A 94,481-nucleotide genomic window follows, 5' to 3' on the forward strand; every position below is an offset into this window, starting at 1 on the left:
CCCCCCCCCCCCCCCCCCCCCCCCCCCCCCCCCCCCCCCCCCCCCCCCGCCAACCAGCAGCCCTGCAGCTTTTGACGTTGCTCCAGAAAGCGGAACGGCGCCCGCAGGCGCCGTCCGATCAACCGTGTTCAAGCGAAATCAGAACTTCGCGTCGAACTCGGCGGCGTAGCCGGTGTTGACCAGTACCTTCTGCAGTGACTCGGCCACCTTCAGGTTGCCGGCCACCACTTGATGGTTTTCCGGGCCGCGGTTGTCCATCCGGCCCAGCGTGGCGCCTTTGTAATCGCAGACCTTGCCGCCGGCTTCGCGTACCAGCAGGATGCCAGCGGCGATGTCCCAGGACTTCACCCCGGCCTCGAAGTAGGCGTCGGCGCGGCCACAGGCCACGTAGGCCAGGTCCAGCGCGGCCGAGCCGGTGCGACGCACGTCTTCAGCCTGCACCAGCAGCGTATCCACCGCCTTCAGCTGGGCGCTGGCGCGGGCGCGCTCGCGCGGGGCGAAGCCGGTGTGGATCATCGTGCCTTCCAGATCCTTGCGGTCCGACACGCGGATGCGGCGGTCGTTGAACACCGCGCCAGCACCACGGCTGGCGGTGAACAGTTCATTGCGCAGCGGATCGAAGATCACCGCATCGGTCGGCTCGCCGTTCTCCACCAGCGCGATGGATACGCAGTAGTGCGGGAAACCCCGCAGGTAGTTGCTGGTGCCGTCCAGCGGGTCGATCACCCACATGTAGCGGTTGGCACCCTGGGTGCCACCTTCTTCGCCGATCACCCCGTATTCCGGGTAGGCGCGCTTGAGTTCCTTGACGATGACCTTTTCCGCATCCGCATCGACCTCGCTCGCATAGTCCATGCGGCCCTTCTGCACCACGTTGAGCGCCTCGAGCTTGTTGATGTTGCGCAACAACACGTTGCCGGCGAGGCGGGCGGCCTTGACCATGACGGTGACGGCGGGTTTCTGCATGGCGGTAGCTCCCGGGAGGGCAGAGGGGGGGATCGGCGGGGGAAAAGAGCAGGTCCGGCGCAGTGGCCGGCCGCACAGTTTACCATTGCAGGCCGTCCAGCTCGACTATCGCGTTCATGTCCGATCCATCCATTGCTTCCCGTATCCGTTTCGTCCTGGTCGGGACCCAGCATCCCGGCAACATGGGCGCCGCCGCGCGCGCCATGAAAACCATGGGCCTGGCCCGGCTGGTGCTGGTCGCCCCGGAAAAGCCGCTGGACGAAGATGCCTTCCGGCGTTCGGCCGGCGCCGAAGACGTGCTGGGCGACGCGCCGGTGGTGGCGACCCTGGCCGATGCCGTGGCCGACTGCACCCTCGTGCTGGGCTGCACCGCGCGTGCGCGCCGGGTGCAGCTGGAAGAACTGCTGCCCACCGTGGCCGCCGCCCGGGTCGCGGCCAAGGCGGCCGAAGGCGCCGAAGTGGCGATCGTGTTCGGTCGTGAGCGCACCGGCCTGACCAACGAAGAGCTGCAGCTGTGCCATGCCGCAGTGCATATCCCGTCCGATCCGGCGTTCAGCTCGTTGAACCTGGCCGCTGCGGTGCAGGTGCTGGCTTACGAGGTGCGCATGCGCCTGCTCGGCGATGCCGCCACGCCGGTGGCCGAGCCGGGGCTGCGTGAACAGCCGGCCAGCCATGAGCAGATGGAAAGCTTCTTCGGCCAGCTGGGCGAGACCCTGGACGAGATCGAATTCCACAAGGGCCGGGCGCCGGAATCGGCGATGCGCAAACTGCGCCGGCTGTTCCTGCGCAGCGAACCCAGCGAGCAGGAAGTGCGGCTGCTGCGTGGGATCCTGGCCGACGCCCAGCGGATGGCCAGGATTGCGCACGGCGACAAAAAATAGCCTGACGCAGTTCTCACTTTTTTCGGGTAGTCTTTCCCTTACATGACGGGGGAACATCGTGAACGCTTGGCTGGGACGCATGCAGTGGGGACTGCTGGGCCTGGCGTGCCTGCTGATGGCAGGTGCGTGCATGGCCGCGTCGCCGGCGTCCAGCAGTGGACGCGCGGACCAGCGTCACGTGCTGGTGCTCGGCCGCATCAGCGATGACCCCAAGGCCCACTACGCGCAGCTGCAGCCGTTGCTCGACTATGTCGTGGCCCACATGCACGACCTGGGGATCACCGAAGGCCGCGTGTTGATGGCGCGCGATGCGCAGCAGATGGCCAGCTACCTGCGTCGCGGGCGCGTTGACTGGGTCACCGAAACGGCCAGCACCGCGGTGGCGCTGGGCCAGCGCGCCGATGCGCGGCCGCTGCTGCTGACCGAGCGCAGCGGGGTGCGCGAATACCACAGCGTGTTTTTCGTGCGCCGGCAGAGCCAGCTGCACCACTTGGCCGACCTGCGCGGGCATACCCTGGCCCTGCAGAATTCGGCCTCCACCAGCGCCTATCTGGTGCCGGCCATGACCCTGCTGGAGAACGGCCTGGTGCCGCAGATCCTGCAGGAGCCCGATGACACGCCCACCGCAGATGCGGTCGGTTACGTGTTCGCGCGCACCGAACTGAACATCGCCACCTTCGTGCAGAAGGGCATGGTCGATGCGGGCGCGGTGAGCAGCGTGGACTGGGACGACGAACGCCGGGTGCCGCCGTCATTCAAGCATGATCTGCGGGTCATCCATCGTACTGCGCCGTATCCGCGTGCAGTGGAGGTGGTGCGCCCGGACCTGGATCGGCGCGTGCGCGATCGCCTGCAGCAGGTGTTGCTGGACGCCGCGCAGGATCCGCAGGCGAAGGATGCGTTGGCACGCTTTTTTGGTACATCCGGCTTCCATCGCGTTGATGCGCGGATGCTGCAGCGGCTGGATGATTTGAAACGAGGACTGGTACGCGTGCGGATGGAAGTGGAATGAAGCGCCTGGGCTTGGGATCGGGAATGCAGGCGCGCTTCGTGCTGGCGATGGGCGGGGCGATGCTGGTGGTGGTGGCCATCCTGGCGGTGCTGCTGGGACGGCAGGCGGCGACACAGCGGGAAGTGACCCGGCTCAGTGGCACGGTGATCCACGAACTGTTCGACCGCAGCATGCGCAGCCGCGGTGAAACGATGGCCCGTGAACTGGCCGATGCGCTGTCCAATCCGCTGTACTACAACGACCTGGAGCAGGTCGGGTCGCTGGTGCGCAACGTGTCGCGGCAACGTGCGGTGGGTTACGTGCTGGTGTTCGATGCCAAGGGCCGCCTGCTGCACGACGGGTCGGTCGGGGTGACGGGCTACGGGCGTGCGATGACCGACCCGCTCGCTGCCAGGGCGGTGGCCGCCAAGGGTGCGCTGGTGCAGGAATCGCCCAAGGTGCTTGAGAACAGCATGCCGATCATGGTCGGCAACCAGCGCCTGGGCGGGGTGCGCGTGGGCATTTCGTTGAAGGACGTGCAGGTGCTGGAGGCACAGGCCAGCCAGACCCTGGCGCAGCGGCTGGAACAGGTCGGCACCCGCCACCTTGGCTGGTTGCTGCTGATGCTGGCCTTGCTGGTGGCGATCGGGGTGGCGGTGGTGCTGTACGTGCAGCGCACCCTGGTCACGCCGATCCGTGGGCTGGCGATGGCGGCGCGGCAGATCGAGGCCGGCGACTACCAGGTGCCACTGCGCGAGAACCATCGCGATGACGAAGTCGGCGAGCTGGTGCGTGCCTTCGCGCGGATGCGCGATGCCATCGCCCGGCATGACCGCGAAGTGCGGCACATGGCCTATACCGATGCACTGACCGGCTTGACCAATCGGCTGGCGTTCCGCGAGGCGCTCGACCATCGGCTGATGGCGGCACGCGCCTCGGGCCACCAGTTGGCGTTGCTGTTTGCCGACATGGATGATTTCAAGCGGGTCAACGACACGCTGGGCCATGAAGCCGGCGATGAGGCGCTGCTGCAGTTCGTGCAGCGCATCAGCGAGGCGGTGGCCACGGCGGGCGGCGACGAGGCCCTGCTGGCGCGTTTCGGCGGCGACGAATTCGTGATCCTGCTGGCTGAAGGCGATGTCGCCGCGCAGGCGCGCGAGCTGGCCGACCTGCTGGTGCGCGAGCTGGGCAAGCCGCTGTGCGTTCAGGGCCGCGAGCTGTTCCTCGGGGCGTCGATCGGCGTCACCCTGTTCCCCGATGATGCCGCCGATGCGACCACCCTGTTGAAGAACGGCGACATCGCCATGTACCAGGCCAAGATGGCCGGCAAGAACTGCCATCGTTACTACAGCCGGGCCATGGACCACGCGGTGGAGCGCCGCGTGCACATGGAGCAGGAGCTGCGCGGTGCCTGGGAACGCGGCGAGCTGCGGCTGGCCTACCAGCCGATCTTCCGCACCCGCGACCGGCGCATGGTCGGGGTGGAAGTGCTGTTGCGCTGGCAGCACCCCACGCTGGGCACGATCCCGCCGTCGGTGTTCATCGAAGTGGCCGAGCAGAGTGGGTTGATCGAAGTGATAGGCCCCAAGGTGCTGCGCGCGGCCTGCATGGAGGCCGCGCAGTGGCCGCGCAATGTCGACGGCGAGGGGCTGTTCGTGTCGGTCAACGTGTCATCCCGGCAGCTGCGCGGCGGCGAACTGCCGGACCTGGTCGCGCAGTGCCTGCACGAGTCCGGGCTACCGGCTTCGCGCCTGCACCTGGAGCTGACCGAAACCGCAGTGATCGGCGATGAGATGCTGGCCGCGCAGCTGCTGGACAAGCTGCACCGCACCGGGGTGAAGGTCTGGCTGGATGACTTCGGTACCGGGTTCTCCGGGCTCAGCCACCTGCGTCAGGTGCCGGTGGACGGGGTGAAGATCGACAAGAGTTTCGTCGCTGACATGCAACGCGACCCGGATGACCTGGCACTGACCACCGCGATCATCGCCATGGCCCACGCGCTGGGGATCACCGTGGTGGCTGAAGGCATCGAACAGGAAGTGCAGTTCGACCTGCTCAGCCAGCGCGGCTGTGACCTCGCCCAGGGCTACTGGCTGAGCCACCCGGTCACCGCCACTGCGGTGGTGCAGATGATCGAATCCGGCGCCTGATTTCCCGCTACACCGGGCGCTTGCTGGGGTCGCCGGGAAGTTCGCGGACCAGTTTGGGGACCAGGTAGCCGGACAGGCGCGCGGTCAGTGCGGCGATCAGGGCCTTGGCCGTTGCATCGTCCACTTCGAAGTGGGCCACGCCCTCCACGCGATCCAGCTGGTAGAGGTAGTAGGGCATCACGCCGGCGGCGAAGCTGCGTTCGCTCAGCGCCGCCAGGGCGTCTTCGCTGTCGTTGACCCCGCGCAGCAGCACTGCCTGGTTCAGCAGCTGCGCGCCGGCCGCGCGCAGGCGCGCCAATGCGGCATCCACGCTGGCATCGAACTCATTGGCATGGTTGGCGTGGATCACGAAGGCCAGCGGCCACGGCAGGCTGCCCAGCCAGGCCACGAGGTCTTCGTCAACGCGCTCGGGCAGCACCACCGGAAGGCGGCTGTGGATGCGCAGTCGGCGCAGGTGCGGGATGGCGCGCAGGGCATCGGTCAGCTCCACCAGCTTGTGCGTGGCCAGTGACAGGGGATCCCCACCGGACAGGATCACTTCGTCGATGCCCGGGTCTTCGGCGACCGCCCGCACCGCGTCCTGCCAGCCCCCCTTGGCGGCGTTTTCGGTGCCGTAGTCGAAGTGGCGGCGGAAGCAGTAACGGCAGTTGATCGCGCAGCTGCCGGTGGTCACCAGCAGCGCGCGGCCACGGTATTTCTGGATGACCCCGGTGGCCTTCTTTGCCGCGCCGTCGCCGACCGCATCCAGGCTGAAGCCGGGCACCTGGCGCATTTCGGCGTCGATCGGGAGCACCTGGCGCAGCAGTGGATCGTGCGGGTCGCCATGCCGCATGCGGGCCACGAACCCTTCCGGGACGCGCTGTGCGAACTGCTGCAGGGCCGCCTCCGAAACGCCCAGCGCCGCAGGCTCCAGCCCGAGCCGTGACAGCAGTTCGGCCGGGTCGCGTATCGCCTGGCGCCAGAGCTGCTGCCAGCGGGCGGAAACGGGGCGGTGAGCGGCGGAGAGCTGCATGGACAGGGGGCCTGCGGTTATCATGGGGGCATAAATCAGTGCCCACCGTCCTGCGGTGGGCTTTCCATTCTATCCGGCTCGCCGCGCATGCGGCGGTTTCGCCATTTGAGGAGCTTGAGCATGGCCACTGCGGGCATGAACGATGTCAAGAACGGGATGAAGATCCTGGTCAACAATGAACCGGCCGTCATCTCGGAAACCGAGTTCATCAAGCCGGGCAAGGGCCAGGCCTTCACCCGCGTGCGCTACCGCTTCATCAAGTCCGGCCGCACCGTGGAAATGACCATGAAGGCCACCGATGACGTCGAAGTGGCCGACGTTGTCGATACCAACATGAACTACATGTACAGCGACGGCGAGTACTGGCACTTCATGGACCCCGAATCCTTCGAGCAGGTGCAGGCCGACAAGGCGGGCATGGGCGGCGCGGAGAAGTGGCTGAAGGGCGAAGAGTCCTGCATCGTGACCCTGTGGAACGGCTCGCCGATCTTCGTGCAGCCGCCGAACTTCGTTGAGCTGAAGATCACCGAGACCGATCCGGGTGTGCGCGGTGACACCTCCGGCGGCGGCGGCAAGCCGGCCACGCTGGAAACCGGCGCGGTGGTCCGCGTTCCGCTGTTCGTGAACCAGGACGAGATCATCAAGGTCGACACCCGCTCGGGCGAATACTCCGCGCGCGTGAAGTAATCCGGCGCAGCCGATTACGGTAGGGACGGCCGCTGGCCGTCCGCTCCCGGCGTTACGTGGGGGCCGGCCGATGGCCGTCTCCACGGCCGACCCGCCGCCCCCGCCAAGTGAGTCCGCATGACCGACACCGCACGCACCCCCGAAGCCTGTGACCTGCTGATCGAAGCCGGTTACGTGGTCCCGATCGAGCCGCATGCGGTGGTGCTGGAAGACCATGCCGTGGCCGTGCGCAATGGCGAGATCATCGCGGTCCTGCCGCGCAGCCAGGCGCGCGAGCGCTTCAATGCCGCCCAGGTGGTCAGCCGACCCGAGGCCGCGCTGATGCCGGGCCTGGTCAATGCGCACACCCACAACCCGATGACCCTTCTGCGCGGGGTGGCCGACGACCTGCCGCTGATGACGTGGCTGCAGCAGCACATCTGGCCGGTGGAAGCGGCGGTGATCGGGCCCGAATTCGTGGCCGACGGCACCACCCTGGCGATCGCCGAGATGCTGCGTGGTGGCACCACCTGCGCCAACGAAAACTACTTCTTCGGCGACGTGCAGGCAGCGGTCTACAAGAAGCACGGCTTCCGCGCGCTGGTCGGCGCGGTGATCATCGATTTCCCCACCGCCTGGGCGAAGAGTGATGACGAGTACTTCGCCAGGGCCGGCGAGCTGCACGACCAGTGGCGCAACGATCCGCTGATCGGCACCGCGTTCGCCCCGCATGCGCCGTATACGGTCAACGATGCGAACTTCGAGCGCGTGCGCATGCTGTCCGACCAGCTGGACATGCAGGTGCACCTGCACACGCACGAGACCGCGCAGGAAATCAGCGATTCGATCACCCTGCACGGGCAGCGTCCGCTGGCTCGGCTGGATCGCCTCGGCCTGGTCAACGACCGCCTGATCGCCGTGCACATGACCCAGCTGACCGAGGCGGAGATCCACCTGTGCGCCGAGCGCGGCGTCAGCGTGGTGCATTGCCCGGAATCCAACCTCAAGCTGGCGTCCGGCTTCTGCCCGGCCTGCGCGCTGCAGCGCGCCGGGGTGAACCTGGCCATCGGTACCGATGGCTGCGCCAGCAACAACGACCTGGACATGTTCAGCGAGAACCGCACGGCGGCGATCCTGGCCAAGGCCGTGGCCAATGATGCGACCGCCCTGGATGCGGCCAGCACGCTGCGCGCGTCCACGCTGGGCGGCGCACGCGCGCTGGGCTTCGGCGAGCGCATCGGTTCGATCGAAGTCGGCAAGCAGGCCGACCTGGTCTGCGTGGACCTGTCAGCGCTGGAAACCCAGCCGTTGCACAACGTGCTGTCGCAGCTGGTGTATGCCACCGGTCGCCAGCAGGTGAGCGATGTGTGGATCGCCGGCCAGCCCAAGCTGGTGCAGCGCGAACTGGTCGGCATGGACCTGCCGGGCATCATCGCCAACGCGCGCCAGTGGCGCGAGCGCATCCGTCACGTGCGTGCCTGATCCATCCCATCCGCGCGCCCCCCGGCGCCGCAAGGACACCTCATGAACGCCCCGAATGTTTCTTCCAATTTCGACCAGGCCGAGCTGGACAAGTTCGCCGCCCTGGCCAACCGCTGGTGGGATGCCGACGGTCCGCAGAAGCCGCTGCATGCGCTCAACCCGGTGCGCCTGAAGTATGTCGCCGACCGGGCACCACTGCGCGGACTGCGCGTGCTGGACATCGGCTGCGGTGGCGGCCTGCTCAGCGAGGCGCTCGCCCAGGCCGGTGCCGAAGTAACTGCCATCGACCTGGCGCCGGAGCTGGTCAAGGTGGCGCGCCTGCACGCTCTGGAAAGCGGCGTGAGCGTGGACTACCGGGTACAGGCTGCCGAGGACCTGGCCGCTGAGCAGCCGGAAAGCTTTGATGTGGTGACCTGCATGGAAATGCTGGAACACGTGCCGGACCCCGGTGCGATCATCGAAGCCTGCAAGCGCCTGCTGAAACCCGGCGGCCAGCTGTTCCTGTCCACCATCAACCGCACCGCCGCCGCCTTCGCGGTGGCGATCGTGGGCGCCGAGTATGTGGCGCGGCTGCTGCCCAAGGGCACCCATCACTACCAGGAATTCATCACCCCGGCCGAGCTGTCGCGCTGGCTGCGCGAGGCTGACCTGCAGCTGCAGGACGTCAGCGGCATGGCCTACGAGCCATGGCGAAACCGCGCCCGGTTGTCCAGCCGGACCGACATCAACTACCTCGCCCACGCGACCAGGCCGGCATGACCGCAGTGCGCTTCCCGCCCGCGGTGCTGTTCGACCTGGACGGTACCCTGCTGGACAGCGCGCCGGATTTCGTCGCCACCGCCGGCGACATGCTGGCCGCCCGCGGTCGGCCGCCGGTGTCCCTGGAAGTGCTTCGCCCGGTGGTGTCCAAGGGCTCGCGTGCGATGCTGGCCGCTGCCTTCCCGGACCTGCCCGACGACCAGCGCGATGCGCTGGTTCCGGAATTCCTGCAGCGCTACGAAGCCCTGATCGGCCGGCATGCAACGCTGTTCGACGGCGTGGCGGGCATGCTCGCCGCGCTGGATGCCGCCGACGTGCGCTGGGGCATCGTCACCAACAAGCCCGAATACCTGGCGCGGCTGATCCTGCCGCAGCATGGCTGGCAGGCACGCTGTGCGGTGCTGGTTGGCGGCGATTCGCTGCCCGAGCGCAAGCCGCACCCGATGCCGCTGCTGCATGCCGCGCAGGCGATCGGCATTGCACCGTGGCAGTGTGTGTACGTCGGCGATGACGAGCGTGACATCATCGCCGCGCGCGCTGCCGGAATGCCTTCGGTCGCCGCGTTGTGGGGCTATCGCCTGGCGGAGGACGACCCGGCCAGCTGGAATGCCGATGTCGTGCTTGACGATGCGCACTCGCTGCAGCAGGCCAGCCGCTGGCCGACCCTCCCGGCACCGCCGGTCAAGAATTGAAGGATACGTAGTGAACAGCAGTGCGTTGGACAGCTTCCTGGACAAATGGCGTGCGCGTTGGCCGGAATGGTCGGTGGCCGAGCCGTTCGTGGCGCCGGAGCAGCGTGCGCGCGCGGTGGCGTGGTTTTCGCTGCTGCAGGAATTCGATGACATGCTCAACACCAGCGGCGATCCGTTGCCGGCCGATGCCAAGCTGGCCTGGTGGGGCGAAGAGCTGCGCAGCTGGGCGGGCCAGCGCTCACGCCATCCGCTGGGCCGCGTACTGGAGCCGATCCGCGCGCCGTGGGCGGCACTGGCCGATGCGCTGCCGACGCTGGTGGAGGCGCGTGCGGTGGCCGTGGATGCGGCAGCCGCGCAGCGTGCGTTGACGGTGTTCGCCGAAGCGGTGGCGGCGGTGGAGGCCGTGCTGTTCGATGACAAGCCGCGCACGGGTGCCGGCCGTGCCGTGCTGCTGCAGACGCTGGCGCAGCGGCTTTACGACGCAGGCGTGGCCGGCGTGCCGCGTTCGCTGCTGGAGCAGGAGGCCGATGGGGCTTCGCAGCGCTGGGCCGGCGAGCTGCTGAAAGAGTGGAAACTGCGCGTTGCCGGTCCCCGCCCGCGACGGATATGGGCAGCGCTGGCGCGTGCACGGCTGCAGGCACAGGCCAGCGGCAAGCCGATCGAAGCAACGCCGGTGCGCACCTTGTTGCGTGTGTGGTGGGCCGCGCGCCGCTGACGCCCTGGTAGCGCCGACCCGTGGTCGGCGAGCGCAGCGGGTGGTGGGGGACGACCGTGGGTCGTCACCTCCTCACTTCCGTTCCAGCACCAGCAGCGGGTCGATACGGGTGTCGAACCAGTTCATGCCCCAGTGCAGGTGGGGCCCGGTCGCACGCCCGGTGGCCCCCACCGCGGCAATCACCTGGCCCTGTTCGACCCGATCACCGACCTTGACGTCGATGCGCGACAGGTGCAGGAAGTTCGAGCTCACCCCAAAGCCGTGGTCCAGCAGCAGCGTGCCGCCGGTGAGATACAGATCCGGTGCGGCGAAGGTCACCACGCCAGCCGCCGGCGCCTTGACCGGCGTGCCGGTGGGCACGGCGATATCCATGCCGGAATGGCCCGATCCAGGCTGTCCGTTGTAGACACGGGCATTGCCGAAGCGGCCGCTGATGCGGCCCTGCACCGGCCACATGAAAGGCTGGGCGAAGTCGGCGCGGTCGTCATCGCGCGCCCGCGCCGCCGTCACCTGGGCCTGTTCGCGCTTGATCCGCTCGGCGATCGCCGGCGGCGGATTAACCGTCTTCGGCGGCACGCCGTTGACCCGTTCCACCGGCCAGTCGCGCGGCGTCACCGCGATGGCGACGCGCTCGTTGCCGCCGTCGGGACGCTGCACTTCAACCTGCAGCGGACCCTTCTCGTCGCGACCGATGCCGAACACCACGCTGCCGTAGCCACTCACCCGCAGTGTGCGACCCCCATAGCGGACCGTGCTGCCCGCTGGCACCTTGCCGATCACCATCGCGCCCTGCGAGGCGCTGGCGGGAAACACGACGCGGCTGTCGGTGGCCTGTGCAGCGGCCGGGTTCACCGCGCACAGCAGGACGGGCAGGGCGCCGGCGAGTACCGAGGCCAGCAACAGCGCCCGCATCAGCGGTTGAACGCCAGGCGCTGGCCGTTGGCCGCGCCCACGATCTGCGTACCGTCCCAGGCCAGCTGGCCGTTGATCCAGGTCGATGCGATGCGCGATTGGAACGTAGTGCCTTCGAAGGGCGACCAGCCACACTTGGACAGCACGTCTTCGCGCTTGACGGTGAACGGCTTGTCCTCCACCAGTACCAGGTCGGCGAAGTAGCCCTCACGCAGGAAGCCGCGTTCGGCCACGTCGAACAACTGCGCCGGCGCGTGGGCGAATTTCTGCACCACCCGGGCGATGTCCAGCTTGCCTTCGTGCACCAGCTCCAGCGCAGCGGTCAGCGCATACTGCACCAGCGGCAGGCCTGACGGGGCCTGTGCGTACGGCTTCTGCTTTTCTTCCCAGGTGTGCGGGGCATGGTCGGTGGCGAGCACGTCGATGATGTCTTCCACCAGCGCGGCGGTCAGCGCCTCGCGGTCAGCCACGTCCTTGATCGCCGGATTGCACTTGATCAGGTTGCCCAGGCGCGCGTAATCGGTCCGATCAAAGCGCAGGAAATGAATGCAGGTTTCAGCGGTGATCTGCTTGCGGCTGCCATCGGCACGGATCAGCGGGCCGCGCTCGAAAAGGGCCAGTTCGTCGGCGGTGGAAATGTGCAGCACGTGCAGGCGGGTGCCGTGCCTGCGGGCCAGCGAAACCGCCAGTTCCGACGACTTCAGGCAGGCCTGGCGCGAGCGGATGTCCGGATGCTGTTCCGCGCTCAGGGTGTCGCCGTATTGCGCCTGATACTGCTTCATCAGTGCGTCGATCATCGGCGTGTCTTCGCAGTGCGTGATGATGGGGGTCGGCGCATCGCGGAAGATCGCGTCCAGCGTTTCCGGGTTGTCGACCAGCATGTTGCCGGTGGAGGCGCCCATGAACACCTTGATGCCAGGCGCGGTCTTGGGATCAAGGCGCTGGATGTGTTCGAGGTTGTCGTTGCTGGCGCCCATGTAGAAGCCGTAATTCGCACGCGCACGGCCAGCGGCGGCATCGTACTTGGCCTGCAGGGCGTCGGCGTTCAGCGTCGGCGGATTGGTGTTGGGCATGTCCATGAAGGTGGTCAGGCCCCCGGCCACGGCGGCCGCCGATTCGGTGGCGATGTCGCCCTTCTGGGTCAGGCCGGGTTCGCGGAAGTGCACCTGGTCATCGATCATGCCGGGCAACAGCCAACGCCCTGCGGCATCGACCACCTGCTCGCCATCGCGCGCGGCCAGGCCGCTTTCGATGCGGGCGATGCGGCCGTTCTCGATGCGCAGGTCGGCATCGAAGACGCGTCCTTCGTTGACCAGGCGGGCGTTGGTAATCAGCGTGGAAGGCATGTCAGTGGTTTCCTTTGCAGCGGCAGGCGGGATCTTCGGGCCGCTCGGGCACCGGATCGAATCCGCCAGGATGGAAGGGGTGGCAGCGGCCGATCCGGCGCACGGCGAGCCAGCTGCCACGCAGCGGACCGTGGCCGGCGATGGCCTGCATGGCATATTCGGAACAGCTGGGGACAAAGCGGCAGCGCGGCCCGAGAAGCGGGCTGATGAAGCGCTTGTAGAAGCGCAGCAGGGCGATGAGCAGGTGGGAGATCACCCGTTCATAGTAAAACGAGTGTCCGCTGTTGGGGTGAATCGCGGCGGCATGGCCGCGCTGCCCGTAAAACCCCGACGGAGCGGCCGTTGCCCATTCAGTGGGAGCCCGTGGGCTACATGGTTGGCAGCGGCGCATATTTGTCGCAGGATGGGGCGTTGGCTGCCGCACGCGTCCTGCGCCGCAGCCATGTCGGCGGCATGGCTGCCGACCAGGTTCCGTGCCGCGCAGCAGGTGATGCGGGTCCCGGGCAAGCCACGGCCTTGTTTTACAACGGTTGTGTGTGCGTCCTGTCACGCGGTTGCTGCAGTCGGCCGGGTAGGCTATAAAGGCCCGCTTTCCCGGGCCCCGGGGAATCCAAGGAAGAGCGTTTCGTGGCTGCTAAAAAATCTGCAAAAAAGGCCGTCAAGGCCGCCAAGAAGTCCGCCAGCCCTGTTGCGAAGAAGACGGCGGCCAAGTCTGTAGCCAGCAAGCCGGCCAAGCCGGTGGCCAAGGCAACGGGGAAGACAACGGCCAGGACGGCCACGGCGAAGAAGGCGCCGGCAGCGAAAGCGCCGGTGAAGAAGGTCGCGGCCAAGAAGGCCGCAGTGACCAAGGCACCGGCGAAAAAGGTCGTGGCCAAAAAGACGGCGGTGACCAAGGCAGTGGCGAAGAAAGCGCCGGCCAAGGTCGCCAGCAAGCCGGCCAAGGCCGCTGCGAAGCCGGCCAAGCCGGTTGCCAAACCGGCCGGCAAGGTCGCAAAGAAGCCCGTGGCCAGGCCGGCCCCGGCAAAGAAGGTTTCCACGGTCGCCAAGGCGGCCAAGGCCGCCAAGCCGGTTTCCGGCAAGGCGTCCGCAAGCAAGCCGTCGGCCAGTCCGGCGGTGAACAAGACCGCCACGGCAAAGCCCGCGGTCGGCAAAGCCACCGGCAAGCCGGTGGCGGCGCCCGCAGTGAAGTCCGTACCGAAGCCGGCCCCGCCGGTTCCGGCCACGTCTGTCCCGGCCAGCAACGCCGGTACCAAGGCACCTGAAAAGGTGGCCAAGGCGCCAGCCAAGCAGGCCCCGCAAATCAAGAATCCCGTGCCCGTTTCGAAATCGTCCGCGAAAACCCCTGTAAAATCCGATGCCGCCCCGAAGACCGTCGCCCGCCCGGTGGGCAAGGTCGCCGTGGCAGTGACCGCACGCTCGACCGCTCCGGCGCCGCGCAGCAAGTACAAGGTGGTCGAGTACAAGACCGACGAAGCCACCGGCCGTCCGATCCTGCCTGCCGGCTACAAGCCGGGCGCAGAAGAGGAATACATGAGCCCGCTGCAGCAGGAGTACTTCCGCAAGCGCCTGCAGGACTGGCGCGCCGATCTGGTGGAAGAATCCAAGCAGACCATCGAGAACCTGCGCGAGGAAGTGCGTGATATCGGCGATGAAGCCGAGCGTGCGACCCGCGAAACCGAGAACTCGCTGGAACTGCGCACCCGCGATCGTTACCGCAAGCTGATCGGCAAGATCGACAGCACGCTCAAGCGCCTGGAAGCAGGTGATTACGGCTACTGCGTCGATACCGGCGAAGAGATCGGCCTGGATCGCCTCGAAGCGCGCTTGACCGCCGAGCGCACCATCGATGCGCAGGAGCGCTGGGAACACATGCAGAAGCAGCAGGGCGACTAAGCCTGGTGTTCTGAGGCAGTACCGAAAAGCCCGGCTCGCGCCGGGCTTTTTCGTTGCTGCGTCCACCGGGGACGGTAGCGCCGACCCATGGTCGGCGAGCGCAGCGGGCCGTCGGCGGAGGGATTCCGCCGAGCACGGCTCGGCGCTACCAGAGCAGGTCGGTAGCGCCGACCCGTGGTCGGCGAGCGCAGCGGACCTCGGGCTGACGGCGTTACCGCAGCTGCAGCTTCAGCTCGCTGCGCTGCGGCAGCTGCACCGTCACCGGCGCGCTTTCCAGATCGCCCTCGGCGTGCGACGCCGTGCCCGTGCGTGACAGTCTCGCCAGCACCTCCACCTGTGCGTGGGAAGACAGCGGCTGGGTCGGCATCGGGCTGTCGGCGTCGCTGAGGGTGACGCTCGCAGGCAGCGCCTGCAGCGGATAGCGGCGCACCGCCACCGGCATCGGCGGCCCTCCCGGTGCACGTGCCAGCACGAACAGCGCCGCGCCCTGTGGCCACTGCGCGGGATCGAAACCGGGCGGTAGCGCGATGCCGATGCTCAGCAGGGGCGTCGCGTTTTCCTGCAACGCCCCGGAGGAAGCGGCGGGCGCTTTGGCACCTGCCGCAGCGCGTGCGATGACCAGCTGTTGTTGCAGTGCCGCCGCCGCGCCGGGCTGCAGGCGCGGCAGCAGCGCGGACCACACGGCCACCGCTTCCGCATCGCGGCCGCGCTGGCGCAGCGCGATGCCCAGCAGCCAGGCAGCGCGTTCGGCATCGGGCTGCACCTGCAGCGCATGCTGCAGCCAGCCCAGCGCCCGGTCATCGAAATGTTTTTCCGGATCGGCCTGGGCACGCGCCTGGGCGGCTTCCACCAGCACGCCGGCGTCGTCCGGTGCCAGCGCTGCAGCCCGGCTGTACGCGGCAGCAGCGGCATCAAGCTGGCCGAGTTCGCCGCGCGAGCGGCCCAGCAGCACCCAACCATCGGCGCGCTGCGGTTCCCGCTCAAGTGCCTGTTCCAGCGCCTGCACGCCGTCGCGCAGCTCCGCCAGCGAGGGGGCGGCCGGTTCCTGTGCGGCGCGCGGATCGCCCACCAGCAGGTACAGGCTGGCGCTGGCCAGGCCGATGCTCAGGCAGGCAACGAGGAATCCCGCCCGCCCGCGCGCGCGCAGCGGCCACAGCACCGCCAGCGCCAGCAGCAGGCCCGCAATCCCCGCCAGTACAGCCAAGCCGGCCGTCACCAGCCATCACCGCGGGTTTCGTCGACCACCACCGTGCCACCGCGGCGGCGCACCAGCCGCCACACCAACAGCGCGCCGGCCAGCAGGAACAGCAACGGTCCGCCCCACAGCAGCCACGTACCGGGTTGCAACGTGGGCTGGTACAGCACGAACTCGCCATAGCGCTGCACCAGGAAGCGCTTCACCTCGGCATCGTCATGGCCCTGCTGGATCAGTTGCAACACTTCGCGGCGCAGGTCCTGGGCGATCTGGGCATTGGAATCGGCCAGTGACTGGTTCTGGCATTGAACGCAGCGCAGCTGCGCGGCAAGGGCGTGGAAGCGGGCTTCTTCGGCAGGGTCGGTGAACTGCAGCGGGCGCGCATCATGCACCGGCTGCTGCGCGCGGGCGACGCTGCAGAACAGCGACGCCAGCAGCAGCACGGCCATCAGCAGGCCGCCTGCCAGCCGGCTGGCCCCGTGGCGATCAGGGCGTGGCGTGCAGTGCATTGCCGGCATCGGCCTGGGACTTCTCGACCTGTTCCAGCGCCGGGATCAACTTCTGCTCGATCACCGCCTGGGTCATCGCGCCGCTGTACTTCCAGCGCACCACGCCGCTGCCGTCCACCAGGAAGGTTTCCGGTGCGGCGGTGATGCCCCAGTCGATCGCGGTGCGGCCTTGGATATCACTCAACACCACCATGAAGGGATTGCCGAGCTGTTCCAGCCAGTGCAGGGCATCGGCCGGTTCATCCTTCCAGTTGTAGCCGATCACCCGCACGCGCTTGGTTTCGGCAAAGCGGGTCAGCACCGGATGTTCTTCGCGGCAGGCCGCGCACCAGCTGCCCCAGACGTTGAGCAGGTACGGCGCGCCGCGCAGCTCTTCGCTGCGGACCTGGATGTGCGGATCGTGCAGCACCGGCAGCTCGAAGGCCGGCGCCTGCTTGCCGATCAGCGGCGAGGGCAGGACATCGCGCTGCGGATCGCCGCTCTTCATCACCCCATACACCATCAGCCCGAGCAGGCCGAAGAAGAACAGCACGCCGATCACGATGGCCACCGGCGGCAGCGGACGGGAAGGGCGGGGGGCGGGGGATTCGGACATGGAAAACAGCACTCCTACGGACGGCGGAAACGACGATCAACGGCAGCGACCAGGCCACCGAGCGCCATCAGCAGCGCCCCGAGCCAGATCCAGCGCACGAATGGCTTGATATGCACGCGTACGGCCCATGCATTGTTGCCCAGTGGCTCGCCCATTGCCACGTAGACATCGCCGGAAAGGCGCGCATCGATGCCGGCTTCGGTCATCACCTGGCCACCGCTGGCATACAGGCGTTTTTCCGGATGCAGCAGGGCGCGTTCGCGGCCATCGCCGAACACCCGCAGGTGGCCGCGGTCGGCGCTGAAGTTCGGGCCCTCGCGATGGTCGACGCCTTCGAAGCGGATTTCATGGCGGCCCACCACCACGGCCTGCCCGGGTGACAGGGCGACTTCGCGCTGCACGTTCAGCGCTTCCACCAGCAGCGCGCCGGCCAGGAATACCGCCATGCCCACATGGCCCAGCAGCATGCCGGTCATTTCCGCGGTGAAGCGCCCATTGCCGCGCAGCCGCTGCCAGATGAAACGTGCCGTACCCAATCCGACCCAGGCGGCCGCGCCGACGCCCAAGCCGACCTTCCAGCCGTTCTGCGGTGCCCGCCACCAGGCCAACGCGGCCAGCAGCACCGCCAGCACCAGCCACGGCAACAGCAGCGCCAGCGCGCGCGAGGGCTGGTCGCGTTGCCAGTTGACCAGCGGGCCGAACGGCAGCAGCAGCACCAGCGGCGCCATCAGCAGCAGGAACAGGCTGCCGAAGTAGGGCGGCCCGACGGAGATCTTGCCCAGCCCCATCGCATCGGCCAGCAACGGATACAGGGTGCCCAGCAGCACCATCGCACAGGCACTGGCCAGCAGCAGGTTGTTGGCCAGCAGCAGGGTCTCGCGCGAGGTGGCGGTGAAGCCGCGGCGCGGATCGCTGCTGTCCACGCCCAGGCTGCCGGCGCGCAGCGCGAACAGCAACAGTGCGCCGCCGACCAGGATCGCCAGGAACAGCAGGATGAACATGCCGCGCGAGGGATCGGCAGCAAAGGAATGCACGCTGGTCAGCACGCCCGAACGCACCAGGAAGGTGCCAAGCAGGGACAGCGCGAAGGCGGCGATCGCCAGCAGCAGGGTCCAGCTGGCGAAGGTGCCGCGCTTTTCGGTGACTGCCTGCGAGTGGATCAGCGCGGCGCCGGCCAACCATGGCATGAAGCTCGCATTTTCCACCGGATCCCAGAACCACCAGCCGCCCCAGCCCAGTTCGTAGTAGGCCCACCAGCTGCCCAGCGCGATGCCCAGGGTGAGGAAGGCCCAGGCCACGTTGGTCCACGGCCGTGTCCAGCGCACCCAGCGCGTATCGACCCGGCCATCCAGCAGCGCGGCGACCGCGAAGGCGAACGGCACCGAGAAGCCGACGTAGCCCAGGTACAGCATCGGCGGGTGGATGATCAGTCCCGGGTCCTGCAGCAGGGGATTGAGATCACGGCCTTCCAACGGCGCGGGGATCAGGCGCGCGAACGGATTGGAGGTGAAGATCAGGAACGCCAGGAAGCCGATGCTGACCAGGCCCATCACCGCCAGCACGCGCGCCTGCACGGTAGCGGGCAGCGCGCGCGAGCCCAGCGCCACCGCGCCGGTCCACGCGGCCAACACCAGCGCCCACAGCAGCAGCGAGCCTTCGTGCGCGCCCCACACCGCTGACCAGCGATACACCATCGGCAGCAGCGTATTGGAGTTTTCGGCGACGTAGCGCACCGAGAAATCCTGCTGCACGAAGCCAGCGGTCAGCACCGCGAAGGCGGCCGCCACCAACAGCAGCTGCGCCAGCGCCGCCGGTCGTGCGACCTGCATCCAGCTGGCGATGCCGCGCTGCGCACCGATCAGCGGCAGGCTGGCCTGCAGCAACGCGGCCAACAATGCCAGCAGCAGCAGGATCTGTCCCAGTTCGGGCAGCACTCAGCGCACCTCGGGTGCAGGCACGGGCACATCGTGTTTGACGTGCGCCTTGCCCATCTTGTCGGCCAGTTCCTTCGGCATGTAGCTTTCATCGTGCTTGGCCAGCACTTCTTCGGCGATGAAGCGATCACCCTGCAGGCGCCCGGTCACCACTACCGCCTGGCCTTCGCGGAACAGGTCGGGCAGGATCTGGTCGCTGCGAACGGTGAGCTCGGCATCGCCATCGGTCACGGTGAACAGCGCCACCAGCGACCCGGGCTCACGTTTCAGCGAGCCCTTGGCGACCATGCCGCCCAGGCGGAAGCGTTCGGCGCTACCGGCATCACCACGCAGCACTTCGGCCGGGGTGTACAGGTAGGCCACGTTGCGCTGCAGGGCCATCGCCACCAGCGCGGTGGCCAGGCCGGAAGCGGCCACCAGCAGCAGCACCCACAGCAGTCGACGCCGGCGCTGCGGGTTCATCGCTCCAGCTCCAGCGGCGCGCCGTTACCGGTGCTGGCCGAGCGCCGAGCCTGCTGCCGCTGCTGGCGCTGGCGGGCATCCTGCCGTGCGCGGCGCAGGCGCAGGTGCGAGCCGATCGCGTCGACGGCCAGCAGCCCGACGAACACGGCGTAGGCGGCGACCACGTAGCCCAGGTAATTCATGCTTCCCCCTGCAGCTGGCGCTGCACCCAGTCCTTGCCGGCTTCGCGCTGCAGGTTGTCCGCGCGCGCCTTGGCCAGCAGTGAGCCGACGAACCACAACTTGGTGCCGATCACCATCAGCCACAGCGGCAGCTGCATGCTGGCATCCAGCGTGGTCGGCCCGAACAGGCGGATGGTCTGGCCCTGGTGCAGGCTGCCCCACCAGTCCACCGAATAGCGGATGACCGGCAGCAACGCGACCCCAACGATGGCCAGCAGGCCCGCCGCGCGCGCGGCATTGCGCCGGTCCTCGATCGCCATGTACAGCCCGATCACCCCGAAGTACAGGAACAGCAGGATCAGTTCGGTGGTCAGGCGCGGGTCCCAGTCCCACCATGTGCCCCACATCGGCCGGCCCCAGATGCTGCCGGTGAGCAGGGTGACGAGGGTGAAGCCTGCGCCGATGGGTGCGCACGCCATCGCCAGCACCTCGCAGATCTTGATCTTCCACACCATTGCGATGGCTGCGTAAAGCGCCATCAGTGCGAACACGAACAGGCTCATCCACGCGCTGGGCACGTGCACGAACAGGATGCGGAAACTGTCGCCCTGCTGGTAGTCGGCCGGCACCACGAACAACGCCTGCCACAGCCCGAAGGCCAGCACCGGCAGCGCAGCGAGGTGGAAGACACGGGACCAGCGACGGGCGAAACGGTCGAAGGTGGGCGGTGAGCCGAGTTGGTGGAACCAGCGGACGATCGGTTGCATGCGGTAGCGGCTATCCCGGTTGGTCGGTGTGGCTCAGCTCAAGGAAATGCGGATGGCGGCAGCGGTGGCCAGTGGCGCCAGCACCAGTGCCACCACCAGCCCGGCGGCGAGCATCAGCAGCGCGCCATACGGATCCTGGTCGCGTGCAGCAGCGGCGACACTGCCTGCGCCGAACACCAGCACCGGCACGTACAGCGGCAACGACAGCAACGCCACGAGGATACCAGAGCGCCGGATGCCGACCGTCAGTGCCGCCACCATGCCGCCGATCAGGCTCAACAGTGGCGTGCCCAGCAGCAACGATGCCAGCAACATCGGCAGTTGGTCATGTGGCAGATGCAGCATTTCCGCCAGCAGGGGGCTGAGCACGATCAGCGGCAGGGCCGTCGTCAGCCAGTGCATCAGCACGCGCACCAGCACCAGCCAGGCCAGCGGCACCGGCGCCAGCAGCCATTGTTCCAGCGAGCCGTCTTCGGCGTCGGAACGGAACAGCGAATCCAGCGCCAGTTGCCCGGCCAGCAGCACCGCCAGCCACAGCACCGCAACCGCGTTGGCGGCCAGCTGCTGCGGATCGCGGCCGGACGCCAGTGCGAACAGCACCACCACCAGCAACGCGAACAGCATCGGTTGCAGCGCATCGCCACGGCGGCGCCAGACCAGTCGCAGGTCGCGCGTGGCCAGCGCACGTGCGGTCTGCCACAGGCCGGGTTCGGTACCGGGCGCGATCATGCGGCTGCCTGCGGCAGCGCCAACTGCAACTGCCGCGTGCGCACTGGCGGGGCGGCATACGCGCCGTGGGTGGTGACCAGCGCCGCGCCACCGCCGCGCAGGTGCGCTGAAATCATGCGGTTGACCAGGTTGATGCCCTCCAGGTCGAGGTTGGCATAGGGTTCGTCCAGCAGCCACAGCGGTGCCGGCGACAACCACATCCGCGCCAGCGCCAGGCGGCGCTTCTGTCCCGCCGAAAGATGCCGCACCAGGGTGTCCTCGTGGCCGGCCAGCCCGACCACGGCCAGCGCATTGCCGGGCATCTGGCGCGCGCGACGGCCATGCAGCCCGCACAGGAAATGCAGGTTCTGCAGCGCGTCCAGGTCCGGTTTCATGGCAGGCAGGTGACCCAGGTAGGCGACGAAGCGCGCGCGCTCGGCGGTGCTGGCGGCGCGGCCATCGATCTCCACGCGGCCGGCTGACGGCCGCAGCAGGCCTGCCAGCACGCGCAGCAGGGTGGTCTTGCCGGCACCGTTGTCACCCTGCACCAGCAGCGCTTCGCCGGTATCGACATGGAACTCGAGCGGCCCGAACACGCGATCGTCATCTCGTGAGAAGCAAAGACCATGTGCGGCCAGCAGCGCAGGGGTATTCAAGGGACACGATCTCTGCACGGCGGACGGGCCCTGATTCTAGCCGCCCGCGCCGGCTTGCGGAGCGCGCAGGCAGCTGCCGGTGGGTGACGACCCCAGCACGTAATGGGCGGCGACCCCAGCACCCGGTGGGTGACGGCCGTTGGTCGTCACGCTTCACCCCCCGCAGTACACTTCACGCCTGTCTTCCGCTCCCCGCACAGGCCGATGCAACCGCAGACCAAGCTGCCCAAGGTGGGCACCACCATCTTCACCGTGATGTCCCAGCTGGCCGCCGAACACGGCGCGGTCAACCTCGGCCAGGGCTTCCCCGATTTCAGCGCGCCGCAGCGCCTGATCGATGCGACCACCCGCGCGATGGCCGAAGGACTCAACCAGTACCCGCCGATGACCGGGGTGGCGCCGCTGCGCCAGGCCATCGCGCAGAAATCGCTGGACCTGTACGGCGCGCAGGTGGACCCGGATACCGAAATCACCGTTACCAGCGGTGCCACCGAAGCGATCTTCAACGCCATCCACGCCGTGGTGCGTGCCGGCGAGGAAGTGATCGTGCTCGACCCGGCGTATGACTGCTATGAACCGGCGATCGACCTGGCCGGCGCACGTGCGGTGCATGTTCCATTGGACCCGCAGACCTTCGCGGTGGACTGGGACCGCGTGCGCGCGGCGATCACTCCGCGCACCCGTATGCTGATGGTCAACACCCCGCACAATCCGTCCGGTGCGATGCTGGACGAGGCCGACCTGCAGGCGCTGGCCGACCTGCTGCGTGGCACGGACATCTACCTGATCTCCGATGAGGTGTACGAACACATCATCTACGACGGCCGTCGCCACGAATCAGCGCTGCGCCACCCGGAACTGCGCGCACGCGCGTTCGTGATTTCCAGCTTCGGCAAGACCTACCACTGCACCGGCTGGAAGATCGGCTATGCGATCGCGCCGCCAGCGCTGAGCGCGGAATTCCGCAAGGTCCACCAGTACAACACCTTCACCAGTTTCGGGCCGGCGCAGTATGGTTTCGCGGCGATGATCCGTGAAGAGCCGCAGCACCACCTGGAACTGGGGGCGTTCTACCAAGCCAAGCGCGACCGCTTCGGCGAGCAGCTTGCGCAGACCCGGCTGGTGCCGCTGGCGGTGCCCGGCGGGTACTTCCAGCTGGTTGATTACTCGGCCATCAGCGACCTGCCGGACCATGAATTCGTGAAGTGGCTGACCATCGAAAAGGGCGTGGCGGCGATCCCGCTGTCGCCGTTCTACGAGACGCCGCCGGCCGGCCAGCGCATCGTGCGGCTGTGTTTTGCCAAGAACGAGGCCACGCTGGATGCGGCTATTGAACGGTTGAAGCAGCTGTGAGCGCCGCCGCGCAGGATCTGCGCATCAGCCTGGTGCAGGGCGATACGCGCTGGCACGATCCGGAAGGCAACCGCGCGCATTACGCCGCGCTGCTGGCGCCGCTGGTCGGCACGACCGACCTGGTGGTGCTGCCGGAAACCTTCACCAGTGGTTTTTCCAACGCGGCGATCAGCCAGGCCGAAGACATGCACGGCCCGACCGTGGCATGGATCGTCGAGCAGGCCGTGAAACTGGGCGCGGCGGTCACCGGCAGCGTGCAACTGCGCGAAGGCGATGCGGTCTACAACCGGCTGCTGTTCGCCACTCCGGATGGTGTTCTGCAGCAGTACGACAAGCGCCACCTGTTCCGTTATGGGGGCGAGCACGAACGCTATGCCGCCGGGCGCGAGCGCCTGAGCGTGGAGTGGAAGGGCTGGCGGATCAATCCGCAGGTCTGCTACGACCTGCGTTTCCCGGTGTTCTGCCGCAACCGTTTCGACGTGGAGCGGGCAGGGCAGCTGGATTTCGACCTGCAGCTATTCGTCGCCAACTGGCCCTCTGCACGGGCGTATGCGTGGAAGACGCTGCTGCGCGCACGCGCGATCGAAAACCTGTGTTTCGTGGCGGCGGTGAACCGGGTGGGCGTGGACGGCAACGACCTGCACTACGCCGGTGACAGCGCGGTCATTGATTACCTGGGGCAGCCGCAGGTTGAGGTGCGCGAGGTAGAGCAGGTGGTGACCACCACGCTGTCGGCACAGGCGTTGGCCGCCCATCGTGCGCGCTTCCCGGCGATGCTGGACGCAGACCGTTTTGAGCTGGACCCGCCGTCGCGCGCAGGCTGAACCGCGCTGCGGACTGGCGCGGCCGGCTCTGTCCTGACGGGGCCGCGCGCTGCTAGATTCGGCGCATCACGCAATCCGGAGTATCCCCACGATGAAGAACACTGTTTCCCTGATGGCTGTGCTGTTGGCGTCGGCGCTTGTCGCTCCGGCTGCGCAGGCGGCCGGCAACATCGAATGCAACCTGCGCTATGACCTGTCCGGCTGGTCGGTCTTCTACAAGACTGCCTCCGGCAATGGGACGATCACCTGCGACAACGGCGCGTCGATGGCGGTCAAGCTGAAGGTGAAGGGCGGCGGCCTGACCGTGGGCAAATCGAAGATCGTCGGCGGGACCGGGCGTTTCAGCGGCGCGTACTCGGCCAATGACCTGTTCGGCACGTATGCAGCAGTAAGTGCACATGCCGGCGCGATCCGCTCAAGTGGCGCGGCGGCGATGACCAAGGGCGATATCTCGCTGGCGTTGGCCGGTACCGGCAAGGGCTGGGACCTGGGGATCGACGGTACGGCGTTCACCATCGAACGGCGCTGAGCGGGGAGGTGTAGGTGACGACCTTGGTCGTCACTACGGAAAAGCGTGACGACCAACGGTCGTCACCCACCAGCAATCTAAGTCGTCACCCCATCCAACAAAAAACCCGGCCGAAGCCGGGTTTTTTTGTTGCATCAGGGGCCGGGATCAGCCGCCGCGCGGGCCACCGCGACCGCGGTTGCCACCCGGGCCGCCCGGACCCCGATTGCCACCGGGACCACCCGGACCGCGGTTGCCACCGGGACCACCCGGACCGCGATTGCCGCCTGGGCCACCGGCCGAACGGTTGCCGCCCGGGCCGCGATTGCCGTTGGCCGGACGCGGGGTGCTGCCGTACGGGCTGAAGCCCGGGTTGGCGTGGTCGGACGGGAACGACGGTGCGTTGCCCGGATGACCATACGGATGCTTGTTGCCCTGGCCGCCCTGGCCCTGGCCACCGCGGTTGCCACCGGCGCCCGGCGACTTCGGCTTGGCGTAACCGCCACGGCCGCCTTCACCCTGGCCCTGGCCGTAACCGCCGCCCTGGCCGGGACCGCGTGCGCCGGGGCCGCGAGCGCCCGGACCACCCGGACCACGTGCGCCGGGGCCGCCGGGGCCACGTGCGCCCGGGCCGCGCGCGGCGCCGGGACCGGCGTTGCGATGACCACTCGGACCGGTGCTGACGCCGTCCGGTACGTACCAGCTGCGGAACGCCGCCGGATTGCCTTCCGGCAGGCCACGGTCATTCTTCTGCGGGCGTGCCTTGAACGGACGCTGCGACTGCTTGGCCGCGGCTTCACCGCTGACCGTCAGGCCACCCTTGAAACCGCCGCCGCCCTTGCCACCGCGACCGCGGCCGCGCTCTTCGCGGACGTTGTCGAAGCGACGCAGCTCGCGGCCTTCATCGGCGGTGTTGTGGCCGTTGACATAGGCCGTGCCACGGCCGCCATCGCGGCCCATGCGCACGGTGGTCTTGGCCGCGCGACGCTGGCCGATCACCGGCTGCAGGGTCAGCGCGGACGGTGCGCCTTCTTCCAGGTTCAACTTGGCGCGCAGCGCTTCGACCTGGGCGGTCGGCAGTTCCACCGAATGGCCACGGGTGAGTTCGCGCGGCAGGGTGACGGTGCCGTAGCGGGTACGCTTCAGGCGGCTGACCTGGCAGCCCTGCGATTCCCACAGGCGACGGACTTCGCGGTTGCGGCCTTCCTTCACCACCACGCGGAACCAGTCATGCGAATCGGTGCCGCCAATGCGCTCGACTTCATCGAACTTGGCCGGGCCGTCTTCCAGCGCGACGCCACGCTGCAGGCGCAGGATGGTGTTGTCGTCGACCTTTTCCTGGCCTTCCGGGGCGCGCACGCGCACCACGTATTCGCGTTCGACTTCGAAGGACGGGTGCATCATCGCGTTGGCGAGTTCACCGTCGGTGGTGGCCAGCAGCAGGCCGGTGGTGTTGATGTCCAGGCGGCCGACGGCGATCCAGCGCGCGCCCTTCAGCGCCGGCAGCGACTCGAACACGGTCGGGCGGCCTTCGGGATCTTCGCGGGTGGTCACTTCGCCTTCCGGCTTGTTGTAGACCAGTACGCGCGAGGGTTCGGCCAGGGCGGTGGCGACGAAGCCACGGCCGTCCAGCTCGATGCGGTCGCCGCTGCGCACCGACATGCCGGTCTGCGCGACTTCACCGTTGACCTTGACCAGGCCCTCGGCGATGCGCTGCTCCAGCGCCCGGCGCGAACCGAGCCCGGCCTGTGCCAGCACCTTGTGCAGGCGTTCTTCCAGCTTGAACTGTTCGGAGGTGGCTTCGCGCTTCAGCGACAGCTTGTTCAACGACAGCTTGCGGGGGGTATCACTCATTAACTTTGGCTCCGGCCGGCGTTTGGTCGTCGGCCTCTGGTTCGGAATCGGCTAGGTCAACAGCCACGGTCGTCTTCGCGACGGCGTTGTCTTCGCTCTCGTTCACTGGCGCCGCGCGCGTGCCCGGCGCGGTGTCGGGGTGCCCGTTGTCGCTGGGCGAAGGTGCTTGCTCATCAGGGTCTACCGCGACGGGCGCGGCAGGGGATCGGGGTGCGGCATCGGCGCCTGCGGCGGCCGGGATGCCTGCTTCATCGGTGCCACCGGCGGCCGGGGCATCGTCATCATTGGCTGCTGCGTCCGGGCTGGCGGCCGCGGCGGGCTGCGGCGCATCGGGCTGGCCATCCGGACCCAGCGGCAGCTGCGGTTCCAGTTCAGCCAGGTCTTTCAGCTCGGACAGCGGCGGCAGTTCATCCAGACGCTTGAGGCCGAAATAATCCAGGAAACCCTTGGTGGTGCCGAACAGTGCCGGCCTGCCGGGCACGTCGCGGTGGCCGATCACCCGGATCCACTCACGTTCTTCCAGGGCCTGGATGATGTTGCTGCTCACCGCCACGCCACGTACCTGTTCGATCTCGCCACGGGTGATCGGCTGCCGGTAGGCGATCAGCGCCAGGGTTTCCAGCGTGGCGCGGGTGTAGCGCGTCTTGCGCTCGGTCCACAGCCGGCTGATATGCCCATGCACTTCGGCTGTGACCTGGTAACGGAAGCCGGAGGCCACCTCCACCAGTTCCACGCCACGCTCGCTGCAGGCCTCGCGCAGGGTTTCCAACGCGCGTTCCACGCTGCCTGCCGGCGCCGGCTCGTCTTCCGGGAACAGCTCCTTGAGCTGCACCAGGGTCAGCGGCTGCGGCGATGCCAGCAGTGCGCCTTCGACGATTCGGTTGATCAGCGGTTGATCCATCGGCAATTCGCGCTCACTCGGTCGGGTTGGCTGCGTCGTTGTCATCGAATTCGCTGCTGAAAGACAGCGGCTCATTGGTGTTTCCCGCCGCCAGCGACTTGACGTAGATCGCCGCCAGCGGGGCTTCCTGCACGATATCCAGCAGCTGTTCCTTGGCCAGTTCCAGCATTGCCAGGAAGGTGACCAGTACGCCGAGCTTTCCTTCTTCGGCGGTGAACAGCGATTCGAAACGGTAGAACACGCCTTCTTCCATGCGGCCCAGCAGGTCGCCCATGCGCTGGCGGACACTCAGGGCCTCGCGCTTGATCGCGTGCCCGGTGAACAGCTCGGCGCGCTTGAGCACGTCGTGCAGGGCCACCAGCATTTCCTTCAGTTCCACCGGCGGCGGCAGGCGGATCGCCGCGCGGTCGGGGACGAAGGCATGCACCACGGTGGTGTCGCGGTCCTGCCGGGGCAGGCTGTCGATATCCTCGGCGGCCTGCTTGAAACGTTCGTACTCCTGCAGCCGGCGGACCAGTTCGGCGCGAGGATCGGCTTCATCACCGTCCTCGCTGACCGGCCGCGGCAGCAGCATCCGCGACTTCACTTCGGCCAGGATCGCGGCCATCACCAGGTATTCGGCGGCGAGCTCGAAACGCAGTTCGCGCATCACCGTGATGTATTCCACGTACTGCCGGGTGATCTCGGCGACGGGAATGTCCAGGACATCCAGGTTCTGGCGGCGGATCAGGTACAGCAACAGGTCCAGCGGTCCCTCGAAGGCGTCGAGGATGACTTCCAGTGCATCCGGTGGGATGTACAGGTCCTGCGGGATCTGCAGGACCGGTTGTCCATGCACCACGGCCAGCGGCATCTCCTGCTGCTGTGGGGTGGGCGGCCGGATTGACGGGGTCGCGTCTAGCGCGGTTTCAGAGGTCATCAAAGGACATCAGGATTGCAACGGACCGGTCGCGGCACCGGCCATTCCCTTCAGGCAACTGCCTGACAGGCCATGGCGGAAACCAGGACACGCCGGAATCGGCGCGATTCCACACATCAATAAAGCAGGACGCACCGCACTGGCGGCAGCGACGAAACTACGGGGAGGTCGTCTACGCGGTCTGGTCGGGGGCAGCGGTTCGATCATCGGTGGCCTGCGGGGCCATGGGACCGACGGGACGCTGCGTCCAGTCACGTGCAATGCAAACAGGTTACGGCTTTGCAGTGCCGGTGTCCAGTCAGGCGCAGCGCAGGCCCGGGCAGCCGCTAGAATCAGCGCCAGTTCCCGCAGGACAACAGGAGACAATCGATGTGGTACGTAATTGAAGGCTATGACGGCCAGGACGTGCTCGCGGCCCGGATCGCGGCCCGCCCGACCCACCTGGCACGGCTGCAGGCGCTGCAGGAGCAGGGCAGGTTGCTGCTGGCCGGACCGTGCCCGGCGATCGACAGCGAGGATCCGGGTCCGGCGGGTTTCAGCGGCAGCGTGGTGATCGCCGGGTTCGATTCGCTGGCCGCCGCCCGCGAGTGGGCCGATGCCGACCCGTACGTGGCGGCCGGTGTCTACGTGCGCACCGAGGTGCGTCCGTTCCGCAAGGTGCTGCCGTGAGCAATGCGGAGCGGATCGAACGAATTCGTGATGCGCTGCAGCATTCGCTGGCCCCCGTGCAGTTGCAGATAGAAGACGACAGCCACCGTCATGCCGGGCATGCGGGGGCGCGCGACGGGCGCGGCCATTTCAACGTCAGGGTGGTCAGCGAGGCGTTCGCCGGTTTGGGTCAGTTGGCCCGACATCGCGCCATTTACGCCGCACTTGGCGACATGATGCAGACCGATATCCATGCGCTGTCGATCCAGGCACAGACCCCGGCCGAGGCTGGCTGACCCGGTGTCCCCTCCTGTCCTGTGACGTCCCGGGGACGTCCCGCCACGGACAGCGGGCGGACGCCCCACGACCTATAGGACTAACGAAGTGTTTACATCGGACATTGGAAACGCTTACATTCCGCGCCAAGCCGTAAGGCTGGAGTCGTGGAGGGCGACTTTGTGAACAAGGCAGCGATCACCATCAAGGATGTTGCGCGGGAAGCCAAGGTCTCCGTGGCCACGGTTTCGCGCGCGCTCAATGGACACGAAAATGTCGCCGAGCCGGTTCGCCAGCTGGTGCTGGAGGTGGCTGCGCGCCTGCGCTACACCCCGCACGCCGCCGCCCGCAGCCTGAGCAGCCGGCGCACCAATACCGTCGGGGTGGTGCTGCCTGATCTGTATGGCGAGTTCTTCTCCGAACTGATGCGCGGCATCGACCAGATCGCCCGCATCCGCCGCCAGCACCTGCTGGTGTCCAGTTACCACGGTGACCAGGAACAGCAGGGCGCTGCCCTGCGGGCCATGCGCGGCCGCGTCGACGGCCTGCTGGTGCTGTCCCCGTATGCGGAAAGCCCGGGTTTCCTGACCGACAACCTGCCGCAGTCGCTGCCCACGGTACTGATCAATACCTATCTGCCCGACCAGGACCATCCTGTGTTGAGCATCGATGACCACGCCGGTGCGGTGGCGATGACCCGCCACCTGCTCGACGTCGGCCACCGCCGCATTGCCTTCATTTCAGGCCCGGACTCCAACTACGATGCGCGCGAACGCCTGCGGGGCTTCCGCGATGCGCTGGCTGCCTTTGGCAGCGATGCGCAGGGCATCGAGCTGCCCGGCGATTTCGACGAAGCTTCCGGCCATCGCGCCGGTCAGGAGTTGCTGGCAGCTGGAACGCTGCCCGATGCGGTATTCGCGGCCAACGACATGATGGCGCTGGGCTGTCTGTATGCGTTTGCCCAGGCCGGACTGAAGGTTCCCGATGACGTGGCCCTGGCCGGTTTCGATGACATTCCGCTGGCCCGTTTCGTTCACCCGTCGTTGACGACGATGCAGGTGAGTATCGCCGAACTCGGTGACATGGCGATGACGCGCCTGATGCAGTTGATGGATTCAAAAAGCACGGAAGGCGCGGGTGACAAGCAGACGCTTGTGCCGAAGCTGATCGTGCGTGATTCAAGCAAGAGTGTTGCCCGCAGGACCCAAACCCACACGCCATCCGGCCGTTGAAGCCAGAGGCGATTCCATTTTTTGTTTGACATGAAAGGGGCGGCCATCGCGGTCGCCACCACCCCCGGAGATTTTCATGACGCAGTTCAATCACCATCGTCGGATGCCGGCTCGCCGTCTGTTGACGTGCGCCCTGGTCAGCTGCCTGGCCATCGCTGCAGCACCGGACGTGATGGCCCAGTCGGCCAACGCGAGCCTGCGCGGCAACGTCGCTTCGGCCCAGGCCGGCAGCGAAGTGGTCGCCACCAACGTCGCCACCGGTTCGGTGCGACGTTCCACCGTGCGCGCCGATGGCAGCTATTCGCTGCAGGGCCTCGACCCGGGCACCTACAACGTGGTGGCCAATGGCCAGACCCAGAAGGTCACTGTGACCGTGGCTTCGGCCGCCACGCTGAACTTCTCCGGTGAAGCCGCCGCCCCGGCCGCTGCCGGCGATGCCAAGAACCTGGACACCGTCACTGTCGTCGCTCCGACCCTGCTGCAGGAAGTGCGTACGTCGGAAGTTGGCAAGACCGTCAGCCTGCAGCAGATCCAGACCACGCCGCAGGTGTCGCGCAACTTCCTGGAGTTCGCCGATGCCGTGCCGGGCCTGATCTTCACCCGTGACGCCAAGGGCAACACCTCGCTGCGCGGCGGTGCGACCAACGCCGACGGCACCAACGTGTACATCGACGGCGTGGGCCAGAAGAGCTACGTCAAGGGCGGCGGCGTGGCCGGCCAGTCCGGCAGCGCCGGCAACCCGTTCCCGCAGCTGGCGATCGGCGAATACAAGGTCATCAGCGGCAACTACAAGGCCGAGTACGGCCAGGTCTCCAGCGCCGCGGTGACTGCGGCGACCAAGTCCGGTACCAACGAGTTCAAGGGTGAAACCTTCTACCGTTACACCAACGAAGACATGCGTGCCAAGACCCCGGCCGAGCGCCAGGCCGGCCAGGACAAGATGGCCTCGGCCGAGAAGGAATACGGCTTCGCGCTCGGCGGTCCGATCATCCAGGACAAGGCGCACTTCTTCGTGACCTACGAAGCCAAGCGCTTCGACCTGCCGGTCACCATCGCACCGGACGGCGCGGTCGGCGGTGCGGCCAGCCTGCTGCCGGCCGATGCCGCCGCCGGCCTCGGCCCGGCCAGCCAGCCGTTCGAGCAGGACCTGATCTTCGCCAAGATCGACTTCGAGCCGACCGACAACGATCGCATCGAGCTGACCTTCCAGGACCGCGACGAGACCCAGCAGCAGTTCAGCGGCCAGACCGCACCGGAAGCGGGCCGTGAAGTGGTCAACACCGACCGTCGTTACGCCCTGCGCTGGAACCACAGCGGCGAGCGTTACTACAACGAAGTGCTGCTCACCCACGAAGATTCGTTCAACAACCCGACCCCGCTGACCCTGGCCAACGGCATCACCTACACCGCACCGGACGGCACCGAAGACCGCACCGTGGTGAAGGTCGGTGGCGCCTCGGCACTGGATTCGCAGGTGAAGGGCCAGAAGGGCTGGTCGATCGAAGACAACCTGACGCTGGACGGCCTGCAGTGGGCCGGCGACCACACCGTCAAGATGGGCGTGAAGTACAAGGAAATCGACCTGTACGCATCCGATGCGGCGCAGATCAACCCGACCTTCACCTACAGCCTGGGCGATGCGGACTTCCCCGATTCCATTCCGTACAAGGCGCAGTTCGTCAAGCCGGTGACCGGCGTGTCGGGCGTGTCCGGCGAAGTGCGCTCCAAGTCCAAGCAGATCGGCCTGTTCATCCAGGACGACTGGCAGGTCAACGACCACCTGCAGCTCAACCTCGGCCTGCGTTGGGACTACGAAAAGACCCCGTCCTACCTGGACTTCGTGACGCCGCGGGAAGTGGTCGACGCCATCTACTCGCAGGATCCGCGCGCTGCCGCTGGCCAGACCTACGCCGATTCGCTGGCGCTGGGCGGGCTGGACATCAGCGATTACATCAGCACCGGCAAGAACCGCAAGGCGTTCAAGGATGCCTGGCAGCCGCGCCTGGGCTTCTCGTATGACATCAACGCCGACGAGCAGCACGTGATCCACGGTGGTGCGGGCCGTTCCTACGATCGCGACCTGTTCGACAACCTGCAGCTGGAAACCACCAAGCTGGCCCTGCCGCAGCCGACCATCTACTTCCGCAACCCGGCCACCGGCAGCTGCATCAACGGCCAGGCCGCCTGCTATGACTGGAACCCGAACCTGCTCAACGGCATCGGCAACCTGCAGACGCTGGTCGGTTCGACCAGCAATGCCGGTCTGGAAGTGGACCTGCTGAACAACAACCTCAAGGCCCCGTACTCCGATCAGTTCAGCCTGGGCATGAGCAACCAGGTCGGTGAATGGCTGACCGATGCCACCATCGCCCGCACCCTGAGCTATGACGGCTTCGCCTTCACCCTGGGCAACCGCTACCCGACCGGCCAGTTCTTCGATGACCCGCAGCTGTGCGGCGGTTCCGCGCCGGGCCTGAGCCAGGCCTGGAGCTGCAACGTGCCGGGCTTCGGCAGCCTGATCATCGGCCAGCAGGGCATCAAGACCCGTGCGACCCAGGTCCTGCTGTCGGCGCAGAAGCCGTTCACCAAGGAAAGCGGCTGGGGCACCTCGGTCGCCTACACCTGGACCACCGCGCGCCACAACCGCGACATCAACGAGAAGTACGCCTTCGACCGCGGCCTGATCGAGGATTACCCGACCATCCGCTCCAACGGCGCACCGCGCCACCGCCTGGTGGTCACCGGTTCGTATGCGGGCTTCTGGGGCATCACCTTCGGCGGCAAGGTCACCCTGGCCACGCCGACCGCGGTGAACGACTGGTACAACGTGCTGCAGGCCAGCGGTTACAACCTGCCGACGCCGGGAGCCGCAGTGCCCAACGGCAACGGCAAGTTCCTGCTGGGTGGCAAGATCTTCGGCTACCGTTCGGTCGATCTGCAGGCGACGAAGACGTTCAAGATGGCGCACGACACCGAGCTGTACGCTCGCATCGACATCATCAACGTGTTCAACTTCGACAACTTCTCCACCTACAACTACACCAAGCCCGATGGCAAGCTGCTGGCCAGCTACAACGAGACCGGCGAAATCATCGGTACGCCGCGCCAGGTGAAGGCGGAGGTCGGCTTCCGGTTCTGATCCGGAACGCCTGATGCACGACGCGGTACCGCCTCCGGGCGGTACCGTGGGAAGCAATGGCGGGTCTTCGGACCCGTCCATTGCCCAGCCCACTGCCCTGGAGGGGGCAGTGGGCTGGGCAATGACCGTCGGCGTCGAACCACTACGGTGGTTTTTTTTCGAGACGCGTTTGTAAACGATTTCAGGTCATTGGACGTTATGCTCTCCATTCTTGAACAGCACAAAAGGAAGGGGCCGATGCGGGTTAGCCACCTGTTGACCATCGCCGCGATCACCTTGGCCGCCGCCGGCTGCAAGCCGCAGGCCGCGCCCGAGCCGGCCAAGCCGGCCCCGCAGGTGATCCTGGTCGAAGCCGACCTGCCGCCGCGTCCGATGAAGCCGGATCTGCCGCCGCTGTTCGACGACATCGAACGCCGCACCTTCCAGTTTTTCTGGGACACCAGCAATGAGATCAACGGACTGACCCCGGACCGCTATCCCTCGCGGCCGTTTGCCAGCATCGCCTCGGTCGGCTTTGCGCTGACCGCTTATCCGATCGGCATCGAGAACGGGTGGGTCAGCCGCAACCAGGCGGTGGATCGCACCCTGACCACGCTGCGTTTCCTGCGCGATGTGCCGATGGGCCCGCAGCGCACCGGCAAGGGCGGTTACAAGGGCTTCTATTACCACTTCCTGGACATGCAGGAAGGCCACCGCTACGACAGCTGGGTGGAACTGTCTTCGGTGGATACCGCGCTGCTGATGATGGGCGTGCTGTTCGCGCAGTCGTACTATGACGGCGGCGATTCGCGCGAGAAGGAAATCCGGGACATCGCCGAAACCCTGTACAAGCGCGTGGACTGGCCGTGGCTGCAGGAGCGTTCGCCGCTGATCTCGATGGGCTGGTTCCCGGAAAGCGGCACCATCGAACACGACTGGATGGGCTACAACGAGGCGATGATCGTCTACATCCTGGCGCTCGGTTCGCCGACTCATCCGGTCAGCCCGGATGCCTGGACGGTATGGACGCGTACCTACGACAACGACTGGGGCGTCTACCAGGGCCAGGAATACCTGTCCTTCGGCCCGCTGTTCGGCCATCAGTACAGCCATGTCTGGATCGACTTCCGCGATATCCAGGACGCCTACATGCGCGAACGCGGCAGCACGTATTTCCTCAACAGCCGTTCGGCTGCGCTGGCCCAGCGCGAGTATGCGATCAGCAACCCGATGAACTGGAAGGAATACGGCCAGAACGTCTGGGGCCTGACCGCCAGCGACGGGCCGCAGAACACCACCCAGGAATACCGTGGCGAGCAGCGCCAGTTCCGCCATTACTCTTCGCGCGGCGCCGGCCTTCGCGAGAATTTCGACGACGGCACCATCGCCCCGACCGCGGCCATTTCCTCCATCGTGTTCGCCCCGGAAGAAGTGATCCCGGCGACGCAGGAGATGCACAAGCGCTTCGGTGATTACATCTATTCCAGCTACGGCTTCCTGGATTCGTTCAACCCGAGTTTCAACTACGACATCCCGATCAAGACCGGGCGCATGGTGCCTGATCGCGGCTGGGTGGCGAGTGACTACATCGGCATCGACCAGGGCCCGATCCTGACCATGATCGCCAACTACCGCAATGATTTCGTGTGGGAGGTGATGAAGAAGAACCCGCACATCCGCAAGGGGCTGGAGCGCGCTGGTTTCAGTGGCGGCTGGCTGACCCCGGAAGGCGAGCAGCAGCCGCTGCAGCTGGAAAAAGACGAGAAGGCCGCCGACGCACGCGCGGTCGGCATTGCAGAATCACGCGCCGCCGCGGCACAGGAACAGAAGAATGCATCGCGCAACAACAACCCGGGCAAGTAAGCCTGCGCTGGCAACGAAGAAGAAGTCCCCGGGCCGTCGCCTGCGCTGGGTCGCCGCGCTGGTGGCCGGCCTGGTGCTGGCGGGCTGCGCGCGCAAGGAAGAGGGCACCACGGTGCGCTTCTGGGCGATGGGACGCGAGGCCGAAGTGGTGGCCGAGCTGATCCATGAGTTCGAGGCCGAGAATCCCGGCATCCGCGTGGACGTGCAGAACATCCCGTGGACGGCCGCGCACGAAAAGCTGCTGACCGCGTTCGCCGCAGACGGGCTGCCCGATGTCTGCCAGCTCGGTAATACGTGGATCCCGGAGTTCGCCGAGCTTAATACGCTGGAGCCGCTGCAGCCGTACATCGACCGCTCCACGGTGGTCGAGCCTGCCGATTATTTCCCGGGCATCTGGGACACCAACGTGATCCACGGTGAAGTGGTCGGCGTGCCGTGGTACGTCGATACCCGCCTGCTGTATTACCGCAAGGACCTGCTGGCGCAGGCCGGCCACGATGCGCCGCCGCGCACCTGGGCCGAGTTCGAACAGCAGATGGCCGACATCAAGAAGATGCAGGGCCCGAACCGCTACGCGGTGCTGATGCCGATCAACGAATTCGAGCAGCAGTTGTCCTTTGCCCTGCAGCAGCCGGACCCGCTGCTGCGCGATGACGATACCCGCGGCAATTTCCGCAGCCCCGGTTTCCGCAGGACGCTGGGTTTCTACGCCAACATGTTTGAGAAGGGCTGGGCGCCGAAGATGTCCGAAACCCAGATCTCCAACGTCTGGGATGAGTTCTTCCGGGGCTTCAATGTCTTCTACATTTCCGGCCCCTGGAACATCCGCGAGTTCAAGAAGCTGGAGCCGAAGGAACTGGCCGGCAAGTGGGGCACCGCCGCACTGCCCGGGCCGGATGGCCCCGGTGCCGGCATCGCCGGCGGCACCAGCCTGGTGATCTTCCGCAAGGCGCAGCAGAAGGAAGCGTCGTGGAAGCTGATCGAGTTCCTGTCGCGCCCGGAGATCCAGCAACGCTTCCATTCCATCATCGGCGACCTGCCGCCGCGTCGCAGCACCTGGCAGGCCCCGTCGCTGGCGGGTGATCCGCTGGCGGCTGCGTTCCGTGACCAGCTCGAGCGCGTCAAGCCGACCCCGAAGGTACTGGAATGGGAGCGCATCGTGCAGGAAATGCGCATCGTCACCGAAAAGGTGGTGCGTGGTGGGCAGGCGCAGGATGCGGCCGTGACCGAGCTGGACGACCGTGTGGACAAGGTACTGGCCAAGCGTCGCTGGATGCATGAGCAGGCCACCGGACAACCGGGCGATGCTGCGCCTGCGGCCACGGGAGGCCAGCCATGAACCGTTCTTCGCTTGCCGGCTGGATCTTCGCTGCCCCGGCGGTGATCGTGCTGGGCGTGTTCTTCGGCCTGCCGGTGGCCTCGGCGCTGGCGCTCAGCGTGACCGACTTCGACCTGTATTCGCTGGCCGACGGCGCCAACCTGCGCTTTGTCGGACTGGGCAACTACATCGACCTGCTGCAGACCCCGATGTTCTGGAAGTCGCTGTGGAACACCACCTACTTCGTGGTGATCGGCGTGCCGCTGTCCATCGCGGTGTCGCTGGGTGCGGCGATCCTGCTCAATGCGCCGGCGGCCCGCTTCAAGGCCCTGTTCCGTACCGCGCTGTTCGCCCCGGTGGTGACCACGCTGGTGGCGGTGGCGGTGATCTGGCGCTACCTGTTCCACACCAGCTATGGCCTGGTGAACTACGGGCTGGGGCACATCGGCATCAGCCCGATCGACTGGCTGGGCGATCCGGACTGGGCCATGCCGACGATCATGCTGTTCGCGGTGTGGAAGAACTTCGGCTACAACATGGTGATCTTCCTGGCTGGCCTGCAGGCGATCCCGCATGACCTGTACGAGGCCGCGCGCATCGACGGCGCATCGCGCTGGAAGCAGTTCCTGCACATCACCCTGCCGATGCTCGGCCCGGTGCTGCTGGTGGTCGGGGTGATCACCGTGTCCGGCTACTTCCAGCTGTTCGCCGAACCCTACGTGATGACCCGCGGCGACCCGCTGCAGAGCACCGTGAGCGTGCTGTACTTCATGTTCGAAGAAGGCTTCAAGTGGTGGAACCTCGGCCGGGCATCGGCGGTGGCGTTCCTGTTGTTCCTGATCATCCTGGCGGTGACCTCGGTGATGCTGCGCTTCGGGCGCAAAAGGCAGATGGTATGAGTCGCGAAATCGGCCAGTCACGCTGGCACGGATGGTGGATCAACGGTGGGTTGCTGGTGCTGGCGCTGGTCAGCCTGGCGCCGCTGTTGTGGATGGTGTCGGTGTCGGTGATGCCGGCCGGCGAGGCCACCACGTTCCCGCCGCCGCTGACGCCCTCGCACGTCACCTTCGCCAACTACCACGAGCTGTTCGCGCGGACCGGCATGGGCGTCAACTTCGCCAACAGCCTGCTGGTGTCGGTGGCGATCACGCTGGGTTCGCTGCTGCTCAACACGATGGCCGGCTATGCCTTCGCCAAGCTGCGCTTCGTCGGGCGTGACCGCCTGTTCCAGGTACTGATGGCCGCGCTGGTGATCCCGGCGCAGGTGGCGATGCTGCCGCTGTTCCTGCTGATGAAGCAGCTGGGCCTGGTCAACAGCTTCGGCGGGGTGATCGTGCCGGCGCTGGCCACCGTGTTCGGTATCTTCCTGGTGCGCCAGTACGCGCGCTCCATCCCGGACGAACTGCTGGAAGCGGCGCGCATGGACGGGGCAGGGGAGATGCGGATCTTCTTCCAGATCGTGCTGCCGATGCTCAAGCCGGTGCTGGTCACCCTGTCCATCTTCACCTTCATGGGCGCGTGGAACGACTTCATGTGGCCGCTGATCGTGCTGACCGACCAGGAGCACTACACCCTGCCGGTGGCGCTTGCCACGCTGTCACGCGAACACATCATGGACGTTGAGATGATGATGGCCGGCGCGGTGGTCACGGTGATCCCGGTGCTGGCATTGTTCCTGCTGCTGCAGCGCTATTACATTCAAGGTCTCATGTTGGGGAGTGTCAAAGGGTGAACCGGAAAATCATCGCTGGCCTGGCGTTGTTGTGGTCCTGCGTGGCAGTTGCTGCCCCGCCTCCTGCCGCACCTGCACCGAAGGTCATCGATGATTTCGACGACATGGGCCAGTGGACACTGGTGCTGTCCGACCAGGTCAGCGGCTCGCTGCGCAACGTCGCCGGTGCCGGCGGCGGCCGCGCGATGTGCCTGGATTACGACTTCCACGAGGTATCCGGCTATGTCGGCGTGCGTCGCGCGCTGAGCATCGACTACCCGGCCAACTACCGCTTTGGGTTCCAGCTGCGCGGTGACTCGCCGTCCAATGACCTGCAGTTCAAGTTGATCGATGCCAGCGGCGACAACGTGTGGTGGGTCAACCGCCCCGGCTACGCATTCCCCAAGGCCTGGACGCCGGTGGAGTTCCGCAAGCGCCACATCGACAAGGCCTGGGGCCCGTCGCCGGAGAAGGAACTCAAGCGCAGCGCGTCGATGGAGTTCACGATATACAGCAAGGTTGGCGGGCGCGGCACGGTCTGCTTCGACAAGCTGACCCTGCAGGGCCTGCCCGCGCAGGATGATTCGCCGCTGCACCCGGACGTGCTGGCCGACACGGCCACCGCGCTGCAGGACCGCATGATCGACGGCAAGTCCGATACGTTCTGGGTCAGCGGCGGGGTCAAGCAACAGACCATCAGCCTGGACCTGGGCAAACCGCGCGAAGTGGGCGGGGCGGTGATCGACTGGCTGCCCGGCCTGGAGGCCACGCGTTATACCGTACGCGCCTCGCAGGATGGGCGCGACTGGCGCACCGTGCGCGAGGTCACTGCCGGCAGTGGCGGCCGTGACTGGCTGGCACTGCCGGAGACCGATGCGCGCTATCTGCGCTTCGACCTGCAGGGTGGCCCCAACTGGCGCTATGGCATCCGCGATATCGCGCTGAAGCCGCTGGCGTTCGCCGCCACCCCGAATGCGTTTCTTTCTTCGGTGGCGGCCGACCTGCCACGCGGTTCGCTGCCGCGTGCGTACGTAGGCGAGCAGCCGAGCTGGACCCTGCTGGGCCTGGATGGCGGCCGCGAGCAGGCGCTGATCAGCGAAGACGGCGCGCTGGAAATGGCGCGTGGCAGCTTCAGCGTGGAGCCGTTCCTGAAGCTGGACGGAAAGCTGGTCAGCTGGGCCGATGTCAGCCCGATCCAGTCGCTGCAGGACAGTTACCTGCCGATCGCCAGCGTGGACTGGCAGCACGACAAGGCGTCGCTGTCGGTGACCGGATTCGTGCAGGGCAGCCCGGAAAAATCCCAGCTGGTGGCCCGTTACTCACTGAAGAATCCGGACAAGGTCGCCCACGAGTACACCCTGGCGCTGGCGATCCGCCCGTGGCAGGTCAATCCGCCGACCCAGTTCCTCAATACCGTCGGGGGCTTCAGCCGTATCGACAGCCTGGACATGGAAGAAGGGCTGGTGAAGGTCAACGGCGAGCCGCGGCTGTATCCGGTGCAGGCGCCGGACGCGCGCTTCGCCACCCCGTTCGATGGCAAGCTGGAGGTGATGCACTTGGCTGGCGGCGCGCTGCCGACCACCACCTCGGTGAAGGATCCCACCGGCATGGCCTCCGGTGCGCTGCTGTATACGTTCAAGCTGGAACCGGGACAGAGCCGCGAAGTGGCGCTGGTGCTGCCGCAAATGGGCAGTTTCAACCCGCGCGGTTTCGATGCCGGCAAGGCGCAGGCGCAGGTCGCGGCGATGTGGCGGCAGAAGCTGGACGGCCTGCAGCTGCAGTTGCCGCGCGAAGGCCAGCCGCTGGCCGACACGCTGCGCACGGCGCTGGCGCACATGCTGATTTCCCGCGTGGGCGCACGCCTGCAGCCCGGCACGCGCTCCTACGGGCGCAGCTGGATACGCGATGGCGCGATGATTTCCGAGGGCCTGCTGCGCATGGGCCGCAGCGATGCGGTGCGCGACTACGTGCAGTGGTATGCCCCGTTCCAGTTCGACAACGGCAAGGTGCCCTGCTGCGTGGATGACCGCGGCAGTGACCCGGTGCCGGAGAACGACAGCCACGGCGAGCTGATCTACAACATCGCCGAATACTGGCGCTACACCGGCGACGATGCATTCCTGGAGGCGATGTGGCCGCATGTGGTCGGCGCCTTCCACTACATGGAACGCCTGCGCGCCAGCGAGCGCACCGAAGAGAACCGCGCGCGCAACCCGGCCTTCTACGGGATGATGCCGGCCTCGATCAGCCACGAAGGCTATTCGGCCAAGCCGATGCATTCGTACTGGGACAACTTCTGGGCGCTGCGTGGTTACAAGGACGCCGGGATCATCGCCGAGCGCCTGCAGAAGATGGAAGTGCTGGCGATCACCGGCGCGCGCGATGAGTTCCGCGCCGACCTGCAGGCATCGCTGTATGCGGCGATGGACCAGCACCACATCGACTTCCTGCCGGGATCGGCGGAGCTGGGCGACTTCGATGCGACCTCCACGACCATCGCACTGGCGCCGGGCGGTGAGCAGGGGCGGCTGCCGCAACCGCAACTGGACAACACCTTCCAGCGTTACTGGACCGAGTTCGTGGCACGCCGCGACGGCAAGCGCGAGTGGAAGGATTACACCCCCTACGAATGGCGCAACGTCGCTGCGTTCGTGCGCCTGGGCTGGCGTGACCGCGCCTGGCAGGCGACCGAATTCTTCTTCAAGGACCGCTCGCCGCAGGCCTGGAACCAGTGGGCCGAAGTGGTATCGCGCACGCCGCGCAAGCCGTTCTTCGTCGGCGACCTGCCGCATGCCTGGGTGGCGTCGGATTTCGTGCGCTCGGCACTGGACATGTTTGCCTACAACCGCGACGTGGACCAGTCGCTGGTGCTTGCCGCCGGCGTGCCGGTGCGTTGGTTCGAGGGGCAGGGCGTCGCGGTGAAGGGCCTGCGCACGCCGCAGGGCCAGCTGGATTACCGGCTGCAGCGCAGCGACAAGCGACTGGTGCTGGAGGTCGCAGCCGGCGTACTGCCACCGGCCGGCGGCCTGGTGCTGCCTTGGCCGTATCCGGGCGAGCCCGGCGCGACCACGATCAATGGCGAGCCGGTGGAATGGATTGGCGGTGAACTGCACGTGCACCAGGTGCCGGCGAAGATCGAGATCGAGGTCCCGGCCGCCGTGCGCCGGGCCGAACGCAAGGGGTGAGCAGCATGCGGGTGAGGGGCGGGAAGTGCGCGCGCGGTGTCGTGCGGATGATGCTTGGCTGTGCCGTGGGTGCGGCGTTGCTGTTGCCCGGTGGGGGCATGGCGGCGGATCTGCGGTCGGGTGCAGCGGTCGCGGCAACGACCGGCGCTTCGCCGGGGATGACGCGCGAAGCGGGCATGAGCATGGTGACCTTCAACCTGCACCATGATCGCGAGGACTGGCCGGAGCGGCGCAAGACCATCCTGGCCGAGCTGCAGCGGCTGCAGCCGGACGCGATCGCGCTGCAGGAAGTGATCCAGAAGCGCAACGTGCGCAACCAGGCCGAGTGGCTGGCGAACCGGCTGGGCTATTCGTACCTGTTCGTTTCGACCGATCCGGCCGGGGCGGGCAAACGCTATGGCAATGCGCTGCTGACCCGCCGGCCGGTCCTCGCTCGCGGCCAGCACCTGCTGCAGCCGCTGGGCGACTACCGCACGGTGGGCCACCTGCGCATCGAAGTGGATGGGAGGCCGATCAATGTCTACGCCACCCATCTCAACGAGCGTTCCGATGAGCTGGGCATCCAGACCCGGCGGGCGCAGGTAGAGGACCTGCTGCGCTTCATCAGCAGCACCTCGGCCGGCGCGCCGGTGGTGATCGCAGGCGACTTCAACGCGATGGTCGATGCAGGGGATCTGAGCGAGCTGCGCAGTCATTACGGAGACAGCTACGGCAGCGTGCACGTCAACAATGACCTGAGTGGCGTCAGCACCCTCAACCGTCATTATTTCAAGGCGCCGTCGCGCATCGACCATATCTTCTTCCAGCAGGACGAGCTGCTGGCGCGTGAGGCGAAGATTCTGTTCGACCAGCCCGACGCGGGCGGCCGCTGGGCGTCGGACCATTACGGTGTATGGACGCGCCTGCAGTTCGCGCCGGATACGGCGGCGGAGCAGCGCCAAGGCGCCGCCGCCGGGCACTGACGGCCGCTGGCCGTCAACCTCTGCTCTGGTGGGTGACCAGCGTTGGTCGTCACGCCCTTGCCGTTGCACTCGCCGAGCATGGCTCGGCGCTAGCGGTCAGCCACCAGGCACAAAAAAACAGCGGCCCGAAGGCCGCTGTTTCGTTTTCACCACGGCAGCGGATCAGCCCTGCGGCAGGTTGCCCGGCTTGGCCTTGTCTTCCTCGGCATCCGTCTCGCTGGTCGCCGTTTCGGTGACCTTCGATGCGGCGGCCGGTTCCGGCTGGGCCACGACGGCGGCCTGGGCGGCGGCATCAGTGCCGCCGGCCAGGATCGCCGGCTCGGCGGCTTCCACCGCTTCGACCACTGCCGGTGCGGCGACCGCAGCCGGCAACGGAGCGGCAACCGGAGCCACGACCGGCTCAACCGCCGCCGATACGGTGGCGGCCGGGGCCTGCGGCGTAGCGGGTTCGATGGCGTCCAGCATGCTGGTCTGCACCGGGGCAGACGCAGCCGCCACCGGGGCCGGCTTCGACGCTTCGGCTTCGGCCGGGACGGCCTCGACCTTGGGCGCTGCCGGCGGCACGGGCTGCCAGGACGGTGCCTGCTCGACCGCTGCGACCGGGGCCGCCGCGGCGGGCGCTTCGGCCTTCGGCACTTCTGCCTGCACCGGAGTGGCGGCGTCGTGCTGCGGGCGGGCAACGTCGGCGCTGACGGCCGGCTTCACCGGTTCCACGTCGGCGACGGCTTCGGCGGGGGTGTCGATCCGGGGCGATGCCACGAATGCGGGCGCTGCTTCAATCTTCGGCGCCTCGACCTTCGGTGCTTCCACCTTGGGCGCTTCTGCCTTCGGTGCTTCAACCACAGGAGCCCGCTCGGCAGTCACTGCGCTGGCCGCGGCCGGCACGATGGCGGCGGTCGCCAGCACCGCGGCTGCACGCTTCTCGCGCTCGATCGGAGCCGGGGCATCGCCTTCGTCGTCGAAGTCGAACTCCGGCTGCGGACGGCTCGAGGCCGGCTGGCGCTTTTCGGTGTCACCCACTTCAGAGGGAACCGAAACCGCGGTCGCGTCCTGCTCTTCGGCGTCGTTCTCGTCTTCGTCGGAATCGTCATGACCCAGCGAATCCGATGCGGTGCCTTCTGCATTGCCACGACGACGACGACGACCACCGCGACGACCGCGACGACGGCGCGAGCCGCCTTCACTGCTGCCGTCATCCGTGGCCGGCGTTTCGGTGCCTTCGGCGCCTTCAACACTGACCGCGCTGGGTTCTTCGACGTCGGTGTCGGCAACCGGCATGCGTGCCGTGGCCGGTGCTGCCTCGGTTGCCTGCGGTGTTGCCGGCGATGCCGCGGTCGCGGTGTGGCTGTCGACCTCTTCGCCACGCAACTGCTGGTTGGCCAGGCGCGATGCGGCTTCGGCAGCGTCCAGGCCCATCGGCGTGATCGCCGCGACGGTTGCCGCGGCGGCAATGTCACTGCCGTCGCGCTGCGGCTTGTCGCCATCCTGCACACGCGGCTGGCGCGGCTGCTTCACCTTCGGCTGCTGCTGGCCCTGTGCCGGCGCCTGTCCCTGGGCCTGCTCGGTGCGTTCGCCGCGCTCATTGCGCTGCTTGCCACCCTGCTGGCCCTGTTCCTGGCGCTGCTTCGGCTGCTGCTGGCCATTGCCGTTGCCGCCCTGTGCATTGGCGGTGGCAGCGACCTGTGCGTTGCCGCCCTGTGCATTGCCCTGGCGGCGCTCACCACGCTCACCACGCTCACCGCGTTCCTTGCGGCCCTGGCCCTGTGCCTGCGAGGCGCCGTTGCCGGCGCTGCGGCTGTCGTCACGGCGGTCCTTGCGGTCCTTGCCGGTGCGATCCTTGCCGTTGCGGTCCTTGCGGCCATTATCACCGCCGTTGGCACGTGCGGCCGGTGCCGGTGCCGGTGCGACCGCCGGTTCACCACCGAAGATGCGCTTGAACCAACCGACCACGCCGCCGGTGGCAGCCGGAGCGGCGACCGGAGCGGCTACCGGGACCGGAGCCGGCTGCGGCGCGGCTTCTTCGCGGATCGGCGCTGGCGAGTTGTGCTGGACCTGGGTCACGGCCGGCGGCGGAATGTTCAGCTGGCCCTTGGTCAGGGCATGGACCGGCAGCTTGCGCGGGGTGCCGCGCTGGTAGCTCGGCTTGCCGCTTTCCTCGCCCAGCTCGTTTTCGCGCAGGCGGGTCACGGTGTAATGCGGGGTGTGCAGCTGCTCGTCGGCCACGATCACGATCGGGGCTTCGTGGCGCGCTTCGATTTCGCGCAGCGCGCTGCGCTTTTCGTTGAGCAGGTAGTTGGCGATCTCGACCGGGGCCTGGACCAGCACCTGCCCGGTGTTTTCCTTCATCGCATGCTCTTCGGCGACGCGGATGATCGAGAGCGACAGCGATTCCACGCTGCGCATGCGGCCGTGGCCGTCGCAATGCGGACAGACCAGCTGGCTGGATTCGCCCAGGCTCGGACGCAGGCGCTGGCGGCTCATTTCCAGCAGGCCGAAGCGCGAGATGCGGCCGACCTGCACGCGGGCGCGGTCGTACTTCAGCGCCTGGGCGAGGCGGTTCTCGACCTCACGCTGGTGCTTGTTGGAGGACATGTCGATGAAATCGATCACCACCAGGCCGCCGAGGTCGCGCAGGCGCAGCTGGCGGGCCGCTTCTTCTGCCGCTTCCAGGTTGGTCTGGAACGCGGTGTCCTCGATGTCGCTGCCCTTGGTGGCGCGCGAGGAGTTCACGTCGATGGCCGTCAGCGCTTCGGTCTGGTCGACCACGATCGAGCCGCCCGACGGCAGGCGCACGTTGCGCTCGTAGGCGCCTTCGATCTGCGACTCGATCTGGAAGCGGTTGAACAGCGGGATGTCATCGGTGTAGTGCTTGAGCTTGCGCAGGGTCTGCGGCATCACCTGCTGCATGAACTCGCGGGCGTGCTGGTACATCTCTTCGGTATCGACCAGGATCTCGCCGATGTCCGCGCGCAGGTAGTCGCGCAGGGCACGCACGATCAGCCGCGATTCCTGGTAGATCAGGAACGGGGCGGGCTTGCTCAGCGCCGCTTCGGCGATGGCGCGCCACACGTTCAGCAGGTAATCCAGGTCCCACTGCAGCTCTTCGGCATCGCGGCCGACGCCGGCGGTGCGGATGATCACGCCCATTTCGTCGGGAATGTTCAGCTTGTCCAGCGCGTCCTTCAGGGCGGCGCGGTCTTCGCCTTCGATCCGGCGCGAGACGCCACCGGCGCTCGGCGAGTTCGGCATCAGCACCATGTAGCGGCCGGCCAGCGAAATGAACGTGGTCAGGGCAGCGCCCTTGTTGCCGCGTTCATCCTTGTCGATCTGCACCACGATTTCCTGGCCTTCGCGCAGGAGCTCCTTGATGCCGGCCTTGTTGTGGTCCACGCCAGCCTGGAAGTAATCGCGGGAGATTTCCTTCAGCGGCAGGAAGCCATGGCGGCCACCGCCGTATTCGACGAAGGCGGCTTCCAGCGAGGGCTCGATGCGGAAAATCCGGCCCTTGTAGATGTTGGACTTCTTCTGTTCCTTGGCCGGCTGCTCGATGTCGATGTCATACAACGACTGGCCATCCACGATGGCTACACGCAGTTCTTCGGCCTGCGTGGCGTTGATCAGCATTCGCTTCATTGTTGCGTTCCTCGCAAGCGGCTACCGCGCGGAACGCCATGGAGTTTCGCCTCTGGATACGGCTGGCCGCCCATTCGCGCAGGCGCGGGGAGGGTGGCCCGGGTTTCCAGCGCTACGACACCACGGCAGGCCGCGGGAGCGCTCTTGTTATCTGGTTTTGGGTGTTACGGGACCGGCGGCAGCTGTCAGCCAAAACTGGAGCGCCACGCGGGACATGTTCAGCGCGACTGCGTGTCAGGCAATCGGCGATGGCCGGGAGCGCCGGTGAGCCGCTAACATGGCCGCCCCGGGGGCGGTGGTCGCGCGCTGTGCCGGATTCGTTGGAAGACAGGCTTCTGGCCCGGAGTAACTTCCAACGAAATCAATCCCTTATCTCGCCGCCCGAGTGTAACAGAATAAACAGGCTGATGACTGCTCAAGACCCCGCAAACCCCAACTCCGACAAGCCTTCCGTGCGCATGATCACCGTTCCCGACGACCGGGCGGGACAGCGGCTGGACAATTTCCTGCTCGGACAACTGAAAGGGGCACCGCGCAGCCTGGTCTACAAGCTGGTCCGCAGCGGTCAGGTGCGGGTGAACGGCGGCCGCGCCAAGGCCGAGCGCAAGCTGGAAGGCGGGGAGGTGATCCGCATTCCGCCGGTCCATCTCAGCGAGGAAGGCGACAGGACCGGTCCGCCGGAGTCGTTCATGCGCCGGCTGGAACAGGCCATCGTGTATGAAGACGAGCGCCTGCTGGCCCTGAACAAGCCGTCCGGGGTGGCCAGCCATGGCGGCAGCGGGATCAGCTTCGGCGCCATCGAAACCCTGCGGGCGCTGCGTCCGGGCAAGACGCTGGAGCTGGTCCACCGGTTGGACCGGGACACCTCCGGCCTGCTGATCGTGGCCAAGAAGCGCTCTGCGCTGAGCGAACTGCAGGCGCTGTTGCGCGAGGACCACGGCGCCGGCATCCGCAAGAAATACCTGACCCTGCTGGCCGGGCGAATGCCCGACGGCACCATGACGGTGGACGCGCCGCTGCACGTCGGCCTGCGCCAGGGCGGAGAGCGCCACGTACAGGTGAATGCGATCGGCAAGCCGTCGATCAGCCACTTCAAGGTACTGGAGCGCCGCGGTGGCCATTCCTACTGCGAGGTGCGGATCGAAACCGGGCGCACCCACCAGATCCGCGTGCACGCCCAGCATCTGGGGAATCCGGTGGCGGGTGACGACAAATACGGCGATCCTGTCGTCAACAAGCGCTTTCGTGAGCAGATCGGGCTGAAGCGACTGTTCCTGCATGCCGCCTCGCTGGAGTTCGCGCTGGACGCGGGCAAGACCCCCTACGTGTTGAACGCGCCACTGGCCGAGGAGCTGGTCGAGGCGCTGGATCGGCTGAAGTAGGTCGGCGAACGGCGGAGCCCCTCGCGGTGGGTGGTTTTCTAGCCGCATCCCGGGTTGGGCCGGGCGCCGGGGCTGTGCGGGGGACGGCAAAAGCCGCTCCTGCGGGCCTCGTTTCGCGCCATCCATGGCGCTCTACGCCCCCGCCCCCCCCCCCCCCCCCCCCCCCCCCCCCCCCCCCCGGACCTGCCCCAGAAGGCAGCTTCAGCAGGCCGCCACCCGCGAGGGGGTTTCACCCGTTCGCCAACCCACTCACCACTTGAATAGCACCAGGCTCAACGCCAGGGTCATCATGCCCGCCACCAGCCCGTACACCGTTTCGTGGCCCTGCGCGTAGCGCTTGGCCGCCGGCAGCAGCTCGTCCAGCGCCAGGAACACCATCACCCCGGCGATCAGCCCGAATACCCAGCCGAAGGTGGCGTGGTTCAGCGAGCCGGACAACAGGAAATAGCCGATCGCCGCGCCGATCGGCTCGGCCAGGCCGGACAGCAGGCTCGCCGCGAAGGCGTAGAACTTGTTCTGCGTGGCGAAGTACACCGGCACCGCGATGGCGATGCCTTCGGGGATGTTGTGGATGGCGATGGCGAAGGCCAGCGGCATGCCCACCGATGGGCTTTCCAGCGTGGCGAAGAAGGTTGCCAGGCCTTCCGGGAAGTTGTGCGCGGTGATCGCCACGGCGGTCAGCAGGCCGACCCGCTTGATATAGGCCTTGTTGTCGGCGCGGAAGCCCGGATCCTTCGCGTCCAGGCTCTCGTGCGGGTTGGGGATCAGGTGGTCGATGCCCATGATCACCAGGATGCCCAGCAGGAAAGCGAGGGTGCCATAGGTGAAGCCGAGGCGCGGATCGTAGGCCTGGGTGAACGAGTCGATCGACTTGTTGAGGATCTCCGACAACGACACGTAGACCATCGCGCCGCCGGCAAACGCCAGCCCGAAGGCCAGCAGGCGAGGGTTGGGACGTTTTGCGAACAACACCATCAGGCTGCCGAGCGCGGTGGCCAGACCCGCGGCCAGGGTGACCGCCAAGGCGATCCAGACGTTCTCGGTGGAAATCTGCAGCATCTGCCGGTGCAATCCTTCAGCTGGCGATCACCCCGCTCGGGCGGGGCGTTGGGGAGGGAGGGAGGACGCCGGCGGGCCGTGGCGGAAGGCTGGCATCAGCCGCCGCGGCGCAGGCGTTCTTCCACCGCGAAGCATTCATCCGGGCGCGGCTGCGGCGGGTTGAAACTCACCGGCACCTGGATCGTGGCGGGCATCTTCTGGCCGTTGCGGCTGGCGGCGTTGAACTGCCAGCCCTGCACGGCGGTGCGTGCCTGTTCGTCCAGCTGCGGGTTGCCGCTGCTGGTCAGCTGGGTCACTTCGGTAGGCTTGCCTTCCACTCCCACCACGACCTTCAGAGTGGTGGTGCCGCCCACGCCGCTGCAGGCCAGTTCGATCGGGTACTGCGGCGGCGGGGTCTTGACCGCGGCGACTTCGGTCGGCGGGGTGGCCGGCGCGGCCGGGGTCGCCGGCTCGCCGGAGCCACAGGCGGCCAGGCCGGTGGCGAGCAGGGGCAGGATCAACAGGCGCAGGGTCATGGCAGTCACTCCGTCAGGGCCGATGCTTTGGCAGCGCAGATGAAATCGTTCTCGCTCAGCCCGCCCACGTCGTGCGTGGAATAACGCACCACGGCGCGGTCGTAATGCACCCCCAGGTCGGGGTGGTGGTCCTCGCGGTGGGCGATGAAGGCCAGCGCATTGACGAAGGCGAGCGTGTGGTAATAGTCCTTGAAGCGGAAGGTACGCTGCAGGGCCTGGCCATTCTCGACCAGTTCCCAGCCGGGCACCTGCGGCAGCAGTTCCGCCAGCCGGGCCTGCCCCAGGCGGTGCTCGTTGCCCCGGCGGGGGATGCAATGGGCCTGTTCCAGCGGGACCAGATCGTTCATGGAATGCTCTACCTCTGAAATCGTTGACTGAACATTGCGCGGTCCAGTGTATAAACCGAATGATCGCGTAACAGGTACTTCGTTAGAATAGCCCGATGATCCAGATCTCCGACACCGCCCAGACCCATTTCCGCAAGTTGATCGAACGCGAAGGCGTGCCTGGCATGGGCGTGCGCGTGTCTGCGGTCGACCCCGGCACCCCCCGCGCCGATGCCCGGCTTGAGTTCGCCGAACCGGCCGACCTGCTCGGCGACGAGTGGGCGGTGGACTGCGACGGCTTCACCTTGTACGTGGCCTCCGACAGCGTGGGCTGGCTGGACGGCGCCGAGATCGACATCGTCACCGGCAACGCCGGCGGCCAGCAGCTGACCATCAAGGCGCCGCGCATAAAGGGCGAAGCGCCCGGTGATGCGGCCTCGCTGGTGGAGCGCGTGCACTGGGTGGTGGAGAACGAGGTCAATCCGCAGCTCGCCTCGCACGGTGGCAAGGTCGCGGTGCAGGAAGTGTCCGCCGACGGCGTGGTACTGCTGCGTTTTGGCGGCGGCTGCCAGGGCTGCGGCATGGCCGATGTCACGTTGAAGCAGGGAATCGAGAAGACGCTGATGGGCCGGGTTCCGGGCATTACGGCGGTACGTGATGCCACCGACCACGATAGTGGGCAGGCGCCGTACATGCCGCGCGGCAACGTCGCCTGACGCCCGCTGCGTGCCGTCATCCCGGGCTGCGCAGTGGATCGAGGCCCTGCTGGCGCGCCAGCAGGAGCCGCCCATTCTGGAAAAGAAGACCGGCCTGCCGTATGGGTGGGCCATCTGGCTGCGCGCGCGTCCGCCGCTGCCGCGTCCCCAGCATGCACGTGAGCTGGTTGCGGTGCTGCTGCCGCGCCCACTACCGGCCAGCCGTGGGCGCCTGCCAGGACTGACGATGTGGCAGGCGCTGCGTCGCCTGGGATGGCAGCAATGGGATCCGGCCCCGCGCGACCAGCGCTGGATGCGCTGGACTTCCGCAGGGGTGAGCCTGCTGTTGCACCTGCTGTTTGCCTTCCTGCTGTTGTGGGTGGCACTGGTGCGTTCTTCGCAGCCGGATACCCAGGGTGGGGAGGGCGAGCGCGTGCAGGTGGAGTTCATCGGGCAGGGCGCACAGGAAGGTGGCGGCGAGCAGCCCGGCAGCGAGGCCGCAGCAGCTGCCGAGGCCGGTGCGGCTTCGGCGGACGGCCCAGCGGCACCCCCGTCCGAAGCACGGGACAGCGCGTCGGCAGCGTCCATCGCAGCGGCGCAGCCGGCCCCGGACGCAGCCGCTGCCGCGCCTGCGATGGTGTCCGAACCCACGCCTGCCGAGCCGACGCCGCCTGCACCGACGCCGCCGCTGCCGACGCCGCCGGTACAGGCGACGGACGTGGCCGAGGCAACAACCGATTTCGTGGTGCCGCCGGTCAGCGTGCCGCGTACCGAAGTCACCGTGGTCCCGCGCCAGGCGGCGCCCTTGGTTCGCGAACGCGAGGTGCAGGTCGTGCAGGCCCCGGTCGTGCTCACGCCGCGTCCGGTGACGCCCGTGCGCACCCGTGCACCGTCTGAAACCAGGGTGCAGGTGCGTGAGCGCGAGGTCCCGCTTGCGGTGCAGGCGCCGACGCCGCTGCGACTGCCACAGTCAGATGTAGCGGTGCAGGTTGCCCCGCGTGAGCCCACCGTCGTGCGCGAACGCGAAGTGGCTACCGTGACCGCGCCTGCGATCAGCGTGCCGACGGTGCCCGGGCGCGAGCCGGCGCTGCGCACGCGGCCCACTACCGAGCCGACCGTGCGCGAACGTGCCGTTGCCAACGCCGCTGCCAGCGCCAACCCGCGCCCGTCAGCGACCGCGGCTGCCCAGGCCTCATCGTCTTCTTCAGCGGCTGCAGCGGCTTCGGCATCTACCGCCGCATCGCGCGCGCCGGGCCAGGCGGGTGCGCAGGCGCGTCCAACGCCGGGCAACTGGGCCACGCCGGCGCGCGGTGATGATTGGGGTGCATCCACCCGTGATCGTCCCGGCAGCAGTGCGGGCGCGCAGGCCAATCGTGATGCCGGGCAGGGCAGCGGCGTCTTCAACGCGGACGGCAGCGTGCGCGTTCCCGGCCAGGACGGCGCCGGCAACACCGATCGCGGTGCGCCTGGCGGTGACAACGATGGCTGGAGCCGCGACCGCATCGCGCAGTCCGGCACCTGGCTCAAGCGACCGCCGTATGACTACACCCCGACCTCGTTCGACAAGTATTGGGTGCCCAATGAATCGCTGCTGGCCGAGTGGGTGCGGCGCGGCGTGCAGTCGGTCGAAATTCCGCTGCCGGGTACCAGCACGAAGATTTCCTGTGTGATTTCGGTGCTGCAGTTCGGCGGTGGGTGCGGCCTCAACGATCCGAACATGCAGGACCAGCCGGCCATCGCGCGTCCGCCGCCGGACATTCCGTTCAAGAAAGAGCTGCAGGAAGACAACGGCAGCGTCCGCTGACCGCTCAGTATCCGCTGGACAGGAACGCCCACAGCGGCAGGTCCTGCTCGGCCCAGTACTGGCTGGCCTCGTCGAGGATATCCAGCAGGGTGTCGAAGCTGGCCGCGTCCTGCGCACGCAGGGCGTCGATGCGATCCAGGAACAGTGCGTGCCCGCCTGCGGCGCCCAGCCACGACAGGTCGCGCAGGTTGTCCGACAGCGCGTCCCAGTTGCCGCCGGACCCGGCGGGGAAATCCAGCTGCGCGGCAAGTCGTGCAAGCAGCGTACGTTTGTCTGCGACCCCTTCCAGATCGACCCGGCGCACCAGCAGGCCGGCATCGCGCATGGCGGCGGCGAGCGCGGCCTCGTCGCCCTGTCCTATCGCATACACGCCAGCGTTGTTGAGGTCATGCAGGCCCAGGCCGAAGGCATCGTGGGTCATGGCACGGCCCCCTGCGCGGGCACATTGAAGCTGCGGAAGCTCTCGTAATGATCGCTGGTGTAATACCAGGCGTCCGGTGGCTTGCCGCCGGTGATGATGCGGCGTGCGCCGCGGTTGCCGGCACCCGGCGTTTCCACGGTGTACTCGCGGTAATAACCGCGCTCGCGTTGCGGCAGCCGCTGCTCGCGGTTGCCGAATACGCTGCCGTCCTGGCGGTGCGGGAACGGGCCGCCGCGCTGGATCAGCGCGATCGTCTGGCGCGCTTCGGCAGGCAGAAAGCCCGGCAGCGCGGCATGGGGCGCCGGGGCGGCCGAGGTGGCCGCCGGCGCCGGCGTGCCGGACAGGCTGGGCGCGAACTGCGGCTTGGACGGGCGCTGCAGGAAATGGTTGCCCACCAGCCCGAGCAGCAGCAGGGCGATGGCGGTAATCAGCAGGCGGGGATTGCGCATGGCGACGGCAGGCGTGGAAACAGTGGCCACTGTAACGCCGCCGGACTGCATCGCGCATGAGGGCCACGCTGTCGCACCACGGTCACCTGCAGGACGAAGTTTCCTTTACATCCCTCTTGGTAATCTTCACACCTGTCCCCATCATTTACCGTGCACCACCTGGCGTCAGCCAGGTCCCCAAGCTACGAGGAGATGCACCATGGCCTACACCCTGCCCAAGCTGTCCTACGCCTATGACGCCCTGGAACCGCATATCGATGCGGCCACCATGGAGATCCACTACACCAAGCATCACCAGACCTACATCAACAACGTCAACGCAGCGCTGGAAGGCACCGAGTACGCCGATCTGCCGGTTGAAGAGCTGGTCAAGAAGCTGAAGTCGCTGCCGGAAAACCTGCAGGGCCCGGTGCGCAACAACGGCGGCGGCCATGCCAACCATTCGCTGTTCTGGACCGTGATGGCGCCCAACGCCGGCGGCAATCCGGTCGGTGAGGTGGCCAAGAAGATCGACAGTGATCTCGGTGGCTTCGACAAGTTCAAGGACGCCTTCACCAAGGCAGCGCTGACGCGCTTCGGCAGTGGCTGGGCGTGGCTGAGCGTTACCCCGGACAAGAAGGTCGTGGTGGAAAGCACCGGCAACCAGGACAGCCCGCTGATGGAAGGCAACACGCCGATCCTCGGCCTGGATGTCTGGGAGCACGCCTATTACCTGAAGTACCAGAACCGTCGCCCGGAATACATCGGCGCGTTCTTCAACGTGATCGACTGGAATGAAGTCGAGCGTCGTTACCAGGAAGCGGTTGCCTGATCGCAACAGCGTTCCGGTAGAAGCAGAAGGGCCGCGCACTCCAGCGCGGCCCTTTTTCGTTGCGCCGGTGCGCAGCGTCGCCTCAGCCGGCCGGAGCCTGCAGTCGCAGCACTGCCATCACGCCAAGTGGCAGCAGCGGCATTTCACCCTCGGCCGGCAGTTCGATGCGCTGCTGGCGCTTTCCGCTGAACGATTTGACCTGGAACAGCACGTCCAGCCCGTGGCTGTCGACGCTGCCGTTCGCCGCGCCGGGCTTTTCCGCCCGTGCCGAGGGGTTGCGCCGCGCCGGTTGGAAGCCGGGCATGCCGCGCACCACCTCGCTGCTGCTGGCGGAAAAATCACCGGCGACCAGGCTCGGGTGGCCGTCGGAGGTCGCGGCGATCCAGGCCATCAGGTCGTTGGTCTGGTGCTGGCGGTTGGCCGCGGTATCCGGCTCTGGCCGCAACCGTGCCACATAGATGTTGACCTGCCCCTCGCCGACGGCGACGCGCATCATGCCCGCAGCGCTGAAGCGTCCCGGGGGATGCAGCAGGGTGACGCCGTCTTCTTCCACGCGCAGCCGGCTGAGCATCGCGCTGCCGTGCCGCTGGGCCTGGCTGGGCGGATCGGAGGTGATGAAATCGCAGCTGTAGCGCAGCCGGCTGGCAAGCCAGCAGGCCGGATTGCGACGACCCTCCTGCAGTACCGACTGCACCGTGATCACGTCCGGTCGCAGGGTGGCCAGCAGCTGGGCGATCGCTTCGCGACGATGCTCCCAGCCCGGATCCTCCTGGGCGGGCAGCTGCAGGCTGGCCACGCTGAGTTCGGCAAGCGGACTGGCCGCCGCCGGCTGGGCACGGACCACCAAGGGAGCCAACAACAGGCCAACGCACAGCAACAGGGGGAAAGGAGGGGTGCGCATAACGATAAGTTTACGCTTGCGCCGTGCAGGCGTCGTGACCCCCGCAGCGTCTCTGCCACGCTTTTCGAGCGCTGTCATGCAGCCCTGCAGCGTGCGCTGGGTGCCTTGATTCCGGTAACCTTGGCGCTTTAGTGTCCGCAGGAAAGCCTTACAGGATGAGCCATAACGCAGTCGCCCCCGCCGGCAAGGGATCCATGCCGCGCCAGATCCCGTACATCATCGGCAATGAGGCCTGCGAGCGCTTCAGTTTCTACGGCATGCGCAACATCCTGGTGCAGTTCCTGATCACCTCGCTGCTGCTGCAGGAGATCACCGCCGAAGGCCGTGCCGGTGAAGCCAAGGACATCATGCACAGCTTCATGATCGGCGTGTATTTCTTCCCGCTGCTCGGTGGCTGGCTGGCCGATAAGTTCTTCGGCAAGTACCACACCATCCTGTGGTTCAGCCTGATCTACTGTGTCGGCCACTTGTGCCTGGCGCTGTTCGAAGGCAGTCGCGGCGGCTTCTTCTTCGGCCTGGGGTTGATCGCACTGGGCGCCGGTGGCATCAAGCCGCTGGTTGCTTCGTTCATGGGCGACCAGTTCGACCAGGGCAACAAGCACCTGGCGAAACTGGTCTTCGATGCCTTCTACTGGATCATCAACTTCGGCTCGCTGTTCGCCTCGCTGCTGATTCCGCTGGTGCTGAAGAACTGGGGTCCGCAGTGGGCCTTCGGCATCCCCGGCATCCTGATGTTCATCGCGACCTTCGTGTTCTGGCTGGGGCGCAAGCGCTACGTGCTGACTCCGCTGCCACCGAAGGACCCGCATTCGTTCGCCAACGTGGTGCGCACTGCACTGACCGCGCGCGTCGAAGGCCGCGGCCGTCCTGGCCTGGCGCTGGCCGTTGCAGGGGTGGTGTTGGCGATCGCTTCGTTCGGGCTGGTCGGCACGCTGGGAATCGTGATCTGCCTGTGCCTGGCGCTGGTCTCGGTGCTGGCAGGCATCGGTGGCGGCACCTGGATGCAGCTGGACCGGGCCCGTGCGGTGCATCCGGCCGAGGCCGTCGAAGGCGTGCGCTCGGTGCTGCGCGTGCTGGTGATCTTCGCGCTGACCACGCCGTTCTTCTCGCTGTTCGACCAGAAGGCCTCCACCTGGGTGCTGCAGGGCCAGCAGATGCAGATGCCCAGCTGGTTCACCGCCTCGCAGATGCAGGCCCTGAATCCGCTGCTGGTGATGATCCTGATTCCGTTCAACAACCTGGTGCTGTACCCGGCGCTGCGCCGTTTCGGCTTCGAACCCACCGCGCTGCGCCGGATGACCGCCGGCATCGCCTTCAGCGGCCTGGCGTGGGTCGTGGTCGGCGGCATCCAGGTGGTGATGGATGGCGGCAACGCGATGTCGATCTTCTGGCAGATGCTGCCGTACGCGCTGCTGACCTTCGGCGAAGTGCTGGTGTCGGCGACCGGGCTTGAATTCGCCTACAGCCAGGCGCCGCAGGCGATGAAGGGGGTGGTGATGAGCTTCTGGAACCTGACCACCACCATCGGCAACCTGTGGGTGCTGCTGTCCAACGCTGCGGTGCGCAACGATACGGTGACCCACCAGATCGCCAGTACCGGGCTGAGCGAAGCGGCGTTCCTGATGTTCTTCTTCGCTGGCTTCGCGTTCGTCGCCGCACTGGCCTTTGGCTGGTATGCGCGCCGTTACCGCATGGTCGACAACTACCGCGCCGCCTGAGCCTGACATGACGCCCGTAAACCTTCTGCTGATCGCCCTCACCGCCATCGTGTCCTACCTGGCGTTCAACAACCGCAAGCTGGCCGACCGGCTGATCCTGTGGCCACCGGCGGTGGATCGCCACCGCCAGTACGACCGGCTGGTGACCTACGGTTTCATCCACGCCGACTGGCCGCACCTGATCTTCAACATGATCACGCTGTTCTTCTTCGGCGGCCAGATCGAAACGGTGATGGTGCAGCTGTCCGGCAGCTACCTGACCTATCCGGCCTTCTATCTGGGCGCGCTGGTGGTGTCCATCCTGCCCAGCTACATCAAGAACCAGAAGAATCCCAACTACCTCAGCCTGGGCGCGTCAGGGGCGGTGTCGGCGGTGCTGTTCGCCTTCATCCTGCTCAGCCCGTGGACGATCATCCTGGTGTTCTTCATCCCGGCGCCGGCCATCCTGTACGCGGTGTTCTACGTGGGCTACAGCATCTGGATGGACAAGAAGGGCGGGGACCGCATCAACCACAGCGCGCATCTGGCCGGTGCGGCGTTCGGCGTGTTGTTCCTGCTGGCGATGAACCCGGGCATCTTCAACCACTTCCTGCGCGAGCTGTCCAACCCGCGCTTCGGCCTGGGCGGCTGAGGCGCGCGTAGCGACCGGCGGGCGGCTAGCGCGTCCGCGGGGTCCCGCTGTCCACGCCATAGGTATCCAGCAGGCGGGTGAAGACTTCCTCGCCGATCTGCTGGAACTGCGTCTGCTCGGTATGACCCTCCACGGCAAGCTGCAGCAGGCCTTCCAGCAGGGCGTCATCGGTGGCGGCTGCATCGGCGGACGGAGCAGGGGGGTGTCGCATGGGAACCTCCTGGGAAAGGGGCGGGCGGACCCGGCAGGGCCTTCCAGTGCGCCCCGTCGACAGGGGTATCGGCCGCGGCTGGCCACGCTTTAGCGGTCGATGTGTCCGGCGCAGATAGCGCTTGCCCCTGTTCAGGCTTCACACGATCATGGCGGCAGGCTGCGCACCATCAGCAGTGCTGCCCCAGGAGATCGGTCCCATGGCTTCGGTCACGCCCCCCGGATTGGCTTACGAGGTCACCCATGACGTGGCTGCGCACCGCTTCACCGCACGGGTGCAAGGTCATCTGGCGTTGCTGGATTACCAGCTCAAGCGGCGCCGCATGGTGATCACCCACACCGAGGTACCCGATGCGATCGGCGGGCGCGGCATCGCCGGGGAACTGACCCGCGTAGCGCTGCGCTGGGCACGCGACAACAGATACAAAGTGGTTCCCGCGTGCGCTTACGCGGAGGCGTTCTTTGAACGTCACGAAGAATTCAATGACCTGTTGGCCTGATCGGCCGACGGGGTTCGTTCCAGAAAGGAAACCGATACATGTTGCTGCCAGTCCAGGGGAAATCGATGAAGTCGTTGCGCCATAAACTGCCTGCCGCCGGGGTGCTGGGCGTGGCCATCGCGGCCATGCTGCTGGCCGGTTGTGGCCGCGAGGATGGCAACAGCGCTGGCCCCCAGCCTGCCGCCGCCGATACCGCCGGACAGCTGCCTGCGCCGGTGGCCGAAGCGCCCGCTGATGCACCGGTAGCGCTTGCCGATGTGATCGAGACCAGCCCGCAGGCGGTGGTCGGCATCAGTTATGCAGCCGGGCTGGACCAGTACCCAGGGCTGGCCAAGGCGCTGCAGGACTACGCTGCCGCTGCGCGTGGCGAGCTGCAGCAGGCCCTCGATGGGCTGGGCAACGACAAGCCGACGATGCCGTACGAGTTGTCGCTGGCGTTTGAAAAGCAGCTGGAAACCCCGGAGCTGGTGGCGGTGCGCGCCGAGGGCAGCCGCTACACCGGCGGTGCCCATGGCGAGCCGCTGGTCGCCCGCTTCGTCTGGCTGCCCGGCCCGCAGCAGATGCTGACCGCCGACCACCTGGTACCGGACGCCAAGGGGTGGAAGGCGATCAGTGACTTCGTGGCCGACCAGCTGCGCGAGCGCGTAGCGACGCGCCTGAGCAGCGAGGACATGGAGCCGGGCGCGCTGCAGGAATCGCTGCGCAGCGCCTCGCGGATGATCAACGAAGGCACCGGCGCCCGGCCGGACAACTTCCGCCAGTTCGAACCGATGACCGATGCCGCCGGCAAGGTGACCGGACTGCGGTTCGTGTTCCCCCCCTACCAGGTCGGTCCCTACTCCGAAGGCACGCAGACCGCCGAGGTGCCGGCGTCCGTGCTGGTGCCGCATGTGGCGCCGGAGTACGCCGGACTGTTCGCCCACGGCTGAGCAGGGAGGCGAGGGTGGACGCCGCGCTGCAGGTTCGGCTCACCGCGCTGATGCTTGAAGCCGGCGTCACCCTCGGCGGCGCGCGGCCCCAGGATATCCACGTCCATGACCCACGCTTCCACGCGCGGGTGCTGGCGGGCGGGTCGCTGGCGCTCGGCGAGAGTTACATGGATGGATGGTGGGATGCCAACCAGCTGGATTGCTTCCTGCTGCACCTGCTGCAGGCCCACCTGGACGAGCGCGTGCACAGTTGGCGTGAGCTGGCCGATGCGGTCCGCGCACGCCTGGTCAACGTGCAGGCCGGGCAGCGCAGTTTCGAAGTCGGGCGCCGCCACTATGATCTCGGCAACGACCTGTACGCGGCCATGCTGGGACAGCGCCTGGTGTACAGCTGCGGGTACTGGCGTCAGGCCCAGGACCTGGATGCCGCACAGGAAGCCAAGCTGGACCTGGTCTGCCGCAAGCTGGCGCTGCGTCCCGGCCAGCGCGTGCTCGACATCGGCTGCGGTTGGGGGGAAGCGCTGAAGTTCGCCTGCGAACGCTACGGCGTCAGTGGCGTGGGCGTGACCATCTCCGAAGAACAGGCCGCCTATGCGCGCGAGCGCTGCGCAGGATCGCCGGTGGAGATCCGGCTGCAGGATTACCGCGCGCTGGATGAGCGCTTCGATGCGGTGTTTTCCATCGGCATGTTCGAACACGTGGGCGAACGCAACTATCGCGCGTTCTTCGACGTGGCCCGGCGTTGCCTGGCGCCGGACGGCTTGCTGCTGCTGCATACCATCGGGCGAAATGTCAGCGGCCACCGCACCGATCCATGGATCGCCCGTTACATTTTCCCCAACTCGATGCTGCCTTCGGCGGCGCAGATCACGCGCGCGTTCGAGGGCCGCTTCGTGCTTGAAGACTGGCATGGCTTCGGCACTGACTACGACCTGACGCTGCAGGCATGGCGGCGCAATGTGGAAGCGGCCTGGCCGCGGCTGGATCGGCAGCGCAACGACGAGCGCTTCAAGCGCATGTGGCGCTTCTACCTGGCCGGTTCGATGGCCGCGTTCCGCTGCCGGCATGCCCAGTTGTGGCAACTGGTGCTGTCGCCGGAAGGCGTGCCGGGCGGGTACGTGGCGCCGCGTTGAGGCCGCCGGCGGGATAAAAAAAACGCCCGGTTACCCGGGCGTTTTCCATTCAACGTTGCTGCAGGCGCTGTTTATTTGCCGGCACCGGTCAGGCCACGCTTCTCCAGCAGCGGCTCGATCTGCGGCTCATGGCCGGCGAAGTCGCGGAACAGCTGCATCGCATCCACGCTGCCGCCGCGCGACAGCAGGGTCTTGCGGAAGTGGTCGCCGTTCTTGCGGCTCAGGCCGCCGTTCTCGTTGAACCACTTCTGGGTGTTGGCGTCGAGCACTTCGGACCAGATGTAGGCGTAGTAGCCGGCCGAGTAGCCGCCCATGATGTGGCTGAAGTACGGGGTCTTGTAACGCGGCGGCACCGGCGCGTAGAAGATGCCGTCCTTGGCCAGTGCGGCGGCTTCGAACTTCATCACCTCGGCGGCGGCCGGGACCTGGTCCGCGCTGATCTGGTGCCAGCGCTGGTCCAGCATCGCCGCACCCAGGTATTCGGTGGTGGCGAAGCCCTGGTTGAACTTGGCCGCGGCGACCACCTTGTCCAGCAGCGCCTGCGGCATCGCCGAACCATTCTGGTAGTGCTTGGCGTAGTTCTTCAGGATGACCGGATTGTCAGCCCACATCTCATTGACCTGCGAGGGGAACTCGACGAAGTCGCGCGGCACCGAGGTGCCGGAGAAATACGGGTACTTCACGTTGGAGAACATGCCGTGCAGCGCATGACCGAACTCGTGGAAGGTGGTGGTCACTTCATCCCAGGTCAGCAGGGTCGGCTTGCCGGCCGGCGGCTTGGGGATGTTGAGGTGGTTGGCCACCACCGGCTTGAAGCCGGACAGTTCGGACTGCGAAACGTAGGAGTTCATCCATGCACCGCCACGCTTGGATGCGCGTGCATACGGGTCGAAGATGAAGATCGCCAGCTGGCTGCCGTCGGCATCGAACACGTCGTACACGGTGACGTCTTCGTGGTAGACCGGCAGGTCGGTGCGCTGCTTGAAGGTCAGGCCGAATTCGAGTTCAGCGGCATGGAACACGCCGTCTTCCAGCACCGTCTTCATTTCGAAGTACGGCTTGAGCTGGGATTCGTCGAAGTTGTACTTGGCCTGGCGCACCTTCTCGCTGTAGAACGCCCAGTCCCAGGCTTCCAGCTTGAAGGTCGGCTTGCCGGCAGCCTTCTGTTCCTGGTCGATCATCGCCTGCAGGTCGGCGGCTTCGCGCTTGGCGTTGGCCACCGCGGCCGGGGCCAGCTGGCCCAGCATCGCGTTGACCGCTTCGGGGGTCTTGGCGGTCTGGTTGGTCAGGTTGTAGGCGGCGAAGTTGGGGAAGCCCATCAGCTTGGCCTTGTCGGCGCGCAGCTGCATGATGCGCGCCACCAGCGCGGTGTTGTCGAACTCACCGCCGCGGCTGCCGCGGGTGGTGGACGCTTCGTAGATCTTCTGGCGCAGCGCACGGTTGGCCAGGTTGGTCAGCGGCGGCTGGCCGGTGGTGTTGAGCAGGGTGATCACGTACTTGCCGTCCAGGCCGCGTGCCTTGGCCGCTTCGGCGGCGGCGCTGATCTGCTCCTGCGACAGGCCGTCGAGTTCCTTGACGTCATCCACGGTGATCGCCGAGGCATTCACTTCGGACTGCACGTTCTGGCTGAATTTGGTCCCCAGGTTGGCCAGCTCGGCGTTCATTTCCTTGAGCTTGGTCTTGTCCGCCTCGGACAGCTTGGCGCCGGCGCGTACGTAGTTCTCGTAGTACTTCTCAACCAGGCGAACGCCTTCGGCGTCCAGGCCCAGCTTGGCGCGGTCGTCATACAGCGCCTGGATGCGGGCGAACAATTTGCCGTTCAGCGCGATCGCATCACCGTGGGCGGCAAAGCGCGCCGAATAGTCGGCCTGCAGCTTCTTGCGGGTGTCATTGGTATCGGCACCGACCAGCGCGAAGAACACGGTGGTGGCGCGGTCCAGCGTTTCACCGCTCTTCTCCAGCGCGATCAGGGTGTTTTCGAAGGTCGGCTTGGCCTTGTTGTTGGCGATGGCCTCCACTTCCTTCAGCTGCTGGGCCATGCCGGCGTCGAAGGCCGGCGCGAAGTCGCTGTCGGTGATCTTGTCGAACTGCGGGTAGTGCAGCGGCAGCGGGCTGTCGGCGAAGAACGGGTTGGCCTGCTGCGCGGCGGTGCTGGCAGCCGGGGTGGCGGCGCCGGCGGAATAGGCGGGCAGGGCAAGGCCGAGGGTCATGGCCACGGCAAGGGCAAGGCGGGTGGTCAAGGCAAGGTACTCCACGAAGACAAGTCCCCGAGGGTAACCCGGCCCCGGACGGGTGGGCTTGTGTCGAAAGGCATGGGCGTTCAGGCTGCTGGCTTGTTCCCTGCAGCGGCCCGCCGATGACCAGCGCCTTTGATTTCGACATGACCACGCTGGAAGGCGAGCGCGTTCCGCTGTCGTGCCATCGCGGAAAGCGCCTGCTGCTGGTCAACGTGGCCAGCCGCTGCGGCTTCACCCCGCAGTACACGGGCCTGGAACAGCTATGGCAGGACTACCGTGAACACGGTCTGGTGGTGATCGGCTTTCCGTGCAACCAGTTCGGTGCGCAGGAGCCCGGCGATGCCGCCCAGATCCGTGCGTTCTGTTCGCTGGACTATCCGGTGAGCTTCCCGTTGTCGGCCAGGATCGAGGTCAACGGCCCGGCCGCCGACCCGTTGTGGCAGTGGTTGTCCACACAGAAGCGCGGCCTGTTGGGCAGCGCGCGCATCAAGTGGAATTTCACCAAATTCCTGATCGACCGCGATGGCCAGGTGCAGTCCCGCTTTGCGCCCACCACCACCCCCGCACAGCTCCGCCGCCACCTGTGAGCCGGGCACGGGGCCCCGCTTATTTTTCGACGAAGGCGCGTTCGAAGACGTAATGGCCGGGGCTGCCGATGCGCGGGGAGACCTGGAAGCCCTTGGCGTCCAGCACCGTGCGCAGATCGGCCAGCATCTGCGGGCTGCCACAGATCATCGCGCGGTCGTTGGCCGGATCCAGTTCCGGCAGGCCCAGGGTGCGCTGCATCTCGCCGCTTTCCAGCAGCGAGGTCAGCCGGCCCTGGTTGGCGAACGGCTCGCGGGTGACCGCCGGGTAATACAGCAGCTTGTCGCCGATTATGTCGCCCAGGAACTCGTGCTCGCGCAGTCCGCGTTCGAAGTAATCGCGGTAGGCCAGATCCTTTTCATAACGCACGCCGTGGGTGAGGATCACCTTGTCGAAGCGCTCGTAGGTTTCCGGATCCTTGATCACCGACAGCCACGGCGCCATGCCGGTGCCGGTGCCCAGCAGGTACAGGTTCCTGCCCGGGTGCAGGTCGCTGATCAGCAGCGTGCCGGTCGGCTTCTTGCCGACCAGTACCTTGTCGCCCGGCTTGATGTGCTGCAGGCGCGAAGTCAGCGGGCCGTCCTGCACCTTGATGCTGAAGAACTCCAGGTTCTCTTCCCAGTTCGCGCTGGCGATGGAATACGCGCGCAGCAGTGGCCGCGCTTCGGTTTCCAGGCCGATCATCACGAACTGGCCGTTCTCGAAGCGGAACCCGCTGTCACGGGTCAGGGTGAAACTGAAGTAGGCATCGGTCCAGTGGCGGACCTCAAGCACCGTCTCGGCGCCGAAAGCAGCAGACATGGGGGTAGCGTATCCAGGAAATCGTCCCGCACATTCTACCCCGAATGAGACAGGTTCTCATTGGCCGTAATGAGAGGCGTTCATGACCATGGTTCAGCGATAACCGGCAGCCTGCAGCTCGAACAGCTCGGCATAGCGGCCGCCCTCGGCCATCAGCTGGGCATGGCTGCCACTGGCCTCGATCCGGCCATCGGCCAGCACCAGGATGCGGTCGGCCATGCGCACGGAGGAAAACCGATGCGAGATCAGTACCGCAGTGCGCTGTTCGGACAGCTCGCGGAAGCGCTGGAACACCTCGTACTCGGCGCGCGCATCCAGCGCGGCGGTCGGCTCGTCCAGGATCATCACCTGGGCCTGGCGCATGTAGGCACGGGCGATGGCGATCTTCTGCCATTGGCCACCAGAGAGATCCACGCCCTGCTTGAAGCGGCGGCCGATCACCTGCTGGTAGCCGCCGGGCAACGCCTCGATGACCTCTTCGGCCATGCCGCGTCGGGCGGCGTCGCGGATGCGCTGCGTGTCGTCCAGCGCATCGACCTGGCCGACACCGATGTTCTCGCCGGCGGTGAGGTTGTAGCGCACGAAGTCCTGGAAGATCACCCCCATGTTGGCGCGCAGGTCGTCCAGGTCGTAATCGCGCAGGTCACGGCCATCAAGCAGGATCCGGCCCTCGTCCGGGTCGTACAATCGCGCCAGCAGCTTGACCAGGGTGGTCTTGCCGGCGCCGTTTTCGCCGACCAGCGCCAGCACTTCGCCGGCATGCAGCTGGAAGTCGAGATGGCGCACGGCCCAGCTCTCGGCTTCCGGATAGCGGAAGCCCACGTTGTCGAACACGAAGCCCTCGCGGATCGGTCGCGGTACCGGCACCGCATCGGGGCGGGTGTGGATTTCCGGGGTGATCTGGAAGAACGAGAACAGGTCATCCAGGTACAGCGCCTGGCTGGCCACCTGCGAAAAACCGATCAGCAGGCCTTCCAGCAGTTGCCGCAGGCGCAGGAAACTGCCGGCCAGGAAGGTCAGGTCACCAATGCTGAAATCACCGCGCACGGTGCGCCAGGCAATGTACGCATAGGCGGTGTAGTACCCCAGCGTACCCAATGCGGCCAGCAGCGTGCCCCAGAACGCACGCTTGCGCGCCAGCGCGCGGTTGGCGTGGAAGAATCGATCGGCGAGCAGCTTGTAGCGGTCGATCAGGAACCGGTGGAGGTTGAATATCTTGACCTCCTTGGCGGTTTCCACGCTGGCCCCGACCTGGCGCAGGTAATCCAGCTGCCTGCGTTCGGGGGTCCACTGGAAGTTGAGGCTGTAGCCAGCCGCATTGAAATGCGATTCGCCGATGAACGCCGGCACCAGCGCCAGTGCCAGCAGCACGATCAGCCACGGCGCGTAGACCAGCAGGCCCACCGCGAGGCTGGCCACGGTAATCGCATCCTGGACCTGGCCGAACAGCTGGCTCATCAGGTTCATCCGGCCCATGGTCTGGCGCCGCGCGCGGTCCAGCTTGTCCTGCAGTTCGGGGTCCTCGAAGTCTTCCAGGTCCAGCGAGGCGGCATGCTCCATCAGGCGCACGCTGGTAACGTTGGTGAACAGTTCCGACAGCAGTGAGTCGGCGTAACTGACGATGCGCCCGAGCAGGTCCGATGCGATGGCCAGGCCGAACTCCAGCGCCAGCAGGGACAGCAGCGGGGTGAGCAGTCCGCTGGCCAGCGCCTCTCCGAACGGCGGGAAACCGGCCTCATGCTGGCTGAGCAGCACGGCCGAATCTATGATCAGCTTGCCGACGTACAACATCGCCACCGGCAGCAGGGCGCGGATGATGCGCAGCCCCAGGCTGGCGCTGGCCAGCCATGGGTTGGTCTGCCAGACCTGGCGCAGGAAGGGGGGAAGGTTGCGCATCGCAGAGAAGCGCTGGCGCAGGCTGGGGCGGGCGGACGGAGGAGTGTCAGGCATGCGCCTAGTGTGCGCCGCCGCGGCGTGACAAGGCAGTGGTGCCGGGGCAACGGCAGGACGGCCAGCGGCCGTCACTACCGAGGGGCAGGGTAGCGCCGAGCCACGCTCGGCGAGCGTAGCGCCAGGCGAAGCGTGACGACCAATGGTCGTCACCCAGAAGCAGACGGCGAGCGGCCGGAACTACCTGGCCGTGCCGCAGGCTCAGGGCAGCGGCGGCAGCAGCCCGGCGCCCAGCCGGTTCCACGCATTGATCACGGCCACCGCCATGCTCAGGTCACTGATGCCCTTGTCATCGAAGTGCGGCCGCAGCGCATCGAAGGCAGCATCGGACGGCGCACCGTCCGGCAGCCGCGTCAACGCTTCGGCCCAGCCCAGCGCGGCCCGCTCGCGGGCATCGAAGAAGCGGCTCTCGCGCCAGGCCGCCACGGTATCCAGCTTGCGCGGCTCGATGCCGGCCTTTCGCAGTGCGGTCGAATGCATGTCCAGGCAGTAGGCGCAGCCGTTGATCTGCGAAACGCGCAGATAGACCAGTTCCTGCAGTTCGTGATCCAGCGAGCTGGCATGAACGGTCGTGCTCACTGCCAACAGCCCCTTGAAGGCATCAGCGGCGAGTCGGGTGTAGGCAACGCGGGGGGCAGCGGTATTCATCGTCAGGCTCCAGTGGCGGCCCGGATGGGCGGCCTTTCACCATAAGGACGCGCCAGCGACCGGGCCTGTGACAGCCGCCCCGAGCTTTTCCGGATTGAGCACGCTGTACACCGCAACGATGCGCTGGTGTTCCACCACGATCGTGGTCACCGACTGCAGTCGCGGGCCATCGAAACGCAGGATCGCCGGCTCTCCGTTGACCGTGCCGAGGCGTGCGGCCAACGCGCCGCCGCGACGGGCGATCGCCCAGTAAAGCCGGCCGATCCGCTCGGCGCCGAGCAGCGGACGGATGCCGGCGGTAACCACCCCGCCGCCATCGGAAACGTGGCGGGCGTTGGCGTGCAGCAGTGCCTGGATCGCCTCGCTGTCACCGCGCTGGGAGGCGTCCATGAAGCGGGCGAGCAGCTGCCGGTGCTGTCCTGCGTCGGCTGCGAAGCGCGGACGGCCCTCGCGCAGGCGTTTGCGCGCCCGATGCACCATCTGCCGGCAGTTGGCCTCGCTGTGGCCCAACAGTGCGGCCACCTGCGTGTAGTCGTGGTCGAAGACCTCCTTCAGCAGGAAGGCGGCGCGCTCGTCCGGTGCCAGCTGTTCCAGCAGCGCAAGGAAGGCCAGCGACACATCCTCGGCCAGGGCATGTACCTGCGCCGGGTCGGGCGCTGCAGGCAGCTCCAGGGCGATGTCCAGGGGCTCGGGCAGCCAGGGGCCGATGTAGTCGGTACGCTGGCGCTTGAGCGCACGCAGGCGATCCAGTCCCAGCCGGGTGGTGGCGGTCACCAGCCATGCCAGTGGATCGGCGATCTCTGCATGCGCAGCACCGGCCCAGCGCAGCCAGGCCTCCTGCACGATGTCTTCGGCATCGGCACGGCTGCCCAGCAGCCGATAGGCCAGTGCCAGCAGGCGAGGGCGATGTGAATGGAAAGCCGATTCTGCGTTCATGTGCCCAGGACGCCCCACTGCGGGCCGCTGTGACAGGTGCCGCCAGTGGAACACGGTTTCGTCTGCAGCGTCGGCGGCCCGGCGCTACAGCGGCGGGCGCGCGGGGTAAAATGGGCGGATTACCCCCGCCAGCCCCGAGCAAGCGAGCAAGCCGTGACATCGATCAAGCAGGAAGACCTCATCCAGTCCATCGCCGACGCGCTGCAGTACATCTCGTACTACCACCCGGTGGACTACATCAAGAGCCTGGCCGCGGCCTACGAGCGCGAGGAATCCCCGGCGGCCAAGGAAGCGATGGCGCAGATCCTGATCAATTCGCGGATGTGCGCCGAAGGCCACCGGCCGATCTGCCAGGACACCGGCATCGTCACCGTGTTCCTGGAAATCGGCATGAACGTGCGCTGGGACGACGCCACGATGGGCGTGGAGGACATGGCCAACGAAGGCGTGCGCCGCGCCTACAACCATCCGGACAACAAGCTGCGCGCCTCGGTGCTGGCCGATCCGGCCGGCAAGCGCGTGAACACCAGGGACAACACCCCCGGCGTGGTCAACGTCAAGGTGGTGCCGGGTGACCACGTCGAGGTGATCGTCGCGGCCAAGGGCGGTGGTTCGGAAGCCAAGAGCAAGTTCGCCATGCTCAATCCTTCCGATTCGATCGTCGACTGGGTACTCAAGACGGTGCCGACGATGGGCGCCGGCTGGTGCCCGCCGGGCATGCTCGGCATCGGTATTGGCGGCACCGCCGAAAAGGCGATGCTGCTGGCCAAGGAATCGCTGATGGAGCCGATCGACATCAACGAACTGAAGGCCCGCGGCGCGTCCAACCGCGCCGAAGAGCTGCGCCTGGAACTGTTCGACAAGGTAAACGCACTGGGCATCGGCGCACAGGGCCTGGGCGGCCTGACCACGGTGCTGGACATCAAGGTCAAGGACTTCCCCACCCATGCCGCCAACCTGCCGGTGGCGATGATCCCGAACTGCGCGGCGACCCGCCATGCGCACTTCACCCTGGATGGCAGCGGCCCGGTGATGCTGGATCCGCCGTCGCTGGAAGACTGGCCGAAGATCACCTATGACGCGTCCAAGGGGACCCGCGTGGACCTGGACACGATCACCCCGGCCGATGTCGCCAGCTGGAAGCCGGGCCAGACCCTGCTGCTCAACGGCAAGCTGCTGACCGGCCGCGATGCCGCGCACAAGCGCATCGTGGAAATGCTGGACAAGGGCGAGCCGCTGCCGGTCGACCTGAAGGGACGCTTCATCTACTACGTCGGCCCGGTCGATCCGGTGCGCGATGAAGTGGTGGGCCCGGCCGGCCCGACCACCGCCACGCGCATGGACAAGTTCACCCGCCAGGTGCTTGAACAGACCGGCCTGCTGGGCATGGTCGGCAAGGCCGAGCGCGGCCCGGCGGCGATCGAGGCGATCCGTGACAACAAGTCGGCCTACCTGATGGCGGTCGGCGGTTCGGCCTACCTGGTGTCCAAGGCGATCAAGGCGGCCAAGGTGGTCGGCTTCGCCGACCTGGGCATGGAAGCCATCTACGAGTTCACCGTGCAAGACATGCCGGTGACGGTGGCGGTCGATTCGACCGGCGAGTCGGTGCACCAGACCGGCCCGCGCGAATGGCAGGCACGGATCGGCAAGATTCCGGTCGTGGTGGCCTGAAGCGGCCTGAAGCGCCCCGCGCGGTGGGTGACGATCCTGCATCGTCACCGCCGCGTGTTTACAGGATGTCCAGCACCCGTTCGGGCGGGCGGCACAGGCGCGTGCCCTTTTCGGTGATCACGATCGGCCGGTTGATCAGCCGCGGGTGCGCGCCCATGGCGGCGACCAGCTGCGCCTCGTCGGCGCCGGCCAGGCCCAGTTCGGCGAACACCGGCTCGTTGCTGCGGACCAGCTCCGACGCGCGCAGGCCGGCATCGGCAAGCACCTTGCGCAAGGTCGCCACGTCCGGCGGATCGGCCAGGTAGTCCACGATCACCGGGTCCAGCCCGGCATCACGGATCAACTTCAGCGCGTTGCGCGACTTGCTGCAGGCCGTGTTGTGCCACAGCGTCACGGACATCAGAACCACTCCAGCAACGACACGCCCACGCCGATGTAGGTGGCCTTGTGGTTGTAGTCGATCATGCTTTCGCCGTAGCCATCGAACACCTGGACGTGGCCGCGCAGCAGGTTGCTGATCGGGAAGCCATAGTCCAGCTGCAGCGCGCCGTGCGAGCGGTCGCCGCTGCGCAGCGAATGCCGCCCCATCAACGCGATTTCATGGCCGTTGCGGTTCCATACCAGGGTGGCATCGCCGCGGCCCATGTAGTCTTCGATGTCCGGGTTGTTGTCATCGCTGCGCGACTCCGGCAGGCGATACCAGGGGCGCAGCGTCAGCGCCCAGTTCTCGCGGTCCAGGCCGACACTGACGATGACCCGGTTCCAGCTGCGCGAGAACGGATCGGCACGGCCATTGGACTGGTGGTTGATGCCGATGGCGCTCATGCGGCCACGCCAGCCGCCGATGGAGTAGCCATTGCGGAACACCGCCATGACTTCCGGTTCGTAGTTGGTTTCGCGGAACGGGCGGGAATTGTCCGCGTTGTAGGCCTGCCAGCGCGAGCTCTGCGTGTAGCCGGCCCAGATATCCCCGTTGTCGCCGAACAGGTTCTCCACGATCTTGGTCTTGAAGCTCAGCTGGAACTTCAATTCGTTGCTGTCCAGCAGCTGCGGGGTGGTGACCGTGTTGGCCGGGTTCGGCGATTGCGGGGTGAGGTTCTTGTTGCTGGTCCAGAACGCGGGCAGCAGGTACACCGGCTTGTAGGCGCGCAGCTGGAACGGCCCCAGCTTGGAGTCTTCGGCCAGTTCCCAGCGGCTGTCCAGCAGCGAACCGCGGCCGGCGTTGGCCAGCGCCTCATCGTGCGGGGCCGGGCGGAACAGGTCGCCCACGCGCGAGCGCAGCTTCTCCTCGCCTTCGCTGACGCGGACTTCGCGCCGTTCTTCCTTGCGCGCCATCGCAGCGGCTTCGGCAGCGGCGTCGGCCTGCGCGGTGGTGGCCTGGGTGGGACCGAACAGCTGGTCATAGCAGGCAAGCCGCGCCGCGTCGGTGGTGATGGCGGCACAGGCACTGGGTGAAGTCGCAGGCGAAGCGGTGAATTCCTGCGCGGCCAGCGGGGCACTGGACAGGGCCAGCACCAACGGGGCCAGACGGGGAAGCGGGGAGGTGAGGGTCATTGCTGCGGGCCCTTGAACGAGGCTGAATAGGAGTAAGTGGAGCAGTGTGGCGTGCGCTGGCGTGACCCGCCAGTGCGCGGTTATGACAGCGGCGTGCGTGAGGCAGCGTGAAAGTGCAGTGAGTTCAGAGCAGCCAGGCGAACGCGAACAGCCCCAGCATCGCCACCAGCAGGGCGACCTTCAAGGCCATGCCCAGCAGGATGCCGAGCCAGGTCGCCAAGCCCACCCTGGTGGAACGGCCGAGTTCGCGGCTGTGCCAGTACTCGCCGGCCAGCGCGCCCAGCAACGGGCCGAGGAACAGCCCGACCGGCATGAAGAACAGCCCGGCGATGCTGCCGATGAAGGTGCCCCACAGGGCCTTGCGGCTGGCCCCCACGCGTTGCGCGCCCACCACTGTGGCCAGGATGTCCACCACGAAGGACAGCACGGTCAACACAGCCAGTACCGTGAGCACGGGCCAGCCGACGTGGACGAAGCCGTCAGCCCAGGCCGCCAGCAGCAGGCCGAGGAACACCAGCGGAATGCCCGGCAGCGCCGGAAGCACGATCCCGGCGATGCCCAGCGCGATGCACAGCGCGGCGATCAGGTACAAGATGAATGAGAGGTCCATGCTATGCCGTATGGAGTACGAAAAGGGGTTGACACATCGATCAATCTACCCGTTGCAATTTGATTTATGTCGGGTTAACGTGACCGCGCTGAGCTTGGCAAGGTCACCGTGGATCGTGGCCTGATGATGGTAGATCCCAGCGATCCGCTACATCGTTGTACCTCGCTTCCTCCTTGCTCGTCAGCCGCCTGTCAGGGCGTAACCAATTACAAGACAGTAAGGGAGTAGCAAAGATGGCTGAGAAGGGCACCGTCAAGTGGTTCAACGATGCGAAAGGCTTTGGTTTCATCAGCCGTGAGAGTGGCGAGGATGTGTTCGTGCATTTCCGCGCCATCGAATCGCAGGGCTTCAAGTCGCTGAAGGAAGGCCAGGCCGTCGAGTTCGAGGTGGTCACCGGGCAGAAGGGTCTGCAGGCCGACAAGGTCAAGCCGCTCTGATTGAACGCGCCGCGTCTGCTTCAACAGAAGGGCCCGCGCGAGCGGGCCCTTCTGGTTTGCATCGCGGTAGGCGCGCGGACGGTCAGCGCAGTACCACGCGACCGTTCACCACGCGCACATAGGTGTTCTCGCGGATGCCACCCAGATCGCGCTGGTTCACCACGATGGTGCGGCCATCGTCCATGCGCACCGAGATGTCGTAGGTATCGCTGGTGACGTTCTTCTGGATCTGGTTGCCGGCCAGTGCGCCGCCCACCGCGCCTGCCGCGGCCGCGATGTTCTTGTTGCCCCGGCTGCCGCCGGTGTGGTCGGAGATTTCATGGCCGGCCACCGCGCCGACGATGCCGCCCAGCACCGCGCCGGTTGCCGAAGGCGCCGCGCGGCCGGAGGCCACGGTATTGATGCGGGTGACGATGCCGCAGTCCGCGCAACGGTTGGTGTTGTAGTTGCCACCGTTGTTGCTGTAACCGCTGTTGTTGTTGCCGTAACCGCCGCCGCCGTAACCGGGGGAGGTGGCACAACCGGCCAGGGCGAGGGTGGCGATTGCACTTGCGGCAATGAGCTGGATCTTCATGGGTGGTTCTCCTGGCCAGAAAGAGTGGTATGCGTCTGGTGCGCGTGGAGGGATCGTCCTTCTTTGAACGTGAACGGCGCGCCAACCCTCCCCGGTTTTCATGGCTGGCGGATGAACCGCGCCCTGCGGGCGGGCGGCACGGCCCCTGCGCGGGAAAGGCCCAAGAGCCGTTAAAATGGCGCGATGAACGATCAGATCAAAGAACGCTTCGCCGGCGTGGAACGGCTGTATGGGCGCGGATCGCTGGAAACCCTGCAAGCGCGCCGGGTCGCCGTGGTCGGCATGGGCGGGGTCGGTTCGTGGGTGGTGGAGGCGCTGGCCCGGTCTGCCGTCGGACACCTGACCTTGATCGATGCCGACGACATCTGCGTGTCCAACACCAACCGCCAGTTGCCGGCCCTGGAAGGCAACTACGGGCGCAACAAGTCAGTGGCGATGGCCGAGCGTTGCCGCGCCATCAATCCGGGCATCGACGTGGAAGCGGTCGAAGCGTTCCTGACCCCGGCCAACATGGTCGAGCTGCTGGATCGCGGTTTCGACCTGGTCATCGACGCCTGTGACAGTTTCCGGGTCAAGGTGGAAACCATCGCCTGGTGTCGCCGGCGCAAGCTGCCGCTGCTCACCGTCGGCGCCGCCGGTGGCCGCACCGATCCCACCCTGGTACGGGTGCGTGATGTATCGCGTACCGAACACGATGCGATGCTGGCACTGATCCGCAAGAAGCTGCGCAGCGAGTTCAACTTCCCCAAGAATGCCAAGCGTTACTTCGGCGTGCCTGCGATCTATTCGCTGGAAAACGTGCGCTATCCGCAGGCCGACGGCAGCGTCTGCGGCATACGCCCGGAGCTGGGCCCGGATGCCGCGCTGAAGCTGGACTGCGGCGCCGGCCTCGGTGCGGCGACCCACATCACCGGCGCGTTCGCTTTCGCTGCGGTGGCCAAGGCACTGGAGATGCTGCTTGCGCCGAAGAAACCGCCGGCAGCAACGGCCGCCTGACCGCCCGTGGGCCCGGTCTGCTGGCGACGGGGGGTCAAGCCGCCGTGGCAGGCAGGCCGAACAGCCGCTGCGCGTTGACGGTGGTCGCCTCGGCAAGCGCCTGCAGGCTGATGCCACGTCGTCCGGCGATGTGCGTGGCGATCTCATGCAGCCGCGCCGGTTCGTTGCGCTGGCCACGGATGCCCGCATCCGGCTGGTCGGGGGCATCGGTTTCCAGCAGCAGTTGTTCCAGCGGCATGGCCTGCACCAGGCGATGCAGTCGCTGCGCGCGGTCGTAGGTGACCGGCCCGCCCAGTCCCAGCAGGAAGCCCGCCTTGTGCAGCTGTGCGGCCTGTTCGGGGCTGCCTGAGAAACTGTGGACCACCCCGCGCAGTCCGCCCACCCGGCGCACTGCAGCGATCACTGCATCCACCGCACGCCGGGCATGCACGATCACCGGCAGGTCGAACTCCCGTGCCAGCTCCAGCTGCGCCACGAAATAGTGCTGCTGCAGGTCGCGGTCGAGGTCCTGGAGGAAGAAGTCCAGGCCACATTCGCCGATCGCGCAGGGACGCTCGCGTTCGATCCACTCCCGTAATCGGTCCACGTGTCCGCGTGCGTGCTCGGCCAGGAACACCGGGTGCAGCCCGTAAGCGGGATACAGCCCCGGAGCCTGCAGGCATACCTGCCGCAGTTTCGGCCAGCTCGCGGCAGTGACGGCCGGTACCACCTGCGCCAGCACGCCGGCAGCGCGCGCGCGCGCGATCACCTGCACCCGGTCCGGGTCGAACTCACCTGCATCCAGGTGGCAATGGCTGTCCACCAGCACGGTCAGCGCAGCTCCAGCGGGGGCTTGGCCGGTTGCCGGGTCTTCCAGCTGGCCAGCAGCAGCGTCCCCATGCCGAGCAGCAACTCGTCGACGAACGGGATCGGGTCCGGGACCACCAGGGTGATCGCGAACAGGCCGGCGGTGAGTTTGAACAGGGTGGGGAAGCGCAGTCGGCGCGCCCAGTTGAGCAGGGGCAGCAGCATGGGATTGGCCATCGTCGGGTTCCGTGCGGACAAGTGCAGACGCTACCATGGGCCTTGGCCGGCAGTTTCCTGAATGGGAGGCCGGACATAAAGGTTCTGTCGATATTCCGTTCAGGCAGCGCGTGCTGCAATCCACATCGTGAACGTTGCGGGTGGTCCGCAAGGAGCAGGTCATGAAATCAACTACTACTACTGTCCTGGTCGCCGCCGGCGCGTTGCTGGTCGGTGGCATCGCCACCGCCGCCTTCATGAAAAGCGGTGACACTTCTCCTGGTTACGTGACCGCCGCCGATGGCACGCTGCTGCCCGATGGCAGCGTGGCTGATGACGGTGCGCGCACCGACGCGCTGGATGTCGATGCCAGGCGCGGCCTGGAATATGCCGACGTGCTGAAGGTCGCGCCGATCACCCAGAAAGAGAAGGCCTACGCCACGGTCATCGGTACCGAGGCGGTACGCCAGACCTCCAGCACGCAGACTCCGCATGAAGTGTGCGAGGACGTGGTGGTGCAGGAACGCCTGCCCGAGCGCGACGGCAACGTCGGCGGCACCGTCGCCGGTGCGGTCATCGGTGGCCTGCTGGGCAACCAGGTCGGCGGCGGCAACGGTCGCAAGGTCGCCACTGCGGCCGGCGCGGTAGCCGGCGGCATGATCGGCAACAACGTGGACAAGCGCCACGTCGGTGGCCGCGTGGTCAACCGTACCGAGCGCCAGTGCCATACCGAAACCACGACGTCCGAGTCGAGCCAGGTGACCGGTTACAACGTCACCTACCGTAATGAAGACGGCACCACCGGCACCATGCGCATGGACAGCAAGCCGGGCAACCGGATCGCCATGGGCAACACCGACGTGGTCAAGGGTTACGACGTGACCTACCGCTACGACGGCGCCGAGAAGACCATCCGCATGAACGACAAGCCGGCCAGCGATCGCCTGCCGGTGGTGGATGGGCAGCTGGTCACCCAGACCGCCGCAGCCGATGTGGGCACTACCCGCCAGTAACATCGAACGCGCGTGATTGCGGTACAAGGACAGGTCGGCGCAAGCCGGCCTGTTCTCTTTTGTGCGGCCAGGAAACTCGCATGAGCATCTTCGATCTCCGACTTGAAACCGAGCGCCTGATCCTGCGGCCACCGCAGGCGGCCGACCTGCAGCCATACCTCGACTTCAGTGCCGACGAGGCAGTGATGTCCCACCTGGGCGGTGTGCAGCCGCGATCGGTGGCCTGGCGCAGCTTCTGCGCGCTGTCCGGCGCCTGGCACCTGTTCGGCGTGTCGATGTTCAGCGTCATCGAGAAATCCACGGGGCAGTGGGTGGGGCGGCTGGGGCCATGGCAGCCGCTGGACTGGCCTGGTACGGAGGTGGGCTGGAGCATCCGCCGCCAGAGCTGGGGCCTGGGCTACGCCCCGGAAGCGGCGACGGCGGCGATCGACTGGGCCTTCGCCAGCCTGGGGTGGGAGGAGGTCATCCACACCATCGCCCCGGACAACGTCAATTCAAAAACAGTGGCCGCCAAGCTGGGCAGCACGCTGCTGCGGATCGACGAACTGCCGCCGCCGCATGCCGGCAAACCGGTGGAAGTGTGGGGCCAGAGCCGTGCCGCTTGGCAGGCGCGGCGGAGCGTGGTGCTTTGAGCATGCCGTCCTGAGCTGCGGGGTATACAACGCAACGGGCCTTCACCGGCGCCGAAGGCTGGCCGGTCTAGTCTGGCCTGCCCCCGAACGATGAGGTGATCACATGGCCGAGTACACCATTGCCGTGCTGGTTGGCAGCCTGCGCAAGGCGTCGATCAACCGCCGGCTGGCGCGCGCGCTGGAGAAACTCGCCGCGGGCAAGGCACGCTTCGATTTCGTGGAGATCGGTGACCTGCCACTGTACGACCAGGACTTCGACGCCGACTATCCGGCGCAGGGCACACGGCTGAAGCAGCAGATCCGCAGTGCCGATGCGGTGCTGTTTGTCACCCCCGAATACAACCGCTCGGTGCCGGGCGTGTTGAAGAACGCCATCGATATCGGCTCGCGTCCATACGGCGACAGTGCCTTCGCCGGCAAGCCGGCGGCGGTGATCGGTGCGTCCATCGGAGTGATCGGCACCGCGTTGGCGCAGCAGCACCTGCGCAACATCCTGGCCTACCTGGACATGCAGGTGCTGGGCCAACCGGAGGCCTTCCTGCACTTCAAGGAAGGGCTGATCGACGAAGCAGGCAGCATCAGCAACGCCGGCACGCAGGAGTTCCTGCAGGGCTTCGTCGACCGTTTCCTGACCCTGGTGGCGGTGCACGCCAAGGGCGCCTGAACTGGCTGCTGCCGCGCAGGTGACCGACGCCTGCGATCTGCGATAATGGTGCTGCAGGTGCCGCAACGGCGCCTGTCGCAGGTAGTGCGACGCCTCCGCGCCACGCTGGCCGGGCATTGGCGGATATCCCCCGTTTCTCCACGGCTTATCCACAGGCTTGTCCATGGCGGCAGGGTGGCCCGCATGCCTACACTGATCTCGCCACTTCTGTAGGAAATTCCGCCGCATGGCTGCTCGTTCCGGCTTCAAGTCCGACCGCAGGGAGCGTTCCGATCGCTTCGAACGCGATGAATCGCGCATTGATTCCCTGCGCGTGCCGCCGCATTCGGTCGAAGCCGAGCAAGCGGTGCTGGGTGGCCTGATGCTGGCGCCGGACGCGTTCGACCGCGTCAACGACCAGCTGAACGACGTCGATTTCTACCGTCGCGACCACCAGATGATCTACCGCGCGATCCGCGAGCTGTCCGAGCGTGATCGTCCGTTCGATGCGGTGACCCTGGGCGAATGGTTCGAATCGCAGGGGAAGATGGAGCTGGTCGGCGATGGTGCGTACCTGATCGAGCTGGCCAGCACCACGCCGTCGGCGGCGAACATCGTGGCCTATGCCGAAATCGTGCGTGACAAGGCGGTGCTGCGCCAGCTGATCCAGGTCGGCACGGACATCGTCAACGACGGCTTCCAGCCCGAAGGACGCGAGAGCAGCGAACTGCTCGCCAGTGCGGAAAAATCGGTGTTCGCCATCGCCGAACAGGGCGCGCGCGGGCGCACCGATTTCGTGGCGATGCCCGGTGCGTTGAAGGACGCTTTCGAAGAGCTGCGCAACCGTTTCGAGAACGGCGGCAACATCACCGGCCTGCCGACCGGCTACAACGATTTCGATGCGATGACCGCCGGCCTGCAGCCGACCGATCTGATCATCCTGGCGGCCCGTCCGGCGATGGGCAAGACCACGCTGGCGCTGAACATCGCCGAGTACGCGGCGATCAAGTCGAAGAAGGGCGTGGCGATCTTCTCGATGGAAATGTCGGCCTCGCAGCTGGCGATGCGCTTGATCTCATCCAATGGCCGCATCAACGCACAGCGGCTGCGTACCGGCCAGCTGGAAGACGAGGACTGGAGCCGGGTCACCGGCGCGATCCGCATGCTGAAGGAAACCAAGATCTTCATCGACGATACGCCGGGCGTGTCGCCGGAGATCCTGCGTTCCAAGTGCCGCCGCCTGAAGCGCGAGCACGACCTGGGCCTGATCGTGATCGACTACCTGCAGCTGATGAGCGTGCCGGGCAACAGCGAAAACCGCGCCACGGAAATCTCCGAGATCTCGCGTGGCCTGAAGGGCCTGGCCAAGGAACTGAACGTGCCGGTGATCGCGCTGTCCCAGCTCAACCGCTCGCTGGAAACGCGTACCGACAAGCGCCCGGTGATGGCCGATCTTCGCGAATCCGGCGCTATCGAGCAGGACGCGGACATGATCGTCTTCATCTACCGCGACGATTATTACAACAAGGAAAACTCGCCGGACAAGGGCCTGGCCGAGATCATCATCGGCAAGCACCGTGGTGGCCCCACCGGCTCGTGCAAGCTGAAGTTCTTCGGCGAGTACACCCGCTTCGACAACCTGTCGCACGACTCGGTGGGTTCATTCGAGTAACGGTGGTTGCAACAGGTAGTGACGGCCGCTGGCCGTGATGAGTCCGCTGTTCGTCGCCGCATCCCGGGTTTCATCGCATTCCCGTTGCGCGGCAGCCGGCCGCCGGCAACGATGACCCCAGGGCGGCACGGTGCCGCCAGGGAGACCTGTCATGAAGACCTTGTTCGCGCTGGGCGTGTGGTGCCTGCTGTTCGTGCTGTGCTGGCCATTGGCGATCCTCGCCCTGTTGGCATGGCCGTTCGTGTGGCTGCTGAGCCTGCCGTTCCGGCTGGTCGGGGTGACCTTCTCGGCGTTGTTTGCTTTCCTCGGCGCAGTGCTGATGCTGCCGGCCAGGCTGCTGGGAGCAGGGCGGACGCAGGCCGCATGAAGCGACGGCGCAACAAAAACCCCGCCTTGGCGGGGTTTTTGTTTGAAGCGTGACGGCCAGCAGCCGTCACTACCGCAGGGCGGTATCAGTTCGCCTTGTGGATCGCGCGCTTGCTCACGGCCATGGCCGCGTCGTGCACCACTTCGGACAGCGACGGATGCGCGTGGCAGATGCGTGCCAGGTCATCGGCCGAACCGCTGAACTCCATGGTCAGCACGCCTTCGTGCACCAGTTCGGACACGTTCGCGCCCACCAGGTGCATGCCCAGGATGCGATCGGTTTCGGCGTGTGCCAGCACCTTGACGAAGCCGCTCGGCTCGATCATCGCCACCGCACGGCCGTTGGCGGCGAACGGGAAGCTGCCGGCCTTGTACGGAATGCCTTCGGCCTTCAGCTGCTGCTCGGTCTTGCCGACCCAGGCCAGCTCCGGCTCGGTGTAGATGACCCACGGAATGGTGTCGAAGTTGACGTGGCCCGGCAGGCCGGCGATCAGCTCGGCAACCGCGATGCCTTCCTCGAAGCCCTTGTGCGCCAGCATCGGACCGCGCACGCAGTCACCGACCGCCCACACGCCGTTGACGCCGGTGTGGCAATGCGCGTCCACTTCGATCTGGCCACGCTCGTTGATCTTGACGCCGGTGCCTTCGGCCAGCAGGCCCTTGGTGGCGGCGCGACGGCCGACGGCCACCAGCAGCTTGTCCACGACCAGCGACTTCTCGCCTTCGCCGTCGGTGTAGGTCAGCGCGACTTCGGCCTTCTTGCCCTTGCCGGTGACTTCAGCCTTGGACACCTTGGCGCCCAGCTTGATGTCCAGGCCCTGCTTCTTGAACTCCTTCAGCGCGACCTTGCCCACTTCGGCATCGGCGGCGGCCAGGAAGTCCGGCAGTGCTTCCAGGATGGTGACTTCGGCGCCGAGGCGCTTCCACACGCTGCCCAGTTCCAGGCCGATGACGCCGGCGCCGATCACGGCCAGGCGCTTGGGAACTTCGGTGAAGTCCAGGCCGCCGACGTTGTCGACGATGGTCTCACCGTCGAACCTGGCGAACGGCAGTTCGATCGAATCCGAACCGGCGGCGATGATCACGTTGGTGCCCTTCAGCTCGACGATCGAACCGTCGTGCTGGGTCACCTTGACCACGTTGTCCTTCTGCAGTTCGCCGAAGCCGTAATACGCGGCCACCTTGTTCGCCTTGAACAGCATGGCGATGCCACCGGTGAACTGCTTGACGATCTTGTCCTTGCGGCCAACCATCGCTTCGACGTCCATCTTGGCGTCCTTGAAGCTGATGCCGTGGTCGCCGAAGATGTGGCCCATGTTCCAGTACTGGCGCGAGGAATCCAGCAGCGCCTTGGACGGGATGCAGCCCACGCGCAGGCAGGTGCCGCCGAGGGCGGGCTTGCCGTCCTTGCCCAGCGCGGCGTCGATGCAGGCCGTCTTCAGGCCCAGCTGCGCGGCACGGATGGCGGCGTGGTAGCCGGCCGGGCCGGCACCGATGACGACGACGTCGAATTGTTCAGCCATTTGAGAGTCCTTGATGCATTCCTCGACCCGTGCGAGCGGGCCGGTGGCGCAGTGCGCCGGGAGGCGGGCAGGGCCGTTGGCCGTGCCCCGGAACGACAGACCCCTCCCGCAGGCGGGAGGGGGCGGCGGGTGTTACAGGCCGAACAGCATGCGGCCCGGGTTTTCCAGCTGGTTCTTGATGTCCACCAGGAACTGCACCGAATCCTTGCCGTCGATGATGCGGTGGTCGTAGGACAGCGCCAGGTACATCATCGGCGCGATCACGACCTGGCCGTTCTCGGCGATCGGACGTTCCTTGATCGCGTGCATGCCCAGGATGGCGCTCTGCGGCGGGTTGATGATCGGGGTGGACAGCAGTGAACCGAAGGTGCCGCCGTTGGTCACGGTGAAGGTGCCGCCCTGCAGATCGTCCAGGCCCAGCTTGCCGTCACGCGCCTTCTTGGCGTAGTCGGCGATGCCCTTTTCGATGTCGGCGAACGACTGGCGTTCGACGTTGCGCAGCACCGGCGTCACCAGGCCCTTGTCGGTGGACACGGCGATGGAGATGTCCGAGTAGCCGTGATAGATCACGTCGCTGCCGTCGACCGAGGCATTGACCAGCGGGAAGCGCTGCAGCGCGTTGGCAGCGGCCTTGACGAAGAAGCTCATGAAGCCGAGCTTGATCCCGTGGGCCTTCTGGAACTCTTCCTGCAGCTCCTTGCGCGCAGCCGACACCTTGGCGAGGTTGACCTCGTTGAAGGTGGTCAGCATCGCGGTGCTGTTCTTGGACTCCATCAGGCGGTCGGCGATGCGCTTGCGCATGCGGGTCATCGGCACGCGCTCTTCCGGACGCGCACCACCGGCCTTGCCGGCGCCGCCGTTGCGGGCGTAGTTGACGATGTCTTCCTTGGTCACCGCGCCGCGACGGCCGGTGCCGTCCACGTCGGCCGGGTTCACGCCTTCGGTGATCGCCGAGAAGCGGGCGCCCGGGGGCAGCGAATCGGCAGCCGACTTCGATGCGGCCGGGGCAGCCGCAGCGGCCTTCGGTGCCTCGGTGGCCTGCGCCGGTGCGGCTTCAGCCTTCTTCTCTTCAGCGGCCGGCGCCGGTGCAGCAGCTTCAGCCACCGCGCCTTCCTCGATGATCGCCAGCACCTGGGCGCTGGTGACCGTGTCGCCTTCCTGGAACTTGATTTCCTTCAGTACGCCGTCGACGGTCGACGGGACTTCCAGAACGACCTTGTCGGTCTCCAGGTCGACCAGATTCTCGTCACGCTTGACGGCGTCGCCGACCTTCTTGTGCCAGGTGGCGATGGTGCCGTCGGAGACGGATTCGGGCAAAACCGGGACTTTGACTTCGGTGGCCATGCGGGAGCTTCCTGGGTTCGTATTTCTGGAATAGGGGAGGGTTATTCGGCGACCGAGTCGTCGAACGGGTTGACCAGGGCATCGGCGACCAGCTTCTGCTGCTCGATGACATGGTCAGCCATGTGGCCGGCGGCCGGCGATGCCGAACGCGCGCGACCCGCGTAATGGAGGTTCTGGCCATCGGCGACGCAGAACTGCAGGTGGTGGCGGATCTGGTACCACGCGCCCTGGTTCTGCGGCTCTTCCTGTGTCCACACCACGTCGGTGGCCTTGCCGTACTTCTTCAGTTCGGCAGCCAGCAGCGCGCGCGGGAACGGATACAGCTGCTCCACGCGGATGATCGCCACGTCTTCCTGGCCACGCTTGGTCTGGTCTTCCAGCAGGTCGTAGTAGACCTTGCCCGAGCACAGCACCACGCGCTTGACCTTCTTCGGGTCGGCCTTGGCGTCGCCGATCAGGTGCTGGAACTCGCCATTGGCCAGCTCTTCCAGCGTCGACACGGCCAGCTTGTGGCGCAGCAGCGACTTCGGCGACATCACCACCAGCGGCTTGCGGGTGGTCAGGTGCTGCTGGCGACGCAGCATGTGGAAGGCCTGCGCCGGGGTGGACGGGACGACCACCAGCATGTTCTCCAGCGCGCACAGCTGCAGGAAGCGCTCAAGGCGTGCCGAGCTGTGTTCCGGGCCTTGCCCTTCGTACCCGTGCGGCAGCAGCAGGGTCAGCCCGGTCAGGCGGCCCCACTTGGCTTCACCGGCGGCGATGAACTGGTCGATGACCACCTGGGCGCCGTTGGCGAAATCGCCGAACTGGCCTTCCCAGATGCACAGGGTGCCCGGATCGGTGGTGGAGAAGCCGTACTCGAAGGCCATCACGGCTTCTTCGCTGAGCAGCGAATCGATGATGGTGGCCTTCTCCGGCGAATCCACCAGCTCGCGCAGCGGCAGGTAGTACTGGTCGGTGTTCTGGTCGTGCAGGATCGCGTGGCGGTGGGTGAACGTACCGCGGCCGACGTCCTGGCCCACCAGGCGCAGGCGGTGGCCTTCGTCCAGCAGGGTGGCGTAGGCGAGGTTCTCGGCAAAGCCCCAGTCGCCCGGGATTTCGCCGGCCGCCATCTTGCGGCGGTCCTCATACACCTTGGCCACACGCGAATGCACCTGCACGGTGTCCGGAATGGTGGTGATCTGCTTGGCCAGCGCGGTCAGCTTTTCCATGCCGACGGCGGTGCTGATCGTGTCCGACAGCTTGCCGTCCAGCAGCTTCGGCCAATCCACGAACAGCGGGCTGGTCGGCGGGGTCTTTTCCACGGTGGCCAGCTCGGTGGTGTACTCGCCGCTGTCCAGCTTCACGCGGTAGCCATCCACCAGTGCCTTGCCGGCGCCGGATTCGATCACGCCGGCCTGTTCAAGCTGCTCGGCGTACATCTCGCGGGTGGTCTTGTGCTTGCGGATCACCTGGTACATCAGTGGCTGGGTGATCGCCGGTTCATCGGCCTCGTTGTGGCCCCAACGGCGGTAGCACATCAGGTCGATGACCACGTCCTTGGCGAACTTCTGGCGGAACTCGAAGGCCAGCTTGGCGGCGAACACCACGGCTTCCGGGTCATCGCCGTTCACATGGAACACCGGCGCGGCGATCATCTTGGCCACGTCGGTGCAGTACAGCGTGGAGCGCGAGTCTTCCGGGTTGGACGTGGTGAAGCCGACCTGGTTGTTGACCACGATGTGGACCGTGCCGCCGACGGCGAAACCGCGCGCCTGCGACATCTGGAACAGCTCCATCACCACGCCCTGGCCGGCGAAGGCCGCATCGCCGTGGATCAGGATCGGCATCACCTGCTTGCGCGCGGTATCGCTGCGGCGCTCCTGGCGCGAGCGCACCGAACCGGCCACCACCGGATCGGCGATTTCAAGGTGCGAGGGATTGAAGGCCAGCGCCAGGTGCACCGGGCCGCCGTCGGTGCTGACGTCGGCCGAGAAGCCCATGTGGTACTTCACATCGCCTGCGGAGGCGTGGTTGTCGTGCTCGAACTTGCCTTCGAACTCGTCGAACAGCTTGCGCGGATTCTTGCCCAGCGTATTGACCAGCACGTTGAGGCGGCCGCGGTGGGCCATGCCGATCACCACGTCCTTGACCCCGTCCTTGCCGGCGTCACGGATGATGGTGTCCATCATCGGGATCAGCGAATCGCCGCCTTCCAGCGAGAAGCGTTTCTGGCCCACGTACTTGGTGTGCAGGTAGCGTTCCAGGCCTTCGGCTGCGGTCAGGCGTTCCAGCGTGCGGCGCTTGGTATCGGCATCCAGCGCGTAATCGCCACCGGCGAGTTCGAGCTTCCTGTAGATCCACTGGCGCTGCTCGACTTCGGAGATGTGCATGAACTCCGCGCCGATCGATCCGGTGTAGGTCGCCTTCAGGCGCGCCAGCAGGTCGCGCAGCTTCATGCGCGGCTGGCCACCCACGCCGCCGGTGCTGAACTCGGCGTTCAGGTCACCATCGGACAGGCTGTGGAAGGGCAGGCCCAGGTCCGGCGGGTTGGTCGGTTCGGCAAGGCCGAGCGGATCCAGGCGGGCACCGAGGTGACCACGCGAACGGTAGGCGGTGATCAGGCGGCCGACATTGCGCTCGCGCTCGTCGCCGGCCCCTTCGCCGGTGCCACTCTTCAGCGCGCCCTTGGCGGCGTCGGCGATGTGCGCGATGACGCCCGAGTGCGGAATGTCACCCGCTTCACGGCCCTGGAAGCCGTCGAAGTAGGCCTTCCATTTGGGATCGACACTGTCCGGGGAGACGAGGTACTGCTCGTACAGGTCCTCGACATAGGAGGCGTTGCCGCCGGCGAGCTGCGATGACTGCGCAAACTGCTTCAGTAGATTGTCCACGATGGAGAGTGATTATTCGCTTTGTGGGGTAGGGCTCTGGAAGTACCCGGCCGACTGGATGAATAGCCATGCACGGGCGCGTTCAAACACCCAAATTGTACCCCCATCCGCCGGGGAAGGGGCGTTGCAGCGACGCGATCAGGCCCCCCGGTGTCGCTGCCAGACAGGTTGCGCGGCGCCGCCGGGCTCAGATGCCGAGGGCGCGCAGCTCGCTGCAGTCACGCGAACGGTCCCAGACGCGCTGAAATTGCTGCTCCAGCGGCTGCGAACGTGAAGGCAGTGCGATGCCGGCTTCGCCCTCGAGCCGATGCCCCATCAGACGAAAGTAGTAGTCGCCGCCGTCGTTGGCGATGCAGGCCGAGGCCAGCGCCCGGTCAACCGGATCGCTCACCTCACGGACCTGGATCACGCTGGGCAGGCGCTGCAGCAGGGCCAGCAGCGGCGCACCTGCGGCCTGGACCGCCGCAGCATCATGCACGATGACCCGCAGCTGCTTGTCGTGCGCACGGGTGGCGAAGCGGCGCAGGGCCGCCTGCACGGGAGCGGCGTCCAACAGGCCGGGATCCAGCTGGCGGCTGTGGATCCACAGCCGTCGGCGCGCCCGGTGGATGACCGCGGTGGTCACCGCCACGGCCGCCTGCAAGCCTTCGATGGCCGCGGCGGCCCCGAGCGTGCGGTGCATCTGCAGGTGCGCGATGCCGGCTTCTTCGAACTGTCCGCCTTCGGGAATGAAGCCCTGGCGCGCGTAGAAATCAGCTGCCGGCAACTGGGCATGCAGGTGCACGTGCGGCAGCCCGGCCGCCGTGGCGGCACGTACCAGCTCCTCCAGCATGGCCTCGCCGACGCCCCGGCTGCGCCATGCCGGCAGCACCGCCATGCGCCCGATGCGGCCATCGGGCAACAGCCGTCCGGTACCGATGGGCGCCCCGTCCGCAGCGCGTGCCAGCACGTGGGTGCAGACCGGATCCAGCGCATCGCGCTCGAGCTCGGGCGGCACGCCCTGTTCGACCACGAACACCTGTTGTCGGACGCCATGGATGGCCGCGTGATGCGCGGCGTGGTCGGCCCGCTGGACACTGAAGGCGGCCATGTTCAGTGGCGGCGCTGGCCGGCGCCGTCCTCCGGCTCGTCCTCTTCGTCCTCCTCGTCGAAGCTGACCACCACTTCCACGCCGTCCTCATGCACGTTCACTTCGCGCACGTCATCGGAAAAATCGTCAACCTCGATGGTGTCCACGGTATCGCGCGCGACCACGATCTCCGCGTCGGCGTCCAGCACCTCTTCCAGCTGGTCTTCGAAAGCGGGATCGGTCAGCTGGTAGAAGCCCAGCACCATCAGTTCCTGCAGGGCCTGCCGACCCTTGGCGGTCAGGCCGCTCCATGCAGCGAGGTCAAGCCGCTCGGCGGCGGCGATGCGCTGGGCATCCTTGACCGACACCGCCAGGTCCAGCCCGCTGCAGTACAGGCTCGCGCCACGCTTGGCACGCCGCCAGGCCAGGCGGGCCCAGGGATGGCGTTCCAGCAACAGGCCGTTGGCCAGGGCGTGGTCGACCTCGTCCAGCGACGGCGCCGGGCCGCTCGGCATCACTTCGCCAGCGGCGCGGTAGGTGGTGATGAATCGGCCGAACCAGTCGCCCAGCTTGTCCGGGTCGTTCATGCGGATGGCATTGAGCGCGGCCACGACGCGGTTCATCGCCGCCACGTCGATCTCGTTCGGATCCTCCGGCAGCTTCAGGTCGGGGTCCTGGTAACGGATGCCCTCATCGGCATCCACCACCAGGGTGTCCAGGTAATCACTGATCAGTTCGGCCGATGCCGGTGCGCGCATGCCGAAGGAGAAGGTCAGGCAGGCATCTTCGGCCACGCCGTTGTGCGGCACGTTCGGCGGCAGGTACAGCATGTCACCCGGCGCCAGCACCCAATCATGGCTGGGTTTGAATTTCGTGAGCTGCTTGAGCTCGATGTCCGGGCGGAAATCCAGCGGCGGACGCTTGCCCCTGGTCGATTCGCTGGCATCGATCTGCCAGCGGCGATGACCCTGTCCCTGCAGCAGGAACACGTCGTACTGGTCCACGTGGGCACCGACCGAGCCGCCGGTGGCGGCGAAGCTGATCATCACATCGTCCATCCGCCAGCGCGGCAGGAAATCGAAGTGGGCGATGAGCGCGCGCACGTCCGGGTCCCACTTGTCCACGTCCTGCACCAGCAGGGTCCAGTCTTTTTCCGGCAGGGCGGGGAACACCGACTCCTGGAACGGGCCGGTGCGCACGCGCCAGCCGTCGGTACTGCGGTCATGTTCAATCAGGCGTGCCAGCACGCCGTTTTCGCAGGCCAGGCCGGCGAGGTCTTCGGGCTGCACGGGGCTCTGGAAGCCGGCGAAGGCGTTGCGGATCAGCAGCGGGCGCTTTTGCCAGTAGTCGCGCAGGAAGGTCGCCGGGGCCATGCCCAGCGGCTTGGCGGGGGTGGCGTGGACTTCGATGGCGAAGGTCTTGGCGGTGGAAGGGGATTTGCGTGCGGCCATGGGGGGAGGTCCTTGCAGCGGAGACAGGGCGCGGCCTGGGCAGCCGCTGATGGCCTATTGTCCGCGTTCGGACGGGGTGGTGTCGAACGGGTGGGACCCCCTCGCGGTGGGCTGCTTTTGGAGCTGCAGCTCGGTTGGGCCGGGCGGGGAGGCTGTGCGGGGCACGCGCAAGTACGTCCATGTAGCTCTTCGCGGCTCCTGCCGCTCAAGGCCCCGCACAGCCTCCCCGCCCGGCCCCTGACAGGTTCCGGGGGCCGCCCGCCGCGCATGAAAAAGATAAAAAGCGGTAGCGCCGAAGGCAGCGGCAGGAGCCGCTGCCAACGTCGCTTGCGACGGCCCGCAGGGTGCTGGTCAGGAAGACAGGCATACCCATGGTCGGCGAGCGCAGCGGGCCGTTGGCGGGAACATTCCGCCGACCATGGGTCGGCGCTACCGATGCCCGAAGGTTCCATGGCCGCCATGGACCTGTCGAAGGCGGGGCGGGGTGGCTGTGCAGGACCGTCTTTTCGCATGGATGCGAAAAGCGAGCCCCCATGGACGGGTTCACGGCGTGTCCTGCATAGCTGCCGCGCCCCGCCAACCAGGCAGCCCTGCAGCTTCTGCTCTTGCTGTTGCTCCGGCTTGAAAAAGCAGGTGCCGGGCGCAGCCCGGCCACTCCCCCTTACACCGCGCGGGCGAGCTCGGCTGCCAGGCCGACGTAGCCACCCGGGGTCAGCTCGCGCAGGCGCTGCTTGGCATCGGCCGGCAGCTCCAGCGATTCGACGAAAGCACGCATCGACTCGGCGGTGATGCCCTGGCCGCGGGTCAGTGCCTTCAGCTGCTCATACGGATTGGGCAGGCCATGGCGGCGCATCACCGTCTGCACGGCTTCGGCCAGCACTTCCCATGCTGCGTCCAGGTCGGCATCCAGCCGCTGCGGGTTCACTTCCAGCTTGCCGATGCCCTTGGCCAGCGAATCCAACGCCACCTGGGTGTGGCCGAACGCCGTGCCCAGTGCACGCAGCACCGTCGAATCGGTCAGGTCGCGCTGCCAACGGCTGATCGGCAGCTTGGCGCTGAAATGTTCGAACAACGCGTTGGCGATGCCGAAGTTGCCCTCTGCGTTCTCGAAGTCGATCGGGTTGACCTTGTGTGGCATGGTCGAGGAACCGACTTCGCCTTCCTTCAGGCGCTGCTTGAAGTAACCCAGCGAAATGTAGCCCCAGATATCGCGCGACAGGTCGATCAGGATGGTGTTGGCGCGGCGCGCGGCATCGCCGATCTCGGCGATGTTGTCGTGCGGTTCGATCTGGGTGGTGTACGGGTTGAACACCAGTCCCAGGCCTTCGACGAAGCGCTCGGCGAAGGTCGGCCAGTCCACGTCCGGATAGCTGGAAACGTGCGCGTTGTAATTGCCCACCGCACCGTTGATCTTGCCGGTCAGCTCCACCGCAGCCAGTTGGCGGCGCTGGCGCTCCAGGCGGGCGACCACGTTGGCCAGCTCCTTGCCCAGGGTGGTCGGCGAGGCGGTCTGGCCGTGCGTGCGCGACAGCATCGGCTGGGCTGCCTGTGCGTGGGCCAGCGAGCGCAGCGAAGCGGCGATGCCATCCAGCGTGGGCAGCAGCACCTCGCGGCGGGCCTGTTCCAGCATCAGCCCGTAACTGAGGTTGTTGATGTCTTCGCTGGTGCAGGCGAAATGCACGAACTCCAGCGCGGGGGCGAGTTCGGCATCGTCCTTCAGCTGTTCCTTGATGAAGTACTCCACCGCCTTGACGTCATGGTTGGTGGTGCGCTCGATCTCCTTCACCCGCGCGGCCTGGGCCGGGCTGAAGTCGTTGGCCAGCGCGCGCAGGCGCGCCGTGGCGGAGGCAGAGAAGGCAGGCAGCTCGATCACGCCGGGCTCCGCGCCCAAGGCCAGCAACCATTCCACTTCCACCGTGATGCGGGCCTTGATCAGCCCGTACTCGGAAAAAATCGGGCGCAGCGCATCGACCTTGCCGGCATAACGGCCATCGAGCGGGGACAGGGCGAGCAGGGCGGATTCGGACATGTCGGCAGGCAGCTGTGAGACGGCGGGGGCCATATTGTAGGGGCGCGCCTGCTCGACTGTCGAAAACACCGGCAGCGGCGGCGAGGAGACGGCCGGCGGCCGTCACGACGCTGTATCCTGAAACCAGATGCCAGCCTGGGGAACCTGCCCGATGCCAGCCGCAGTTTCCCTTTCCCCCTGAAAGCATGCGGAGTTGATCGGATGAGCAAGCGTTCCAGCACGAATTCCACCCCCGGTTTCCGGACCGAACATGACAGCATGGGCGAGCTGCAGGTGCCTGCCGATGCGCTGTGGGGCGCGCAGACCCAGCGTGCGGTGGACAATTTCCCGGTGTCCGGCCAGCGCATGCCGCGGGGTTTCATCCGTGCCCTCGGCCTGGTCAAGGGTGCCGCCGCCGGGGTCAATGCGGAGCTCGGCCACCTGCCGAAGAACATTGCCAAGGCGGTGCAGGTCGCGGCCGCCGAAGTGGCCGCCGGTGAGTGGGACGCGCATTTCCCGATCGACGTCTATCAGACCGGCTCGGGCACGTCTTCGAACATGAACGCCAACGAGGTCATCGCCACACTGGCCAATCGCGGCGGCAAGGCCGGGCGCACGCCGGTGCATCCCAATGACCACGTCAACCAGGGCCAGAGCTCCAACGATGTGATCCCGACCGCCCTGCGCGTGTCGGCGGCGCTGGCCGCGCAGGAAGACCTGCTGCCGGCGCTGGCGCACCTGCGCAAGGTCATCGACCGCAAGGGCCGCAGCCTGCGCAAGGTGGTGAAGACCGGGCGCACGCACTTGATGGACGCGATGCCGCTGACCTTCGAGCAGGAGTTTTCGGCATGGTCGGCGCAGCTGGCCTCGGCGCAGCAGCGCTTCGATGACAGCCTCAAGCGCCTGCGTCGCCTGCCGCTGGGGGGCACGGCGATCGGCACCGGCATCAACGCCGATCCGCGCTTCGGCGAACGCGTGGCCAAGGCGCTGAAGGCATCGACCGGAGTCAAGTTCGAAAGTGCCGCCAACAAGTTCGAAGGCTTGGCGGCGCAGGATGATGCGGTGGAGATGTCCGGCCAGCTCAACGCGCTGGCGGTGGCACTGATCAAGATCGCCAACGACCTGCGCTGGATGAACGCCGGTCCGCTGGCCGGGCTGGGTGAGATCGAACTGCCGGCGCTGCAGCCGGGTAGTTCGATCATGCCGGGCAAGGTCAACCCGGTGATCCCGGAGGCGACGGTGATGGCCTGCGCGCAGGTGATCGGCCACCACACCGCGATTACCGTGGCCGGGCAGACCGGCAATTTCCAGTTGAACGTCACCCTGCCGCTGATCGCGGTGAACCTGCTGGACAGCATCACCCTGCTGGCCAATGTGTCGCGGTTGCTGGCGGACAGCGCCATCGACGGGCTGAAGGTGCGCCAGGACAGGGTGCGCGAGGCGCTGGACCGCAATCCGATCCTGGTGACGGCGCTGAACCCGATCATCGGCTATGAGAAGGCCGCGGCGATCGCCAAGCGTGCCTACAAGGAACAGCGCCCGGTGCTGGAGATCGCACTGGAGGACAGCGGCCTGGCCGAGGCCGAACTGCGCCGGCTGCTGGATCCGAAGGCGCTCACCGCTGGTGGCATCCACGCAGGCGGCGGCAGCGGCGGCTGATCCACCGACGCCGCATCACTCCGCGAAAACGGCAGGCAACCCTGCCGCGTTCGCGGAGGTCCGTAGTGCCGACCTTGGTCGGCAACCGCGCAAGGCGCGGCACAAAACCCCGAAGCCCGTCGAACGAAACGGCCGTCTAACCGGTCGCGGTTGATATGACGGATGGAGCCGAGGGACGGCCAGCGGCCGTCACCACCCACGATCCTCAGCGACGATCAGCCTGCAGGTTGCCGAAGGTTTCGGTGTAGTCCTTGAACTCCGGAATCACCTGCACCAGGTCGGCCGGGATCGGGTTGCTGCCCGCCGGTGGCACGATCTTCACCGGCTTCCTGTCCGGGTCGGCCGGGGCATCGACCAGGGTGTTCTGGCGCAGCACCTGCAGGTGGCCGAACATCTGCTGCAGCATCTGCTGCTGGTCGGCCCGCAGCGGGATTTCAATCTCATCGACCTTCATATGGCCGTTGGCCAGGATGATGATGTTCGGCGCAGGCGCGCGGCGCACGGTGACCATGCTGTCGCTGACGGTGATCTTCGGTTTGCTGCGTTCGACGCGATGGTTGCGGTACTCCTGGTCGCAGCCGGCAAGCACGAGGCAGGACAGGGCGGCCAGCAGCAGGAACAGCTTCTTCATGGCGGTCCACGGGAAAGGGGGAACGCGTTAGTGTAATCCCCGCAGCGCGGGCCGGCCGCCGCCAGATCGCAGGCGACGGCCGGGTGCGCTCATTCGTCGCAGCCGTCCACGTCGGTCTGGTCCATCGTCGCGTACGGGGCGAAGGCAGGCAGCGAGGTCGCCAGTGCCTGCTGGGTCGCCAGCATGGCCGGCAGCTTGTCACACAGCCCCTTGGCCTGGACCTTCAGCTTGTCCGCCTCGGCATTGACACGCTGTTCGATTCCCTCGGTCTGCCCGGAAAACACGCCTTTGAGCGCCTCGCCAGCGGCCTTGACGCCCAGGTTCGCGCCGGCCACGCCGATGTCCATGCCGGCCATTGCGATGCCTTCCACCTGGTGGCGGTACTCCAGCAGCTGGGCGCGTTGTGCGGGCGTGGTCACTACGTCCTTGCCCTCGATCAGCAGGGCACCGGCGGGGGTGATTTCGGCGGTTGGCAGGCCATCGACCGACAGTTTGAAGTTGCCCGTGCTCATTTCCTTGCGGGCTTTGTCGGTGGCTTCCTGTACCGAACGGCCGATGCTGCTGCCGGTATCGCTGATGGACTTGGCCGCGTCGGTGCCCTGGTCGGTACAGGCCGCCAACGGCAGGGCCAGCAACAGGGTGGGCAACAGGGTTCGCATCTTCATGGTCGATCCTTCCGTATGTCTGTCGGGTTACTTGCCGCGCGGCAGGGTGACGGTGCCGCGCACGCCGCTGTGGCGGACATCGCCGCTGCCGCTGCGCTGGACGGTCAGGTTGCCGCCCACGCCGTCGGCCTTGATCCCGCCCGAGCCGTGGCTGCCGACCAGCAGGTTGCCGCCGACATCACGCAGCTCGACATCGCCCGATCCGAGCACGCCGATTTCCACATTACCGCGCACCTGGCGGGCGTCGGCGTCTCCGGAACCGATGGTGCGGATGGCAACGTTGCCACCGACATCGCGCAGCTCCAGGTCGCCTGAGCCGATGCTACCAACGGTTACGTCGCGGCGGATGTTGGATACCTTCGCATCGCCGGAGCCCACCGACAGCAGGTTCAGGCTGTCGGCGCCGTCGACCCGCAGGTCACCGGAGCCGACTGCGGCATGCACGCTGCCTTGGGTGCGCAGCACATCCGCATCGCCGGAGCCCACGTCCACGCTGAGCGAGCGCGCGCCTTCCACATGCGCATCACCGGAACCGACCTTCAGCTGCACCATGACATCGGACGGCACGCTGCCACGGATGTCCAGCCACGCGTAGTTGTCGCCGATCACGATGCCCTGTTTGCCCTCGCGGCGCAGGCTGACCACCAGCTTGTCGCCGCTGCGCTGCTGGGTCAGGGTCAGGTCGCGCAGCCAGTCGGCACTGGACGCGCAGGCCCGGCCGGACAACTGCGCCGGACCGCTGCCGGCGACCACGTGCAGGTCGTGCTGGTTGACCTCCAGCACGAGAGTCTTTGCGCCGGCCAGGTCGAGCTTCAGGTCACGGTTCTCGGTGAACTTGCAGGGCGCGTCGTTGGCCAGGGCGGACAGCGGCAGCAGCATCAGGGTGGCGCAGGCAAGCAGGGTACGCATGGCGGGTGGCTCCTTGTGCTCAGATTTCGCCGGCGCGGCGGCGCAGGCGGATGGCGAGGAAGATGAAGACGATGCCGACCGCGGCGCCGATCCAGAGGTCCGGCATGGCCAGTGCGCCGAGCTGGTTGGACGGCGACAGCAGCTGGACGATGGATTCGGAGTCCCTGGCTGCACCGGAGCGGTAGGCCAGTTCGACGCCGGGCACGGTGCCCAGCAGCAGGCGGCCGACGATGTGCTGCCAGAACCATCCGCTGGTCATGTCCAGCAGGCCCATCACCTTGGTGGTGCTGACCACGATGCCGGCAAACAGCGGCAGCATCACCGCCCACAGGAACGGCTTGCTCTTGGCCCAGGACGAGCACACCAGCAGCCAGCCGACGGTTGGCAGCGACCACAGGGCGAACACCGGGATCCAGCTCAGGTGGCCAGCGGCCAGCAGCAGCGGGCTGGACGGCCCCCAGATCAGCGACATCGGGTCGCCACCATGGGTCAGGGCGACGATCGAAATCACCCCCAGGAAGCAGAGCATGGTCAGTATCGAGGCTGCCACGGCGATCAGCGGAGCGATCACGATCGCGCTGAGCACCTTGGACAGCACGGTCTGGGTGTCCGACAGCGGCAACGACTTCCAGAACAGGATGCTGCGGTCACGGCGGTCGTCATACAGCGCGCCCAGGCAGTAGAAGAACACAACGAAGGCCATCACCACGAACGGCCACGCCGAACTCAGCGCCAGCGTTGCATCCAGGCCGTTGCCGAGGTCCACCAGGTCCTTGGGATCCAGCTGGCGGGTCAGCAGGTCCAGGTCCAGGCCGTTGACCTGGATGTTGCTGTCGTTGATGTGCAGGTCGCCCTGCGACGCGGCGCGGCGCAGCACGAACAGGCCGATGATGATGCCGATGGTGCTCATCACCAGCGAGGCGACGCCGGCGATGATCGGGGCGTACAGGAAACCGCCGCGGTTTTCCCAGTATTCGCGCTTGAGCAGCCAGCGCAGGGTGCCGGCCTTGCTGATCGGATGGTTCACGGCGTTCATGCGTAGGTTCCCTTCATGATGGCGACGAACAGGTCGGCCAGGCCGGGGTTGCGGGTTTCGCCGAGCGTTGCCAGCTGGCTGCGCGGCACGTTGTCGAACAGCAGCACGGATTTGCCGAAGGGCAGGCTGCGTTCGTCGATCGGCTTGAGCGCGCGGGCGGTATCGAGCTGGTCGGCATTGACCAGCACTTCGGTGTAGCGCTCGCCGACCTCGTCCATTTCGGCACTGAGCACGACCTTGCCGTCACGGATGAACATGACGTCGGTCAGGATGTGCTCGATCTCCTCCACCTGGTGGGTGGTGACGATGATCGTCTTCTGCTCGTCGAAGTAGTCTTCCAGCAGGCGCTGGTAGAACTCCTTGCGGTACAGGATGTCCAGCCCCAGGGTGGGCTCGTCCAGCACCAGCACGCGGGCGTCGATGGCCATCACCAGGGCCAGGTGCAGCTGCACGATCATGCCCTTGGACAGCTCGCGCACGCGCTGCCTGGGCTGCAGTTTGGTGGTGGACAGGAAGCGCTCGCAGCGGGCACGGTCGAAGCGCGGATGCACCCCGGCGACGAAATCGATGGCTTCGCGGACCTTCAGCCAGCGCGGCAGCACGGCCACGTCGGCGATGAAGCAGATGTCATTCATCAGCTCATCGCGGTGGCTGCGCGGGTCCTTGCCGAGCACGCTCAGCTCGCCGTCCACCGAGGTCAGGCCCAGCAGCGCCTTGAGTGCAGTGGTCTTGCCGGCCCCGTTCGGGCCGATCAGCCCGACGATGCGGCCGGCCGGAATGCTGAAGCTGGTGTTGTCCAGCGCGAGGGTGCGCTTATAGGCCTTGCGCAGGCCCCGCGCGGTGATCACATCCTGGTGTGCTGCGCCGTTCATGAGAGTCTCCCTTGGGTCAACAGTTCGTTCACGTCCAGGCCCAGGCGCTGGATGCGCTCGAGCACGGCCGGCCATTCTTCGTTGAGGAAGCGATCGCGCTCGCTGCTGCGCAGCTGTGTTGCCGCTTCTTCGGTCATGAACATGCCCAGGCCGCGGCGCTTTTCGACCAGGCCTTCATCAGCCAGCTCCTGGTAGGCACGGGATACGGTAATGGGGTTGAGCTGGTAATCGGCCGCCACCTGGCGGACCGAGGGCAGGGCGTCGCCCGGCTTGATGATTCCGTCAAGCATCATGGCAATCACGCGCTCCTTCAGCTGACGGTAGATGGGGGCGCCATCGCTCCATTGGATATCGCTCATGGTCAGCTCCGGGGATTCAGCGACTGTGCGAAAGAAAAATACGGCATGGACAACGAACTGTTCAGCCGCCGCGGGGGGGAGGGTGCCGGCGATGCATTCCCAGCGTCCGGCACGCCTGCGTCCTGCAGGCTGTCGAGGGCGGAGGCGGCTTCGCTTTCGTCGGCACCGCCGTGCGCCGCACCGAACCACAAAGACAGGAGCAGCAGGCCCGCCGCGCTGGCGGCCGTACGGGTCATGCGACGTTGGACTGACGTATTCATCGGCTCCCCCTGTCTCAGGTGACTGGTGTTGTAGTCAACTATAACACCACAGATTCAGAGTGCAAGCGGTCTGTGTGACCAACTGATGGCAGGGGTGGTGCGGGCTGCGCCCGGCGGCTGCTTTTTCAAGCCGAAGCAACGTCAACGTCAACATCAAAGGCTGCAGGGCTGCTTGGCGGCGGGGCGGGGTGGCTGTGCAGGACACGCCGCAAGTACGTCCTTGTAGGCTCGCTTTTCGCATCCATGCGAAAAGA

Annotated in this window: 89 protein-coding genes; 41 read left to right on the forward strand and 48 right to left on the reverse strand. The window is 66.8% G+C overall.

Annotated features, from left to right (window positions below):
* Positions 1 to 138: 138 nt before the first annotated feature.
* Complete coding sequence (locus H9654_RS14200) at positions 139 to 966, reverse strand: inositol monophosphatase family protein (protein ID WP_042615229.1); 828 nt, start codon at positions 964 to 966, stop codon at positions 139 to 141.
* A gap of 116 nt (positions 967 to 1,082) precedes the next feature.
* On the opposite strand from H9654_RS14200, the gene H9654_RS14205 reads away from it, so the two are divergent.
* From H9654_RS14205 to H9654_RS14215, 3 genes are all read left to right on the forward strand, one after another.
* Positions 1,083 to 1,847, forward strand: coding sequence for an RNA methyltransferase (locus H9654_RS14205; protein WP_042615228.1), 765 nt, complete (start codon positions 1,083 to 1,085; stop codon positions 1,845 to 1,847).
* A 79-nt stretch (positions 1,848 to 1,926) separates the two neighbouring features.
* Positions 1,927 to 2,859, forward strand: a complete 933-nt coding sequence (locus H9654_RS14210) for a phosphate/phosphite/phosphonate ABC transporter substrate-binding protein (RefSeq protein WP_191771542.1) — start codon at positions 1,927 to 1,929, stop codon at positions 2,857 to 2,859.
* Complete coding sequence (locus H9654_RS14215; protein ID WP_191771418.1) at positions 2,856 to 4,988, forward strand: putative bifunctional diguanylate cyclase/phosphodiesterase; 2,133 nt, start codon at positions 2,856 to 2,858, stop codon at positions 4,986 to 4,988. The genes H9654_RS14210 and H9654_RS14215 overlap by 4 nt, the downstream gene beginning before the upstream one ends.
* A 7-nt stretch (positions 4,989 to 4,995) precedes the next feature.
* On the opposite strand, the gene epmB is transcribed toward H9654_RS14215, so the two are convergent.
* Entirely contained in the window at positions 4,996 to 6,000 is a 1,005-nt protein-coding gene (gene epmB, locus H9654_RS14220) for an EF-P beta-lysylation protein EpmB (protein WP_191771421.1), read from the reverse strand.
* A gap of 120 nt (positions 6,001 to 6,120) precedes the next feature.
* Between epmB and efp the strand changes: the two genes are divergently transcribed.
* The 5 genes from efp to H9654_RS14245 all read left to right on the forward strand — a co-directional run bounded on the left by efp (position 6,121) and on the right by H9654_RS14245 (position 10,314).
* The gene (gene efp, locus H9654_RS14225) at positions 6,121 to 6,687 is read left to right on the forward strand and encodes an elongation factor P (protein ID WP_101098522.1); all 567 of its coding nucleotides are present in this window, start codon (positions 6,121 to 6,123) and stop codon (positions 6,685 to 6,687) included.
* Positions 6,688 to 6,804: 117 nt separating this feature from the next.
* Positions 6,805 to 8,148 carry a TRZ/ATZ family hydrolase gene (locus tag H9654_RS14230; RefSeq protein WP_191771423.1) on the forward strand — a complete coding sequence of 448 codons (1,344 nt, stop codon included), beginning with the start codon at positions 6,805 to 6,807 and terminating at the stop codon, positions 8,146 to 8,148.
* A gap of 42 nt (positions 8,149 to 8,190) precedes the next feature.
* Positions 8,191 to 8,907: a bifunctional 2-polyprenyl-6-hydroxyphenol methylase/3-demethylubiquinol 3-O-methyltransferase UbiG gene (gene ubiG / locus H9654_RS14235; RefSeq protein ID WP_191771425.1), complete on the forward strand. Its 717-nt coding sequence runs from the start codon at positions 8,191 to 8,193 to the stop codon at positions 8,905 to 8,907.
* Positions 8,904 to 9,599, forward strand: a complete 696-nt coding sequence (locus H9654_RS14240; protein WP_191771427.1) for a phosphoglycolate phosphatase — start codon at positions 8,904 to 8,906, stop codon at positions 9,597 to 9,599. The genes ubiG and H9654_RS14240 overlap by 4 nt, the downstream gene beginning before the upstream one ends.
* 10 nt (positions 9,600 to 9,609) lie before the next feature.
* The gene (locus H9654_RS14245) at positions 9,610 to 10,314 is read left to right on the forward strand and encodes an isoprenoid biosynthesis enzyme family protein (protein ID WP_191771429.1); all 705 of its coding nucleotides are present in this window, start codon (positions 9,610 to 9,612) and stop codon (positions 10,312 to 10,314) included.
* Between the two features lie 72 nt (positions 10,315 to 10,386).
* Here the strand turns inward: H9654_RS14245 and H9654_RS14250 are convergent, their stop codons facing one another.
* Genes H9654_RS14250 through yidD form a run of 3 tightly spaced genes read right to left on the reverse strand, consistent with a single transcriptional unit; the run spans position 10,387 to position 12,828 of the window.
* Complete coding sequence (locus H9654_RS14250) at positions 10,387 to 11,226, reverse strand: M23 family metallopeptidase (protein WP_191771432.1); 840 nt, start codon at positions 11,224 to 11,226, stop codon at positions 10,387 to 10,389.
* Positions 11,226 to 12,572 (reverse strand): dihydroorotase, encoded by a 1,347-nt coding sequence (locus tag H9654_RS14255; protein ID WP_191771434.1) that lies wholly within the window; start codon positions 12,570 to 12,572, stop codon positions 11,226 to 11,228. Before H9654_RS14255 ends, H9654_RS14250 begins: the two co-directional genes overlap by 1 nt.
* Position 12,573: 1 nt before the next feature.
* On the reverse strand, positions 12,574 to 12,828 hold the full coding sequence (yidD, locus tag H9654_RS17825; protein ID WP_318241146.1) for a membrane protein insertion efficiency factor YidD: 255 nt from the start codon (positions 12,826 to 12,828) through the stop codon (positions 12,574 to 12,576).
* Positions 12,829 to 13,199: 371 nt separating this feature from the next.
* Here yidD and dksA point away from each other — a divergent pair, with 371 nt between their 5' ends.
* The gene (gene dksA / locus H9654_RS14265; protein WP_191771438.1) at positions 13,200 to 14,465 is read left to right on the forward strand and encodes an RNA polymerase-binding protein DksA; all 1,266 of its coding nucleotides are present in this window, start codon (positions 13,200 to 13,202) and stop codon (positions 14,463 to 14,465) included.
* Positions 14,466 to 14,676: 211 nt separating this feature from the next.
* Here the strand turns inward: dksA and H9654_RS14270 are convergent, their stop codons facing one another.
* Genes H9654_RS14270 through ccmA form a run of 9 tightly spaced genes read right to left on the reverse strand, consistent with a single transcriptional unit; the run spans position 14,677 to position 21,452 of the window.
* Entirely contained in the window at positions 14,677 to 15,669 is a 993-nt protein-coding gene (locus H9654_RS14270; RefSeq protein WP_225212082.1) for a tetratricopeptide repeat protein, read from the reverse strand.
* 8 nt (positions 15,670 to 15,677) lie between these two features.
* The gene (locus tag H9654_RS14275; RefSeq protein WP_406833480.1) at positions 15,678 to 16,169 is read right to left on the reverse strand and encodes a cytochrome c-type biogenesis protein; all 492 of its coding nucleotides are present in this window, start codon (positions 16,167 to 16,169) and stop codon (positions 15,678 to 15,680) included.
* Positions 16,147 to 16,764: a DsbE family thiol:disulfide interchange protein gene (locus tag H9654_RS14280; protein WP_191771443.1), complete on the reverse strand. Its 618-nt coding sequence runs from the start codon at positions 16,762 to 16,764 to the stop codon at positions 16,147 to 16,149. The genes H9654_RS14275 and H9654_RS14280 overlap by 23 nt, the downstream gene beginning before the upstream one ends.
* A gap of 14 nt (positions 16,765 to 16,778) precedes the next feature.
* Positions 16,779 to 18,698: a heme lyase CcmF/NrfE family subunit gene (locus tag H9654_RS14285; protein ID WP_191771445.1), complete on the reverse strand. Its 1,920-nt coding sequence runs from the start codon at positions 18,696 to 18,698 to the stop codon at positions 16,779 to 16,781.
* On the reverse strand, positions 18,699 to 19,160 hold the full coding sequence (ccmE, locus tag H9654_RS14290) for a cytochrome c maturation protein CcmE (protein ID WP_191771447.1): 462 nt from the start codon (positions 19,158 to 19,160) through the stop codon (positions 18,699 to 18,701).
* Positions 19,157 to 19,342 (reverse strand): heme exporter protein CcmD, encoded by a 186-nt coding sequence (ccmD, locus tag H9654_RS14295; protein WP_191771449.1) that lies wholly within the window; start codon positions 19,340 to 19,342, stop codon positions 19,157 to 19,159. The genes ccmE and ccmD overlap by 4 nt, the downstream gene beginning before the upstream one ends.
* Positions 19,339 to 20,088: a heme ABC transporter permease gene (locus H9654_RS14300; RefSeq protein WP_191771451.1), complete on the reverse strand. Its 750-nt coding sequence runs from the start codon at positions 20,086 to 20,088 to the stop codon at positions 19,339 to 19,341. The genes ccmD and H9654_RS14300 overlap by 4 nt, the downstream gene beginning before the upstream one ends.
* Positions 20,089 to 20,121: 33 nt before the next feature.
* The gene (gene ccmB / locus H9654_RS14305) at positions 20,122 to 20,817 is read right to left on the reverse strand and encodes a heme exporter protein CcmB (protein ID WP_191771454.1); all 696 of its coding nucleotides are present in this window, start codon (positions 20,815 to 20,817) and stop codon (positions 20,122 to 20,124) included.
* Entirely contained in the window at positions 20,814 to 21,452 is a 639-nt protein-coding gene (ccmA, locus tag H9654_RS14310) for a heme ABC exporter ATP-binding protein CcmA (RefSeq protein ID WP_191771456.1), read from the reverse strand. The genes ccmB and ccmA overlap by 4 nt, the downstream gene beginning before the upstream one ends.
* Positions 21,453 to 21,656: 204 nt before the next feature.
* On the opposite strand from ccmA, the gene H9654_RS14315 reads away from it, so the two are divergent.
* The 3 genes from H9654_RS14315 (at position 21,657) to H9654_RS14325 (ending at position 24,158) form a co-directional block, all read left to right on the forward strand.
* Entirely contained in the window at positions 21,657 to 22,805 is a 1,149-nt protein-coding gene (locus H9654_RS14315) for a pyridoxal phosphate-dependent aminotransferase (RefSeq protein ID WP_191771458.1), read from the forward strand.
* Complete coding sequence (locus H9654_RS14320) at positions 22,802 to 23,629, forward strand: amidohydrolase (RefSeq protein WP_191771460.1); 828 nt, start codon at positions 22,802 to 22,804, stop codon at positions 23,627 to 23,629. Before H9654_RS14315 ends, H9654_RS14320 begins: the two co-directional genes overlap by 4 nt.
* Positions 23,630 to 23,720: 91 nt before the next feature.
* Positions 23,721 to 24,158 carry a hypothetical protein gene (locus H9654_RS14325; RefSeq protein WP_191771461.1) on the forward strand — a complete coding sequence of 146 codons (438 nt, stop codon included), beginning with the start codon at positions 23,721 to 23,723 and terminating at the stop codon, positions 24,156 to 24,158.
* A 147-nt stretch (positions 24,159 to 24,305) separates the two neighbouring features.
* Here H9654_RS14325 and H9654_RS14330 read toward each other — a convergent pair whose 3' ends face one another.
* The 3 genes from H9654_RS14330 to H9654_RS14340 are packed head-to-tail and all read right to left on the reverse strand — an operon-like array spanning position 24,306 to position 27,811.
* Complete coding sequence (locus tag H9654_RS14330) at positions 24,306 to 25,991, reverse strand: pseudouridine synthase (RefSeq protein ID WP_191771464.1); 1,686 nt, start codon at positions 25,989 to 25,991, stop codon at positions 24,306 to 24,308.
* Positions 25,984 to 26,892 carry an SMC-Scp complex subunit ScpB gene (gene scpB / locus H9654_RS14335; RefSeq protein WP_191771466.1) on the reverse strand — a complete coding sequence of 303 codons (909 nt, stop codon included), beginning with the start codon at positions 26,890 to 26,892 and terminating at the stop codon, positions 25,984 to 25,986. Before scpB ends, H9654_RS14330 begins: the two co-directional genes overlap by 8 nt.
* Before the next feature lie 13 nt (positions 26,893 to 26,905).
* Positions 26,906 to 27,811, reverse strand: coding sequence for a segregation and condensation protein A (locus H9654_RS14340; RefSeq protein WP_042615192.1), 906 nt, complete (start codon positions 27,809 to 27,811; stop codon positions 26,906 to 26,908).
* Positions 27,812 to 28,180: 369 nt separating this feature from the next.
* Between H9654_RS14340 and H9654_RS14345 the strand changes: the two genes are divergently transcribed.
* From H9654_RS14345 to H9654_RS14390, 10 genes are all read left to right on the forward strand, one after another.
* Positions 28,181 to 28,480 carry a YciI family protein gene (locus H9654_RS14345; protein WP_042615191.1) on the forward strand — a complete coding sequence of 100 codons (300 nt, stop codon included), beginning with the start codon at positions 28,181 to 28,183 and terminating at the stop codon, positions 28,478 to 28,480.
* Positions 28,477 to 28,755 (forward strand): BolA family protein, encoded by a 279-nt coding sequence (locus H9654_RS14350; protein WP_318241147.1) that lies wholly within the window; start codon positions 28,477 to 28,479, stop codon positions 28,753 to 28,755. The genes H9654_RS14345 and H9654_RS14350 overlap by 4 nt, the downstream gene beginning before the upstream one ends.
* Positions 28,756 to 28,902: 147 nt before the next feature.
* On the forward strand, positions 28,903 to 29,967 hold the full coding sequence (locus H9654_RS14355) for a LacI family DNA-binding transcriptional regulator (protein ID WP_042615189.1): 1,065 nt from the start codon (positions 28,903 to 28,905) through the stop codon (positions 29,965 to 29,967).
* Positions 29,968 to 30,043: 76 nt separating this feature from the next.
* Entirely contained in the window at positions 30,044 to 33,106 is a 3,063-nt protein-coding gene (locus H9654_RS14360; RefSeq protein ID WP_191771468.1) for a TonB-dependent receptor, read from the forward strand.
* Between the two features lie 237 nt (positions 33,107 to 33,343).
* Positions 33,344 to 34,948, forward strand: coding sequence for a glucoamylase family protein (locus tag H9654_RS14365; RefSeq protein WP_191771470.1), 1,605 nt, complete (start codon positions 33,344 to 33,346; stop codon positions 34,946 to 34,948).
* A 40-nt stretch (positions 34,949 to 34,988) separates the two neighbouring features.
* The gene (locus H9654_RS14370; RefSeq protein WP_406833483.1) at positions 34,989 to 36,287 is read left to right on the forward strand and encodes a sugar ABC transporter substrate-binding protein; all 1,299 of its coding nucleotides are present in this window, start codon (positions 34,989 to 34,991) and stop codon (positions 36,285 to 36,287) included.
* Positions 36,284 to 37,165: a carbohydrate ABC transporter permease gene (locus H9654_RS14375; RefSeq protein ID WP_057506835.1), complete on the forward strand. Its 882-nt coding sequence runs from the start codon at positions 36,284 to 36,286 to the stop codon at positions 37,163 to 37,165. The genes H9654_RS14370 and H9654_RS14375 overlap by 4 nt, the downstream gene beginning before the upstream one ends.
* On the forward strand, positions 37,162 to 37,998 hold the full coding sequence (locus H9654_RS14380) for a carbohydrate ABC transporter permease (protein WP_042615044.1): 837 nt from the start codon (positions 37,162 to 37,164) through the stop codon (positions 37,996 to 37,998). Before H9654_RS14375 ends, H9654_RS14380 begins: the two co-directional genes overlap by 4 nt.
* Positions 37,995 to 41,162: a discoidin domain-containing protein gene (locus H9654_RS14385; RefSeq protein WP_191771474.1), complete on the forward strand. Its 3,168-nt coding sequence runs from the start codon at positions 37,995 to 37,997 to the stop codon at positions 41,160 to 41,162. The genes H9654_RS14380 and H9654_RS14385 overlap by 4 nt, the downstream gene beginning before the upstream one ends.
* 47 nt (positions 41,163 to 41,209) lie before the next feature.
* Entirely contained in the window at positions 41,210 to 42,124 is a 915-nt protein-coding gene (locus tag H9654_RS14390; protein ID WP_406833481.1) for an endonuclease/exonuclease/phosphatase family protein, read from the forward strand.
* Between the two features lie 162 nt (positions 42,125 to 42,286).
* Here the strand turns inward: H9654_RS14390 and H9654_RS14395 are convergent, their stop codons facing one another.
* On the reverse strand, positions 42,287 to 45,757 hold the full coding sequence (locus H9654_RS14395) for an Rne/Rng family ribonuclease (RefSeq protein ID WP_191771478.1): 3,471 nt from the start codon (positions 45,755 to 45,757) through the stop codon (positions 42,287 to 42,289).
* Between the two features lie 407 nt (positions 45,758 to 46,164).
* Between H9654_RS14395 and H9654_RS14400 the strand changes: the two genes are divergently transcribed.
* Positions 46,165 to 47,139: an RluA family pseudouridine synthase gene (locus H9654_RS14400; RefSeq protein WP_101098496.1), complete on the forward strand. Its 975-nt coding sequence runs from the start codon at positions 46,165 to 46,167 to the stop codon at positions 47,137 to 47,139.
* 249 nt (positions 47,140 to 47,388) lie between these two features.
* On the opposite strand, the gene zupT is transcribed toward H9654_RS14400, so the two are convergent.
* From zupT to H9654_RS14415, 3 genes are all read right to left on the reverse strand, one after another.
* Positions 47,389 to 48,198: a zinc transporter ZupT gene (zupT, locus tag H9654_RS14405; RefSeq protein ID WP_191771480.1), complete on the reverse strand. Its 810-nt coding sequence runs from the start codon at positions 48,196 to 48,198 to the stop codon at positions 47,389 to 47,391.
* A 95-nt stretch (positions 48,199 to 48,293) separates the two neighbouring features.
* Positions 48,294 to 48,713: an energy transducer TonB gene (locus tag H9654_RS14410; RefSeq protein WP_191771482.1), complete on the reverse strand. Its 420-nt coding sequence runs from the start codon at positions 48,711 to 48,713 to the stop codon at positions 48,294 to 48,296.
* A gap of 5 nt (positions 48,714 to 48,718) precedes the next feature.
* Entirely contained in the window at positions 48,719 to 49,060 is a 342-nt protein-coding gene (locus H9654_RS14415; protein WP_042613277.1) for a 4a-hydroxytetrahydrobiopterin dehydratase, read from the reverse strand.
* Positions 49,061 to 49,155: 95 nt separating this feature from the next.
* On the opposite strand from H9654_RS14415, the gene H9654_RS14420 reads away from it, so the two are divergent.
* Both H9654_RS14420 and H9654_RS14425 read left to right on the forward strand, forming a co-directional pair.
* Complete coding sequence (locus H9654_RS14420) at positions 49,156 to 49,755, forward strand: NfuA family Fe-S biogenesis protein (RefSeq protein WP_101098566.1); 600 nt, start codon at positions 49,156 to 49,158, stop codon at positions 49,753 to 49,755.
* Between the two features lie 10 nt (positions 49,756 to 49,765).
* Positions 49,766 to 51,538, forward strand: coding sequence for a hypothetical protein (locus H9654_RS14425; RefSeq protein ID WP_191771484.1), 1,773 nt, complete (start codon positions 49,766 to 49,768; stop codon positions 51,536 to 51,538).
* Between the two features lie 4 nt (positions 51,539 to 51,542).
* Here H9654_RS14425 and H9654_RS14430 read toward each other — a convergent pair whose 3' ends face one another.
* Positions 51,543 to 51,959, reverse strand: a complete 417-nt coding sequence (locus H9654_RS14430; protein ID WP_191771485.1) for a barstar family protein — start codon at positions 51,957 to 51,959, stop codon at positions 51,543 to 51,545.
* The gene (locus tag H9654_RS14435) at positions 51,956 to 52,408 is read right to left on the reverse strand and encodes a guanyl-specific ribonuclease (protein ID WP_191771487.1); all 453 of its coding nucleotides are present in this window, start codon (positions 52,406 to 52,408) and stop codon (positions 51,956 to 51,958) included. The genes H9654_RS14430 and H9654_RS14435 overlap by 4 nt, the downstream gene beginning before the upstream one ends.
* Positions 52,409 to 52,607: 199 nt before the next feature.
* Between H9654_RS14435 and H9654_RS14440 the strand changes: the two genes are divergently transcribed.
* Positions 52,608 to 53,219 (forward strand): superoxide dismutase, encoded by a 612-nt coding sequence (locus tag H9654_RS14440; protein WP_191771489.1) that lies wholly within the window; start codon positions 52,608 to 52,610, stop codon positions 53,217 to 53,219.
* Between the two features lie 82 nt (positions 53,220 to 53,301).
* Here the strand turns inward: H9654_RS14440 and H9654_RS14445 are convergent, their stop codons facing one another.
* A complete protein-coding gene (locus tag H9654_RS14445; protein WP_191771491.1) occupies positions 53,302 to 54,120 on the reverse strand; it encodes an endonuclease/exonuclease/phosphatase family protein in 819 nt (272 codons plus the stop codon).
* A 155-nt stretch (positions 54,121 to 54,275) separates the two neighbouring features.
* Here H9654_RS14445 and H9654_RS14450 point away from each other — a divergent pair, with 155 nt between their 5' ends.
* Positions 54,276 to 55,838, forward strand: coding sequence for a POT-type proton-dependent oligopeptide transporter (locus H9654_RS14450; protein ID WP_191771493.1), 1,563 nt, complete (start codon positions 54,276 to 54,278; stop codon positions 55,836 to 55,838).
* 7 nt (positions 55,839 to 55,845) lie between these two features.
* Complete coding sequence (locus tag H9654_RS14455; RefSeq protein ID WP_191771502.1) at positions 55,846 to 56,469, forward strand: rhomboid family intramembrane serine protease; 624 nt, start codon at positions 55,846 to 55,848, stop codon at positions 56,467 to 56,469.
* Between the two features lie 25 nt (positions 56,470 to 56,494).
* Here H9654_RS14455 and H9654_RS14460 read toward each other — a convergent pair whose 3' ends face one another.
* Positions 56,495 to 56,680 (reverse strand): hypothetical protein, encoded by a 186-nt coding sequence (locus tag H9654_RS14460; RefSeq protein ID WP_101098559.1) that lies wholly within the window; start codon positions 56,678 to 56,680, stop codon positions 56,495 to 56,497.
* A gap of 199 nt (positions 56,681 to 56,879) precedes the next feature.
* Here H9654_RS14460 and H9654_RS14465 point away from each other — a divergent pair, with 199 nt between their 5' ends.
* The 3 genes from H9654_RS14465 to cfa are packed head-to-tail and all read left to right on the forward strand — an operon-like array spanning position 56,880 to position 59,241.
* On the forward strand, positions 56,880 to 57,179 hold the full coding sequence (locus H9654_RS14465; protein ID WP_191771504.1) for a GNAT family N-acetyltransferase: 300 nt from the start codon (positions 56,880 to 56,882) through the stop codon (positions 57,177 to 57,179).
* A 38-nt stretch (positions 57,180 to 57,217) separates the two neighbouring features.
* Positions 57,218 to 58,108, forward strand: a complete 891-nt coding sequence (locus H9654_RS14470) for a DUF3298 and DUF4163 domain-containing protein (protein ID WP_406833482.1) — start codon at positions 57,218 to 57,220, stop codon at positions 58,106 to 58,108.
* Positions 58,109 to 58,122: 14 nt separating this feature from the next.
* Positions 58,123 to 59,241, forward strand: coding sequence for a cyclopropane fatty acyl phospholipid synthase (gene cfa, locus H9654_RS14475; RefSeq protein WP_191771506.1), 1,119 nt, complete (start codon positions 58,123 to 58,125; stop codon positions 59,239 to 59,241).
* 71 nt (positions 59,242 to 59,312) lie between these two features.
* Here cfa and H9654_RS14480 read toward each other — a convergent pair whose 3' ends face one another.
* Positions 59,313 to 61,481 carry a M3 family metallopeptidase gene (locus H9654_RS14480; protein ID WP_191771508.1) on the reverse strand — a complete coding sequence of 723 codons (2,169 nt, stop codon included), beginning with the start codon at positions 61,479 to 61,481 and terminating at the stop codon, positions 59,313 to 59,315.
* Between the two features lie 116 nt (positions 61,482 to 61,597).
* On the opposite strand from H9654_RS14480, the gene H9654_RS14485 reads away from it, so the two are divergent.
* On the forward strand, positions 61,598 to 62,065 hold the full coding sequence (locus H9654_RS14485; RefSeq protein ID WP_101098556.1) for a glutathione peroxidase: 468 nt from the start codon (positions 61,598 to 61,600) through the stop codon (positions 62,063 to 62,065).
* A 19-nt stretch (positions 62,066 to 62,084) separates the two neighbouring features.
* On the opposite strand, the gene H9654_RS14490 is transcribed toward H9654_RS14485, so the two are convergent.
* The 4 genes from H9654_RS14490 to sigJ form a co-directional block, all read right to left on the reverse strand.
* On the reverse strand, positions 62,085 to 62,864 hold the full coding sequence (locus tag H9654_RS14490) for a ferredoxin--NADP reductase (protein ID WP_191771510.1): 780 nt from the start codon (positions 62,862 to 62,864) through the stop codon (positions 62,085 to 62,087).
* A 93-nt stretch (positions 62,865 to 62,957) separates the two neighbouring features.
* Positions 62,958 to 64,814 carry an ABC transporter ATP-binding protein gene (locus H9654_RS14495; protein WP_225212083.1) on the reverse strand — a complete coding sequence of 619 codons (1,857 nt, stop codon included), beginning with the start codon at positions 64,812 to 64,814 and terminating at the stop codon, positions 62,958 to 62,960.
* Between the two features lie 201 nt (positions 64,815 to 65,015).
* A complete protein-coding gene (locus H9654_RS14500; RefSeq protein ID WP_191771512.1) occupies positions 65,016 to 65,462 on the reverse strand; it encodes a carboxymuconolactone decarboxylase family protein in 447 nt (148 codons plus the stop codon).
* Positions 65,463 to 65,498: 36 nt separating this feature from the next.
* Positions 65,499 to 66,398 carry an RNA polymerase sigma factor SigJ gene (sigJ, locus tag H9654_RS14505; RefSeq protein ID WP_191771514.1) on the reverse strand — a complete coding sequence of 300 codons (900 nt, stop codon included), beginning with the start codon at positions 66,396 to 66,398 and terminating at the stop codon, positions 65,499 to 65,501.
* A 153-nt stretch (positions 66,399 to 66,551) separates the two neighbouring features.
* Between sigJ and H9654_RS14510 the strand changes: the two genes are divergently transcribed.
* Positions 66,552 to 68,069, forward strand: a complete 1,518-nt coding sequence (locus H9654_RS14510; RefSeq protein WP_101098551.1) for a fumarate hydratase — start codon at positions 66,552 to 66,554, stop codon at positions 68,067 to 68,069.
* 58 nt (positions 68,070 to 68,127) lie between these two features.
* On the opposite strand, the gene arsC is transcribed toward H9654_RS14510, so the two are convergent.
* From arsC to H9654_RS14525, 3 genes are all read right to left on the reverse strand, one after another.
* A complete protein-coding gene (gene arsC, locus H9654_RS14515; RefSeq protein WP_191771516.1) occupies positions 68,128 to 68,469 on the reverse strand; it encodes an arsenate reductase (glutaredoxin) in 342 nt (113 codons plus the stop codon).
* Positions 68,469 to 69,623, reverse strand: a complete 1,155-nt coding sequence (locus H9654_RS14520) for a phospholipase A (protein WP_191771518.1) — start codon at positions 69,621 to 69,623, stop codon at positions 68,469 to 68,471. Before H9654_RS14520 ends, arsC begins: the two co-directional genes overlap by 1 nt.
* 124 nt (positions 69,624 to 69,747) lie before the next feature.
* Entirely contained in the window at positions 69,748 to 70,233 is a 486-nt protein-coding gene (locus H9654_RS14525; RefSeq protein WP_101098548.1) for a DUF456 domain-containing protein, read from the reverse strand.
* A gap of 233 nt (positions 70,234 to 70,466) precedes the next feature.
* On the opposite strand from H9654_RS14525, the gene H9654_RS14530 reads away from it, so the two are divergent.
* Positions 70,467 to 70,670 carry a cold-shock protein gene (locus H9654_RS14530; RefSeq protein WP_019185917.1) on the forward strand — a complete coding sequence of 68 codons (204 nt, stop codon included), beginning with the start codon at positions 70,467 to 70,469 and terminating at the stop codon, positions 70,668 to 70,670.
* A gap of 82 nt (positions 70,671 to 70,752) precedes the next feature.
* Here the strand turns inward: H9654_RS14530 and H9654_RS14535 are convergent, their stop codons facing one another.
* Complete coding sequence (locus H9654_RS14535; RefSeq protein ID WP_042615391.1) at positions 70,753 to 71,244, reverse strand: glycine zipper 2TM domain-containing protein; 492 nt, start codon at positions 71,242 to 71,244, stop codon at positions 70,753 to 70,755.
* Between the two features lie 183 nt (positions 71,245 to 71,427).
* On the opposite strand from H9654_RS14535, the gene H9654_RS14540 reads away from it, so the two are divergent.
* Positions 71,428 to 72,240 carry a tRNA threonylcarbamoyladenosine dehydratase gene (locus H9654_RS14540; protein WP_191771520.1) on the forward strand — a complete coding sequence of 271 codons (813 nt, stop codon included), beginning with the start codon at positions 71,428 to 71,430 and terminating at the stop codon, positions 72,238 to 72,240.
* Between the two features lie 34 nt (positions 72,241 to 72,274).
* Here the strand turns inward: H9654_RS14540 and H9654_RS14545 are convergent, their stop codons facing one another.
* Positions 72,275 to 73,054 (reverse strand): TatD family hydrolase, encoded by a 780-nt coding sequence (locus tag H9654_RS14545; protein ID WP_191771552.1) that lies wholly within the window; start codon positions 73,052 to 73,054, stop codon positions 72,275 to 72,277.
* Positions 73,051 to 73,263, reverse strand: a complete 213-nt coding sequence (locus H9654_RS14550; RefSeq protein ID WP_191771554.1) for a DUF6116 family protein — start codon at positions 73,261 to 73,263, stop codon at positions 73,051 to 73,053. The genes H9654_RS14545 and H9654_RS14550 overlap by 4 nt, the downstream gene beginning before the upstream one ends.
* Positions 73,264 to 73,424: 161 nt before the next feature.
* Between H9654_RS14550 and H9654_RS14555 the strand changes: the two genes are divergently transcribed.
* The 5 genes from H9654_RS14555 (at position 73,425) to H9654_RS14575 (ending at position 77,569) form a co-directional block, all read left to right on the forward strand.
* Positions 73,425 to 74,255, forward strand: coding sequence for a glycine zipper 2TM domain-containing protein (locus H9654_RS14555; protein WP_318241148.1), 831 nt, complete (start codon positions 73,425 to 73,427; stop codon positions 74,253 to 74,255).
* An 80-nt stretch (positions 74,256 to 74,335) separates the two neighbouring features.
* Entirely contained in the window at positions 74,336 to 74,887 is a 552-nt protein-coding gene (locus tag H9654_RS14560) for a GNAT family N-acetyltransferase (RefSeq protein WP_191771522.1), read from the forward strand.
* 103 nt (positions 74,888 to 74,990) lie between these two features.
* On the forward strand, positions 74,991 to 75,551 hold the full coding sequence (locus H9654_RS14565; protein WP_101098543.1) for an NADPH-dependent FMN reductase: 561 nt from the start codon (positions 74,991 to 74,993) through the stop codon (positions 75,549 to 75,551).
* Positions 75,552 to 75,777: 226 nt separating this feature from the next.
* Positions 75,778 to 77,202 carry a replicative DNA helicase gene (locus H9654_RS14570; protein WP_042615386.1) on the forward strand — a complete coding sequence of 475 codons (1,425 nt, stop codon included), beginning with the start codon at positions 75,778 to 75,780 and terminating at the stop codon, positions 77,200 to 77,202.
* A gap of 151 nt (positions 77,203 to 77,353) precedes the next feature.
* Positions 77,354 to 77,569, forward strand: a complete 216-nt coding sequence (locus tag H9654_RS14575; RefSeq protein ID WP_191771524.1) for a hypothetical protein — start codon at positions 77,354 to 77,356, stop codon at positions 77,567 to 77,569.
* An 85-nt stretch (positions 77,570 to 77,654) separates the two neighbouring features.
* On the opposite strand, the gene lpdA is transcribed toward H9654_RS14575, so the two are convergent.
* The 6 genes from lpdA to purB all read right to left on the reverse strand — a co-directional run bounded on the left by lpdA (position 77,655) and on the right by purB (position 87,857).
* Positions 77,655 to 79,091, reverse strand: a complete 1,437-nt coding sequence (gene lpdA, locus H9654_RS14580) for a dihydrolipoyl dehydrogenase (RefSeq protein ID WP_042615384.1) — start codon at positions 79,089 to 79,091, stop codon at positions 77,655 to 77,657.
* 132 nt (positions 79,092 to 79,223) lie between these two features.
* On the reverse strand, positions 79,224 to 80,435 hold the full coding sequence (gene sucB / locus H9654_RS14585) for a dihydrolipoyllysine-residue succinyltransferase (protein ID WP_182656755.1): 1,212 nt from the start codon (positions 80,433 to 80,435) through the stop codon (positions 79,224 to 79,226).
* A 41-nt stretch (positions 80,436 to 80,476) separates the two neighbouring features.
* Complete coding sequence (locus H9654_RS14590; protein ID WP_191771526.1) at positions 80,477 to 83,308, reverse strand: 2-oxoglutarate dehydrogenase E1 component; 2,832 nt, start codon at positions 83,306 to 83,308, stop codon at positions 80,477 to 80,479.
* A 187-nt stretch (positions 83,309 to 83,495) separates the two neighbouring features.
* Positions 83,496 to 84,398 (reverse strand): GNAT family N-acetyltransferase, encoded by a 903-nt coding sequence (locus H9654_RS14595; RefSeq protein ID WP_191771528.1) that lies wholly within the window; start codon positions 84,396 to 84,398, stop codon positions 83,496 to 83,498.
* Between the two features lie 2 nt (positions 84,399 to 84,400).
* A complete protein-coding gene (locus H9654_RS14600) occupies positions 84,401 to 85,828 on the reverse strand; it encodes a ribosomal protein uL16 3-hydroxylase (protein WP_191771529.1) in 1,428 nt (475 codons plus the stop codon).
* Between the two features lie 661 nt (positions 85,829 to 86,489).
* Complete coding sequence (purB, locus tag H9654_RS14605) at positions 86,490 to 87,857, reverse strand: adenylosuccinate lyase (protein WP_191771531.1); 1,368 nt, start codon at positions 87,855 to 87,857, stop codon at positions 86,490 to 86,492.
* A gap of 201 nt (positions 87,858 to 88,058) precedes the next feature.
* Here purB and H9654_RS14610 point away from each other — a divergent pair, with 201 nt between their 5' ends.
* On the forward strand, positions 88,059 to 89,495 hold the full coding sequence (locus H9654_RS14610; RefSeq protein ID WP_191771533.1) for a class II fumarate hydratase: 1,437 nt from the start codon (positions 88,059 to 88,061) through the stop codon (positions 89,493 to 89,495).
* A 205-nt stretch (positions 89,496 to 89,700) separates the two neighbouring features.
* On the opposite strand, the gene H9654_RS14615 is transcribed toward H9654_RS14610, so the two are convergent.
* From H9654_RS14615 to H9654_RS14640, 6 genes are all read right to left on the reverse strand, one after another.
* The gene (locus H9654_RS14615) at positions 89,701 to 90,126 is read right to left on the reverse strand and encodes a hypothetical protein (protein WP_042615505.1); all 426 of its coding nucleotides are present in this window, start codon (positions 90,124 to 90,126) and stop codon (positions 89,701 to 89,703) included.
* A gap of 89 nt (positions 90,127 to 90,215) precedes the next feature.
* Positions 90,216 to 90,791, reverse strand: coding sequence for a hypothetical protein (locus tag H9654_RS14620; RefSeq protein WP_191771535.1), 576 nt, complete (start codon positions 90,789 to 90,791; stop codon positions 90,216 to 90,218).
* Between the two features lie 27 nt (positions 90,792 to 90,818).
* On the reverse strand, positions 90,819 to 91,700 hold the full coding sequence (locus tag H9654_RS14625; RefSeq protein WP_191771537.1) for a DUF4097 family beta strand repeat-containing protein: 882 nt from the start codon (positions 91,698 to 91,700) through the stop codon (positions 90,819 to 90,821).
* Positions 91,701 to 91,719: 19 nt separating this feature from the next.
* Complete coding sequence (locus tag H9654_RS14630; RefSeq protein WP_191771538.1) at positions 91,720 to 92,736, reverse strand: ABC-2 transporter permease; 1,017 nt, start codon at positions 92,734 to 92,736, stop codon at positions 91,720 to 91,722.
* The gene (locus tag H9654_RS14635) at positions 92,733 to 93,608 is read right to left on the reverse strand and encodes an ABC transporter ATP-binding protein (protein ID WP_191771540.1); all 876 of its coding nucleotides are present in this window, start codon (positions 93,606 to 93,608) and stop codon (positions 92,733 to 92,735) included. Before H9654_RS14635 ends, H9654_RS14630 begins: the two co-directional genes overlap by 4 nt.
* Positions 93,605 to 93,967, reverse strand: coding sequence for a GntR family transcriptional regulator (locus tag H9654_RS14640; RefSeq protein ID WP_101098531.1), 363 nt, complete (start codon positions 93,965 to 93,967; stop codon positions 93,605 to 93,607). The genes H9654_RS14635 and H9654_RS14640 overlap by 4 nt, the downstream gene beginning before the upstream one ends.
* Positions 93,968 to 94,481 lie beyond the last annotated feature (514 nt).

The organism is Stenotrophomonas lacuserhaii, assembly GCF_014836545.1.
Lineage (GTDB): Bacteria > Pseudomonadota > Gammaproteobacteria > Xanthomonadales > Xanthomonadaceae > Stenotrophomonas > Stenotrophomonas lacuserhaii.

Excerpts from the sequence above, each read along its gene's own strand:
- H9654_RS14250 (WP_191771432.1), bottom strand. The coding sequence starts at position 11,226 with ATGCGGGCGCTGTTGCTGGCCTCGGTACTCGCCGGCGCCCTGCCCGTC.
- H9654_RS14210 (WP_191771542.1), top strand. The coding sequence starts at position 1,927 with ATGCAGTGGGGACTGCTGGGCCTGGCGTGCCTGCTGATGGCAGGTGCG.
- H9654_RS14455 (WP_191771502.1), top strand. The coding sequence starts at position 55,846 with ATGACGCCCGTAAACCTTCTGCTGATCGCCCTCACCGCCATCGTGTCC.
- H9654_RS14520 (WP_191771518.1), bottom strand. The coding sequence starts at position 69,623 with ATGACCCTCACCTCCCCGCTTCCCCGTCTGGCCCCGTTGGTGCTGGCC.
- H9654_RS14255 (WP_191771434.1), bottom strand. The coding sequence starts at position 12,572 with ATGCCTTCCACGCTGATTACCAACGCCCGCCTGGTCAACGAAGGACGC.
- H9654_RS14570 (WP_042615386.1), top strand. The coding sequence starts at position 75,778 with ATGGCTGCTCGTTCCGGCTTCAAGTCCGACCGCAGGGAGCGTTCCGAT.
- H9654_RS14360 (WP_191771468.1), top strand. The coding sequence starts at position 30,044 with ATGACGCAGTTCAATCACCATCGTCGGATGCCGGCTCGCCGTCTGTTG.
- H9654_RS14500 (WP_191771512.1), bottom strand. The coding sequence starts at position 65,462 with ATGAATACCGCTGCCCCCCGCGTTGCCTACACCCGACTCGCCGCTGAT.
- H9654_RS14415 (WP_042613277.1), bottom strand. The coding sequence starts at position 49,060 with ATGAACGATCTGGTCCCGCTGGAACAGGCCCATTGCATCCCCCGCCGG.
- H9654_RS14595 (WP_191771528.1), bottom strand. The coding sequence starts at position 84,398 with ATGGCCGCCTTCAGTGTCCAGCGGGCCGACCACGCCGCGCATCACGCG.
- sucB (WP_182656755.1), bottom strand. The coding sequence starts at position 80,435 with ATGGCCACCGAAGTCAAAGTCCCGGTTTTGCCCGAATCCGTCTCCGAC.
- H9654_RS14390 (WP_406833481.1), top strand. The coding sequence starts at position 41,210 with ATGATGCTTGGCTGTGCCGTGGGTGCGGCGTTGCTGTTGCCCGGTGGG.
- H9654_RS14380 (WP_042615044.1), top strand. The coding sequence starts at position 37,162 with ATGAGTCGCGAAATCGGCCAGTCACGCTGGCACGGATGGTGGATCAAC.
- H9654_RS14340 (WP_042615192.1), bottom strand. The coding sequence starts at position 27,811 with ATGACCTCTGAAACCGCGCTAGACGCGACCCCGTCAATCCGGCCGCCC.
- H9654_RS14205 (WP_042615228.1), top strand. The coding sequence starts at position 1,083 with ATGTCCGATCCATCCATTGCTTCCCGTATCCGTTTCGTCCTGGTCGGG.
- H9654_RS14560 (WP_191771522.1), top strand. The coding sequence starts at position 74,336 with ATGAGCATCTTCGATCTCCGACTTGAAACCGAGCGCCTGATCCTGCGG.
- H9654_RS14465 (WP_191771504.1), top strand. The coding sequence starts at position 56,880 with ATGGCTTCGGTCACGCCCCCCGGATTGGCTTACGAGGTCACCCATGAC.
- ccmB (WP_191771454.1), bottom strand. The coding sequence starts at position 20,817 with ATGATCGCGCCCGGTACCGAACCCGGCCTGTGGCAGACCGCACGTGCG.
- H9654_RS14400 (WP_101098496.1), top strand. The coding sequence starts at position 46,165 with ATGACTGCTCAAGACCCCGCAAACCCCAACTCCGACAAGCCTTCCGTG.
- H9654_RS14635 (WP_191771540.1), bottom strand. The coding sequence starts at position 93,608 with ATGAACGGCGCAGCACACCAGGATGTGATCACCGCGCGGGGCCTGCGC.
- H9654_RS14625 (WP_191771537.1), bottom strand. The coding sequence starts at position 91,700 with ATGCGTACCCTGCTTGCCTGCGCCACCCTGATGCTGCTGCCGCTGTCC.
- ubiG (WP_191771425.1), top strand. The coding sequence starts at position 8,191 with ATGAACGCCCCGAATGTTTCTTCCAATTTCGACCAGGCCGAGCTGGAC.
- H9654_RS14410 (WP_191771482.1), bottom strand. The coding sequence starts at position 48,713 with ATGACCCTGCGCCTGTTGATCCTGCCCCTGCTCGCCACCGGCCTGGCC.
- H9654_RS14495 (WP_225212083.1), bottom strand. The coding sequence starts at position 64,814 with ATGCCTGACACTCCTCCGTCCGCCCGCCCCAGCCTGCGCCAGCGCTTC.
- H9654_RS14530 (WP_019185917.1), top strand. The coding sequence starts at position 70,467 with ATGGCTGAGAAGGGCACCGTCAAGTGGTTCAACGATGCGAAAGGCTTT.
- H9654_RS14600 (WP_191771529.1), bottom strand. The coding sequence starts at position 85,828 with ATGGCCGCACGCAAATCCCCTTCCACCGCCAAGACCTTCGCCATCGAA.
- H9654_RS14610 (WP_191771533.1), top strand. The coding sequence starts at position 88,059 with ATGAGCAAGCGTTCCAGCACGAATTCCACCCCCGGTTTCCGGACCGAA.
- scpB (WP_191771466.1), bottom strand. The coding sequence starts at position 26,892 with ATGGATCAACCGCTGATCAACCGAATCGTCGAAGGCGCACTGCTGGCA.
- H9654_RS14300 (WP_191771451.1), bottom strand. The coding sequence starts at position 20,088 with ATGCAACCGATCGTCCGCTGGTTCCACCAACTCGGCTCACCGCCCACC.
- arsC (WP_191771516.1), bottom strand. The coding sequence starts at position 68,469 with ATGTCCGTGACGCTGTGGCACAACACGGCCTGCAGCAAGTCGCGCAAC.
- H9654_RS14575 (WP_191771524.1), top strand. The coding sequence starts at position 77,354 with ATGAAGACCTTGTTCGCGCTGGGCGTGTGGTGCCTGCTGTTCGTGCTG.
- H9654_RS14460 (WP_101098559.1), bottom strand. The coding sequence starts at position 56,680 with ATGCGACACCCCCCTGCTCCGTCCGCCGATGCAGCCGCCACCGATGAC.
- H9654_RS14490 (WP_191771510.1), bottom strand. The coding sequence starts at position 62,864 with ATGTCTGCTGCTTTCGGCGCCGAGACGGTGCTTGAGGTCCGCCACTGG.
- H9654_RS14275 (WP_406833480.1), bottom strand. The coding sequence starts at position 16,169 with ATGCACTGCACGCCACGCCCTGATCGCCACGGGGCCAGCCGGCTGGCA.
- H9654_RS14325 (WP_191771461.1), top strand. The coding sequence starts at position 23,721 with ATGAAGAACACTGTTTCCCTGATGGCTGTGCTGTTGGCGTCGGCGCTT.
- epmB (WP_191771421.1), bottom strand. The coding sequence starts at position 6,000 with ATGCAGCTCTCCGCCGCTCACCGCCCCGTTTCCGCCCGCTGGCAGCAG.
- H9654_RS14365 (WP_191771470.1), top strand. The coding sequence starts at position 33,344 with ATGCGGGTTAGCCACCTGTTGACCATCGCCGCGATCACCTTGGCCGCC.
- zupT (WP_191771480.1), bottom strand. The coding sequence starts at position 48,198 with ATGCTGCAGATTTCCACCGAGAACGTCTGGATCGCCTTGGCGGTCACC.
- H9654_RS14485 (WP_101098556.1), top strand. The coding sequence starts at position 61,598 with ATGACCAGCGCCTTTGATTTCGACATGACCACGCTGGAAGGCGAGCGC.
- H9654_RS14525 (WP_101098548.1), bottom strand. The coding sequence starts at position 70,233 with ATGGACCTCTCATTCATCTTGTACCTGATCGCCGCGCTGTGCATCGCG.
- H9654_RS14345 (WP_042615191.1), top strand. The coding sequence starts at position 28,181 with ATGTGGTACGTAATTGAAGGCTATGACGGCCAGGACGTGCTCGCGGCC.
- H9654_RS14630 (WP_191771538.1), bottom strand. The coding sequence starts at position 92,736 with ATGAACGCCGTGAACCATCCGATCAGCAAGGCCGGCACCCTGCGCTGG.
- H9654_RS14375 (WP_057506835.1), top strand. The coding sequence starts at position 36,284 with ATGAACCGTTCTTCGCTTGCCGGCTGGATCTTCGCTGCCCCGGCGGTG.
- H9654_RS14620 (WP_191771535.1), bottom strand. The coding sequence starts at position 90,791 with ATGAAGATGCGAACCCTGTTGCCCACCCTGTTGCTGGCCCTGCCGTTG.
- H9654_RS14555 (WP_318241148.1), top strand. The coding sequence starts at position 73,425 with ATGAAATCAACTACTACTACTGTCCTGGTCGCCGCCGGCGCGTTGCTG.
- H9654_RS14315 (WP_191771458.1), top strand. The coding sequence starts at position 21,657 with ATGCAACCGCAGACCAAGCTGCCCAAGGTGGGCACCACCATCTTCACC.
- H9654_RS14420 (WP_101098566.1), top strand. The coding sequence starts at position 49,156 with ATGATCCAGATCTCCGACACCGCCCAGACCCATTTCCGCAAGTTGATC.
- H9654_RS14240 (WP_191771427.1), top strand. The coding sequence starts at position 8,904 with ATGACCGCAGTGCGCTTCCCGCCCGCGGTGCTGTTCGACCTGGACGGT.
- H9654_RS14535 (WP_042615391.1), bottom strand. The coding sequence starts at position 71,244 with ATGAAGATCCAGCTCATTGCCGCAAGTGCAATCGCCACCCTCGCCCTG.
- H9654_RS14565 (WP_101098543.1), top strand. The coding sequence starts at position 74,991 with ATGGCCGAGTACACCATTGCCGTGCTGGTTGGCAGCCTGCGCAAGGCG.
- H9654_RS14395 (WP_191771478.1), bottom strand. The coding sequence starts at position 45,757 with ATGAAGCGAATGCTGATCAACGCCACGCAGGCCGAAGAACTGCGTGTA.
- H9654_RS14445 (WP_191771491.1), bottom strand. The coding sequence starts at position 54,120 with ATGCGCACCCCTCCTTTCCCCCTGTTGCTGTGCGTTGGCCTGTTGTTG.
- H9654_RS14435 (WP_191771487.1), bottom strand. The coding sequence starts at position 52,408 with ATGCGCAATCCCCGCCTGCTGATTACCGCCATCGCCCTGCTGCTGCTC.
- H9654_RS14440 (WP_191771489.1), top strand. The coding sequence starts at position 52,608 with ATGGCCTACACCCTGCCCAAGCTGTCCTACGCCTATGACGCCCTGGAA.
- H9654_RS14215 (WP_191771418.1), top strand. The coding sequence starts at position 2,856 with ATGAAGCGCCTGGGCTTGGGATCGGGAATGCAGGCGCGCTTCGTGCTG.
- H9654_RS14470 (WP_406833482.1), top strand. The coding sequence starts at position 57,218 with ATGTTGCTGCCAGTCCAGGGGAAATCGATGAAGTCGTTGCGCCATAAA.
- H9654_RS14640 (WP_101098531.1), bottom strand. The coding sequence starts at position 93,967 with ATGAGCGATATCCAATGGAGCGATGGCGCCCCCATCTACCGTCAGCTG.
- lpdA (WP_042615384.1), bottom strand. The coding sequence starts at position 79,091 with ATGGCTGAACAATTCGACGTCGTCGTCATCGGTGCCGGCCCGGCCGGC.
- H9654_RS14200 (WP_042615229.1), bottom strand. The coding sequence starts at position 966 with ATGCAGAAACCCGCCGTCACCGTCATGGTCAAGGCCGCCCGCCTCGCC.
- purB (WP_191771531.1), bottom strand. The coding sequence starts at position 87,857 with ATGTCCGAATCCGCCCTGCTCGCCCTGTCCCCGCTCGATGGCCGTTAT.
- H9654_RS14550 (WP_191771554.1), bottom strand. The coding sequence starts at position 73,263 with ATGGCCAATCCCATGCTGCTGCCCCTGCTCAACTGGGCGCGCCGACTG.
- H9654_RS14540 (WP_191771520.1), top strand. The coding sequence starts at position 71,428 with ATGAACGATCAGATCAAAGAACGCTTCGCCGGCGTGGAACGGCTGTAT.
- efp (WP_101098522.1), top strand. The coding sequence starts at position 6,121 with ATGGCCACTGCGGGCATGAACGATGTCAAGAACGGGATGAAGATCCTG.
- H9654_RS14280 (WP_191771443.1), bottom strand. The coding sequence starts at position 16,764 with ATGTCCGAATCCCCCGCCCCCCGCCCTTCCCGTCCGCTGCCGCCGGTG.
- ccmE (WP_191771447.1), bottom strand. The coding sequence starts at position 19,160 with ATGAACCCGCAGCGCCGGCGTCGACTGCTGTGGGTGCTGCTGCTGGTG.
- sigJ (WP_191771514.1), bottom strand. The coding sequence starts at position 66,398 with ATGAACGCAGAATCGGCTTTCCATTCACATCGCCCTCGCCTGCTGGCA.
- H9654_RS14450 (WP_191771493.1), top strand. The coding sequence starts at position 54,276 with ATGAGCCATAACGCAGTCGCCCCCGCCGGCAAGGGATCCATGCCGCGC.
- H9654_RS14330 (WP_191771464.1), bottom strand. The coding sequence starts at position 25,991 with ATGAGTGATACCCCCCGCAAGCTGTCGTTGAACAAGCTGTCGCTGAAG.
- H9654_RS14615 (WP_042615505.1), bottom strand. The coding sequence starts at position 90,126 with ATGAAGAAGCTGTTCCTGCTGCTGGCCGCCCTGTCCTGCCTCGTGCTT.
- ccmD (WP_191771449.1), bottom strand. The coding sequence starts at position 19,342 with ATGAATTACCTGGGCTACGTGGTCGCCGCCTACGCCGTGTTCGTCGGG.
- H9654_RS14230 (WP_191771423.1), top strand. The coding sequence starts at position 6,805 with ATGACCGACACCGCACGCACCCCCGAAGCCTGTGACCTGCTGATCGAA.
- H9654_RS14430 (WP_191771485.1), bottom strand. The coding sequence starts at position 51,959 with ATGACCCACGATGCCTTCGGCCTGGGCCTGCATGACCTCAACAACGCT.